Raw genomic sequence first — 115343 nt, 5'->3', positions numbered from 1 at the left:
AATAGTAGAAAAGCCAGAGGTAACAGGGCTTTACCATTGGACAGATGCAGGTATTGCTTCTTGGTATGATTTTGCTATTGCGATACAAGAGTTGGGTGTTGAAAAAGGACTGTTAAAAAATGCTATTCCTGTCTTACCTATCCCCACATCGGCATATCCAACGCCCGCTAAGCGTCCTGTGTTTTCAGTAATAGATAAAACAAGTGCAGAAACTATATCAGGTATCCAAACACAACATTGGCGTAAACAACTATCATCGATGATGAATGATTTGTACTTGTAATATCCAATAAATATATTTTTTGAAAGGTAAAACTAGAATAAACCATTAATCAGAAATGAATTTCTAAATGTTTTGATGGTGAACTTTTATCATCAGGTATTCTGGTCTAATTGAACTGGATACTTTAATTCTGGATAATACTTACACTATCGAGGTGAGCATTAATACAAAATATCAGTACAAAACTTATACCAGTGAATTTAAAGCTGAAGCATTAGCATTAAGTCAGAGAGCAAAGTTATAGCGGCCAGGAAGCTTCTTCTGCCCTAGGCATTACAAGCCTGCGCTACGAAAAGAAGTTAAAACCCTCTGAATGGAGAAAGAAATACTAAAAAAGGCCAGTGCCTTGTTCGCAAAAAAATGAAGTAAAGTTTCGGTATATTCGAGCATGTCGCTCTACATATTCCATAAAACTGCTTTGTAATGTACTGCAAGCGAGTCTCAGTACATTTTATGATTGGCTTGAACGACTCGCCAAAATCATTTGTGAAGAAGAGCTGAACATCTACCGAACTGCACGACAACTATTCAAACGTAGTCGTGGTAGCTTAGGTTCTCGACAGTTATGCAAAAAATCAAAAGAAGCTGGCTTTAAAGTCGGTCGTTATCGTACGCGCAGTATCATGCGTAAGCTAAAGCTTGTCGTGAAACAGCGTCAAGCCTATAAAGTAACAACAAAGCGTAAACACAGTGATAGCGTTGCTGATAATTTGTTAAATCAGCAATTCAATCCGACGCAACCCAATTTAGTGTGGGCTGGTGATGTCACCTATTTAAGAACGGAGGCTGGATGTATTTAGCTATTGTAATGGACTTATACTCACGTAGGATCGTTGGTTGGTCAATATCAAAACGTATGACGGTTGATTTGGTTGAGCGAGCATTGCAGATGGCGATTAATATTAGGTGACCTAAAGCTGGCCTAATGCTCCATAGTGATCGAGGCTCTCAATATACGAGTGGACGATTCAGTCGATTACTGAGTAAGTATAAAATAACGCCGTCGATGAGCAGCGTGGGGCTTGCTTAGATAATGCGGTTGTCGAAATATTTTTTGGTAGCTTAAAGAATGAATGGTTATTCAATATCATTCATTTAACACGTGAAGCAATGAAGATGGATGTAGAGGACTATATCCGTTATTACAATCATGAACGACTTCATACAACACTCGGTGACTTAACGCCGATTAACTATGAAAAATCACAAAGTCAGGTGTCTGCTTGGACTTGATCAGAATAAGGTATAATAGGAAGATAAAATATAAATGTATAAAATTCTTGTTCTTGAAAATAAAGCTCATCATAAAAGGGCAAATATTATTAATCAGGCTGTACATTTTCCAAACTGCACTCTGAAATATAACGGTATTCGACATTTCTCTAAAAATATTGAGTTCTTTGCTCAATTTGATTTAGTTGTATCTGTCTCATATTTGTCATCAACATGTAATTATATTATTGGTAAATGCTCTACATTTGGAATTAAAACACTACTTTTAACTGATGGTATTATTGAGTGGAATAATATGTTTAATAACGCATATGCTCTATCTAAACAAAGTAGTTATTATCATCCAATTTACCATGATTACTTTGGCGTTATGGGTGATATTGAAAAAGAATATTTTAATAATATTGGTAGTGCAAAAAGTATTGATTTTTCCCCAAACAGAGTTTTGAAAAGTATGCATGAAAAAAAATCTTGTAATGCAATAGATAATTTGGTTTTGTTGACGACTGCCAACAACGCATATTTTGATGAGTATGAGAAAGCTGAATTAATTAATTTGCTTCTTTTAAGTCAAAGTTATGTGTTAAAAAATGACTTAGCTTATAAATGTAGAATCTTTGATCAAGAATTGTTGTTTATTTTGAAAGAAAAAGATCCCTGCTTATTCAATGATGTTGATACAGATTTTGACGAGTGTCTTGATGGCGTTTCACATTTAATTACAACTCCAAGCACTATTGTTATTAGTGCTATGAGTAAAGTTATTCCTGTTTGTCAGCTCATTTATAGAAATTCACCTGTATTTTTGCAATCAGGTTGGTCACTCAACTCTATTCAGAATGTAGAGTGTTTTTTCAATGACTTTATATCTTCTAATAATGATAAAATCAACTTCCAAAAGGCAATTTTAAATCAATATATATCAAATAAAACGATTGTAGAACAAATAAATAATTGCTCTATAAAGTCCATAGATAATGCTCAATTAGAAGTAATTAACTCATTGTTTAAGAGTGATAAATTTGTTTTAAATTTTGAACCTTTTTTAAGATATCTTAATGATATAATAAAATTATATTTCCCATCTTCTGTAAAAAAATTATGGGTGAAAATGCTTAAATCTTTACGATAACCAATTAAATAAAATAGGTAACTTATGTTTTTAATCGCTGGTCCTTGTGTAATAGAATCTGAAAACTTGGTTTTAGATACTTTTGCAACGTTACAAGAAATAACCAATAAACTTGGTATAGAATATATAGCTAAGTCATCATTTACAAAAGCAAACCGCTCATCAGCATCAGCCTTTACTGGGCCAGGTATTGAAGAAGGCTTACGTATTTTACAAAAAGCTAAAGATCAATTAGGTGTTCGAATTTTGACGGATGTGCATGACGATACACCATTAGATGAAGTAGCGGCGGTGGTAGATGTATTACAAACGCCCGCTTTTTTATCGCGTCAAACTGGTTTTATACAGCGAGTCGCATCTATGGGCTTACCTGTCAATATTAAAAAAGGCCAATGGATGCATCCATCTGATATGGCTCCTGTTGTTGAAAAATGCAGAGCTGTAGGTAATGAAGATATTTGGTTATGCGACCGCGGTACAAGTTTTGGTTTTGGGCAACTTATCAATTACATGCCTGGTCTAACTATTATGAAAGAAACTGGCTGTAAAGTTGTTATGGATGCTACACATAGTGTTCAAATGCCTGGAACTTTAAATGGTTCAACTGGTGGTAATCGTATTCATGTACCAGCAATAGCACGTGCGGCTGTTGCTGTGGGTATTGATGGCCTGTTTATGGAAACGCATCCTGATCCTGAAAATGCTTTATGTGATGGTCCTAATATGTTGCCACTTCACCATATGGAAGAAATGCTAGAAACACTGCTTGAAATAGATGAAGTGGTTCATCGACGAGCATTTATTGAATCCAAATTAGTTTAACTATGAAGAAGATGATCCCAAAAAAACTAGATATTAAAATACTCTTATTTGATGTGGATGGCGTCATGACTGATGGCACTATCTATATGTCTGAGCAGGGTGAATACCTAAAGGCGTTTAATGTTAAAGATGGCCTCGCTATTGAGTTATTACGTAGCCATGGTCTTTTAACTGGAATTATTTCTGGAAAAGCCAGTGGTGCACTGACATTACGTTGTGAACAACTTGGTTTCGATAAAATTATTACAGGTTGTAAAAACAAACTTCCAAAATTAAAAGAAATCTGTGACGAATACTCGATTAGTTTAGATCAAATTGCTTTTTGTGGTGATGATGTGCTTGATTTACCTATTTTTCAGCATGTAGGTTTAAGTGTTGCTCCTGCCGATGCGCATGCGTTAGTTCTTAACAAAGCGGATTGGATAACACAATCAGCCGGTGGTCGCGGTATGGTGCGTGAATTTGTTGATAAGTTGCTTTGTTTGCAAATGAATCAATCATTAGAAGAAATCTATCAGCCTCTAATGAATAAAATAATTGTGGATGATGTTGGTGGAATTGAACAGTAATGAACTTTTCTAATATAAAAGCCGTCATACCTGCCCGTTATGGTTCCTCGCGTTTACCGGGTAAACCTTTGTTACTGATTCGTAAAAAACCGATATTTTGGCACGTTGTACAACGGTGCATTGAAGCTGGAATTCGCATAAATGATATTGTTATAGCAACAGATGACCAGCGGATTTACGATGAATCGGAGAAACTAAGTCTTCCTGTTTTAATGACATCGCCAGAGCATCAGAGTGGGACTGACCGTATTAATGAAGTTGCTAATATTTTGGGATGGCCCGCAGAAACAATTGTCATCAATGTACAAGGTGATGAACCATTGCTTCCATCCGAGCTAATCAAAACTGTTGCAACCTATACGGTAAATCATCCCAATTTTTCAATAACCACTGCGGTTACGCCAATAGGCAAACGTGAAGATTTTATTAATCCTAATGTAGTAAAGGCAATTATAGGTTCTGAAGGAAGGGCGTTATATTTTACACGCTCTGCGGCTCCTTTTAATCGTGATGATCATAATGATATATCGCTTGCTTACCGTCATGTTGGTATTTATGCCTATACCGTTGAGTCATTAAATACTTTTTGCTCTTACCCTGAAGCTCCCTTAGAACGTTATGAGAAGCTTGAGCAGTTGAGGGCGTTAAGTAATGGCTTGACTATTGGGGCATGCGTATTTTACCAACAACTACCACATGGTGTTGATACACTTAAAGATTATGAAATAATCAAAGAAATAATGGAAAAAAATAATGCGTTCAATTGAAATTGCAAAAGAAGTTATCCAGACAGAGATCGAAGGATTAGATTATATGTCTTCTCGTATTGGTGCTGAATTTAGCCAAGCAGTCAAAGCAATAATTTCAACAAAAGGACGTACTATTATTTGCGGAATGGGGAAGTCTGGCCTTATTGGAAAGAAAATAGTCGCTTCTTTGGCGAGTACTGGGACACCAAGTTTTTTCATGCATCCTGGTGAGGCTTTTCATGGTGATTTAGGAATGGTTAAGCCTGAGGATGTGTTTATTGCAATCTCTAATTCAGGGGAAACAGATGAAGTATTGAAGCTTTTACCATTTCTTCGTGATAACAATAATCATGTGATTGCAGTAACGGGTAATGCGAATTCCACATTAGCCAAAAACTCCCATTGTCACCTCGATGTAGCCGTACCGAAGGAAGCTTGCCCACTCCAATTAGCTCCTACAAGCTCTACTACCGCAACATTAGCGATGGGAGATGCTTTGACTGTTGCATTAATGGAAGAGCGCAACTTTAAACCTGAAAATTTTGCTCGGTTTCATCCTGGTGGTAGCCTAGGTCGGCGTTTATTAAGTAAAGTAAGAGATGAAATGGTAGCTTGTGAACTGCCTGTAGTAATGTCTGAAGATTCTGTTTTACATGTTATTAATGTTATTTCAAGCGGTAAGCTTGGTCTTACGCTTGTTAATACTGGCGAGGAAATAAATTCAATAATTACCGATGGTGACCTACGTCGTGCTATGGAAAAAAGTGGTAAAGATGTCTTTGATCTTCAAGCTACCGATATAGCGGCTTTTAATCCGTTTGAGATCTCCCCAGATGTTAGCATTCAAGTTGCTTATGAAGTAATGGAAGAAAATGGTGTTAGTTCATTACTTGTTAAAGATGGAACAAATTTAGTTGGTATTCTGAAAAAATAATTGGAAAAGGAATCATTTATAGATAATCAGTGAAGCTAATTATTACAGTCATAAAGGTCCACTAACTTACCCTTTATGACTGTAATATCATAAGCTCGCTTGGCAGGGCTAAATCACGAAGAGCCTAAAAAATATACAATGTTATTTTAAAAATAAAGTGACATATATCGCATGATCATTTTTATCACAATGATCGACTAGCAGATCATATTTAGCTGTGATCTTATACTTCTCTTTAAGCATTAGAGAAGCCAAAACGAATGGATTAACCTTGTTAGAGCATATTTCAATAATCAGAGAACATCGTCAAGAGTGGAAAGTTACGCATAAATTGCCTGAAATTTTGTTTCTAGCAATAACGGCGACAATTGCGGGTGCTGAAGGTTGGGATGAAATATCTGATTTTGGTGAAGATAATATAGAGTGGCTACGTAAATTTTCGGATTTTGAAAATGGTATTCCCTCTTATCATACTGTTGCTCGAGTATTCTCTGCAATGAATCCAAAGGAATTCCAAAAAGCTTTTATTGCGTGGATGAATGACTGCCAAGAATTAACACATGGAGCCATTATTGCTATTGATGGTAAGCGCTTAAGAGGATCCTATAAGCAAGCAGATAAAAGTGATGCCATTCATATGGTCAGTGCCTTTGCTGCTGGTAATGAGGTTGTCCTGGGGCAAATTACTACTGACCAGAAATCGAATGAGATAACAGCGATTCCAAAACTTTTACAGCTATTAGATATCAGAGGCTGTTTAATTACGATTGATGCAATGGGCTGTCAGACTAAAATAGCAAAAAAGATTGTGGATGGTGGTGGCGATTATCTACTCGCAGTAAAAGGCAATCAACCTAGGCTGCTTGAAGCTATAAATGAAATTTTTAGCATACCAAAACTTGAAGCTGCATCAGAGAATGTATTAACGCAGACAGAGAAAGGACATGGTCGAGAAGAAACACGGCACTACATGATTACTCATGATTTAAGTGAATTAGGGGATCTTGTTTTTGAATGGCCTGAGCTAAAAAGTTTAGGCTATATTGTCTCGTTCAGAACAGAGAAAGGTAAGACAACAGAGGCTTCAGCTCGTTTCTATATTAGTTCTGCAGAGTTAAGTGTGCAGGAGTTTGCGAATGCGGCACGTGAGCATTGGGCTATCGAAGTTAAATTGCATTGGAAACTTGATACTGCAATGCATGAAGACGCTAGCAGAGTTAGACGCGAAAATTCAGCAGAAAACTATGCAACGGTACGCCATACCGCACTTAACCTGCTCAATGCAGATAAAACATTTAAAGCCAGTATTAAGAGAAAGCAAAAGAAAGCGAATCGAAATACCGGTTACATCGAGCAAGTCCTTACAGGGCAAGATGCTTCATGATTTCGCCCTGTACATACATTCGTTTCATCTTAAATCATGACTATCTTCCATTTTTAAAGAAACCTAGTTCTTTTTCTAATGAATAATTTGCAGATCCTAATGCGGCATCCAATATTTCATCAACATTTCAGAAATGCATCCAACAGGCATTTACTACTTATAAAGGTCATTATATGAAAGTAGTTATTAATTTAAATTTAAAAATTACAAATTATGAGTGTATTGAAGACTTCTTGTCAGATAGTCACTTATCGGATTTTTTTAAAGTAAACGATGGTGTAATTTCTATTTTATTTACATCTCTTCAACATCGTTTTTTCATGCTTTTTAAAGATAAAACTTTGATTATTTCTGATAGTTTAATTTTTCTATCAGCAAATTACATGGTAAAAACATCTGAAGATGCGAATTCTTTTTACTCTAAATTTGGTTTTATTTTCCCCCCGTTTACACAGTATGAAGATGTTTATTTAATTGCACCTTATATTGAATTTACCATATCTGATGACAATCTTAGTTTTAAAAATAAATTACCTGAGCGTGAGCGTGAAAATGATGAGATTAAACTCGAGAATGTTTTGAATGATTATTTTAATGCTTTTGAAAATAATTCATTAAATGTTTTAGTAAGTGGAGGGATCGATTCTTCTGCATTACTTGGTTTGTTAAATGAAAATAAAAGAGTCGGCTCTACTTTTATGTGTAAAATGTCAAGTTTACCTGCTGAAGGAGAATTAGCTGCTGAGTTATCAGATTCGGCGAGCATTCCTTTTCGTCTAATAGATTTAGATTTAGATTTATCTGATAGAGCAGATGAATTTGTTTCGGAAACAGGAGAGTACATAGCTGATTCTATAGCTTTAGTTTTCCCTGAGTTATTTAGTTCACTTAACTGTACAAAAAAAGATAATCTTTATTTAGTTGATGGGCAGGGTGCTGACTCTTTACTTAATGGCTTGCCTCTTAATAAAATTTATAATTTTTGGAATAAGCTTCACTTATTAAGACCTCTATTAAAACCTTTATCATGGGTCCCTATTTATAAAGATAAGTCTACCCCTTTTAAAAGAAAAGCCTACCGAATTACAAAAGCAGTTAATTGTCTTGCTCAGTCTGATTTCAGAATCTCCATTTTAACAGCAATGATTGAAAAAGAAGGTATGCCTAGCAAAATAGAAAGCTACTTTTTAGATGAGTTAGAAAAATTTTATAGACATTTTAATGATTGGCATTTAGTTATTCGGTTTTTATATATGTTTAGGGTTTTACCTGCTCGAGAAATGCAAAAATACTTATTTGCAAAAAAATATAATATAACAATGGTTGCACCATTCTTAGAGCCTAAAGTAATACAAACTTTATTATTCATGAGTAACGAGTCAAGTATTAAAGATGGTTTGTATAAATATCCGATTACTAAGCTTGCTCAAAAGTATTGGCCGGGCCATTTTGAAAAATCTAAAACGTCACCTTTTCAAGTTAATTATAGTGTTGGATGTGGTGATTTAAAAAATTATTCTTTAAAATTTTTTAGTGAAAATCCTAAATGATTTGATATCTATTTAGGGTATAACTGCCTTCTTCTAACATGAGCTGCTATTATGTGACGCTGTGCCCATGTTAACTTCGTAAATAATCCATTTTATAGATAATGAAAATTAATATGTTTTGTATAGCAATTACTTCTAACACAAGCTGGTATCTCTATAATTTTAGAAAGAACACCATTCTTGCTTTAATCGATCAGGGATACCAAGTTATAGCTATTGTCCCTGAAGATGAATATTCAATAAAACTATCTGAATTGGGTTGTGAATTTATTGATATTAATATTGATCAAGGAGGTGCTAATCCAGTTAAAGATATTAAAACTTTTTTTTATTTTTATCGAATTTATAAAAAAAACAAGATTGATGTTACATTAAACTTCACCCCAAAAAATAATATCTACAGCACCTTAGCTGCACATTTTAATGGCACTAAGTCTATTAATAATATTGCTGGACTCGGCATTTTATTAAGGGTTGTAGATAGGGAATATGTACCATCATAAAAAATGATTGTTCAAATGGATCTGCGATTAAATCTGCCTTACTTAACAACAAGTCGAGTAATTTGGCAATCAACACATCACCGGAAAGTGGCCTAAATACACTTTTTCCTATATCGACCTGGTGTTGGCGAATTCGTCCCTCATCAAATGGGTTTGGTAATAAGTTTTCAGATAATATGCTATGTAAATTTAAAATCGTATAACGATTAAAGCCGATAGATTCGGGGTTATCGACTAGCAATTCAATCGCTGTTTTGTGATTTAGGATCATCTGGGTTTCAATGTTTGCTTTTCCGGCCGCTGCTTTACCATGTTCTATGAGCTCAATAGTATCAAGTCGACTATAGCTATTACCTTCTAAATGGCTTGATGCCCAAGACAGATCGATGAGCAATCGGCTTAATATATCTCTTCCATAAGTGCCTGCAGGCTGTGATGTTTTTCCTGTGTTACCCATTCGGGCAAGCTGTCTGCGTATTGGTTCGGATAAGTAAAAACTTACATTAGGTTCGTAGTCATCAATCAGTGAACGCTGATAACCTACCGGTGTTCGAGCCTCTAACGGTTGCTCAATATAATTTAAAATATCCTTGCTGTCGGCAGATAACGGGACATATGCGGGAAATTTATCGGCAATGGTTTCGTCAACATTATTATCTTGTGTTGTAGTTATTGAATCTTGTTGTGAGCTAGCCGCTATATATTTCCTTGAACGGCCAGCACCAATTGCAATAATGGTGTCATTGCAGATTAATTTACTCAAGCTACGCTGAACCGTACGCCTGCTTATACTAGGATGGAGTGTTAATAATTTAGATAGCGACACGGCTAGCGCATTTTAATCCCTGATTCTAGCAGGGTTGAGCGATACTCATCATCTAGCCCTGCCATTTTCTTTTTTGCCGCTATACTGGCTGACTTTGTACCGTCTTGCTTAAACAATGCCATGGCTATCTTTCGCATCACGTTAAACGCTAATGCGCCACACCCTTTACGTATACGTGATTCATCTTCTCTAAATGTCATATCCAACACCCAATGCATACTTTCCACTTGCCAGTGACTTCGCACTGCATGTAGTGATTGCTCTGCATTCAAATCTAATGACGCTATATACCAACGTGTTTCACTCGTATTCTTGCCTGTTGATTTATGGTGCACTATTGAGCTTATTTTAATGATGCTTTTAAGGCCTGACCAACGGTAGGCTTTGCCTAGCCACTGCTTATCAACCATCAAATGCTGACATTTTCTTGTTTCAATACGTCCGTGACCACTGTCTATTTCTGTATGCTCGGTATAATTTTGCTCTGAGAATCCTTCTCGCTGAGTCTTATGCCACCAAGCTTCTAGCTCCGCTTGCATACCAGAATGATTGCCTTTAAGCGCGAGGATATAATCCGCTTTTTGTTTAATAATTTGCTCGGCTATTTTCTTCTGGCAACCCATTGCATCGATAGTGATAATGCTGTTTTCAATATCAAGAAGTGAGAGCAACTCAGGTATCGCTGTGATTTCATTTGTTTTTGCATCCACCGCACTTTGGCCTAACACCAATTGATGCTGGCAACTCCAAGCACTGACGGTGTGCAATGCATTTTTTCGGCCTTTTGTGGTAAATGAGCGACGAGCTGTTTTGCCGTCAATGGCGATAACATCGCTGCCTGTTTTTTCTATAAGGCTAGATATCCACGATTGAAAGGCCTCCTCTATTTCACTCGGTTTTAAACGCGAGATAACTCGTGCAATAGTGTCATGCCGGGGGATACCTGCTTCAAATTCACGATATTGACGTAACCAATCCAGTTTTATATGGCCAAAGTTTTCAATATCCTCCCATCCTTCAGAGCCTGACATGACAGCTGTAATTGAGAGGAGAAGAATGTCGAGTAGATTGTGCTTTTTACAGCGATCGATACGTGGATCGGAAATAGAGTCAAAATGTTTCAAAAAAGTAGCGCTCATTAATGTCACCAAAGGTCTAATTGATAGTATATGGTGATCTGATCGCTACTTGGAGAAAAAGTTCAATTTATAATGATCTTGCCGTGTAGATAGCGACAATGGCACATGGGAAGTTAATATACTTTGTTGTATTTTAAAGCTATTAGGCATGGCGAAGGCACTTTTGTCAGATTGATAGTGACACTATTATGGCACCATTAAGTCTATTTGGCACTATGTCTGTCACTATTAAATTAATAGTGACAGATATAGGTATCATATTTTTACTCTGTTTGCTTTATTACTTATTGCAAATTTCCCTCCATCATCATCTTCGAAAATGCACTGCCATCTCGTCTTGAAGCGTTTGCAACATAAGGTGCATATACGTCAAACAATAAACGCGTATCACTGTGCCCAAGCATCTGTGAGATATATAAAGGGTTTTCATGTGCCGCGATATGTAGCACTGCCGCTGTATGGCGTGTTTCATAAGGACGACGACGTTTTAGCCCTGCTTTTTTAAGTGTTGGATACCACAGCTTTTGACTAATATAGTGCGTATCAATAGGTTTGCCTTTAGGGGTAGTAAATACAAAAGGGGAGTCATCTGTTTTACTTGTCATCACGCGACTTAATACTTCATAAAGCGTGTCACACATCTTAAGGTCACGTCTCGATTTTGGTGTTTTCACATCACAAATTTCCCCGTTAACATAATTCTGCCTGATACGAATCAAGCGGTGGTCAAAATCGAGATGTTCAACATAAAGCCCATGCACTTCACAGCTACGCATGCCTGTCCAAAAACGTAATACAAAGTAATCATGCCATTCACTAGGTACGACCGCTAAAAAACGCTCAACTTCCTCTATTGTCATCGGGTGTGAATCCGCACTCTCTTCTTTAAGGGCTTTATAACGGCGTAGTGGATAGTCAAACTTATACTCATCACTCGCTAAGCTTATCATGGCTATCAACGGCCAAAAAATATTGTTAATACGGCGGTTAGATAGTTTACGGCTACCATCACTTTTCAACTGCTCCATCAAATCTTGGCGGTAATATTCAACCTGTGCCAAGGTCACTTCATTAATCAACGTATTGCCAAAGATAGGTTTTAAATAACCTTCAATGTTCAAGCGTACGGTATTTTTATAACTGTTTTTCCACTTTGATTTTTGGCGGTCAAACCATTCATCGGCAAAGCTATCAAAAAAAGGATAACAACGGTCAGGGTGTTTAGTGCGTTGTAGCGATTCAAACTTACCTGTTTTTTTACTATCTGGAAAATAGTCACGGTATTGAAAGGTACCTAAATCAATCTCTGCATTCATTTTTTTAAGCTGTGCTTTTGCATGATTTAGGTTTTTAGGGGTAGCCGTCATTTTCGTGCCTTCACGAAAACGTTGACCATAAAGATGTAAGTCAAATTGAATACGCCCGTTCGGGCGCACGCGGATATGAGCCATAGTACTCTCCATCAAATAGATCTATCCCTACCCGATGGTTTGCGTATAATAACGCCATCGGCTGGGTTCTGTTTAAACTCGGTGCAGCCGGTACGAGGCGAAGTGGTTGCCGCCACTTCGTCTCAACTGCAATTTTTGCTACAAATAAACACCCGTTAACAATAACGATGAAAATTTGTACACTTAGTTACTATAATTCAACCTGTTTATTTGTCCAGTTGTTTCTGTCTCATTTTTTAAATGAAGATTGTGTTTATTTCAGAATAACCTTCTTTTTGTTATTGCTCGTTCAGTTGAGATGTTCACAGTGCTGGTAGCACATGAAAGCTACACATCAAAGCCAAACAAATCACCTTGTGGCCCCTCAGACTCTCCCTGTGATTCGCCTCCCTCACTCTCTTTCGCATTTTGTATCACGGCTTGTGCATCGGCCATATCATCGGGTGCAGGCTCAATTGCAATACTTGCATAGGAGTATTTGTGGGTTATATCTTTATAAAAACCAAGCTTATACTCGCTTTCTTGTCCTGCTTCCTTAAGTATGGCGATTTTTATTTTGTCCGAAGTCGTTACATCTTTAATGTTAACTGATTTAATACTCCTTAGATGCAACATATATAGTTGATCGTCAGTAAATGAAATCGCATCTGTTGCGATAGGGATATCAAATTTATACGGATTAACTAAGTTTAGAAAATATAGCTGCTCTGGCGTTATCAACAGATGGCTTTGGTTTGCTTGTTTGATTTTGCTGTATTGATTATGGAAATGTTTCACACGATCTTTTAAATGATTAATATCCATGATCATATAACCTAACTGGTTATAAACTTTAGGCTCGTTTTTATAAAATTCATCAACACCTGCTAGTGAGTGCGTAATGGTCATATCACCGGTCTTAAAGGTGATGTTTTCATCGTGTTGAGCGATTTGAATATTATTATCGCCGATTTTTTCACATAGCGTTTGAAGCTCATCTGCGGCTGCTTGCGTCAATACCATAGAGGTAGGTATTGGTACATCACTGGGAATGTCATGCAGCTCCAGATTGTTATCACTTTGCACGCGCATCTCTTTATTCTCTTTATCAAAAGCAACAAACTGAACAGGGGCATGTGGGGTAACTTCATGCAGTAATCTTGATACCTCAAGCGCTTTAACATCTTCATACACATATTCTGCTGATGCTTGAATAAACGCCTTATGTGCTTTGTAAAAAGGTGCTAATTCACAGCTTAAAAACTCATTTTTATCGGTGGTTATCCCCATCAAGTTAGGTGAATGTTGAGCGTCGATGAGCTTTAGGAGCATCGAATTTCCTTTGCCTGCATAGGTAGGGATCTGACTGAAATATTCACCATCAACGGTAAAGCGTCTTTTCTTTAATTGATGCTTTTCCGCTAAAGGGAGAGTTAAGTGTAGGTATTGAGGTGCATGGCCACCAATTAACTCCAAAGTTTCTTTCTTTGGGTCAATAATAAAGCTGATGCAACAATCGGATTCTTTTTTATCAAGTTTGCTACTGATTTTAATTATTTTTTCGATATGTTGCGCTTCAATAATAAGTAATTCATGCATTGGCTGTTCTCCTATGATGTTAACGTTTGTAAAGCTTGTTGGAGTACAAGCTCTGGCACTGAAAACTTGGGGGTAAGCGTAATAGTGAGATGGCTTGCTCCCTCGTGTTGTTTAATGACGGTGACCTTCTCTTTACCGTTAGCGTAACGCGTGTTCACTAAGCTCAGTAATCGGGCTACTTTTGTTTTACGGTTCACCGTTAAAGTAAAAGAGCAGGCTAACCATTGCCATTCAGGTTGACGAAAGACCGCTTCAAAATAACCGGCATTACGGGCGTTACTCGCTACCTGTATTTGCAGTGAAGAGCGAGGTAACTGACCTGATGCGATTAGGCTAGCTTTCTGGTCTCTATGGTTAGGTGCTATAACCTCTCCCTTTCCCGACAGCAACGTAATGGTGCCAAGCCCACAGAGAGCGGTACGCTGTGTTTTGCCGAGCGAGCGAGGGCTATGTTTACCAGAGCTTGCCCAAACCTGACTTAATACATTAAAATCAAAATAGTTTTTCATGCGCATATTAATAAAGAGCTGGTCAATAAAGCTCGCGTGCTGTTTAGTGGCTGATTTCCCCCATTGTTGATAATAATATTTAGGGTTTTCATTGGCCTTTTCAGCGACTGACTCTGGGCTATGATTAGTTTCAGCGGGCCATAAATAAGTGCGTAATGCTTGCTCGCTAAGCAGGACTGGGTTTTTTTGCTTATCGCGTGTTGAGAGAGTGTTGTAGTGTTGACTCAACAAACTCAGCTGCCGTGATAAATCATTAGAATCCGAGGCCAAGCCAAGTAAAAACCGTAACTGTGCATGCGAAAAAGTTTGTTGTGCAGAGCTTGCTTGTTCGGGGCGCAGGTAGGGAAACAGCCACTGCGTACCATGTAGGTATGACCAGCGTGTCGTGGCATAATGTTGATGTCCAACTTGACGCGTGAATTCATCAAACAAAAGATTGTCGTTAATCTCCTGCTCATCACGCCCTTCAAGCCAGTAGTTAAACCTTTTTCTAACTATGTCGGGTGTAAGCATTGGTTTTAAGTCAGCGTATGCCCCTAAGTCATGTGTCGGGTGCTGATAGGCGAGCTGCAACATTTGTTGCTGAGATAAGTGAATACCACTTTTTCGCAGATGATGAAAGCGGGCTTTTTTACCACAGTGTGCTTTTATCGCTTTAGTGACTGGTAACAGATAATTAAGTTGGCGCGAACTCATTTTCTCTTTATCAAAACCAATTAACGGCACATTATCGTGAAACCCTTTCTTAAGTTGAATAGCAATATGTATTAATATTGCCATTGATTCTGGTAATACAGTATCAAGTGTACGTGCCTTGTGGCTTTTCGTGTCGCCCTCTATTGTCTTCATAACAGTTATGCGAAAAGCAGTTGATTTGTCAGATAAAGGGATAATATCTTTGATGCGCAGTCTTAAGACTTCCCCGCGACGCAACATCGCAAAGTAAGCAATAATCGCACTCACCGCACAATATAACCGCTGCAGTAATGTGCCCTCTGAATGGGTCAATAAGGCATCTACTATTTCATGCAACGCCGTTAAAGGAATACGAAAAGGATCGACCGTCGGGGCGAGACTAGGGCTTTCAAACGCATCGATATCAAGGTGGTCAGTAAGGGCTTGTGTGGTCAGAAAGCGGAAAAAGTAATGCACTAACCCCTTGTGCGTGTCACTTTCTTGTTTCTCATAGACCCGTTTAGCCCATTGTTGCAGTTGTTCTTGGTCGATAGCCACTTCATAGGAGAGTGGCTCATCGTTAAAGCACACCTCAATATTGCAGTATTTTGTGATGGTTGCTTTAGAGAGTGACTCTCGGTGTACACCGCCGTATAAAATCAACTCACGACAATAGAGGAAAAGATAATGTTCAAGTACGTTCTCAGGATGTAAATCGGGTACAACACTGCTGGAGATATTGCCCTTATCAAACCATTGCTTGATTAATTGGCGTTGTGACCAACGAGGCTTACTTCTCACCATGATTGCATTGCGTTTTTTATCTGTTAACCAATCCTGCTGATAGAGTGCTGCAAGCAGGTTCTTTTGCTGTTTGGGCGATGGGGGCGTTACATCAAAATCAACATGGCGCTCGGGCTGTGAGATATCCTTGAGTAAGGTCGGTGGCACATTATCACGATAGTGCCACAGTGATTGAAATAAAGTATGCCATTGAGATGCGCTGTATGGCCCTAAGTGATAAGGCTCTGTGGATATGTGCTCATTCAATTGATTGAGTAGCTGACGCTGCGTGAGTGAAGGCGACTTTGTTTGGTAATACTTCGCTAAAAAACAATAACAGTGCAGTGTTAAATGATAGCGCGTAAAAGTAGCCTCTGTTTCTTGAGAGGTTGTTGAGGGTGGCTGATAATGAAACACCTTGAGTTGTGTCTGCTGACCTGTACGCTCAAGACAGACTGGATTATTTAAGATCGCAGTAAGGTGGTTGAGTGACAGCGGTGCAACCTCCTGAGCAATCGTCAATGCCGCCTGTGCTGCGCTAGGATGAACATGGTTTCTTAGGGCGTTTTCTTGCTCTTCTTGATAGCCTTGCCAAAGATCGTAAGCAAGTGCAGCTTGTTCACTTAAGCGGGTAAACCAAACTAAGTCACGATCAACAAACAGCTTTTCAGTACGCCTAGGGAGTTGCCACTGGGCAATATCATAGAGGTAGATAAGGATAGCGTTCAGTGCTTGCCGGTAGTGCTTTCGTTTTCCCGTGGGGACTTGATTAATCGCTTGGCTGAGTTGTAGGTAATGTTCATCGGTTAATGTACGCAGCGGTACGCTTTCATCTGGCCAGCGCGAGAGTACCCAGTGAATATCTTCAGTGGCGGATGCGTGTTGCTTATAAGGTAATGGTACTTCACTGTTATTGTGACTGTATTCAAGGTAGGTCAGTATCGTATTGGGTGCTAACTTTAAAATATTATTCATCGACAACCACTCCCTGCCTGCGCAATGTCAGCAAACCTAATCGCTTAACAAGATGCTCCAAATAATGATGTAATGGCATAAGCGAGAGGGGGAATTGGTCATCACTGCCGAGGTGCTCGCCTAAATTGCTATGCCCCATTAGCCGATCAATTTGCTGTGTAGCAAGGTGGTTAGGCGGTAGGCTCGTGAGCGCGCATTGGGCAAAAAAGTGACGTAACTGATAAGGCACAACACCCGGCCATAACGAATACATCTTTGTGCGTAAAATACGTGCAGTGAGCAGCTGTTGCTCACCTTGCTCGTCAATTAAGTACCACATTGCTTGATTTGGTTGGTGGTGTGGGAACTGCATAGTGAGCGCCTTTTGTAACTGTTGGTACTCACTGATTTGTGTTTTAAGGTAGCTACAGAGTATGACAGGGCGCCATTGTCCTTTATCAAATACACACACTTTCTCGCCTGCAAAGCAGCGACGGCGTTCAATAGTAATGGCATGGGTCGGCCGGACGCCCGTTAAGGTAATAAACAAAAAAGCCAGCTGAATCGTTCGCAAGTTGTAGTAAAGGCGGTGCTGCTCAAGCGTCATGTTTTTTGCAAAATTGTGTGCTTCTACTTTATCGTGCAGCGCGTTAAAAAAGGCCACCACGTCATGCTCTGCAAGGCTACGTTGACTACCGATGCGCATTGATGGGATCGCTTCATACTGTTTACTACCATTTTGTGTATTAAGTTGGTAAACCGTGATGATGCCGTTCTTTTTAAGGTAGTTTGCTATGTTGATTGTCGGCTCTGAGAGGTTTTTAGATTGCTCAAGTATGCACGCAGTAAAGTGCTTACTAATATCAAGTTGTTTAATCGCTATGATGATCCTTTCTAAGTAACGATTTTGCGCTAAAAATATTTTTTTTCGCAACCGGTCTGTTTCCTCAGCTTGATAGGCGGTCGCATTTCTATGATGCAGTCGTTCAGGACCCAGTAAGACCATTTTAGCGAGAGAAGATAAGCCTGCATCCACCTGAATACAGTAGGGGAAATAGCGAAAGAACAGATCGCGTTTATTACGGTGACAACGGCGGAGTAACAGCGGTGTTTTCCAGCGCTTTTGTAATTCGCTATAAAAGCGTTTCTTTTCTTGCTGATTGAGCATGGGTGTTTGGTAACTTAATGATGAGACAAGTGGTTGAAATAAAACTTGTAGTGCAGTTGGTAGAGGTTGCCAAAGGTAAAGAATGCCTTGCTGGGTGTGGTAGGGCTGTGCGTACTCAGTCCAAGATATATTACCGTCTTTAAAGTTGCGTAGGCAGTGCGCTTCACATTTATCAGATGTACTCACACGAAGTAGATCTGGAATGTCTTTTAGGCTGGTGATGTTATCGAGTTGATCCGTTAACCAGAGATAGAGAAACAACAATAATGCGCGGTGGCTATCGTGTGATAGCATGTTTGATTTAGTGAACTTTTCAAAGGCAACTGCTAATGAGGCTGCCGTTTGATGAGTATTTGGCATCACACCGCCCGCATTATGACTTCTGTTCTTTGTTTTTATCGCCGCTATTTTACCCATTAATGTCCTTAATATGCCTAATTGCAGAGGGTTTTACATTTGCCCATTGTGCTAATTGCTTTTTAGAAGGGGGCTGAGTAAGTCGTGATTTTGTTTGTTGGACGCGATGGCTAAGGTTACTCAGTAGCTTATTATTTTCACGATAATTAAGTGCAGGGGCAAAGAGTAATGCCCCGATGAGCGTGTCATCGACGACTTCAGCTGGCATATAGAGAATACTGATATAGAGCTTATGCTGCGCGGGGTGGTGCTTGAGTAATTCAAGCGTAGGATTCGAATTAAGTTGCCAGTCAATAGGCTCATCTGGATTTTTGCAGGCGAGAACCGGTGATAAATCCAATAGCGTTTGTGCGACTTGTAAAGGCAACCTCTGAATATCAACTGGCGAAGTGAGTGCAAAATGATCGTGGCACGTTATCTGGCTCAGCGTTGGATGATGGCGTAATTTAACTTGATTCATTGCCAGTCGTTTTACCTTCATTGGATTATTGACTCCTGTATTTTACATATGTGTCGTTTTCTTATATTTGGTTTATTAAGTCACTCATCTTGAATCATTAAGCCTGTTTATTGGCATCTGTTATAGTTCAGGTATTGCGCTATAATTACAGCATGTTGTGCTTTTTTGTTTTCCTGTAACTATATATAGTGTTTTATGTGCCTATCATATCGGTCATCAAAACTATCATCTCGGTCATCAAAACTATTGTCTAGTTGTTTTTTGAATAATCAGTAAGGACTGGTTATTTATTCAGTGTAGGTCACAAAAAAAGCAGTGCTTTTGTCAATGGTGAGTGGTTAATGATCAGTTAAAAGGCATTGGAAAAGATAGATTTATTGGTTTTTTGTTAAGCTTATCAGTGGGGTAGAAGGGGCTGGGGAACGTCGTACTTTGTTATCTCTGTACATCAGTGTGGTGAATGGAGAGTAATATTGACGGTTTGAGCATCATTCTCGTCAATTGGCATTAAACACAGCACTTGGCAGCCAGTATTTTTGGTATGGATGAAGCGATCCCTTAGTGGCATTAAGCATGTTGTTTTATCAAGAAGAAGATAAGCAATATTTGTGCTGCTGACAGGAATGGGTTTAGTTTTACCGAATAGTTATGCACTATTTTTCACGTTAAAGGGCTCATGTCGATAGGAAATTTTCTTTTTTTGTCACTTGGTGAAATTAGTAGGTCACCTATAGATATTAACTTATTTGGTCCTTATGCATAATCAGGTGGTTATGTAGACTATTAATATCTTACGTTAAAAGCTAACTTTGGTTTACATTAAAAGCTATAGGCGATAAATATGAAGCAAGTATCACAGACGTCAGCTCATTCGCTCTAGCAGTTAAAAAAATCACCAAATAGCGTATAAAACCCCTTCCGAATATAATTACCTTCACAAATTCATCACTTCGTTGTTGTAAACTATCTTTTAGGCCGGGTGAGCGGCCGGTCGTTATCGAGACGTCGTGAGTGATACTTAATGGGAAATGAAGATGAATGCTAATAGCTAGCGTGAAAGCTAGTTAACTAAGTATTAATGATATTTGTTTAACTAACCTTGATTAAAACGGCTTTTATTGGTGTTTATAGTCACCACTTTTGTTTTTTTTGTTATTTTGGGTGAGTATAATGACCAAAAGGAGGGGCTATGAATTCATTATTTAAAATTTCAGAAATTATTCTGTACGAAAGAAAAAAAAGGAAATGGAGCCAACAGTTACTTGCTGATTATGCGGGACTGAATAGAACGACTGTTGGTAAAATTGAGCGCAATGACTATGATGACGTTGGCTTGAGAAAAGTCGAGCGTATCCTTAATTTATTCAATAAATCTTTAACAGTGGCAGACACCGGTTTGCCGACGTTAGATCAATTAAAAGAGATTAATAATGGCTAATGTTGATGTCTATAATCACAAAAGCAGAGTAGGGAGACTTGAGAAAAAAAATGAGATCCATCACTACGCCTATGAGTTAAACGCAAAGCATGCATTGTCGCTTACTATGCCTATTCGATTAGAAACATACTCATATGAAGGCTTACATCCTTTTTTTCAGATGAATATGCCTGAAGGGGGGTTACGATTAGCGATTGAAAAAGGGCTATTAAAAGAAGCTGTTCCTGTTTTGCCTATTCCAACTCCTGCTAAGCGTCCTGATTTTCAGTGATTGATAAATCAAGTGCCGAAGCTATTTCAGGGATTCAAACCCAACATTGGCGTAAGCAGCTATCGGCCATTATGGATAAATTAATTTAAAGATTTATTGTATTTTTTGCTGTGATTAGGTCATCATCTATTTATATAAGATATATTAAATAGAATCTCCCTTTTCTATGCCATAGAGATAAGCAAATGAAATATTTAGTAACAGGTGTCGCTGGGTTTATTGGCTCATGCGTTGTCGAAAGATTGTGTGCACAAGGACACCAAGTTGTTGGGCTTGATAATATCAATGATTATTACGATATTAATTTAAAAGATGCACGTTTAAAACGTATTGAGCATGAGCTGTTTCAGTTTGTCCTAATGGATTTAGCGGATAGAGAAGCGGTTTCTGCATTTTTCAAAGAGCAGCAGTTTGATCGCGTTATTCATTTAGCTGCTCAAGCTGGCGTTCGTTATTCTATTGAAAACCCAATGGCGTATGCTGATTCAAACCTAGTAGGTCACCTTAATATTTTAGAAGGGTGCCGCAATACAAAAGTGAAACACTTGGTTTATGCTTCTTCAAGCTCTGTATATGGTCTGAATAACAAAGTGCCATTCTCTACTTCAGATTCCGTTGATCATCCTATTTCATTGTATGCTGCCACTAAAAAATCCAATGAATTAATGGCACATTCGTATTCGCATCTTTACAATATTCCAACAACAGGGTTACGTTTTTTTACTGTATATGGTCCATGGGGGCGTCCTGATATGGCGCCTTATATTTTTACTAAAAAGATATTAGCTGGCGAGACTATCGACATTAATAACAATGGTGATATGTGGCGTGATTTTACTTACATTGATGATATCGTGGAAGGTGTTATTCGCATTGCTGATGTGATCCCTACTCGAGATGATGAATGGACCGTTGAAGCTGGCACACCGGCGTCAAGTTCTGCTCCATACCGTGTTTATAATATTGGTCATGGTAGTCCCATTAATTTAATGGAATTTATTGAAACCATTGAATCTGAATTAGATGTTAAAGCGAATAAAAATTTCCGAGGAATGCAGCCTGGGGATGTTTATCAGACTTATGCCGATACTAAAGATTTATTTGATGTGATTGGTTATAAACCGCAAGTTGGCGTACCTGAAGGTGTGGCTAAATTAGTGAGTTGGTATAAAGAATTTTATAAGGTTTAAGGATAAAAGAATGAAAATTGCTATCGCAGGGACAGGCTATGTTGGCCTGTCAAATGCAATGCTATTAGCGCAGCACAATGAAGTGATTGCTGTTGATATTATTGAAGAAAAAATAGCGTTATTGAATAATAAAAAATCACCTATTGTTGATGTGGAAATTGAAGATTTTTTAGCGAATAAAACACTCAACTTTACAGCTACCTTAGATAAACAATCAGCTTATCAAAATGCTGATTACGTAGTGATTGCAACACCAACCGATTACGATGCAGAAACCAATTACTTTAATACCTCATCAGTTGAAGCGGTCATTAAAGATGTTATGGCTATTAATCCCAATGCGGTGATGATTATTAAATCAACTGTACCGGTGGGGTATACCAAAGAAATCAAAGCTAAGTTTGCCTGTGATAATATTTTGTTCTCACCTGAGTTTTTACGTGAAGGGCGTGCTTTATACGATAACTTACATCCTTCTCGCATTATTGTTGGTGAGCAAAGTGAGCGAGCGGAAGTTTTTGCGAGTTTGCTGGTTCAAGGTGCAATCAAAGAAAATATCGATGTGCTGTTTACTGATTCAACGGAAGCGGAAGCGGTTAAACTGTTTTCTAATACCTACCTTGCATTGCGAGTGGCCTACTTTAATGAATTAGACAGCTATGCCGAAACGCATGACTTAAATGCGCGTCAAATTATTGAAGGTGTTGGTTTAGACCCTCGTATTGGCGATCATTACAATAATCCTTCATTTGGTTATGGTGGATATTGCTTACCTAAGGACACTAAACAGCTACGTGCTAATTACGCTAATGTGCCAAACAATCTAATTGGTGCCATCGTTGATGCGAATACAACACGTAAAGATTTTGTAGCAGACTCTATTATTGCTAAGCAACCTAAAGTGGTTGGTATATACCGTTTAATCATGAAGTCTGGATCTGATAATTTCAGAGCGTCGAGCATTCAAGGCATTATGAAGCGCATTAAAGCAAAAGGCATTAAAGTTGTTATCTATGAACCTGTGTATGAAGAAGATGAATTTTTCCACTCTAAAGTTTATAAAGATCTAAAGTCCTTTAAGCAAGATGTTGATGTTATTGTGTCTAATCGTATGGCGGATGAGTTAAGTGATGTTGCTGAAAAAGTGTACACACGTGATTTATTTGGTAGTGATTAATTTTTCAAAGTGTTCCTACAAAGCCCGCTTAATGCGGGCAAGTTTTTCTATTAGTAACAGAATAGTAAATATTATTTCTTTGTTATGTTTAATATCAATATATTATTTTTTATGTAGTTGCTAATATTGTGATCTTTTAATAAAAAGCCTTCGCGCTGATAATTATTTGTAAATTACCACTTCCTGTATCTATAGTATTCTGGTCAAGCCCAACCGGACACCTGATTTTGTAAATTTTCATAGTTAATCGGCGTTAAGTCGCCGAGTGTTGTATGAAGCCGTTCGTGGTTGTAATAACGGATATATTCTTCAGCATCCATCTTCATTGCATCTCGTGTTAAATGAACAACATTGAATAACCATTCACTCTTTAAACTGCCAAAAAAACGCTCTACAACCGCGTTATCTAAGCAAGTACCAACACGACTCATCGATGCGGTGATTTTATATTTGTGCAATAACGCACTAAATCGTCCACTCGTATATTGAGAGCCTCGATCACTATGGAACATTAGGCCAGCTTTAGGTCGCCTAATATTAATCGCCATCTGCAATGCTCGCTCAACCAAATCAGCCGTCATACGTTTTGATATTGACCAACCAACGATCCTACGTGAGTATAAGTCCATCACAATAGCTAAATACATCCAGCCTTGATTGGTTCTCAAATAGGTGGCGTCACCTGCCCAAACTAAGTTTGCGTACTTAGGATTAAACTGCAGCCTTAATAAATTATCGGCAATGCTATCACTGTGTTTACGCTTGGTTGTTATTTTATATGCCTGACGCTGTCTCACGACTAGTTTTAGCTTACGCATGATACTGTGCGTAAGATAACGACCAACATTGAAGCCTGCCAGTCTTAAATTCTTACACAACTGACGTGAACCTAAACTGCCACGACTACGTTTAAATAGCTGTCGTGCAGTACGGTACATATTTAACTCTTCTTCACTGATGATTTTAGCCGGGCGTTCTAGCCAATCATAAAATGCACTACGGCTTACTTGTAGTACATTACAAAGCAGTTTTATGGGATATTTAGAGCGGCATGCTCGAATATATCTAAATTTTACTTCATTTCTTTTGCGAAGAAGGCACTGGCCTTTTTAGTATTTCTTTCTCCATACGCGGCTGTTTTACTTCTTTGCGCAAGGCCAATAACTCAGATCGTTCATCAGAATTAACCGTTGAATTGGCATGTTCTTCTGCTTTTTGTTTCCAACTGTAAAGAAGGCTAGTCGTGACGTTTAAAGCAGATGCAGCTTCTTGAACACTTTAACCTTGCTCACTGATTAACGCTAATGCTTCCGTTTTAAATTCACTTGTATAAGTTTTGTATTGTCTTCTAGTATTCATGCTCACTCCTTTAGTGGATAGTATTATCCAAAATTAAAGTGCCCAGTTCAATCAGACCAGAATAAACTTCCAGAGAGGGGAATATATGACATATCTTTTCGTATGAGTGAGTTCAATCGCGAAATTAAGTTTTAATTTAAACTATCTTAATAAATTTTATGTATAGTAAGGGCCTTTGTTATCGGAGATGTTTTATAGGGTTTTATTACGATGGATATTAATAAGAAGCTCGTTTTTGTTGTAAATGTTGATTGGTTTTTTATTTCTCATCGTTTGCCTATCGCAGTAAAAGCAATTTCAAATGGTTATGAAGTTCATCTCATATGTAAAGATACAGGTAAATGTAAAGAGTTAGTAGAGCTAGGTATTAATGTTCATGATTGCCCCTTCACTCGAAATGGAAGTAAATTATTTAGTGAAATTAATTCACTGTTAAAGTTAAAGAGATTAATTAAAAAAATTAATCCTGATATTGTACATGCAGTAACAATTAAACCTGTTCTTTACACTGGACTAGTTCTTCATTTAGTTAAAAAAAAACCAAAATTTGTGGCCGCTATTTCAGGATTGGGGTACGTATTTACTGCTGAAAATTTTAAAGCTAAATTAACTAAGAGTTTAGTTTCCATTTTATACCGAGTGGCATTTCATCATAAAGATAAGCTTGTTATTTTTCAAAATATGACTGATCAATCAATTTTAAAATCAGTTACTAACTTTTCTGAAAGCGAAAGTGTCTTGATCAAAGGGTCAGGGGCAGATCTTCAAACTTATAACTACACTAAAGAGCCTGATGTCGATGTGATTAAAATTGTTATGGCATGTCGTTTGCTAAAGGAAAAGGGAGTATACGAGTATGTCGAAGCCGCAAAAATCGTGCGAGAAAAATATAAGAATGTTGATTTTTTACTTGCAGGTTCTCCTGACGATAACCCGAATAGTATTTCCCAAATAGAATTAGATGCTTGGAATCGAGATGGTATTATAACGACTTTAGGACACTGTAATAACATTCCTAAAATTTTCTCTGAATCTCATATTATTACGATGCCTTCCTATTACGGGGAAGGAGTTCCCAAAGTCTTAATTGAGGCTGCTGCATGTGGACGCCCAATTATCACAACAGATAATCCTGGTTGTCGAGATTCAATTATTCCTGATGTTAGTGGCATATTGGTGCCAATAAAAGATGCCATAAGTTTAGCCAAGGCAATTATATTATTAATTGAAAATAATGACTTACGAGTATCAATGGGTGAACAAGGTAGACAATATGCCGAACAAGAATTTGATGTTAAAGCTGTTGTACAAAAACATATGATGATCTACTCGCAATTACTATTATAGGTTTGCTGTTATGAAAATAATTCTTACTGGTGCAACTGGTTTTTTAGGTAGTTTTATAATACCGGCATTAACATCTCATCAACTTGCAACTTTGGGGCGAACACGAAGTAACAATAACAAGTTAATTCATCATTATGCTAATTTGGATAAGTCGATTGATTATGAAAAGATTCTTATTGATTTTGATGTGCTCATCCACTGCGCCGCACGCGTTCATGTGATGAATGATGAATCAATAAATCCACTTGATGATTATCGTGAAGTAAATACAGCCGGAACTTTGAATCTTGCGAGACAAGCTGCTGAAGCTGGTGTTAAGCGCTTTATATTTATTAGCAGCATCAAAGTTAATGGTGAATCAACTGAGCTTGGTCAGGCTTTTAAAGCTAGTGATGCTCGAGCGCCACAAGATTTTTATGGTCAATCGAAATCTGAAGCGGAAGAGCAGCTTTTAAAGCTGGCAGAAGAAACAGGGATGGAAGTTGTCATTATTCGACCTCCTTTGGTTTATGGCCCTGGTGTAAAAGCTAATTTTGCTTCCTTACTAAACTTAGTATCAAAAGGATTACCTTTGCCTTTTGGTTGTATAACTAACAACCAACGTAGTTTAGTCTCAGTAAATAATTTGGTTGATCTTATCATTACTTGTATTGATCACCCCAATGCCGCGAATCAAGTATTTCTAGTTTCAGATGATAATGATCTTTCTACTGCTGGAATGATTAAAAAAATGTCTAAAGCGTTAGGTCGCTCAAGTCGAATGTTACCAGTGCCTTTATCACTTTATCATTTGATTGGAAAAGTGTTTGGCAAGCAAGATGTTGTTAATCGCTTATTGGGCTCATTACAAGTTGATATTTCGCATACGAAACAGACACTAAATTGGAAGCCAATTCAATCTGTCGAAGATGGTTTTCGTGAAACAGCAGAAGTTTTTTTAAAAAATAAGAAGAGTAACAAATGATCCGTATTTTAGATTTCTTAGCTGCATTTTTTGGTTTGTTACTGTTATGGCCAATTTTACTTATCGTTGTCATTATCGGTTTGTTTGATACTGGCTCACCTGTTTTTGTACAAACACGAGTAGGTAAAAACCAAAAACCATTTGATCTGATCAAATTTCGTACTATGACTGTTGAGACAAAATCTGTTGCAAGCCATTTAGCCAGTAATGCCTCCATCACTAAGTTAGGTGCCTTTTTACGTAAAACTAAAATAGATGAACTGCCACAACTGATTAATGTGCTCAAAGGTGAAATGAGTTTGGTTGGACCAAGACCGAATTTATTCAATCAAGAAGAGTTAATCAAAGAAAGAGAAGCTCTTGGCATATATGACGTTCTTCCTGGGATTACGGGCTTAGCTCAAGTGCAAAATGTTGACATGTCTACACCGGAGTTGTTAGCTAAAACAGATAAACAGATGATAGATAGTTTAACTTTACCTTTGTATTTTAAATATATTATTATGACAGCGACCGGTAGTGGGAGTGGGGATGCAGTTAAATAACTGATTTAATGTCTTAGCTATTTAATTTTTCTAACCATTGTGTAAATTTTCGTGCTCTATCTAATAAATTTGGATAGACTCTTTCTTTTTCAATTCTCTTTCAAAGTGTTAATAAAATATATGGTTATAATTTGGAATTTATCTCGTACTAGCAAGCGTATTATCAGTTTGTTTATTGATACTTTATTTATCTGTCTCGCCTTTTATTTTTCCTTCTGGGTACGCTTGGGGAAATTTGAATGGCTTATGAATGTCGAAAGTATTTATACTTTAGTTGGCACCATTGTATTAACTCTCGTCTTTTTTATTCGTCTGGGTCTATATCGAGCTGTCTTACGTTATCTTACTTTCCATGCTTTATTTGTTATTTTTATTGGCTCGTTATTATCTGCACTAGCACTTGCTCTTTTATCCTATTATTTACAATCATTTTTGCCTCGTACTGTTCCTATTATCTATTTTGCCTTTTTAGCTATTCTTTGTGGAGGTTCTCGATTAATGGTGAGAGCGCTGGTTTTTCAAGGCGATAAAAAAGGAAGAGAAAGTGTATTAATTTATGGTGCTGGCGGTGCAGGACGACAGCTAGCTTTATCTTTAAAATCTTCTGAGGAATATCGAGTTGTTGCGTTTGTTGATACAGACACAACCTTAATTGGAATGATTATACAAGGTCTATCTGTTCATCATACCGACAATATCGCCTCCCTAATTACAAAATCAGATGCTAAAAAAATATTTATTGCAGTGCCTAGTGCTTCGAGAGCCCGCCGTAAAGAAATTATTGATTCCTTAGTTCATTTACACATGGAAGTACTTAGTGTGCCTTCCATGGAAGATATTGTTTCAGGTAAAGCAAGTATTGATCAGTTAGGTGATGTACCAATTGATGATTTACTAGGCCGAGACCCAGTTGCTGCACAACAAGTACTTCTTGAGGCTAACATAAAAAATAAAGTGGTATTGGTGACTGGGGCTGGCGGGTCAATTGGTTCTGAATTATGCCGACAAATTATTAAAGGGGATCCTTCAGCGATTATATTATTTGAGCGTTCAGAGTTTGCTTTATATAAAATTGAAAATGAATTAACACAACTTGCAGCAGAAGCTAATAAGACTATTAGAATAGTGCCACTGCTTGGCTCTGTTCAACACTACAATCGTTTAACTATGGTGATGACAACTTTTAATGTTAATACTGTTTATCATGCAGCAGCTTATAAACATGTACCTTTAGTTGAATTTAATGTTGCAGAAGGTATTCAAAATAATGTTTTTGGTACTTATTTTACAGCTAAAGCTGCAATTGAAAGTAAGGTTGAGTCTTTTGTATTAATTTCGACAGATAAAGCTGTGCGTCCAACCAATGTGATGGGCACAACTAAAAGGCTTGCTGAATTAGGGTTGCAAGCCTTAGCCGAACAAGAGCATGAAAAAGTTAATGGAACTCGCTTTTGTATGGTTCGTTTCGGTAATGTACTTGGTTCTTCAGGCTCTGTTATTCCATTATTTAAAAAGCAAATTTTAAAAGGGGGGCCTTTAACGGTTACTCACCCTGATATTACTCGTTTCTTCATGACGATTCCTGAAGCCGCTCAACTTGTTATTCAGGCTGGGGCCATGGGGAAGGGGGGCGATGTATTTATTCTTGATATGGGAGATTCAGTTAAAATAATTGATTTAGCTAAGAATCTAATTCGCTTATCTGGACTTGACGTTAAATGTGAAGATAATCCACTTGGTGACATTGAAATTAAATTTACAGGTTTGCGCCCTGGTGAAAAATTATATGAAGAGTTATTAATTGGTGGTGATGTTGGTAAAACAGCTCATGAAAGGATCATGACAGCCCAAGAGTTTTATCTACCATTGAATGAATATGTCGATATATTAGAAAAATTAGATGATGCTTGTAAGCATTTTGATCATGAACTGATACGCAAAATATTACTCTCTACGCCAACAGGTTTTGAACCAAGTGATGGTATTGGTGATTTAGCTTGGAATGAGAAATTAGCTTCATCAAAACAAAAAGTAGATAAATGTTTTGATGAGGTTGCAAAGTTAGCGATACAAAATGATATTAAAAAATAACGCTTTAAATTAATAACTGCTTTTGTGGTTCTTTCTAAGTCGTATTTTCCAACTTCTGCATGCGAAGCAAAATTTGTAAGTTACTGCTCTTTTAAATTATCACATTGTTGTTTTTGATTCTTATTTTCATCGATTTTCATTTTATTCGCTCTTTATGGATAAGAATCAAGTTTTTTACGTATTATCAGGTTACAAAGGACAGAAAAATCCTTATACTGACGTGCTTTATTTCTAGGTGACGATTTTTAGCAAGTGTAAAATAGTCTGTCATCTATTAAGCAATCATCAATATGGATGGTTGTTTTACCTCTTAGCAACTGATGCTAAGAACGGTATTATTAATTTTAACAGTGGATACAAAGAGTTATGAGTACAGTAAATTCTGAAAACAGCAAAAGCTCACTTGATGGGTTGAAATGGACTATCACCGTTCTTTTATTAGCAGCAATTATTGTTGGTAATTATATTTACGGCGAAGAAACGCATGTTGTATTACGTGTGGCAATACTTTTATTCTTAGCTGCTTTAGCACTTCTTTCTGCTGCATTTACTGAAAAAGGTAAAACATTTGTTGGTTTTGCTAAAGACTCGCGTCTTGAAGTACGTAAAGTTGTTTGGCCAACACGCCAAGAAACAGTTCAAACTACATTAATCATCTTAGCTGTATCAACAATTGTTGGTTTAGTGCTATGGGGTCTTGATGGCATTTTTGTTCGTATCGTTTCGTTTATCACTACCTCTATTTAAGGGTTTATTATGACTGAAGAAGTTCAAAAAAAGAGATGGTACGTAGTACAAGCATTCTCTGGTTATGAAGGGCGTGTTCAAAAAACATTAGTAGAGCATATTCGTTTAAACGAAATGGAAGAGCACTTCGGGCAAATCTTAGTTCCTACTGAAGAAGTGGTTGAAATGCGTGCCGGTCAGAAACGTAAGAGTGAACGCAAGTTCTTCCCAGGTTACGTTTTAGTTGAAATGGCGATGAATGATGATAGCTGGCATTTAGTGAAAAGTATCGACCGTGTTATGGGCTTTATTGGTGGTACAGCAGAACGTCCTGCTCCTATCTCTCAAAAAGAAGTAGATAATATTCTTAATCGTTTACAAGATTCTCATGATTCACCACGTCCACGTACCTTGTTTGAAGCAGGTGAAATGGTTCGCGTTACTGATGGTCCATTTGCAGATTTCTCTGGTACAGTTGAGGAAGTTGATTACGATAAAAGTCGCTTGAAAGTATCGGTTTCTATCTTTGGTCGTGCAACACCAGTTGAACTTGAGTTTTCTCAAGTTGAAAAAGACTAATGAAATAATAGGGTAAAATCTATTGTTGAATTCAAAAGCCAATAAGTTGATTCTTATTGGCTTTTTTGTTTTTAGTGATTGAATAGTTATATTTGTTTTTAGGTGGATTGAAAACCACGCCCAGTGTTTTTGTGGTGTTATCTTGGGGTGCAGGATTTATCCTGCTGATTGTTAGGTAGTTTGAAAGCTAGGCTCTCATTAGTTCTTTTTTAAAATTCACACTTATTAGTCTCGCCTAAACAGAATTATTATTTTCGTTCAAAAAAACACCAAAAAGCCTTGTGAAGAAGGTCATATTACAGGTATAATTCGCCGCCCTTTTTATTTGTTGTATCAAAGCGATTTGTTATGACAAAACAAAAGAACTGAGTATGTTGCAATAATGCAGATACTTATGAATTAATCGGGAAGCTGTTTTTATATCAGCGTTATACCCAAACAAAGGTAATATATCATGGCTAAGAAAGTAACCGCATATATCAAGCTGCAAGTTTCAGCTGGTATGGCAAACCCGTCACCACCAGTTGGTCCTGCACTTGGTCAACACGGTGTTAACATCATGGAATTCTGTAAAGCATTCAATGCAAAAACAGAATCTCAAGAAAAAGGCGCTCCAGTACCTGTAGTAATTACAGTATATGCTGACCGTTCTTTTACGTTCGAAACTAAGACTCCACCTGCATCTTACTTACTTAAGAAAGCTGCCGGCATCAAATCTGGTTCTGCTGTACCTAACAAAGATAAAGTAGGTAAAGTAACAGTTGCTCAACTTGAAGAAATCGCTAAAGCGAAAGAAGTTGATTTAACGGGTGCCGATCTTGAAGCGATGGTACGTTGTATTGCGGGTTCTGCTCGTTCTATGGGTCTGGAAGTAGAGGGTTAATACAATGGCTAAATTATCTAAACGCATGACAGCTATCCGTGCAGAAGTAGACGGAACTAAAGAATACGAAATCAATGAAGCAGTAGCACTTTTACAAAAGTTTGCTACAGCTAAATTCAGCGAAAGCATTGATGTTGCAGTTAACCTAGGTGTTGATCCTCGTCGTAGTGATCAAAACGTTCGTGGCGCAACTGTATTACCACACGGTACTGGCCGTGAAGTTCGTGTTGCTGTATTCACACAAGGCGCTAACGCTGAAAAAGCATTAGAAGCTGGTGCGGATATCGTTGGTATGGACGATCTTGCTGCTAAAGTTAAAGCTGGCGAAATGGATTTTGACGTTGTAATTGCATCACCAGACGCTATGCGTGTTGTTGGTCAATTAGGTCAAATCTTAGGTCCACGTGGCCTAATGCCTAATCCGAAAGTGGGTACTGTAACTCCTAACGTTGCTGAAGCAGTTAAAAATGCTAAAGCTGGTCAGGTTCGTTACCGTAACGACAAGAATGGTATTATCCATTCTACAATCGGTAAAGCTACGTTCTCTGCTGATCAAATTAAAGAAAACCTAGAAGCTCTAATCGTTGCGCTTAAAAAAGCAAAACCATCTGGCGCTAAAGGTCAATTTATCAAGAAAGTTTCTCTATCTACAACTATGGGTGCTGGTGTTAAAATCGACCAAGCAACTTTAGTAACAGTAGTAGCGTAATTTTTTATAGTCATTTGCTGATAAATCACTAAGTGACTATACAAGGTCGGGTATTATTTGTATAATACGCGACCTTACTTTGGAGGGCCTTAGGTCTCTTCTTAGACCGCAGGCGTTAAATCCTTGATTTAACTTAATTTCCTGCGTAGATGGTACCGGACCCCAGAAAGATTATTCTACTGGATCCGTAACCGAAATAGTGCCTCATCATTAGATGGGGGTGTTTATCTAGGGTAAAACCTAGTGGAATCCAGGAGTAAAACCAAATGGCATTAAGACTCGAAGACAAACAAGCTATTGTTGCTGAAGTCAACGAAGCTGCTAAAGGCGCTCTGTCTGCTGTAACTGCCGATTCACGCGGTGTAACAGTAGGTGCAATGACTGAACTTCGTGCAAAAGCACGTGCAAACGGTGTATTTTTACGTGTAATTCGTAATACATTAGCACGTCGTGCAGTTGAAGGTACAGACTTCGCATGTCTGACAGAAACGTTTACAGGTCCTACTATCCTTGCATTTTCAAACGAACATCCAGGTGCTGCAGCACGTCTTTTAAAAGACTTCGCTAAAGCAAATGAAAAGTTTGAAATTAAAGGGCTAGCATTTGAAGGCGAATTTATTGAAGCCGCTCAAATCGACCGTTTAGCGACACTACCAACATACGACGAAGCAATTGCGAAACTGATGGCTACTATGAAAGAAGCTGCAGCTGGCAAACTTGTACGTACTCTGGCTGCTATTCGCGACCAGAAAGAAGAATCTGCAGCGTAATTGCTGTAATACCATTTTATAATCTATATATAGGAATTGACTCATGTCTCTTACTAAAGACCAAATCATTGATGCTGTTGCAGAACTATCTGTAATGGAAGTTGTTGAACTAATCGAAGCAATGGAAGAAAAATTCGGTGTATCTGCTGCTGCTGTTGCTGCAGGTCCTGCTGCTGCAGGCGAAGCTGCTGCTGAGCAAACTGAATTCAACCTAGTACTTACTGCTTTCGGTGAGAACAAAGTTAAAGCAATCAAAGCTGTACGTGGCATCACAGGTCTAGGCCTGAAAGAAGCTAAAGCTGCTGTTGAAGCATGCCCAGCGGTACTTAAAGAAGGTATCGAGAAAGCTGAAGGTGAAGCATTCATCAAAGAGCTTGAAGAAATCGGTGCAACTGCTGAACTTAAATAAGTTAGTTTTTCTAACTTAATAGCTATGCAAATAGCTTTGGCTGGTGATTATTTAATCACCGGCCTTTTTGCGCTATAGGATACCGTGATTTATCATTATTTTTTACGGTCATCGGACGCTTAAGGTGATGTTATAGAACGCATCATTAACACCAAAATAATGTGCCGCCGTTGTCATACACTAAGATTCAAACCAAGTAAGACAACTATGACCAATTTTATCAGCGAGCAAAGGAACCACATGGGTTACTCTTATACTGAGAAAAAACGTATTCGTAAGGATTTTGGGAAACGTCCACAAGTTATGGAAAAACCATACTTGTTGGAAATTCAACTAGATTCATTCAAACGATTCATTGAAGTCGATTTAACTGGGGAAGTTGGTCTAGAAGCTGCTTTTAACAGCATCTTCCCAATCGCTAGTTATTCAGGCACGTCGGAACTGCAATATGTAAGTTACCGTTTAGGTGAGCCTGTTTTTGATGTGAAAGAATGCCAAATCCGCGGAGTTACATACTCTGCCTCTTTGCGTGTAAAATTACGTCTTGTTATTTACGACCGTGATGCACCAGCAGGTACGGTTAAAGATATCCGCGAACAAGAAGTTTACATGGGCGAAATGCCTCTTATGACTGAAAACGGTACTTTTGTAATCAATGGTACTGAGCGTGTTATTGTTTCTCAATTACATCGTTCTCCTGGCGTTTTCTTTGACCATGATAAAGGCAAAACTCACAGTTCGGGTAAAGTGTTATATAACGCACGAGTTATCCCTTACCGTGGTTCTTGGTTAGATTTCGAATTCGACCCTAAAGATAACTTATTTGTACGTATTGACCGCCGTCGTAAATTACCGGCAACGATCATGTTACGTGCGCTTGAGTACACTACAGAACAAATCCTAGATATCTTCTTTGATACAACTGAGTTTGTTGTTAAAGATGGTGTTATTACGATGGCATTGATTGCAGACCGTTTACGTGGTGAGCAATTAAACTTTGATGTTATCAGTAAAGGCAAAACGTACGTTGAAGCTGGCAAGCGTATTACCGCTCGTCATATTCGCGATCTTGAAAAAGCTGGCGTGAAAAGCATCGAAGTACCGTTTGAGCATTTAGAAGGTAAAGTTGCAGCAAAAGATTACATCAGTAGCGAAACTGGCGAAATCATTGTTAATGCAAATGATATCTTTACGCTTGAGTTATTAGCAGAGCTAGCACAGTCTGGTATTAAAAAATTCGAAGCGATTTATACAAATGAATTAGATTGTGGTTCATTTATCTCAGACACATTACGTGTTGATTCTTCAACTAACCGTTTAGAAGCGTTAGTAGAAATCTACCGTATGATGCGTCCTGGTGAGCCACCAACAAAAGATGCTGCAGAAGGTTTATTCCAAAACTTATTCTTTGCAGAAGAACGTTATGACTTATCTAAAGTAGGTCGTATGAAGTTCAATCGCCGTGTAAACATTGAAGGCGATGAAGGTCCTGGTATTCTATCTAACGAAGATATCTTAAGTGTTATGAAAACACTGATCGATATTCGTAACGGTAATGGCGAAGTTGATGATATCGATCACCTTGGTAACCGTCGTATTCGTTGTGTAGGTGAAATGGCTGAAAACCAATTCCGTGTTGGTTTAGTACGTGTTGAACGTGCCGTTAAAGAACGTCTATCATTAGGCGATCTTGATGCAACTATGCCGCAAGACTTGATCAATGCAAAACCTATCTCAGCTGCTGTTAAAGAGTTCTTTGGTTCATCACAACTGTCTCAGTTCATGGATCAAAATAACCCATTATCAGAAGTAACACACAAACGTCGTATCTCTGCATTAGGCCCTGGTGGTTTAACACGTGAACGTGCTGGTTTTGAAGTACGTGACGTACACGCAACTCACTATGGTCGTTTATGTCCTATCGAAACGCCTGAGGGACCAAACATCGGTCTTATCAACTCGTTAGCGACTTTCTCTCGTACTAACAGTTACGGTTTCTTAGAAACGCCTTACCGTAAAGTTATCGATGGTAAACCTTCTGATCAAGTTGAATACTTATCAGCTATCGAAGAGGGTACATTCGTTATCGCACAGGCATCAGCTAACACTGATGAGAATGGCATGCTTAACGAAGAGATGATCCCTTGTCGTCATAAAGGTGAAACAACCTTTATGGGTGCTGCAGATATCGATTATATGGATGTGTCACCACAACAGATCATTTCTGTTGCTGCGTCACTTATCCCGTTCTTAGAACATGATGATGCTAACCGTGCCTTAATGGGTGCGAACATGCAACGTCAAGCGGTTCCTACTTTACGTGCTGATAAGCCATTAGTAGGTACTGGTATCGAACGTCGTCTTGCTATTGACTCTGGTGTTACCATTATCGCGAAACGCGGTGGTGTAATCGATTACGTTGATGCATCTCGTATCGTTGTTAAAGTTGCTGATGATGAATTAGTTGCTGGTGAAGCCGGTATCGATATCTACAACTTAACTAAATACACTCGTTCGAATCAGAATACTTGTATTAACCAAAAACCAACGTGTAAACCAGGCGAGCCAATTGTTCGCGGTGACGTATTAGCAGATGGTCCATCTACTGATATGGGTGATTTAGCACTTGGTCAAAACATGAAGATTGCTTTCATGCCTTGGAATGGTTACAACTTTGAGGATTCAATCCTTATTTCTGAGCGTGTATCTCAAGAAGATCGTTTCACTACGATCCATATCCAAGAGTTCTCATGTATTGCACGTGAAACTAAATTGGGTACTGAAGAGATCACTGCTGATATCCCTAACGTTGGTGAATCTGCATTAAGCAAACTAGATGAATCTGGTATTGTTTACGTAGGTGCTGAAGTTAAACCAGGTGATATCTTAGTAGGTAAAGTAACACCTAAGGGTGAAACACAACTTACGCCAGAAGAGAAACTATTACGAGCTATCTTCGGTGAGAAAGCGTCAGATGTTAAAGACAGCTCTCTACGTGTTTCTAACTCTACATACGCAACAGTAATTGACGTTCAAGTCTTTACTCGTGATGGTGTTGAGAAAGATAAACGCGCACTTGAAATCGAAGAAATGCAATTGAAAGCGGCTAAGAAAGATTTAACTGAAAAGTTCAATATCTTACAAGGCGCTATTTACGAAAAAGCATTAAATCTACTCGTTTCTGCTGGTCAAGAAGAAGCACGCTTACTACAAATGCCTAAAGCACAGTGGTTTGATATCGTACTTTCTGATGATGAGAAGCAAACACATTTAGATCAAATCAGTGCTCAAAACGATGAAATTAAAGCAGACTTTGATAAAGAGTTTGATATTAAACGTCGTAAGATCACTCAAGGTGATGATTTAGCACCGGGTGTTCAAAAAATTGTTAAGGTTTACCTAGCGGTACGTCGTCGCCTACAACCAGGTGATAAAATGGCGGGTCGTCACGGTAACAAAGGTGTTATCTCAAACATCGTACCTGTAGAAGATATGCCACACGATGAGTTTGGTGTTCCAGTTGATATCGTACTTAACCCACTGGGTGTACCATCACGTATGAACATCGGTCAGATCCTTGAAACTCATTTAGGTCTAGCTTGTAAAGGTGTTGGTGAGAAACTAGAGCGCATGATCAAAGATCAGCGTGATGTTGAAATGAGCAAAGTACGTGAATTCGTACAAAAACTTTACTCATTTGGTGATGCACCTTGTCATGTTGACTTAAATGAATTTGATGACGAAGCAGTAATGCGTCTTGCTAAAAACCTATACAAAGGTTTACCAGTAGCAACACCTGCGTTCGATGGTGCTCACGAAAGTGAAATCCGTGAACTATTACGTTTAGCTGATTTACCAGAGTCTGGTCAATTACAGTTAACTGATGGTCGTACAGGTATCGAATTCGAACGTAGAACAACCGTTGGTTACATGTACATGCTTAAATTGAATCACTTAGTTGATGATAAAATGCATGCACGTTCAACTGGTTCTTACAGCTTGGTTACTCAGCAACCACTTGGTGGTAAAGCTCAGTTCGGTGGCCAGCGTTTCGGTGAGATGGAAGTATGGGCACTAGAAGCTTACGGTGCTGCTTACACTCTACAAGAAATGCTAACGGTTAAATCGGATGATGTGAATGGTCGTACTAAGATGTATAAAAACATCGTAGACGGTGACCATAGAATGGAACCTGGCATGCCAGAATCATTCAACGTATTGTTGAAAGAGATCCGTTCATTAAGCATCAACATCGAGTTAGATGAAGAAAACGGCTAAGCACTAAGCAGTCGGCTTAAGTAAATATGTGGCGTCTTGTCTTGTTTTAAGAACAAGACGCCTAGTTTTAACTCCTAATAGGAGAGTAGCGTGAAAGACTTACTCAAGTTTTTAAAGCAACAAAATAAAACCAAAGAATTCGATGGTATTAAAATTGGTTTAGCATCACCTGAAATGATCCGTTCATGGTCTTTTGGTGAAGTTAAAAAACCTGAAACCATTAACTACCGTACATTTAAACCTGAACGTGAAGGTTTATTCTGTGCACGTATCTTTGGTCCTATCAAAGATTACGAATGTTTATGTGGTAAATACAAACGCCTTAAACATCGTGGTGTTATTTGTGAAAAATGTGGTGTTGAGGTTACTCAAGCTAAAGTTCGTCGTGACCGTATGGGACACATCGAATTAGCATCACCTGTTGCACACATTTGGTTCCTTAAATCACTTCCGTCTCGTATTGGCTTAATGCTTGATATGACGTTACGTGACATCGAACGTATCCTATATTTTGAATCATTCGTGGTTGTTGAACCAGGTATGACGGATCTTGAGCGTGGCCAAATTCTTCTTGAAGAAGAGTACTTGGACAACCTAGAGCAATGGGGCGATGAGTTTGATGCAATGATGGGCGCAGAAGCCGTATTTGCATTACTTAAGCAACTAGATCTAGAACATGAGATCAAAGGCATGCGTGAAGAATTAGAAACCACTAATTCTGAAACTCGCCGTAAAAAATTAACAAAACGTCTGAAATTGGTTGAGTCTTTCCACCAATCTTCAAACAAACCAGAGTGGATGATCTTAACAGTACTTCCAGTACTACCACCTGATTTACGTCCTCTAGTACCACTAGACGGCGGACGTTTTGCGACATCTGACTTAAATGACTTATACCGTCGTGTTATTAACCGTAATAACCGTCTAAAACGTCTTTTAGAATTAGCTGCACCAGATATCATCGTACGTAATGAAAAACGTATGTTACAAGAATCTGTTGATGCGTTATTAGATAATGGTCGTCGTGGCCGAGCTATTACTGGTTCGAACAAGCGTCCTCTAAAATCGCTTGCAGATATGATCAAAGGTAAGCAAGGTCGTTTCCGTCAAAACTTACTAGGTAAACGTGTAGATTACTCTGGTCGTTCTGTAATCACAGTTGGTCCAACACTACGTTTACATCAATGTGGTCTTCCTAAGAAGATGGCATTAGAGCTATTTAAACCATTCGTATACGGTAAGCTAGAAGCATTAGGTCTTGCTACTACTATTAAAGCGGCTAAGAAATTAGTTGACCGTGAAGGTGGTGAAGTTTGGGACATCCTAGAAGGTGTTATCCGTGAACATCCAGTGCTACTTAACCGTGCACCAACACTTCACAGACTAGGTATCCAAGCATTTGAGCCTGTATTAATCGAAGGTAAAGCGATTCAATTACATCCATTGGTTTGTGCGGCATACAACGCCGATTTCGATGGTGACCAAATGGCGGTACACGTACCGTTAACAATTGAAGCGCAGCTTGAAGCTCGTACGTTAATGATGTCTACGAATAATATCTTATCACCTGCAAATGGTGATCCGATTATCGTACCTTCACAAGACGTTGTATTAGGTTTGTACTACATGACACGTACTCGCATTAATGCGCGTGGCGAAGGCATGTACTTCCAAAGTGCAAAAGAAGCTGAAAAAGCATACCGTGCAGGTGTTGTTGATTTACAAGCGATTGTTAAAGTACGTATGACTCAAGTTCATATTGCTGAAGACAAATCTCGTACATCAACTACAGCACTAGTTGAAACAACAATTGGTCGTGCCATTCTGTCTCTTATCATGCCAGAAGGTTTACCATTTGAGCATGTTGACTTAAACATGGGCAAAAAAGCAATCTCTAACGTGTTGAATGCTTGTTACCGTTTATTAGGTATTAAAGACACAGTTATTTTTGCTGACCAATTAATGTACACAGGTTTTGAATACGCTACATTGTCAGGTGCTTCTGTTGGTATCGACGATATGGTTATTCCTGCAGCTAAGAAACACTTAGTTGAAGAAGCTGAAGCTGAAGTATTAGAAATCCAAGAGCAATTCCAAGCTGGTCTTGTGACTGCGGGTGAGCGCTACAATAAAGTTATCGATATCTGGGCAAGTGCGAATGAGCAAGTTGCTAAAGCGATGATGGAAAACCTTTCTAAAGAAACTGTGTTAACAGCGAAAGGCGAAGAAGCGGTACAAGATTCGTTTAACAGTGTTTACATGATGGCCGATTCTGGTGCACGTGGTAGTGCCGCTCAGATCCGTCAGCTAGCTGGTATGCGTGGTCTGATGGCTAAACCGGATGGTTCAATCATCGAAACACCTATCGTAGCTAACTTCCGTGAAGGTCTAAACGTACTTCAGTACTTTATCTCGACGCATGGTGCACGTAAAGGTTTGGCCGATACAGCACTTAAAACAGCAAACTCGGGTTACCTAACTCGTCGTCTTGTTGATATTGCTCAAGATTTAGTTATCACAGAAAAAGATTGTGGTAGTGAAGAAGGTCTATTAGTTACACCGTTAATTCAAGGTGGTGACGTTGTTGAACCACTTCGTGAACGTGTACTAGGTCGTGTTGTTGCTCGTGACATCATCAAACCAGGTACTGATAACGAAGTATTAATCAAACGTAATGTATTACTTGATGAGAAGAAGTGTGACTTAATCGAAGAAGCATCTGTTGACCAAGTATGGGTTCGCTCAGTAATTACTTGTAATACAGACTTTGGTGCTTGTGCTCAATGTTACGGTCGTGATTTGGCTCGTGGACACATGGTTGGTCAAGGCGAAGCAGTTGGTGTTATGGCCGCTCAGTCTATCGGTGAACCTGGTACACAGTTAACGATGCGTACGTTCCACATCGGTGGTGCAGCATCGCGTTCTGCATCTGAAAACAGCATTCAAGTTAAAAATACAGGTAAAGTTAAATTACATAACGCTAAGTTTGTAATTAACTCTGACCAAAAAGTAGTTGTTACTTCTCGTTCAACAGAATTAACAGTTATTGATGAGTTAGGCCGTACTAAAGAGAATCACCGTCTACCTTACGGTGCTGTTCTTGAGAAGCAAGATGGTACAGCAATTACTGCTGGTGAAATCATTGCTAACTGGGACCCGCATACACATCCAATCATTACGGAAGTGGAAGGTAAGATTGAATTCTTAGACTTCATTGAAGGCGTGACAATTAACAAACAAACTGATGAATTAACTGGTTTATCAAGTATTGTTGTTATTGACCCTGCACAACGTCCAAGTGCTGGTAAAGAAATGCGTCCAATGGCTAAACTAGTTGATGCTAAAGGTAATGATTTATTCATTCCTGGTACTGATGTTGCTGCTCAATATGCACTTCCTGCAAAAGCTATCGTTAGTCTAGAAGATGGTGCTCAAGTACGAGTGGGTGATGCGGTTGCTCGTATTCCTCAAGAAAGCTCGAAAACTCGTGATATCACGGGTGGTCTACCTCGCGTAGCCGACTTGTTTGAAGCGCGTACTCCTAAAGATGCGGCTATCTTAGCTGAAGTATCTGGTACATTAGCATTTGGTAAAGAAACGAAAGGTAAACGTCGTTTAGTTATCACTCAAGCTAATGGCGATGTATATGAAGAGATGATCCCTAAATGGCGTCACCTAAACATCTTCGAAGGTGAGAAGATTGAAAAAGGTGAGGTTATTTCTGATGGTCCTGAGTCTCCTCATGACATCCTTCGTCTACGTGGTATTAGCCCAGTGGCTAACTACATCACTAACGAAGTACAAGAAGTTTACCGTCTACAAGGCGTAAAAATTAACGATAAACACATTGAAGTTATCGTTAACCAAATGCTACGTAAATGTATCATCACTGATGCTGGCGATACTTCGTTCTTAGCAGGTGAGCAAGCTGAAGTTGTACGTGTTGTTATTGAAAACCGTCGCTTAGAAGCTGAAGGTAAAAACTTAGCTAAGTTTGAATACCAGTTATTAGGTATTACTAAAGCATCACTAGCAACTGAATCATTTATTTCAGCTGCATCTTTCCAAGAAACGACTCGTGTTCTTACGGAAGCTGCTGTTGCAGGTAAATGTGACCAATTACATGGCTTGAAAGAGAATGTAATCGTAGGTCGCTTGATTCCAGCTGGTACTGGTTTTGCACATCACCGTACTCGTGCTGCAGCTAAAGCGAAAGAGCTTGAACCTGTAACAGATGAGCCAATCATCGATGTTGAAGCTGCTGAGCAAAACTTAGCAGACTTACTAAACGCCGTTGATTTTGGTGAGTAAGATTTCCTAGCGGAATCAAACTGATGTTTAATAAAAAGGTGCTTCGGCACCTTTTTTTGTGCCTGAAATTTACAATTAATTAGGTGGCTTGAAAGCCTCGCCCCGGATATGTTGTTACTATTACATTTATGGGGGGCAGGATTGATCCTGCTTTTTTTAACCCTTTAAATATAGAAATTGATATTATTTTTACCGTTAAGTTGATCCATCGTTTAATACAATGATATAAGTTAGGTTCGCGTTAACATATTCTCCATTACAAGGTTATCTCATGACAACTAAAAAAATAATTAGCACAGAACAAGCTCCAGCAGCAATTGGTCCATATTCTCAGGCAAATCAAATGGGCGAAATGATTTTTACTTCTGGTCAAATCCCATTAGATCCAAAAACAATGGAAATTGTAGAAGGTGGTATTACAGAGCAAGCTGAGCAAGTAATGAAAAATTTATTTGCTGTATTAGATGCTGCAGGCGCATCTGCTGAAACAGTGGTTAAAACAACTTGTTTTATTAAAGATATGAATGACTTTGTTGCATTTAATGAAGTGTATGGTAAATATTTTGCTGAACTCGCACCTGCACGTTCATGTGTTGAAGTTGCACGTTTGCCAAAAGATGTTTTAGTTGAAGTTGAAGCTGTCGCGTTTACCGCGAAATAAGGCTGAACTATGTCAGACCATCAAGTAGTTAAATTTTCTATTTTAGTCACTGGCTCTCCTGCTAGCCATCAAAGTGCATCAACAGCATATCAATTTTGTTGTGCTTTATTGGAAGCAGGTCATCAAGTTAGTGGTGTGTTTTTCTACTTAGATGGTGTATTGAATGCGAGTAACTTAGTGAGCCCTGCTACAGATGAAGTTAATTTGCCTGAATTGTGGTCAACATTAGCTTTGCAACACCAATTCCCTTTAGAAGTTTGTGTCGCAGCTTCATTACGCCGCGGTATTGTTAATGAACAAGAAGCTGAGCATTTAGCATTATCCAGTTACAATCTAAAATCTCCTTTTGTTTTAAGCGGGTTAGGGCAGTTAGCTGAATTATCAGCCAATTGTGATCGCCTAATGCAATTTTAAGGAAATGGTAATGGAAAAGAAGGTTGGTATTGTTAATCGACATTTACCACATGGTCAAAGCCATGCAAGAGAAGCATTAGATTTAAGCTTAGCATTATCCGCTTTTAATGAATCATTGAGTCTTTTTTTTATTGGCGACGGGGTTTATCAATTATTAGCAAAGCATCAAGCTGATATTATTTTGCAGAAAGATTTTCAGCCAATGTTACAAATGCTTGAGTTGTACGGTGTTGAACAAATTTATGTTTGTGAAGAATCTCTAGCGCTTCGTCATATTTCAGTAGACCAATTGGTTATTAAAACAACGCTGTTAAGTACTGAAAAAATTAACTCATACCTTGCTCAGCAAGATCAATTATTAAGTTTTTAAATGATATTACACACAATCAAAAGCTCTCCTTTGAGTACTTTTTCATTACAAGATTGTTTAAAGCATCTATCAGAACATGATTGTGTTCTTTTAATGAACGATGCTGTTATTGCGGTTAGTGCTTCCCTTGAATTACAACCTACCTTGCTGCAGTTACATGAAAGTAAGCGTTTATTTATATTACAGGATGATTTACAAGCGCGTGGTCTCCATGCAGATTTTGGCCAAATCATCGACTATGCTGGGTTTGTTGATTTAACGATTAAGTGTCAGAGTCAGTTAGCTTGGTAATACTGCCTTCACTAACTTTAAATTCATTATTTTTTATTTTCTGATTCCCTCTTTTTATTGCGACTTACCTTTTGTATTCACTTTTTTGTTTTGTGAACAAAAACACGATTGCCTAATTATTGACTCGCCATTCTAATCAGCGTAAACTCTTGCGACCCTAATCTTTAGGGTTTGATTTTTCACACACACTTAGGAGCTATTTAACAATGGCAACAATTTCACAATTGGTACGCAAACCGCGTAAGGACAAAGTTCAAAAAACTAACGTTCCTGCGCTAGAAGCGTGTCCACAAAAACGTGGTGTATGTACTCGTGTATATACTACTACACCAAAAAAACCTAACTCGGCAATGCGTAAAGTTGCTCGTGTACGTCTAACTAACGGTTTCGAAGTAACTTCGTACATCGGTGGTGAAGGCCATAACTTGCAAGAGCATAGTGTAATCTTGATCCGCGGCGGTCGTGTAAAAGATTTACCGGGTGTTCGTTACCATACAGTTCGTGGTGCACTTGATACTTCAGGTGTAACAGCTCGTCGTAACGGTCGTTCTAAATACGGTGCTAAAAAGCCTAAATCTTAATACTTTCCGTAAGTAAGGCCAAACAAACACTATTTTAAATTTAATATGTTTTGGGTAATATCCTGAAGCGCACGGAGAAATAAGATGCCAAGAAGACGCGTCGTAGCTACTCGTAAAGTACTACCAGATCCTAAGTTTGGATCAGAAATCCTAACAAAATTCGTTAACGTAGTAATGGTTGACGGAAAAAAATCTATTGCTGAAAAAATCGTTTACGGTGCTTTAGCAACTGCTGCTGAAAAAAGCGGCAAAGATCCAATGGAACTTTTTGAAGTTTCTTTAGAAAACATCCGCCCAAGCGTCGAAGTTAAATCTCGTCGTGTTGGTGGTTCAACATACCAAGTGCCTGTAGAAGTTCGTCCTTCTCGTCGTAATGCTTTAGCAATGCGTTGGTTAGTTGAAGCTTCTCGTAAGCGTGGTGAAAAATCAATGGCATTACGTCTAGCTGGTGAGCTAGTTGATGCAGCAGATAACAAAGGTTCTGCGGTTAAGAAACGTGAAGACGTTCACCGTATGGCTGATGCAAACAAAGCGTTTGCTCACTACCGTTGGTAGAAAATTCTTAGCACAGGCTTTAGCTTGTGCTTTTTCGTTTCTATTTGCACAAAGCTTTATTTAAAAAGGACATTGCATTGTCACGTACAACTTCTATTGAGCGCTACCGTAATATCGGTATTGTAGCTCATGTCGATGCAGGTAAAACTACTACTACAGAGCGTGTGTTGTTCTACACTGGTGTATCTCACAGAATTGGTGAAGTACATGATGGTGCAGCAACGATGGACTGGATGGAGCAGGAGCAGGAGCGTGGTATTACTATCACCTCAGCTGCGACTACTACTTTCTGGAAAGGCATGCAAAACCAGTATGAGCAGCACCGCATTAATATCATTGATACACCAGGACACGTAGATTTCACTATTGAAGTTGAACGTTCATTACGCGTGTTAGATGGTGCAGTCGTTGTATTTTGTGGCTCGTCAGGTGTGGAGCCTCAATCAGAAACTGTATGGCGCCAAGCTAACAAATACCACGTTCCGCGTATCGTATTTGTTAATAAAATGGACCGTACTGGTGCTGATTTTGAGTCTGTACTTGAGCAAATTCGAACTCGCTTAGGCGCAACTTGTGTTCCTATTCATTTGAATATTGGTACAGAAGAGAACTTTAGCGGGGTTATCGACCTCATTAAAATGAAAGCGATCAATTGGAACGATGCAGATCAAGGGATGACATTTGAATATGTTGAAATCCCAGCTGATTTATTAGATCACGCGCAGTCTTTGCACGAGGAACTAGTAGAAACAGCAGCAGAAGCAAATGATGAACTGATGGAAAAATACCTCGAAGAAGGTGAACTTTCCGAAGAAGAAGTCAAAGCAGGTTTACGTATTCGTACGTTAAATAATGAAATCGTATTAGCAACATGTGGTAGCGCCTTTAAAAATAAAGGTGTTCAAGCAGTGCTAGATGCGGTCATTGATTATTTACCTTCTCCAGTAGAAGTTGAAGCGATTAAAGCTATCAATGGTGATACTGAAAAAGAGATTGAATGTCCTGCTTCTGATGACGCTCCATTTGCAGCACTTGCGTTTAAAGTGGCAACGGACCCATTCGTGGGTACGTTAACCTTTATGCGAGTGTACTCAGGCGTAGTTAAGTCTGGTGAACAAGTTTATATTCCGATTAAAGGTAAAAAAGAGCGTTTAGGACGTATCGTACAGATGCATGCTAATGAACGTAAGGAAGTCAAAGAAGTTCGTGCCGGCGATATAGCTGCTGCGATCGGTCTTAAAGACGTCACTACGGGCGATACGCTTTGTGTTGCTGGAAAGAATATTATTCTTGAGCGTATGGATTTCCCTGAACCGGTTATTCAAATTGCGGTTGAGCCAAAAACAAAGGCTGACCAAGAGAAACTTACGCTAGCACTTGATAAATTATTAGCTGAAGATCCTTCATTTCGTGTTGAAACAAATGAAGAGTCTGGACAAATACTGATCTCTGGTATGGGTGAGCTTCACCTTGATATCATTGTTGACCGTATGCGTCGCGAGTTTGCTGTGAACTGTAACGTGGGTAATCCACAAGTTGCATACCGTGAAACAATCCGTAAAACGGTTGAAATCGAAGGTAAATTTATTCGTCAAGGCGAAGGACCTAGCCATTATGGCCATGTCCAATTAAGACTAGAACCGCTTGAATCAGGTGCTGGTTTTGAATTTGTGAACGAAATGGCTGACAATGTTATTCCAAAAGAATACATTCCAGCAGTGAGCAAAGGCTGTGAAGAACAAATGAACCAAGGTGTGCTTGCTGGCTACCCAATGCTTGACGTACGAGTTACTTTACTAGATGGTACATACCATGAGGTTGACTCTAGCGAAATGGCATTTAAAATTGCTGGCATGATGGGATTCAGAGATGGAGCATTAAAAGCTGATGCAACCATTCTTGAGCCTCTAATGAAAGTTGAAGTAACAACGCCTGAAGATTGGATGGGCACTGTAGTCGGGGACCTTAATGGTCGTCGAGGTATTATTGAAGGAATGGACGATGGCCCAGGTGGTGTTAAAATCGTTCATGCCAAAGTACCGCTGTCTGAAATGTTTGGTTATGCAACCGCAGTTCGTTCAGCAACGCAGGGTCGTGCATCTTATTCGATGGAGTTTTTAGAATATGCTGATGCGCCTAAAAAAATTGCTAACGCAATTATTGAAGCGAAATAAAAAATAAATTAAACTAACGTCTTTCCATGTGATGGCATGTGGAGAGGTATTTACTGATAAAGAAGGTACACACTGTGTCTAAAGAAAAATTTGAACGTAATAAACCACATGTAAACGTAGGTACAATCGGCCACGTTGACCATGGTAAAACTACTTTAACAGCTGCAATCTCTGCTGTATTAACTAAAAAATTCGGTGGCGACACTAAAGATTTCTCTTCAATCGATAATGCTCCAGAAGAGCGTGAGCGCGGTATTACAATCAATACTTCTCACATCGAATACGATACAGAAACTCGTCACTACGCACACGTAGACTGTCCTGGACATGCCGATTATGTTAAAAACATGATCACTGGTGCTGCTCAAATGGATGGTGGTATCTTAGTTGTTGCTGCAACAGATGGTCCTATGCCACAAACTCGTGAGCACATCCTACTTTCTCGTCAAGTTGGTGTTCCACACTTAGTTGTTTTCTTAAACAAATGTGACATGGTTGATGATGAAGAGCTACTAGAATTAGTAGAAATGGAAGTTCGTGAACTTCTTTCTGAATACGATTTCCCAGGTGATGATCTACCAGTTATCCTTGGTTCTGCTCTTAAAGCTCTTGAAGGTGAAGCTGAGTGGGAAGAGAAAATCGTTGAACTAGCTGACGCATTAGATTCTTACATTCCTGAGCCTGAGCGTGACATCGACAAACCATTCATCCTACCAATTGAAGATGTATTCTCAATTGCTGGTCGTGGTACTGTTGTTACTGGTCGTGTTGAGCGCGGTATCATCAAAGTTGGTGAAGCTGTTGAGATCGTTGGTCTTAAAGATACTGTTACTACTACATGTACTGGTGTTGAGATGTTCCGTAAACTTCTTGACGAAGGTCGTGCTGGTGAGAACGTTGGTGTTCTTTTACGTGGTACTAAACGTGAAGACGTTGAACGTGGTCAAGTTCTAGCTAAGCCTGGTTCAATCAAGCCACATACTAAGTTCGAATCTGAAGTATACGTACTAAGTAAAGATGAAGGTGGTCGTCATACTCCATTCTTCAAAGGTTACCGTCCACAGTTCTACTTCCGTACAACTGACATCACAGGTGCTGTTGAGCTTCCTGAAGGTGTAGAAATGGTAATGCCTGGTGATAACCTTAAGTTCGTTGTTGAACTAATCGGTCCAATCGCTATGGATGAAGGTCTACGTTTCGCTATCCGTGAAGGTGGCCGTACTGTAGGTGCTGGTGTTGTTTCTACTATCATCGAGTAATAACTACTCTTTATAGTTTCAAACACATTCAAAAAAGAGAGCTTAGGCTCTCTTTTTTTATGTCTGTAGGAAAGTGGTTTTAAATTGTAGATGAGTGCTTCAATGTTGAATCAGAACTTGTTTTTAATCGAATTGTTTGATGTTCCAATTATTTAATAGAATTGGGATCTCTTTTGCTAAGATTGGCTTAGAAAATAAATATCCTTGTAGTACATCACAATCTAATTTTTTAAGAAATTTCCATTGCTCCCTTGTTTCTACTCCTTCCGCTACAACTTCTAATTTGAGTCCTTTAGACATCATAATAATTGCAGGAACAATACTCGCATTTTCTTGGTTATTAGCGTAATTATTTATAAAAGAGCGATCAATTTTAATAATATTGACAGGGATTTTATGTAAGCAACTTAAGGAGGCATAACCAGTTCCAAAATCATCAATCGCAATATTAAAGCCATGGTTAGATAACTGCTGTAGGAGCGCTTGTGCTTCCTCTTGATTGTCGAAAATAGCATTTTCAGTTATTTCTAATGTGACCATGCAAGGATCAATTTTTCTTTCTTTAACTATATTAATGAAGTTATCGGCCAAATTAGGGTTTCTAAATTGCTTGGCTGATACATTAATAGAGCACTTTAAATTAAGACCTGAGGTTATCCATTGTTGTTGCTGTATACAGGCTGTCTTAAAAACCCATAACCCAATTTCTTCAATTAAACCGGCTTCTTCAGCTATAGGGATAAATTCATCTGGCGTAATGTTATGGTATTTTTCTTCTGGTAAACGAAGTAATGCTTCTACTCCAGATATCTCTCCAGTTTTATTTTCAATTTGAGGTTGATATACCAAAAAGAAATCATCTTCTCGAATTGCTGTATGTAGCGACTGACGGATCATTACTGTTCGATTAAGCGCATCTTCTAAACCCTGCTCGTAAAAAGAAAAATGGTTTTTACCATTACGCTTTGAAAGGTACATTGCTTTATCAGCTCTTTTTAATAAGAGCCTTGATTGCTCTCCGTGAATTGGAAATAGAGCAATACCAATACTGGCACTAATATAGACAATTTTTTCTTTAATAATGATCGGAGCTGATAGGGTTTTTAATATTCTTTTAGCTGTATCTTGTATAAGACTTTGATCTTTAATATTAGGTAATATAAGTGTAAATTCATCGCCTGCAAATCGAGCTAATATATCGCCACTTCGTAAACATTGCTTTAATAATTTACTAACCTCTATTAACAATAAGTCACCACCATCATGACCTAATGAGTCATTTACTAATTTAAAACCATCTAGGTCGATAAATAAAAGGGCAAATGTTAGCTGTTGTTGTTTTGATATTGAGATCGTTTTATTCAAAAATTCATTGAACTGTACACGGTTAGGTAAATTGGTAAGAGGATCTTGATAAGCGAGGATTTCTATTCGCTCTTGTTGTGCTTTTAGTTGTGAAATATCCTTATAGGCGCCACGGTAACCGATTGTTTTCCCATATTTAATAATAGGATTGCCAGTAGTAAGTAATACTCTTTCTGTACCATTTTTATGTTGGTAACGAGTTTCAAAGCCTTCTAGCTCATGTTGAGTTTGCATAGAATTGATTAATTTTCGTATATTGTTCGTGGCTGAATGAGCAATAAAATCAGTCATTGGGCGGCCAATGATTTCCTCTTGTGAATAGCCTAATACTTGTTTAACACCATCTGAGCTGTATTTAAAACATGCTTTGCTATCAATTTCCCAAAGCCAGTCTGAAGCACTATGAGCAATATCACTAAATTTCTTTTCTGCTTCACTTAAACGATGAACATGTATCTGATTTTTTAATGCCGAAGAAAAAAGAGTAAGTAGTCCTTCGTATATTGCTCCTTTGCCTACTGCAAGGTCGAGTACACAGGTACCAATAAAGTCCTCTTTAAAAGATAAAGGCATAACAACTAAAGCAAATAATTGATCGTACGCTTTAACGTTAGGTGGCATTAATTCAGAGGAAGGGTAAGGGGAGTTTGAAGTGCTTAAATGTTCTTTATTCTGCATGGCAAAAACACTACTCATTAGTGTTTTATCTTCACCTAAATCTTCAAAAATACTGATATAACAATCGCTAAAATTAAGGCCATCTTGTAAATTTTGAGCTATTTCATTAAGGTTAAATTCTGAATTTAGTTGAATACCAATTTCCCTGATACTACCTAAATATTTTTCTGTTTCAAAACTACGATAGTGACTTGCTTTAATATTACATCGCTGCGCTATTTTGCATAGGTCACTAGCAATTTTGACGGCTTTACTTTTGTTATTAATTCTATCAATCGATTGGATTAATCGATGATGAACTGCTTGCGCAAGTTTATTCCATAAGGATATTTGATCTGTTTTTATGGCCGACTCTAAATGCTTAGTAAAATATGCAATTAATTGATGGCTCATTTCATCTTTTAAATCTGCAAATAGCATTATGGTGAGCGTGTGTGAGATATCCTGATTAACATATTTTTGTTGTTCAGGTGAAATGGCGCTAATGACTTGTTCTAATTCTTCTTGAATATTTTCCAAATCTACTATGTTTTTGGAGTTAACTGTCTTTGGTAAACTAGATAACAGGAACAAATCAGCGTCTGATTGCAGGCAACCACAAGATTCCCTTACGGCTAATGATGTAGGAAGTACAGTATTTTCAGTTATTGTATTTCCTTCAATCAATGTTATTAGTTTTTTAGCTGCGTTCCATCCCAGTTCATAGGTTGGTTCTATTATGCTTGTTAGTGGAGGCTCTGAAAAAAGGCTGTCCATATCTCCCATGCTACCAGTCACAATGATATCTTCTGGAACCTTTATTCCTTTTTTGTTTAATATGGTGATAATGGAAATAGCTTGACTGTCTGTACTCACAACAATTGCTTGAGGCCATTCTATTTTAGGCTTGGTTAGCAGTTCATCAAGTAGAGGAATTGGCTCATTAGTTGACATATCACTAGTAATATACATTCCAGGATTAAGGCTTAAACCATGAGTTGCTAGTGCCGATTCAAAATATTGCTTTTTATGTTGAGTGGAAAGGTGAGTTCCTGTTGGGCCTGCAAATGCAAAACGTTGAACATGGTGTTCACCGATTAAATGCTCTACTAATTCTTCAATTCCCTGCTTGGGAGTATAACCAACATCAAGATAACCAGGGATAGAACTAGCGACAGTAATCACAGGGATATGTGAAAATTGCTCTAAAAATAGCAATTGTTCTTCTATTGAAATAAATCGACTCAATGCCCCCATTGGAATAATTAAACCATCAATCGCTTTCTTATCAATCAGCTCAAAAATTCTATCTCGAGACATATTCGTTTTAGCTGGTTTAGCAAATTCAGCGCCACTAAAACAAAGAATATTATACTGCTGTTGAGTCGCATAATCTTTAGCACCAAAGATGATGCCTTCAGAGAAAGGAGTTGCCATCATATTGGTTAATATGGCAATAGTAGGGAAGTTATTTTTTAGATGATTAATATTCATTTAATCACCTTAAATAATAATTTATTTAATTTATTTAATTTATTTTGATAGTCGTTAATCTTAATCACGATAACCATATCCCTATTATTTTGCTAATAAGATCATTAATATTAGTACCAATCGTAGTAAATAGCAGTTCTATTTTACTGGTTAAAATCACTCGATTCTTGGTTACAAATTTCGTTAATCGAATAACCATTTACGTCCATTTGCGCCTCTTAGTGGATTGTTGTTTCAACGCAAAATTTAGATCACATACTTAATGGAATTAGAATAAAAATAGGTAGGGTGATCTTTGTTGTAAATTAGTTTACAGCTTATTTATATTTTTGCAGTGTTGAATGTTTTATTTTGAGAATTCTGTGCTGTTGGACAATAAATATCATGCGATTATTCAAGAGAAAAATTTAATAAATGATGAAAGGGGGGAGGGCTTAACTTAAATTTAAATTGGACATTAATAAATCTAATGCTTGGTATTGGTATGTTGTCATTTTTCTCATGTATTTTAGGTGACTAATATTTATCAATTCTAATTAATAAAACGACTATTTATGCTTAAATTACTCTCCTCAATGCCTGCATTTACATTGCTACTTGCTATCATATTTGAAGTCATAGCGACTTCGCTACTACCTAAGACCCAACAATTTACACAGCTAATAACGACTGTAATAGTGCTGTCTTGTTATGGGCTAGCCTTTTTTTTGTTATCTATCACAGTTAAATCAATCCCTGTTGCTATTGCTTATGCTATCTGGTGCGGAGCTGGCATTTTTTTGGTGACTATGATTAGTTGGCTCTGGTATGGACAGCAACTTGACTGGGTCGCAGTTCTCGGTATTACCTTTATTCTAATAGGGAGTATTATTATCAATGTCTTTTCAAATACTATCAGTCATTAACAGCAATTCAGAATAATTGTTAATCATGTCATAGTCCTGTCATAAAAATAGATTACCTTAACCGCTTTTAAATTAAGGGTATATCTATGCTTCCTTCACAACGAGCATTAATGGCTTTTGAGGCCGTCTCTAGGCTTGGTTCAATTGGTGCTGCGTCACGTGAGTTACACGTTACACAGGCGGCTGTTAGCCAGCAATTAAAAAGCCTTGAAGAATTTTTGGATTGCACTTTATTTATTCGCAATCAACGTGGTGTCACTCTTACTCAGGCAGCCCAGCAATACTTGCCTGTTGTTTCTGGCTCTCTGCACCATCTTAAATTACAAACACAGATTTTATTTGGCAAGCAACAATCTGATGTATTACGTATTAAAGCAAACACTTCAATTGGCCATAACTGGCTGATACCAAAGTTAGGTGATTTCACCCAAAGGTTTCCTTTTATCAAATTAGATTTATCACTCGTTGACTGGCCTTCAAGAGATGCTTGTAAAGATGCAGACGTTGAAATAACCAATGGTTTTATTGCGAATGATGATATTCAATCTGAACGCTTGTGCCAAGAACAGTGGGTCATGGTCTGTAGCCCAACATTTAAACGCAAACATTATGCTGAACTGGCTAATAAAGATATTTCTCATCTACCAGCAATCCAAGTTAAAGGTTATGAGGAAAGCTGGATGCAGTGGTTGTGTTATCTGAATATTCCTCCCGTTGAGCCCAATATTAAACTTGAAATCAATAACTCACTGCATGCTTTAGAGGCTGCCAAACAAGCAATAGGTTTATTGCTTGTTCGCTCATTTGTAGCTGCAAAGGCATTAGCTAGTGGTGAGTTGGTATTGGCGCTAAACGGCAGTATGCCCTCAGATTCAAGCCATTACATTATCACGCCACATAAACGTAGCGCGAAGATAAACTTTTTTTGTGATTGGTTGCATCAGCAAGATATCCAAGGGGTAACAGCAGATACCTTTTCTAACGAAGAATTGGTTGGCCATTAGTTTTTCTTGGGTTTGACAGTGGAAAATATAATGTTTTCTAAAGCAATGTTGTCACAGAGCCTACTTAATATACACATCATACAGTTAAGGAAAATACTATGATGAAAATTAATTCACACACACTTTCGGAAAAATTAAAGGTATTGCTATTTATTGCTCCTTTATTAATTCCGCTTTTAACTTTTTGGATCGTTCCATTTGGTTGGAGTGTTTATATTAGCTTTACTGACTGGGATTATATTTCTCCAGAGTACAGTTATGTTGGTTTTGAAAACTACCAATACATGCTTGAAGATAGTCAATTTTTACAAGCATTAAATAATACCTTTGTATTTGCGCTTGGTGTGGTCATTCCAACTGTGATGTTAGGTTTAGCTTTTGCTCTTCTGTTGCATAAAAACTTTCGTGGTAGCCAATTATATCGTGCGGTTATATTTTCACCTTGGATAACGCCTACTGTTGCGGTTTCTATTGTTTGGTCTTGGGTTTTTGAAACTAAATCGGGCTTAGCAAATTTACTACTTGGCAAAATTGGATTTGCACCTATCCCATGGTTAGAAAGTGGTGATACTGCGATGATCGTTGTCATGATCGTAACAATATGGCAAGGAGTTGGGTGGACCATGTTATTTTTTATCAGCGCCTTAAATAAAATTCCTGAATCATTATACGAAGCTTCATTAATTGATGGTTGTAGCCCGCTAACACGTTTTATAAAAATTACTTTACCACTTATTTCACCAACCACTTTTTTCTTGGTTATCGTTAACATGATCACCGCGATTCAAGCATTTGATCAATTCCAGATATTAACTCAAGGTGGCCCAAGTGGCAGTACCCGTACGCTGTTATACCTTTTCTATCAGCAAGCCTTTGAGCTATACGATATGGGCCCTGCAGCTGCAACATCGCTTATTATTTTACTGATCACTGGTGTGCTAACGCTTATTAACACCGAGATGGGTAAACGTTGGATATATTACTAAGGAACTCGTTATGACAACGCAAACTATTCCCCTTCCAAGGGCTATGCAACAAGATGAGAAGTCAACATTAACAGTTTTATTGGCTTTGTTTAAACAACGCAAAACTGTCACTAATGGGGTTTCAAAATCGATATTCAGTAAATCGTTAAAGCATGTTTTTTTAATATTTTCTGGACTCATTATGGTTTTTCCATTTGTTTGGATGTTAATGGGATCGATGAAATCTAACGATGAAATATTTAGCAATCCGATGAACCTGTTTCCTGAGCAATTTCGTTGGGAATCTTTTATTGAAGCGTTTAATAGTGCTCCTTTTGGTTTGTATATTATGAACAGTTTTACTGTTGCATTATTTACTACTTTGATCGTGATTGTTAATTCGGCAATGTTCGCTTATGCCATTACTCAGCTTAAATTTAGGTCGCAAACATTACTCTATTTCGTGGTCATGGCTTGTTACATGTTGCCTGGGGCTGTGACTTACATTCCTTCTTATATCACGCTAGCAAATTTGGGATTATTAGATAGCCACACGGGCTTAGTTATCTCTAATGCAGCAAGTGTTTTTGGTGTGTTTTATCTACGCCAAGTATTTTTAAAAGTGCATCCTTCTTTAATTGAAGCCGCGAGAATTGATGGCGCTGGAGAAGTGAAAATACTTTGGGCAATCGTATTGCCACAATGTAAAGCTGCTTTAGCGACTTTATTTTTAATTACTTTTATTACCAATTACAACAGCTACATGTGGCCAAGTTTATTAATTACCTCTCAAGATCTTAACCTGATTGCAACGGGAATCAGACAGTTCTTTATTGCTGAAGGCAACTACGGTTTAAATTGGTCACAAATTATGGCTGCTAGCAGTATTGCGGTACTACCACTATTAACCCTATTCATTATTTTTCAAAAGACAATTTTGTCAGGCATTGCCGATAACGGCGTAAAAGAGTAAATAACTATGAAACTTAAAAAACTAGCAATTTTATGTTCTACCGCAGCAGGCGCTTTAGCATTCTCAGCTAATGCAATGGCGACAACGGAAGTTAACTTTTGGTATTCAGGTGGGTCTAAACCACAGAGACTGATAACCGAACTGATTGAAGAATTTAATAGTTCACAAAGTGACTATGTAGTTAAAGGGGCGTTACAAGGTAACTACGATGAAACGTACCAGAAACTGCAAGCAGGTATGGCATCAAAAACTGCACCTGAATTTGTTTTACTTTATTCAAGTCAAGCGAAAATGATGGCTGCACGTAACTTAACACGTGATTTAAGACCTTATATGGATAAGGAATTTAATTATGATGACTTTATTGGTTCATTTCGTCAGCAAGTGACCAAGGATAATGGTGAAGTATATGCATTACCTGCTTACGGTACGACGCAAATTTTTTATTACAATAAGCTCATTCTAAAAGAGCATGGATTTAGCGTAGATGACCTAAATACTTGGCAAGGTGTTGCAAAAGTGTCTGCTGCTGTACAGAAAAAAGATGCTGCAGGTAACACAACATTCTATGGTTGGGAGCCAATGTGGGGACAAAACAACCTAATGGATGCTGCTTTTTCTAATGGCGCAAAAGTGATTAGTGATGATGGTAAAACCGTACTTATCGATTCACCTGAATGGATCACTGTTTGGGAAAGCTTCCGTCAATGGATCCACCAAGATAAAACGATGCGTATTCATCATGGTGGCCAAGGATGGGAATATTGGTACAAAACAATTGATGATGTAATGAAAGACCGTGCTCTAGGTTATACCGGTTCATCGGGTGACCAAGGTGATCTTGATTTTACAAAATTAGCTGCAACAGTACAGCCGGGTTGGGGAGAGCACCCAGCTAATCCACAAGCAGGCGTTGTTAGCTTCTTAATGCCAAAAGGCACTGATGAAGAAGCGGCAAAAGGGGCATTTGAGTTTATGAAGTTTTATACGAATGCCAAAAATACTGCACATTGGTCAATGCAAACTGGTTATATCCCTGTGCGTAACAGCGTGAAGAATGTTCCTGAATATCAGGCATATACAGAAGAAAACCCACAGGCTTTAATGCCACTTAAACAAGCGGAAATGTCGAGAGAAACCTTTTTTGACCCGACGAACGGACGTATTCTCGATGCGTTAAGTATTGCTGCGGATCAGGTTCAAATTGAAAATATTCCTGCTGAGAAAGCACTAAAAGAAGCTGCTAAACGCGCACAGCGTGCATTAGATCGAGCTAATCGTTAATTGATATTGATCGGGGTGATGGGATGAGTGTATTCAACCCATCCCCCAATAATAAGGAGCTACAATGTTGAATTTTAACGGTGAATTAACGTTTGGTCATCGAGTTTTAAATTTTAACGTTCGCGCTAACATTAAAACATTAACGATCACGGCGACGACGATTAAAAAAGGTTTTTTATATGCTTATCTGTATGACTGCGAACAGCAGTTACGCGCAAATTTATTATTTGAAAAAGAGAGTAAAAAACTTATTTTAACCGAGCAATCGGCTTCATTGGGGGGGATTCCTGGTCCTTTACCTGCTGGTGACTGGCAATTGCATTTATATAACCTTGAGGGGGAAAACAGGTCACCTAAAGCGATGCGTTACAGTGTTGATATTGAAGATAGTGATATTATTGATTCTCAGCACTGCAGTAATGAAAAACTACTTGCTACGAAGACTCAACCTTGTATCAATGTGAATAGTATTAATCATCATATAGATTTTGATTATGACTACTGCGTAAATAAAGAACCGCGTTGGTATCGAGGTGATTTGCATGCACATACACAATTATCAGATGGTCATAACAGTCTTGCTAGCGCAGTAAATATTGCAGAGCAACAATCGTTAGATTTCTTTTTTATCACTGAACATAATATCTGCCATCCTGCACTTCCTATTTCTGAGCGAACATTAATATTACCTGCAATTGAAGTAACGACCGATCAAGGGCACTTTAACGTCCATGGACCTCGACAATCTTTGAATATGCTAGAGGCCGATTATTCAAGTGCTGCGCTTATCGAACAGGGGATAAATTTAGTTGCAATCGATGAAGGTAACATCAGTATTAATCATCCAATGATGAAACCTTGGCATTGGCAATATCCAGATATTCCACTGAATAAAATCAATACCCTAGAAGTTTGCTGTGATCCCACTTGGTCAAGTTCCCCTAAAGCAACAGAAGAGGCATTAGCGTTGTTAACGCATCTTTGGAATGCAGGCTATCGTATTGCTGCAGTAGGGGGAAGCGATTCACACTTAGCACCACATGAGCGTAACCCCAATGCTATCGAAGCTTCTATTTATGGAGACCCAAGCACTTTTGTTTATGCGGATTGGTTATCAGGAAATGCGATTTTAAGTGGTCTACGTCAAGGGCATGTTTATATCGAACGCCAATGTGGTTTAGTGTTTAACATTAATGATGGCGCTTTATTACCGGGGCAAGATGCTGAAAATAATGTAGTTGAATATGCATTATCAGTGAATGATAGCCAATCACATTATTTTGCAGAATGTATTGCTGATGGCGAAATCATTGCCCGTTATCAATTATCTGCAGAAACGATCCTTTTTAATGTAGATATGAAAAACCATGGTTGGTTGCGTGTTGATATACGTCGCGGCCAGTTAAATGTGAATAATGAAAAAAATAATGCCGAGTTTGAGGGGCTAATTAACCCTATTTATAACGGACAAAATGCAACCTTTTCCCATCCTTTAATAGGTACTTGGGGTGAATTAACAGAGATGATAAAAGAAAATGAAGAATAAAGGATTACTGTTTGATAAAGATGGCACACTACTAGAATTCCATCAAATGTGGTTGCAAGTTGCGCATGGTGCAGCACAGGAAATACTGCATACTTTTGAGGCTGACAATAAAAATAGCCTAGCGGATAGCAAAGCATTATTAGCAGCGATTGGTGTATATGGTGATCATGTTGATAACCATGGTTTATTAGCATCAAACCCAGTTGAAGATACAGCATCAGCTTGGTACCAATTAATGCATTTAACCATCGATGAAGAAAAATTTAGTCAGCATGTAAAAAACGTTTTTAATCAGCAAGTGGAAGATAACCCATCTCTTATTCAAGCATTACCAGGGGTTAAAGATAAACTTATTGAGTTAAAGAAAAGAGGTTTTAAGCTAGGAGTGGCCACAGCAGATACAAAAAATGCAACAATTTATAGCTTGGTACAAAGTCAACTACATGATCTGTTTGATTTTGTTGGTTATTCCGATGGTGATATCGAGCCTAAACCGGCTCCAGCACTACTCACCGCTTTTTGTGAACACTGCAATTTAGCACCACAGCATGTCATTATGTTTGGTGATACTGTTTCAGATATGCACTTTGGACGTAATGCTGGTGCCGCTACCATTGGGGTTTTAACAGGGACGGCAACTACCGAAGAATTAAAACCTCATGCGGATCATATACTCAATTCAGTTGCTGATTTTGATACTCACTTAACTAGTTATCTCAATTAACAAATAAGCACTCATTAAAATAATTATTAAAAATGGAAGAAAAATGGCTGAAGTAATATTACGTCAAGTTGAAAAACAATATTCAAATGGATTTAAAGCGGTTCACGGTATCGACCTGACTATCAAAGAAGGCGAATTTATGGTGTTTGTTGGGCCATCAGGTTGTGCTAAATCTACTACATTACGAATGATTGCAGGGTTAGAAGATATAACTGCAGGAGAGGTCATTATTGGTGATCGTTGCGTGAACCATTTACCGCCCAAAGACCGTGGTATTTCGATGGTATTCCAGAATTATGCGCTATATCCGCATATGTCCGTTTATGAAAATATGGCTTTTGGTTTAAGACAGCAAAAACTAGAAAAATTAGAAATAGAGCGACGTATTAACGAAGCGGCAGAAACCTTAGAGATCACTCAACTGCTAAATAATAAACCGGGTGAAATGTCTGGAGGGCAGCGTCAACGAGTTGCATTAGGTCGTGCAATGGTACGTAAACCAGATGTATTTTTATTTGATGAACCGCTGTCTAATTTAGACGCTAAATTACGCGTTTCAACACGTATTAGTATTGCGCAATTACATCAAGATTTAAAAGCTGAAGGTCAGAATGCGACCATGATTTATGTTACACATGATCAAGTGGAAGCAATGACTCTTGGTGATCGTATCTGTGTTCTTAATCAAGGTAGAATTATGCAAGTTGATACGCCAATGAACCTTTATCATCTACCCGCAAATAAGTTTGTTGCTGGCTTTATCGGCTCTCCTGCGATGAATCTTATTGTCGCGACCTTGATTAAAGAAAATGAGCATGTGTATACACAATTAGCCTGTGGCACACGCTTTTTATTGCCTGATGATAAAGCACAAAAGGTAAGTGATAAAATAGGACAAAAAGTATGGTTTGGTATGCGTCCTGAACATATATCAACGGTTGCCAACACCTCTCAAGCACCTTCAGAGCAGGGGGATATAGCGTTGACTCATATTAACGTCATTGAGTCGATGGGCAATGAACTTTATTTGTATTGTAAATTAGGGAATGAACAGATCATTTCACGTATCCCGTTTAATCCAGATGACAGCGTTAAGCATAATGAAGATCATTATATGAAATTTGATATGTCACATTGTCATCTATTTGATATTGAAACAGAGCAAGCACTGCTTTATTAGAAGTGATGCTACCCTAAAAAATCTGCAATCTTTATAGCGTTTTTTTAAACCGCTATATTTAGAGGAGAGTTAACACTCTCCTCTGTATTCTTCCTCAATAATTAATACCGATTACATTAAATATGCCATCTAAATTTTGCGCTGAAAAATAGTTTAATTCTAAGCAAAAATTTACGTAAATGGCTGTGCTATTTACGAAATTTACAGCTGAGAAATGGTCTCTTTTAAGCAATGAAATAGAGAGGCAATTTATTGTAATTGGCATAGCTGATCGTATGCTATTTTAGTGTGTTATTAATGGTAGTGAGGCAGTGTGTCGGCTCGTTTTCGATCCCCTCAAACTGCGTTTCATTACCTGCTCAAACCTATTGATAAGTTATACTTATGAGTACGGTTTTATTTTATTAGGTTGATCTGCGTAAGAATGTCATCTTGGCATCATATGATGAACCCACTAAATAACCTATGAGTGGACATAATGAAAACATCTAAAATTCTTCCTTTTTTGATCAGCAGTTTGTTGGTTGGTTGTAACAGTAACTCTTCTAATACAGATACAGAAGAACCTGAATTACCAGCTCCAGCACCTCAACCGGAATCTTACCAAACAGAAGTAAAAGTGCTTTCAGCTAATATGTGGAATAGCTTACGTCGAAACTTCACTACAAATGATCGCTTATCCTTTGATATCGCAGTAGAGGAACTCAAGTTTGCTTCTCCCGATGTTATTTTACTTTCAGAGGCATCAGGTGTGACTGCTCGTCTTGGTGAAGAGTTAGGTATGTATGTGTGGCAAGGTAAGCATGATGTATCAAGTGTTGGACTACTTTCTAAATATCCTATAAAACAGGTTTTTGATAACCAAGATATTCATACTGATAATGGTAACGTTATTGGTGCTATTTTGGATATTAATGGTCGTGATGTCCCTGTATGGAGTGCTCATTTAGATTATCAGAATTATGTCGTTTACGACGCGCGTGGTGGTAATGGTTTTACTTGGTCTGCACGTGAAGGTTGTGTTGCGGTATCTGATTCAGATGAGCTTGATATATTAAATGAACGTTCGATGAGGCCCGATCAAGTTAGGTACATGCTGACTAAGCTTACAGATAATAAAGATAACAATGACTTGATTATATTTGGCGGTGATTTTAACGAAGCTTCTGGTTTAGATTGGACCGAAGAGACAGCTTATATGTTTGATCATGCAGGTACTCAACATGACTTTTTAACCCATCGTTTGGTTAAAAATGCTGGTTATACAGATACTTATCGAGAGCTATATCCAAATCCCGCCACTCACCCTGGTTTGTCTTGGCCATTCCATAAAGATGATAGTTGGACTGATGGCGACAGTTACGTTACTCAATGTGGTCGAGCATTAGATGATCGAGACCGTTTAGACTTTATTTACTATAACGCACAGGCTTCAGGTGTAGAATTAGTTGATGCATCACTTATTGGCCCACGAGTTCATACTTATTTCCCTGGTCCTCATGGTGAAGATGATAGCTATACTTGGTCGGACCCACATAGTGGTGTAAAAGTTGATGCTGAAGGTGAGCCTCAATATGGTGAGCGTGAGTTTGTTTCTGATCATCTTTGGTACTCAACAAGCTTTATTGTTGAGACACCATATGATGCACCACAGAGCGAGCCAGTTATATGGGAGCCACAATTCGAGAATGTAGAATTAAGTGCTGAAGGTGAAAACTTAGTGATTAAGTTTACACTGAATAACTTAGATCTGATGCGTGATGATTGGGGGTATATATTTGCCATCATGGGTGATCGCAGTGGGGCACGTGATAGTATTTGGCAAACTGAGATAATTGAAGGTGATATTAACAATCAGCAATTTGAAATTAAAGTTTCTAACAATGTGCTGAGTATGCTTTCTAGCTCTGAATATGATCAAGCTTTGCAATTACGATTACGCAGAGATGCAACGATTAATGGTTGGCGTAAAGATTATGCTCTATTAACGATTAGTAAAGAGCAGATAGAAGAGTACGTAAATCTAGCAATGTAATTGTATAGGTGTGTTTAATTATAAAAAATGAACAATATTGGGTTATTTTAAAAATAACTCAATTTGTTCATTTTTTTGATCATTTTGCTAAAGAGGTGCAATTTATTATCTGAATATTTTGAAGTAAGTGATGATAAAACTAGATACCACTGCCTTGTTCTTCAATAGGATCTTCATGTAAGCCACATTCTCTTTTCAGTCCGAAGAAACGTGTTTCTTCTTCACTCATGCCCGCTTCAAGTGGACGAGATGTTTGTACATCACCTACAGATACATAACCTTGTTCCCATAATGGATGGTAGCTTAGACCATTAGCTTCAAGGTAATAATGTACTTCTTTATTACTCCAATCAATGATGGGTAAAAACTTAAAACAACCATTTTGAATACTTAAAACAGGTAGATCACCACGGCTTGACGATTGAGTACGACGTAACCCAGAAAACCATGTTTTGGCATTTAGTTCTTTTAATGCACGTTTCATTGGTTCTACTTTATTCATCAAGTTGTATTGAGTTAATCCATCAACACCTTGGTCCCATAATTTACCATAACGCGCTTCCTGCCAAGCTGCACTATGCTGTGCACTGTAAATTTTCAGGTTTAAATTAAGCTGTTTAGTTAAATCATCAATAAACTGATACGTTTCAGGAAATAAATACCCTGTATCAGTCAAAATAATAGGAGTGTCTGCTTTCACTGATGTTATTAAATGTAAACATACAGCGGCTTGAATACCAAAGCTTGATGACAGTACAAATTCACTTTCTAAATGTTCAACAGCCCATTGAACACGCTCTAATGCAGTCATTTTTTCTAATGCTGCATTGGTGTCAGCGAGCGCAACCGTTTGCGCTGCTTTAGAGAGTGTTAATAAGTGAGCAAGCTCTAATCTGTTAGGCATAAAAATCCCTAGCTGCAATAACTACTTCAGCAATGATGCCAGCACGGATAACAAAGTCACCAAAGTCTTCATTTTGGTTTCGTTCGTTTGCCCAGCGGCCAATTAATTCGTCGAGTGTACTAACGATAGTTGCTTCATCAATATTCTCAGCATACATTTTTGGCAGTCGAGTCCCAATCTTGTTACCACCTAAATGAAGGTTATAACGACCTGGTGCTTTACCCACTAAACCAATTTCAGCCAACATCGCACGTCCACAGCCATTTGGACAGCCTGTAATACGTAGGATGATATGATCTTTAGCAATACCATGTTTAGCTAATAAACCTTCAACGTCATCTGTTAAACCTGGTAGGTAACGCTCCGCTTCTGCCATTGCAAGAGGACAGGTCGGTAGTGATACACAAGCCATTGAATCAAGGCGTTGAGCACTTGTTCCATCGTCTATTAAGCCACACTCACGTGCTAATTTTTCAATGTTATCTTTTTCAGACTCAGGCACACTTGCGATAACTAAATTTTGGTTAGCTGTCATGCGGAAAGTACCTTGATGTACTTTAGCAATTTTAACTAATCCTGATTTTAGTGGTTTTCCGTCAAAGTCTAAGATACGGCCGTTTTCAATGAATACAGTTAAGTGCCATTTATTATCGATACCTTTAACCCAGCCGATACGATCGCCACGTTCAGTAAACTCATAAGCACCTGGTGCAGCAAAGGTAACACCAGAACGTTTTTCAACTTCTTGTTTAAAAGTTTCAATGCCGTGTGTTTCTAATGTGTATTTAGTACGTGCATGTGAACGACTGACACGACCACCTAAATCACGCTGTGTTGTCACAACTGCTTCAGCGACTTCTATTACTTTATCTGTTGGAATAAAACCAAAATCATCACCCAAACGTGGGAAAGTTGTTTTATCGCCGTGTGTCATACCTAAACCAGCGCCGACAACAACGTTGTAGCCAGTGATTTTTTCATCTTCAATAATAGCGATGAAGTTAAGATCATTAGCATGAATATCAACATCATTATAAGGCGGTAGCGCCACTGCAATTTTAAATTTACGTGGTAAGAAGATATTGTGATAAATCGGCTCTTCTTCAGTATCTAATACTTTTTCACCATCTAACCAAATTTCAGCATATGCATTTGATTTTGGTAAAAAGTGCTCACTAATTTTTTTAGATAGCTCGTAAACTTCTGTATGTAACACTGATTGTTCAGGGTTAGAAGTACAAATAGTATTACGGTTAACGTCACCCGCTGTAAAAATAGAATCGATATTCGCTTTGAACTTAAGCTCTTGGAATACTGATTTTAAGTTACGTTTAAATATTCCGTGGTATTGGAATGTTTGACGTGTTGTTAGGCGAATACTGCCCGCATCTGTTAACTCTTCAGCAACGCGGTCTATTTCTAACCATTGTTGTGGTGTTACAACACCACCTGGTAAACGTGCGCGTAATAAAAATGAATATAAAGGTTCAAGTTTTTGTTGCTTACGCTCAGCTCGACGATCACGGTTATCTTGTTGATATAAACCATGGAACTTAACGAGTTGTACCTCATCAGATGGAAATGCACCTGTTGTATTGTCATTAATTCCTTCTACTAATTTACCGCGAAGGAAATTACTTTCAATTTTAATGCGTTCGTTGTCGTGTAATTTCTGGCTCATTAGTAAACATCCCTTTGGTAGCGTTTTGCTTGGCGTAATTCTGTTAAATATTCTTCTGCGTCTTCAAGGCTTAATTTACCTTGCTCGCTGATGATTTCGATGAGTGCTGTTTGTACATCTTTAGCCATACGGTTTGCATCACCACAAACGTAGAAGTGAGCACCATCTTGTAACCATTGATAAACTTCAGCAGCATTTTCTTTTAAACGATCTTGTACATAGATTTTCTCTGCTTGGTCACGAGAGAAAGCTAAATCTAATTTAGTTAATAGACCTGATTTTAAATGTGCTTGCCATTCAACTTGATATAAGAAATCTTCGTTAAATGTTTGGTCACCAAATAATAACCAGTTCTTACCCGTTGCATCACTCGCTTCACGCTCTTGCATGAAGGCGCGGAATGGTGCAATACCAGTACCTGGGCCAACCATAATAACTGGCGTTTCAGGGTTGCTTGGTAAACGGAAATTATGATTGTCTTCAATAAAGACTTTAACCTCACCACCTTCTTGTAATCGGTGTGATAAGAAAGTTGATGCGCTGCCGCCACGTTGTTGCCCAGTTTCATTTTCAAATAAAACGGCACCTACTGTTAAATGAACTTCATCTTCAACTTCAGTTTGGCTAGAAGCAATTGAATATAGGCGAGGACTACTACGACGTAATAGGGCAATAAAGTTTTCTTCTGTTACTGCATCGTTACCTTCATTTGTTACAACATCAACAATCTGATGATTGTTAGCAAAATCACGACATGCATTTTTATCTTCAGCTAGTGCTAACAATGCTTTATTTGCTGTTAATGCGGCATAACCTTCAACAAAACCTGGGTGTGTACCTGTTAACTCAAACTCTTCAATTAACGCGTCTTTTAATGAAAGTGATTTATCACCGAGAGTGATCTCTTTGTTAGCATCTAAACCTAGTTTTTTAATAAGTTCATCAACCATTGATTCATCATTTTTAAACCAAACACCTAGAGCATCACCTGCTGTGTAATGTAAGTCTGAACCTTCTAAATCTATTTCGATATGACGAACATCTTTAGCTGATTGCTCTCCAGTGATTTTTTGGCTAGTTAATAAGCTTGCTGTAAATGGGTTTTGCTTATTATATTTATTTTCACTTGCTGCAGTGTTTGCCGTTGGCGCGATAGAGGCTGTGCTTACACCTGCTTTTTCAAGAGTTGCTTCAACAGCGGTTAAGGCTTTATCAAACCAAGCTTGTGTCACTTCTTGATAATCAACGTCTGCATCTAAACGCTCTGTGATAATTTCACCACCAAGTGCTTGTAAACGTTGTTCAAAATCTTTACCTGTTTGGCAGAAGAATTCGTAGCTTGAATCACCTAAACCTAACACTGCAAACTTTAGACCTGCTAGTTTTGGTGCTTTTTTAGATGCTAAGAAAGCATGTAGATCAATCGCATCATCAGGTGCTTCACCTTCACCATTGGTACTTGCAACGACAATGACATGGCTTTCATCTTTGATTGCTTTTACTTTGTAGTCTGCCATCGAAATTAGCTGATGAGGAATGCCTTTAGCAGTAGCTTGCTCTGCTAGCTCTTGTGCAACGCCTTTTGCGTTTCCGGTTTGTGAACCGACTAAGATAGTTAAGCTTTGTCCTGCACTTTGTACCGGTGCAGCTGCTGTTACAGGTCCTTGACTAACGCCTGCTAAATAGCCGCTAACCCATGCAGTTTGAACTGCATCTAGACCGGCTGTTGCTTGTTGCAATTGAGCCAGTTGAGACTCTGATAAAGGCGATGTTAAGGCCGATAAATTATTAAGTGCCATGAAGTAATTTCCACTAATACATTAAGATAAGCGCAGTTTACGTGAGGTTTTTAGTGTCCCAAAAGAATAAAAGCTAATCTTTTATAACTAAATAGCATTTAAAACCGTGATTAAATTTTATTTATTATTTTAAAAAATTTGATTGGCAGGTAATAATTTTGAGTATTTATAAGGTGAGAGGAGGGCTTGATTTTTGAAAAGGGGGGAAGTCAAGTAACAATAAAAAAGCCATAAACAGGTAGTGTTTATGGCTTGATATTATACTCATTTTTTAACTAGTTTGGCTTAGAAGTGTAGTTCTACACCTGCAAATAAGCCTTTATTTTTTTGTTGCGGTGTAACGCTGTTTTCAAATTCCATTTCTTGAACACGGTATCCAGCACGTACGGTGAAATTTATTAAAGCTGAATCAGGATTAAATGTATAAGCTAAACCACCTTGCATATCTAATGCTTTATCATCAGTCACTGAACCACCAATACCTTCAGCAAAAGCGTACATACCCATGCCTGGTATATGTAATTTTGCTGCACCATAACCTTGAGCTAAATCAGCTTTTTCATCATAGCTTTCAATTCTGGTATAAGCCAAACCAAAATCAAACTCAAATAGGTCATTATCAAATAGTTGGTAATATAAGATACCGTTTGCCATTGAACTGCCATCATCAGAGTTATTAATTTTTTTTATGTCACTATTAGTAAGATCTGAATATTTTACTTTTACATTAGGAATCAGTGGGATGAAGTGTTCAAATGCAACATAACCAGAAAAGTTATTTGATGTATCTGAATCAATTGAAGCACCTTCGAAGCTTGTTTCATTATTTTGGTAATCAATACCAGTATAAATACCTAAATGATCTGCCATAGAAGGCATGCTAACAGACGCTGCAATAATTGCGGCTAAGGCGTGTTTTTTCATCATGGTAAATTTTTCCTATATAGAATAAATATTAATAATTAGTGTTTGTGATGCTTTTTATCAGACATATTGTGTGACATGTTAATTTTTTTTACTGGTGCGTCAATTGTTACTTTATCGCCATTATCAAAAGAAAGAGCAATTTTAACTATTTCACCTTCGCTGAGCGCTTTTTTCAAGCCCAAAAACATGACATGGTAACCACCTGGTTGTAATGAGTTGCTAGCATTCGCTTCTACAACAACTGCATCAACTTGACGCATTTTCATCATACCGTCTTCTTTAACATGGTTATGCAATTCAACACGATCTGCAATATCACTTTCTGCTTTGATTAGTTTTACACTTTTATCAGTATCATTTTTAATGGTAAAAAATGCAGCACTATTTTTAGCGTGTGGTGGTGTCGCTCGTACATATTGGTCGCTAACCTGTAAGCCTGCGGCAAAAATATTTGCTGAGAGTAAAAGGGAGCCTAATAGAAGTGTTAAGCGTTTCATGGTTGATCCTTTTTATATTGAAAAAAGTAATAATAAATAAGGTAAGCGAGTAAAAACCAGAGACCAAATTTTAATATAAATGAAAAAGTACTAATGAGAATAAAGCTCAGTATTATGATTGCTGCAATAACGAATAAACTAACAATCGAAATGCCAAACATAAAAAGCACAAAAGCGGACAACAGTAGTGCTGATAACTCGAGCATTTTATTCTCCTAAAAATGAAAAATGCAAAGTACATATAACTGCACTTCGCATAATAACTTTAATGATTCTTTATTGTGGCTTAACCGCGCAGTGCTTTATCACCACGAGCGATACCACAAACACCAGAACGAACAATTTCTACAATCTCACTTGCTTCATCAATTGTTGCTATAAAGGCATCTAATTTAGCTCCTGCACCAGTTAATTGAATGGTATACAGGTGTTGAGTAATATCAACAATTTGGCCTCGATAAATATCACAAGTACGTTTTACTTCTTCACGTCCCTCACTGTTAACTGTTCGCACTTTGATCAACAGTAATTCACGCTCTACATGTGGGCTTTGTGTTAATTCTGAAACACGTAATACATCAACTAATTTATGTAACTGTTTCATCATTTGTTCAAGCGTTGCATTATTGAGTACATCGGTTGTAATGGTCATACGAGATAATGTTTTATCGTTAGTCGGTGATACCGTTAGTGATTCGATGTTATAAGCACGTTGTGCAAATAAACCAACAACACGTGCAAGAGCACCAGATTCATTTTCTAATAATACAGAAATTATTCTACGCATCAGTTTGCTCCGTTTTGCTTAGGTACATGTCTTGCATACTGCCAAATTTAACTTGCATTGGGTAAACGTGTTCTTCAGGATCAATCGCAACATCAATAAAGACAACTCGTTCTTTTAATTCAAATGCTCTTTCTAATGCAGGCTCAAGTTCATCAATCGTATCTACTTTAATTCCAACATGATTATATGCTTCTGATAATTTAACAAAATCAGGCACACTATCCATATAAGAATGAGATTGACGACCACCGTAGAACATTTTTTGCCACTGTTTTACCATGCCTAATGAACGATTGTTTAATAGCAAGATAACAACAGGAATGTTGTATTGCATACAAGTTGATAACTCTTGAATATTCATTTGAATAGAGCCATCACCTGTTACACAAACAACAGGGCGATCTGGAAATGCAATTTTACAGCCCATTGCAGCTGGTAAGCCAAAGCCCATGGTGCCGGCTCCACCTGAATTGATCCATTGGCGAGGTTCTTTAAATGGGTAGTATTGAGCGGCAACCATTTGATGCTGACCTACGTCAGAAGTCACAATGGCATCACCTTTTGTTACTTTATATAAACACTCAATCACTTGCTGTGGTTTGATGTGTGTATCAGATGTTTTGTAAGCAAGGCATTTCTTAGCGCGCCATTCATTAATTTGATCCCACCAAGCATTAATACTTTCACTGTCATTCGTTGCTTTTGTTTCTTCAATCAAATCTAACATCTGCTGTAATACCACTTCAACGCTACCTACAATCGGTAAGTCAGCATGGATATTTTTTGAAATTGAAGTTGGGTCGATATCAATATGCATAATTTTTGCATTTGGACAGAATTTTTCAACATTATTGGTTACGCGGTCATCAAAGCGTGCGCCACAAGCAAAAATTAAATCGGCATTATGCATTGATTTATTTGCTTCATAAGTACCGTGCATACCTAACATACCAATAAATTGTTCGTGTGCACCAGGAAATGCACCCAATCCCATTAGCGTATTAGTAACAGGTAAATTTAATTTTTCTGCTAACTCTAATACTTGTTTTGAAGCATTCGCAATAATAGCTCCGCCACCTACATATAAAACAGGTTTTTTAGCACTTGTTAATGCATTTACAGCTCGTTTTATTTGTCCTTTATGGCCGCTTAGTGTTGGGTTATATGAACGCAAGCTAACGCTTTCAGGATATTGGTAAGGGAATTTGTTTAGTGGGTTTTGTACATCTTTTGGCAGATCAATAACCACTGGGCCTGGGCGACCTGTTGAGGCAATATAAAATGCTTTTTTGATAGCAATTGGGATCTCTTCTGCAGTACGGCAAGAGAAACTATGTTTTACAACTGGGCGAGAAACACCAATCATATCAGTCTCTTGGAATGCGTCGTCACCAATCCAGAAAGTAGGTACTTGGCCAGATAACACAACCAGTGGAATCGAGTCCATATAAGCTGTTGCGATACCTGTAATACAGTTTGTTGCACCTGGTCCAGCTGTTACTAATACACAGCCTACTTTACCAGTTGAACGAGAATAAGCATCTGCCATGTGTACAGCAGCTTGCTCATGACGTACTAAATAATGCTCGATTTTATCAGATTGAAAAATTGCATCATATATATCTAGAACTGAACCGCCTGGGTAACCAAAGATATGTTCTATACCTTCGTCTTGTAGTGAACGCACTACCATTTCGGCGCCTGAGAGCATTTCCATAATTTGTATCCTTATACAATCGGTTAATTGCGTCGTTTTCTACCTGTATCGGGTAGAAGCGAACCTTTCTTTTAAGTGAAGTTTTACTTTACGTTAATGAAAATAAAATGCATCCCTAAACCTTAATATTTTGTATATTTTTTTAATTTTTTTGTCGTCTCTTCAAACTTTTGTGAGAGTCAATTTAATATCATCAATGATTGCTAACACAAATGAGGTATTTAGTACTCGTTCGGATGTTTTTATAAGAGTAAAAGTCATTAGGAAGGTGTTAACAAAAATTTCTACTCTATTTCCTTATAAAAAGCACCGTAGACCTGATATTAATTTCACCTGCTCTCTATTTATTTCAGCCATAATTGGTTAAAATTCGCCTCTTTTTACGAATAGACTAATAGCGGGCATAGATGTTTGAAGTAAATCCAATTCTGAATCAACTTAAAGACCTAACTGAGCGTGCTGAAATGCTTAGGGGGTATCTTTGACTATGATGCAAAAGTAGAGAAACTTGAAGAAGTTAGTCGCGAACTCGAATCACCAGAAGTATGGAATAATCCTGAACATGCTCAAGCATTAGGTAAAGAGCGCAGTAGCCTTGAATTAGTGGTGAAAACCATTGATGCATTAACAGAAGGTACTGATGAAATTGAAATGCTGATTGAAATGGCCGTTGAAGAAAGTGATCAAGATAGTTTTGATGAAGCTATTAAAGAAGCAGATGAGCTTGAAAAGCAGTTAGCTGTTTTAGAATTCCGTCGTATGTTTTCAGGTAAGCAAGATGCTTGCTCTTGTTATCTTGATATTCAGTCGGGCTCTGGCGGTACAGAGGCGCAGGATTGGGCTAATATGTTGCTGCGTATGTATTTACGTTGGGGTGAAGCAAACGGTTATAAAACTGAATTAATGGAAGCAACGCCGGGTGATGTCGCAGGTATTAAAGGGGCAACCATCCGTTTTAGTGGTGAGTATGCTTATGGTTGGTTACGTACTGAGACAGGGGTTCATCGTTTAGTTCGTAAATCTCCATTTGATTCGTCAGGTAAACGACATACTTCTTTTGCATCTGCATTTATCTATCCTGAGATTGATGACAATATCGAGATTAATATTAATCCTGCAGATCTACGTATTGATGTATATCGCGCTTCTGGAGCTGGTGGTCAGCATGTTAATACAACAGAATCTGCGGTGCGTATTACGCATGTTCCAACTAATATTGTTGTACAGTGTCAAAATGACCGTTCGCAACATAAAAATAAAGACCAAGCAATGAAGCAACTTCGTGCAAAATTGTATGAGCATGAATTACAATTGCAGAATGCTGAGAAACAAATTAATGAAGATGGCAAATCTGATATTGGGTGGGGTAGTCAAATACGTTCATATGTATTAGATGATTCACGCATTAAAGATTTAAGAACAGGTGTTGAAAACCGTAATACACAAACTGTGTTAGATGGTGATTTAAACAAATTTATTGAAGCAAGCTTGAAATCAGGTTTGTAAGGGGTAAACAAATTACACGCAGTATTGAAGTGTAACTTGTTCGCTAATAAAACAGATTATTAAAGTAAGACACTAAACAGATAGGAACTATCATGTCAGAGCAAAACAAAGCAGAAGCACCACAAGTTGAATTAAGTGAAATCCTCGCGCAACGTCAAGCTAAATTAGATGCAATGCGTGAAAAGGGACAAGCTTTCCCAAATGATTTCCGTCGTGAAAATATCTCTGACGATCTGCACCAGCTTTATAATGAAAAAAGTAAAGAAGAGCTAGAAGCATTGGCTGTTGAAGTGAGTATTGCTGGGCGTATGATGACTCGCCGTATTATGGGTAAAGCAAGCTTTGCAACAGTACAAGATATGGGCGGTCAAATCCAAGTGTATGTTGCGCGTGATAACTTAGCTGAAGGTTTCTACAATACTGAATTCAAAAAATGGGATTTAGGCGATATTGTTGGTGCAAAAGGTGTTTTATTTAAAACTCAAACAGATGAGTTAAGCGTTAAAGTATCTGAAATTCGTATCTTAACAAAAGCATTACGTCCATTACCTGATAAATTCCATGGTTTATCTGATACCGAAGCTTGTTACCGTCAGCGTTACCTTGATTTAATTGCTAACGAAACATCTCGTAAAACATTTATTTTACGTAATAAAATAGTAACGGCTATTCGTACTTACTTAAATGAACGTAACTTCATGGAAGTTGAAACACCAATGCTACAAGCCATTCCTGGTGGTGCAACAGCGCGTCCATTTGAAACATTTCATAACGCACTAGACTTACCAATGTTCTTGCGAATTGCGCCTGAATTAAACCTTAAGCGTTTAGTCGTTGGTGGTTTTGAACGTGTGTTCGAAATTAACCGTAGCTTCCGTAATGAAGGTGTTTCAACTCGTCATAACCCAGAATTTACTATGATTGAGTTTTACCAAGCTTATGCAGATTACATTGACCTAATGAACTTAACAGAAGATATGTTACGTACTATTACTGAAAATGTATTAGGCTCAAGCGTTGTGAAATATGGTGAAGAAGAATTTGACTTTGGTAAGCCATTTGTTCGTTTAACAATGAAAGAATCAATCCTTGAGTACAATGAAGGTATTGAAGCGTCTGAGTTAGAAAGTATGGAAGGTTTGAAAGCACTAGCTAAACGTCTTGATATTCATATCAAAGATAGCTGGGGTGAAGGTAAAGTATTAACTGAAATCTTCGAAGAAACTGCTGAGCATAAATTAATGCAACCAACTTTCATTACAGCTTACCCTGCAGAAGTATCGCCATTAGCACGTCGTAATGATGATAACCCTGAAGTAACAGATCGTTTTGAGTTTTTTGTTGGTGGTCGTGAACTAGCGAATGGTTTCTCTGAGTTAAATGATGCACAAGATCAAGCACAACGTTTCATGGATCAAGTTGCACAGAAAGAATCTGGTGATGATGAAGCAATGTTCTACGATGCTGATTATATTACTGCTCTGGAACATGGTTTACCGCCAACAGCGGGTGAAGGTATTGGTATCGACCGTTTAGTTATGTTGTTTACTGACAGCCATACTATTCGAGATGTATTATTATTCCCTCATATGCGCCCACAAGCTAAATAATCTTTTTTAGTCTTTGTCTTAAGCCTCGTTTATACGGGGCTTTTTTATGCCTGTTATAAAATTATTGCTCTATCGTTGTTTTCTAATACCTTTTTTGAGTTCTTATTAGCAGTTCAATTTGCTGTCTGTTATCTTTTATTGGTATGACGCTCTATATTTATGTAAATACAGCATAAATACCCATTAGATAGTGAGAAGATCACAAGGATGTCGCGGTGAAATATTTAATTTCTTGCGTGTTATTAAGCCTATTATTTTTAAATCCTGTTATCGCAGATGATTATACTGGTTCCCGTTTTGGAGGCGGGTATTCGCAATCTAATATTTATATTGATGCTTTAAATATGTCATCTGATGATGGTGTGGGGTTTAAACTTGAGTATGGTTATGATCTTAATCTTTTAGTCAGTTTTAATTTTTCTTATGAAGCTAATGATGAAAAATTTAATTCCATTGATGGAGAAGGGCAAACGTTAAAATTGGGAGGGGATTTAGGGTATGCAATCTCTATGCAAAAGGCTTATTTAAAACCTTACGTTACATTAGGTTATCTTCTTTATACTGAAGAAAGAGTTGATAATAACCCAAGTGACCCAACCAAGGATCCTCATTCCATATTTAATGATAATACTTTTTACTATGGGGTAGGACTACGTTTTCAGTATATTGATTTTTATACGGATCTTAGCTTTGATATGTTTAATATTAATGATTCAAATTATGACTATTCATTTAAACAAACGGCCGTCACTATTGGAATTAAGTTCTGATCTTCCATTTGTTAGTAAAACTTTGATAGCGACAAATAGGCTTGAGTGACCTATTTATCCACTACCATTGAGTATTCTTTTCTTAGAAATTTAATTTTGTTTCTATCTGTGAAACAAAATGGCTTAAACCTTGTTCATCAATGTCGTTAAATCGCTCTGTAATAGGGCTATCAATATCTAATACAGCGACGGTTTTTCCATTGTGGTTAATCGGTAAAACAATTTCAGATTGGCTTGCAGCATCGCAGGCAATATGTCCTGGAAATTGATGCACGTCAGCAACACGTTGAATTGAATTTGTGCTAAAAGCGGTACCACACACACCTTTTCCTAAAGCAATATGTACACAAGCAACATTTCCTTGGAATGGTCCTAAAATAAGCTCATCATTTTTTAATAAATAAAAACCAACCCAATTTATATTATCTAAATTCATGTTTAATAAGGCGCTAATATTTGCAAGGTTTGCAATTAAGTCTTTTTCATCTTCAATTAATGCCACTGCTTGTTTAGTCAGTAACTGGTATTCTTTTAATGTTTTCATTGTGTTTAACCTATTTGTAATACGAGAAGCGCGCTCGCTAAAAAATAATAAGCACATGTTAGTTAGATTTCTTTACGCAAGCAATAAAACTCTACCCTCTTCAATAATGTTATGTGTAAATCCAGTAATTATGTTTGTTATTTTCTTATCTAAAATATTCTTTCACTATTTTTACACATTTGTTGCACATTCCGTTGTTAATCTAGACTGGCTACTTTTAGCTAATAAGGAAAATTTAATGAAAACTCGTTCAAATATAATAATTGCTTTGCTGGTTATTTTAGGTGCTAGTAGTCAGCTTGTTGCGCAAGAAATGCAACAACAAAATGGTCCTAAAGGTGAGCGTCCTGATTTTACTTCAATAGATATCGACAATAGCGGAGATATTGACTTTGATGAATTTTTACAACAAAAACTTCCTCATGGTGATCATCAAACGGTATTTGATGATATGGATAAAGATGGAGATGGATATATAACTGAAGAAGAGTTCAAAAATCATAAACCACCTCGTCCACCAAAACGTGATTAATCTAAATATTAAAGAGGGGGGATACCAATCACGTACTTAATGTAATTGGTATTATTTAAGCTTCCTCTTTAAATTTCTTGTATATCAAATGAGTAAAGGTGCTTTGTAAATTTAATACCGGCCTCTAATAATCAAGTAGAATTTAACGTTACAGAGTAAAAGGAAATATATACTGACGTTTCTCTTTCTGTGTATTAATAAGGTGGATGAATATGAAAATTCATAACAAACTATTTCTCATCTTATTTAGCTTCAGTCTGGTATTAGTAACCGTTTTAATTTTGTTAATACAGTGGAGTATTGGCAAAGGAATGATTGAGTACGTAAATAGTAAAGAAATTGAAGCATTAAAGCCCCTTATTGTTAAGTTAGAAACTGCATATAAAAAAGAAAATAATTGGTCTTCTTTACAAGGCAAGCATCGTGTTTTTGATGATTTAATTTTTTCAACGTTAACTGATCATGAGTTGAGCTCATCATCAAGACCACAATTAAGAAGGCCTAAAGCCGAGTTGCAGGGAGGACGACCCGAACAACGAAGAGCTCCTCCTAATCATCGTGCAGACAACCCCAACAGAGCACTTGATTTCATTCCTCCTCATGTTCCGCCAAAAGACAAAGCTGGTTATGCTTTGTTAGATAACAAACAAAATTTAATTGCGGGGCATTACCGTAAAAATGTTGAGCATAGCCGAACTATGATCACGGTGAATAAAAAAGTAGTAGGTTGGTTAGTTATCCCTAAACGTAAGAAAATTACTGATGGTTATGAGCTTGCTTTTATTGAGCAGCAACAAAATTATTTATGGATCATTGCATTAGCGACTATGTTTTTAGTGACCTTAATTACTCTATTACTTTCACGCCATATTGCTCAACCTATTAAGCTTGTGATATCGGGAATGCATAAATTGACACAAGGGGATTATCAACAGAGTATCGATTTAAAAAGAAAAGATGAACTTGGCGATCTAAGTCGAGATTTTAATGAGTTGGCCATCACTCTAAATGAAAACGAGAGTACTAGAAAACGTTGGCTAGCGAATATATCTCATGAATTGCGGACTCCTGTCGCCATTTTACGTGGTGAATTAGAAGCTATGTTAGATGGTATTAGACCATTAAATAAAAGCAATATTGATTCTGCTAATGATGAAGTAAAACATCTTCAGAGTCTTATTGATGACTTACATCAATTAACAAGTGCTGATATTGGCGGTATGCATTATCGCAAGAAACATCATAATTTTACCTTATGGTTACAATCTGAAATGAATAAGCATAGAAGCTATTTAGCGGCTGCTGATATCTCATTATTAGTTGATATCCCAGAGACTAAAATCATGCTCTTTTCTGATAATACTCGTTTATGTCAGTTGTTTGAAAACTTAATTAATAACAGTATCAAATACGCAGAAGCGAGTGTTGTTAGGGTTTCTTTAGCGCTGGATAATACTGAAATGAAAAGTTCGATTGTTATTAAAATTGAAGATAACGGTATAGGCGTACCAGCGGTGCATTTACCTCATTTGTTTGAACACTTATACCGTGTTGAAAACTCTAGAAATCGTAAGACAGGCGGTTCTGGTCTTGGACTATCAATATGTGCTCATATTGTTGCAGCGCATCAAGGACGTATCGTAGCAGAGCGCTCAAGCTTGGGTGGTTTAGCTATTATCATTAAACTCCCTTTAAGTTAAACGCAGAAAATAAAAGTAAGGAATACAAGGTGTCAGATTCAATCTTGATTGTGGAAGATGAGGTAAAGCTATCGAATTTGTTAGCGGATTATTTCAAATTAACCGAATATCAACCTCATCAGATTTTCCATGGTGATCAAGTTATTGCGTGGGTAAAAACCCATCAACCTCAGGTTATTCTGCTGGATATTATGTTACCAGGAAAAGATGGCATCACATTGTGTAAAGAGATACGACAATTTTCTACTGTACCCATTTTAATGGTCACGGCAAAAGTAGATGAAATAGATCGGTTATTAGGATTAGAGCTTGGTGCTGATGATTATATTTGTAAGCCATTTAGCCCTAGGGAAGTTGTGGCAAGAGTAAAAACGGTTATGAGGCGTTCTCAAACAACAAAGGGGAGCGCTGATGTTGCTTTTATACTTGATGAAAATAGATTAGTTGCTCGTTTTAATTCTCTTGAAGTTGCATTAACATCCGTTGAATTTCAATTATTAAAGCCTTTGACTGCAAGCCCAGGAAGGATCTTTACTCGTGATCAATTAATGCAAAATATGTATTCAGATCACCGTATTGTGAATTACAGAACCATTGATAGTCACATAAAAAAAATTAGAAAAAAATTAGCAGGTATTTGCCAAGGAGAAGATTTAATTCAATCTGTTTATGGTGCAGGTTATCGCTTTGTTTTATCGTAAAGTTAAATTTTAGATAAAAAAATACCTGCTCGAAAGCAGGTATTTTTTAACATCAAGGTATTGTTACTGATTACTCAGCTTCAACAATATCAAGGTTTACAACTGAAGTTACGTCAGAGTGTACTGTAACAGTAATCTCGTAAGAACCAGTTAAACGTAAAGCGCCTTCAGGAAGACGAACTTCACTTTTAGCTACAGGTACACCAGCAGCAGTGATTGCATCAGCAATATCACGCGTACCGATTGAACCGAATAGTTTACCAGCATCACCAGCTTTAGAAGTGATAACAACCGCTTCTAATGCAGAGATAGCTTCACCACGTGCTTGAGCAGCAGCTAGGTTAGCAGCTTGCTTAGCTTCTAATTCAGCACGACGTGCTTCAAAAGCTTCTAAGTTTGCTTTGTTTGCTGGAACAGCTTTTTGCTGTGGGAAAAGAAAGTTACGTGCGTAACCTGCTTTAACATTAACTTTATCGCCAAGTTTACCAAGGTTAGCAACTGTATCTTGTAGAATAATTTCCATAATATATAGCTCCTATTTACTTGTGTAAATCTGTGTAAGGTAAAAGCGACAAGTAACGTGCACGTTTGATTGCGCGCGCTAATTGGCGTTGGTATTTTGCACATGTGCCAGTAATACGGCTAGGTACGATTTTACCACTTTCAGTGATATAGTTTTTTAATGTAACAACGTCTTTGTAATCAATCTCAACAACTTTTTCAGCTGTGAATCGACAGAATTTACGACGGCGAAAATAACGAGCCATGGTAGTTCCTTAAATTTGTTCTATGTACTGAGCATGCAGAACCAATTTACCAAGATTGCTCTTGCTTTGGTGGTAAGTGATAAAACCACTTACTTTAATTTGCATACCTTTCGATAATTTATTCTTCAACTGACTTGCTAACGGTCCACTTGTTGCAATTGGCATATAACAATATGTATTGCGTGGTAATCCAGCTTCTTCTTGCACTGAACGATGTTCTATCGTCAGATTACAGTGTTCAATGCCACTAGGGCTTGTTTTATGTATCGGCTTTTCAGTTACGATACCTGTAAGTTGCAAAAAGTTATCAGTCACTAAGTTTCTTATGCTTCAGCTTCTGTAGCAGGTGCAGCTTCAACTTCTGGGCGAGGAGCACGAGGAGCACGTTCAACACGTTCTTCTTTTGCTTTAGCCACAACAGATGCTTCAGTTACAGCAGCTTTAGTACGCATGATCATGTTACGAATAACAGCATCGTTGAAACGGAAAGCAGTTTCCAAATCGTCGATTACTTGTTGTTCAGCTTCAATATTCATAAGAACATAGTGTGCTTTGTGTAGTTTGTTGATTGGGTAAGCCAGTTGACGACGGCCCCAGTCTTCTAGACGATGAACAGTACCACCTGCTTCTGTGATAGAAGTAGTGTAACGCTCGATCATACCATTAACTTGTTCACTCTGATCTGGGTGAACCATAAATACGATTTCATAATGACGCATATAAAAATCGCTCCTTACGGGTTAGTAGCTTCTTAATTTGGCTCAGCCGTACCAATAGAAGCAAGGAACAAAAAGGGTGGCTGATTTAAGGCGGCAGATTGTACAATTTACCTTCAACTTAAGCAAGCAACAAAGAAAAGATAAATGTAAAAATAATTGGAACTAACGGTTATTGTTTGCATCTATACTGTAAAATCATAAAATACACCGTTTCGAATCAATATAAATGAGCTTAATTTGCTGAATTCTCGACTAGTTTACATATTAATGGCCAACATTGCCGTACTCGGTGCGAATGTGTGGTTATTTATGGATCCTAAAGAGAATAAACCTGAATCTGAAGTGATTGCGAGTTCAGAATCTCAAGCTGAAGATGAAGAACAAACTCATGATAAATCTTTATCGGAAAGTGAGGACATAACCAATGAATCAAACTCTTCTACAGATGCCCTAAATAATGAAAATGCTAAAGATAAACTTTCTGAAGAGCAGCAAAATCAATTGCAGATAGCGTTATTGAATGAGCAGTTACAAGCACAAAAAGAAGCCTCACAAAAAGAAAAGCAATCACAGCAAGCTGAGTTAGCTCGATTAAAAGCAGAAAATCAACGTCTGATTGACCAAGTCTCTACGTTAGATAATCAAGTTCATATTCAAGAGTCGTATCTAACGGCTAGCCAACAACGAGAAAAGCAGTTAGCCGATTCGTTAGATAAAGAACGCAGTAGAAAAGCCGATTTAGAAAATCCACCCATTAGCCGTATCAAAGGTTCGATAGAACAAAAGCCTGATTTATTAAAAAATAAAACACCGATTACAACAACTCCAGAAGAGCAGCATGTGTTTCAAGCTGAAGTTGTTGAAGATAATGAAAATGGTAATCACATTGAAACTGATACCGTTGATTCAAAAGAAGAACAAATTGCAGACATTGAACGTTTTAGTGGCGCTGTCGAATTTGGCTTTAATTATGATCAAGATAACCAAGTGACAAAAGGGTTACTTGGCCGATTAATTTTAGATTATGACGAGGTTGATAAGTTTAATGTCAACAGTGATCTACAATTTGAGTTTGAGTCCGAAGATAAAGAGATGACCACGGATAAGTTTCGTTGGCAATTACAAGGAGATTATAATTTAAATCCTACCAATGTAGTTTTTGCTCGAAGTGATGTACAGCGCAGTAAATTCTCATCCTACGAACGAGAAGATACTTATTCTACCGGGTATGGGCATATTTTCTTTGATACTCGAACGCATAAATTTAATATGGAAGTAGGGCCTGGTTATAAATTTGCACTTCCTAATGCAGGAGAAGATGCTGTTTCTGTTAATGAATTTATTGTTCGAACTCGTTTAAATTATGAAAGGGTTGTTTCTGATAGTTTGCAAGTTGCACTAGAAGGTGTGTTTGAATCGGGACATGCTAATAGTGTGTATAGTGCAGAGTTTAGAGCGCAAAATCGGATATATAAGCAGTTGTATTTAATTTTTGATGCCACTTATAAGTACAACCAAAATGTACCGGTAGATACTGTTCATCAAGAGGTCTCTACCGGATTTAATATTATGTATGCTTTTTAGCTTATTAGAAAAGTCTTATTTTACTCAGCGCTATCTCTGCGTTGACGGACAACTTCAAACAAACAAATACCCGTCGCTACAGATACATTCAAACTAGATACCGCACCTGCCATTGGTAGCTTAATAAGCTCATCACAATGTTCACGAGTTAAACGGCGTAAACCTTTTCCTTCTGCGCCCATTGCAAGCGCCATACCGCCAGATAATTTGCAGTCATAAATACTTTGCTCTGCTTCACCGGCTGTACCATAAATCCAGATACCTTTATCTTGTAAACTACGCATAGCTCGCGCTAAATTAGTGACATGGATAAGCGGAATAGATTCTGCCGCGCCACAAGCTACTTTGCGTACAACGGGTGTTAAGCTTGCTGAATTATCTTTAGGGATGATCACTGCATGAACACCAGCCGCTTCAGCGCTTCGTAAACAAGCACCTAAGTTATGAGGATCTGTCACACCATCTAAAATTAATAAAAATGGTGGTACGTTTAATTCATTTAAAATGGGCTCTAAGTCATTGTCAGTTAGTACTTTAACTGCTTTAACGCGAGCAATAATGCCTTGATGTTGTTCACCATCTGACTTTTCATCCAAAGCTTTACGTTGCATTAATTGTACTGATACACCCCATTCTTTAGCTTTATCAAGGACTGCATTTAATCGTTCATCATCTCGCCCTTTTAAGGCATAAACCTCAATAACACGCTCTGGTTGTTTTTCTAATAGGGCATCAACGGCGTGCATACCGTAAATAATTTCACTTTTACTCATGTTTATTCTCTAATCTCAGTATTAATAGACGATGAAATTTTGTTTTAATGAATAATGGCTTCTATTTCAATCATTCATTTCAACAAATAATCCCATCGCTATTATTTATCTTTATATTTAGTCTGATTTTTTCGCTTTATTACGCGTACGTTCTGCTCTACCTGGTCTACTTTTTTTGGTTGCAGTTGTCTTTTTCTTTTTAGACGAAAGCGTATTTTTTACACCTTGCTTAATAGGGCGTTTCTTTTTCGTCGTTGTTTTTTTCTTATTCGCCGCAGCCTCTTTTTCAGTTTGCTTGTCTAACTCTCGAATAATAGGCTGATCACTTTTTTTATGCGGCTTTTTATCATCATGACGAGCTGCTTTAGTGCGTGCTCGTTTATCAATAGGTCGATCAGTATTTTTTGCTGTTGGTGTGCGACCACGTTTGCGTTGTCCTGCAACAGCCTCATTAGCTAACTCAAAGTCAATTTTCTTATCATCTAAATTAACCGATAATACTTTGACTTCTAATACATCGCCAATACGATAAACACGGCCAGTACGTTCACCTTTTAGGGTCTGTTTACCGGCATCAAAGATGTAGTAGTCAGAAACTAAACCAGTAACATGTACAAGACCATCGATATGAATATCATTTAAACGCACAAAGAAACCGAAGTTAGTGACGGCGGCAATAGTACCAACCATAGTGTCGCCGATATGATCTTGCATATATTCACATTTTAAAGCATCAGCTACATCACGTGTTGCATCATCAGCTCGGCGTTCAGTCATAGAACAATGTTCACCTAAGTATCCCATTTCATCATGCTGGTAATGATAGCCGCCTGTTTCAGTCCATTTTGCTTTTAATTGGCCTTTCTCTTGATGAGCAACTAAATATTTAATCGCACGATGTAAAATAAGATCAGGATAACGACGAATTGGTGAAGTGAAATGTGCATACTCTTCTAATGCTAAACCAAAGTGACCTAGGTTTTCATCTTGATAAACAGCTTGTTTCATCGAGCGAAGTAACATGGTTTGTAATAATTCACTATCTTCACGATCTGCAAACGATTCAGCTAAGTCTGCATAATCACGTGGAGCAGGTTTATCTCCGCCATTTAGGCTTAACCCTAATTCCGCTAAGAATGAGCGGAAGTTCGCTAATTTTTCTTCGCTTGGTGTTTCGTGTACTCGATATAAAGCAGCTGCATCAGCGGCTCCAATTAAACGTGCTGATGCAACGTTTGCTTGGATCATACATTCTTCAATGATCTTATGTGCATCATTACGTACAAGCGGTACGATTGAATCAATTTTACGTGCTTCATTAAATAAGAAACGTACTTCTAATGTTTCAAATTCCATACCACCACGAATATGACGTGCTTTTTTGAATGCTTTATAAAGGTGCTCTAATTCTTCTAAGTGAGGTACTAATGGTTTGTATTGCTCACGTAAAGGTTCATCACCTTGTAAAATCGCCGCTACTTTGGTGTAAGTGAAACGAGCATGAGAATTCATGACTGCTTCATAAAATTTGTAATCAGTTAAATGTCCATTTTTAGAAATAACCATTTCACTGACCATACATAAGCGATCAACTTGTGGGTTTAATGAACATAATCCATTTGAAAGTACTTCTGGTAACATAGGGATAACTTGGTCTGGGAAATAAACAGAGTTACCACGATTAATCGCTTCTTTATCTAAAATGGTTCCTTTACGAACGTAATAACTTACGTCTGCAATGGCAACCCATAAACGCCATCCACCATCAGGTTCTTTTTGACAAAATACCGCATCATCAAAGTCACGTGCATCTTCACCATCAATGGTTACTAATGGTAAGTCGCGTAAATCAACACGGCCTTTTTTAGCTTCTTCTGGCACAAACTCACCAAAAGGCTTAAGTTCTTCATCTAAGCCTTCAGGCCATTCGTGAGGAATATCATGTGTGCGTAATGCAATTTCAACTTCCATACCAGGCTCCATATCTTGGCCTAATACTTCTGTGATTTTCCCCGTTGCAGTAAAGCGTGCTTTAGGGCGTTGAATTATTTCAACAACCACAATTTGTCCATGGCGTGCACCACCATTATTATCTTTACTGATTAATATTTCTTGATTGATACGTGAATCATCAGGAACAACAGATGAAATACCATCTTCTACAAAATAACGACCAACGATGGTTTCTTTGCGAGCTTCTAATAAGCGTACAAAGCGTGCTTCAGTGCGACCGCGTGAATCGACTTTCACTGGTTGAGCTAAAATGGTGTCCCCATGGAATAGGAAACGCATTTGATGATTTGGTAAAAATAGATCTTTACCATCATCTTCCGTTTTTAAGAAACCAAAACCATCTTTATGTCCGATCACTTTACCTTTAGCTAGGTTTAGTTTATCGGGTAAACCATAAGTCGCATTGCGGCACCAGACGAGTTGACCATCACGTTCCATTGCTTTTAAGCGACGGCGTAGGCCTTCAGCTTCTTCATCACTACTTAGTGAGAATGCTTTAAACATGGCATCACGAGTGATAGGTTTACCGTGTTTTTCAATGAAAGCTAAAATAAACTCACGGTCAGGCACGGGATGTTCATAAATTTTGGGTTCTTGATCTACAGTAGGATCTAAGGTCATAGTTGAGACTCTTTATAAGGCAATTAATTAAAGTATATCTGAAAATGAATAAAACCTTTGAATTAATGAAGAAAAGGTTATTTTTTTTGTTTTTTGTCATAATTGTTCAGGTATTAAGCAAGTAAACAGGAATTGCTAAAAAAAACACAAAAAAGACTAGACAGATTTTCCAGTCTTCAGTATTATCCGCGCCACGCTAAAGACGTGAGCACCCGTAGCTCAGCTGGATAGAGCGTTGCCCTCCGGAGGCAAAGGCCACAGGTTCGACTCCTGTCGGGTGCGCCATATTTCGGATTGCAATAGCTTAAGCTTACTTTTAAAGTAAGGTCAGTTCTTTAGAGTATAGTGGCGGATGTAGCTCAGTTGGTAGAGCCCCGGATTGTGATTCCGGTTGTCGCGGGTTCAAACCCCGTCATTCGCCCCATCTCGGTGATTAGCGCAGCTTGGTAGCGCATCTGGTTTGGGACCAGAGGGTCAGAGGTTCGAATCCTCTATCACCGACCACATTTAAAGAAACCGCACTTGTTGCGGTTTTTTTTCGTCTTTAATTTATAATACCAATCACAGTAAGTAGCTTAATGAAGCTACAATACAGGCATCATGATGCCTGTATTGTAGGCTAGCGAATGCTTTGGAAATAAAAATAAAATTACAAAAGCGAATATCTTTAAAGTCCCCATTATCATTATGAAATATTTAATTGCTCACAATACTTAGGCCTTGATTATTATCGCATTAAATCTAATTTTTTATTTCAACGATAAATCTCGTCTAACTCTCCATTTTTTATTTTGCCATTCACTTTTTTTAAGCAGAAATGGGCATGTTTGATGACTTCATTCATACTTTCATAACAGCGGCGTTCATTTTTCCCATAAGCAAAGAAGGTGAGGGTGACTTGCTGACCCATACCTCCCGTATCTGGTTGATCTCCTAACTCAAGATAACATGTTGGATTTTGAGATAAGCAAATTGCACCAGCTCGAAAGTTAGGCTTAGTGCTTACAACCGTATGCAATATATTCTCCATTAACCAATTGATACTTCTTTGCTGGCAATTTTCTGGAATATCTCTAAATAAAATCATTAATCGTCCACTGCATTTTTTAGCATAGGGATATTGTTTATCATTATTTTCTTCTACTGCATTAAAAGCACAATCATTGCTTTCTAATAACGATCCTGTTGTGTTTATCCATTCAATTAATGAATAAAAAGACTCAGTAAACTCCCATTTTTTGAAAGGTATTAAATCTTCTAACGACTTGCGTATTAATTTAGGGTTTTTCTTAAAATCAATATAAAGGTTAGATTGATCACTTTCCATGGAGGTCCAAGGGTGAGATCTTAATTCAGAGCTATTGTTGAGATTGGAAGTAAAAGCGTCCAATGTTGTTACCTTTTTTTGTAATGTGGTGTGCGTAGGGCTATAGATATATTTATCTTAAGTATATAGTTACTTATATACCAAATTCGTAACCACATAATCATATTTTTTAATTAAATTATTCGTAAATGAAAGCTGACTCTATGAAAAATTCAATTGATTAAGAATACGATATATATTTTTTAGTTTATATTCGATACCAAACTCGTGCTTAATATAATTGAGTACAATAGGTGCACTACTATTATTCCCATTGAGTTTGATATTGCTTTCCCGAATATAAATTGAAAGCTGTTTTTGTTGATTAGGTGAAAGTCTACTAGGGCGCCCTGATCTTGATTTTTCTTTTAAGCCTGCGATACCTTCTTCATTAAATTGTTTTACCCAGTTATTTACACTGTGGCGACTCACTTTTAAATACCTTGCTGTTTGAGTATTACTGGCTCCATCTTGTATATGGGAAAGGGCTATAAGGCGGATCCGCATACGAGCGTTAGTTTCTTGTGCTATTAGTGGATGAAAATTAATATTATTAATAGGGGGCATAATAATTGTTACGTTAATAATTTAAAATGGACATTGTCAGGTTACAGATTGGCCAAAAGAATAGCACCAAGAACTGTAAGCTACGTTTGAAATCAATTCCTTACTAAAAATTGAATATTTAATATGAATAGTAAAAGTTATATTTAAAAATTCAGTTGGTTAGTTGTCATGATAAAATAATTAAATTCATAACAACTAACCTTTCTTAGTTTATTTTTCTGGCGTCATATTCTCAGTTAATGTTGGTTCAATTCTAGGGTGGTAAGCATGTTCGTATGCATAAGCAAGCGATAACAATGTTGCCTCACTGAACTCTCTACCTATCATTTCTAATCCAACGGGTAATGGTAGCTCCGATTCAATAGATGAATATCCGACAGGCATTGTAAGTGCTGGAAAACCTGTAAATGGGCTAAGACGATTAGCCATACCGGTTGATGTTGGGCCTTTACCGTAATCACCAGCTAAACCTGTAATAGTTGGGTATATGAGAACATCGTATTTATCCCCTAAACTATCTCCATTAATATCTGTATTATTAAGAGCGCTCATTAAACGTCCTCTGGTTACGTCGGGACGTTCGTGAACATTTTTCAAATAAGTTTCATCATTCCAACGATCTCCTCCTAATGAAGCATAAAATGCAAAGCTGCCTTCGCTTGCTTTTAAGTAATCGCCGCTAGAATAAACTTCATCGAAACTACGATAATGTTGGTCAGCTTCAGATGACCATGAAGTTAAATATTCAGTTAAACTATCAGGAAACTCGTAGCGTGATAAACTAACGTAATTTGTTAATGTATCTTCTAGTTCTGGAACTGTAACATCTTCAACAGTTGCTCCTAGTTTTTTCATATTATCGATAGCTAAGTCCATAATACGTTGAACTTCTATATTTTGAGGGCTATTACCATCACCAAATAGATCGCGAATTATACCTACCCTAGCACCTTTAAAGGCATTTATATCTAAGTCTTCAGTATAATTTTCTGAACCCATTTTTATGGTGTATTGTTGTTGGCTGGTAATTAATGGAGAATCTATTGCAAAGCTTTCTCTTTGGCCACTGTGAGTACTGCTGTCATAGCCAACAATTACACTTAATAATGCTGCGCAATCATAAACTTTTCGACACATTGGGCCTGCTGTATCTTGAAAAGGAGCGAGGGGCATAATGCCATCTTGTGATACTAATCGCATCGAAGGGCGTAAGCCGATTAAACCTTGAACACTTGATGGTACTCGAATTGAGCCACCCGTATCGGTACCTATACCCACAACAGCAAGACTACCTGAAACAGCTGCACCAGTACCAGATGAAGAACCACCAGGGCCTTTAGATAAATCATAAACATTACGAGGAATACCACCTAGTAAACTACCTCCAGTATATCCAAATGCATATTCGTGCAGGTTAGCCTTCCCTATAATAATACCACCTGCATTTCGTATGTTTTTCACTATATATGCATCTTTTTCGGGTTGGTTATTTGCTAATGCCCCCCCTGTTGTTGGCATATCGCTAGTATTTACATTATCTTTAAGTGTCACTGCAATGCAATGTAATGGATCCAACTTTCCTGTTTGATTAAATTTCTCATCTAGTTTTTTAGCTTCAGCTAAAGCCGTTTGACTTACTGAAATCATTGATTTCAATTCAGGCCCTCTTTGATCAAGCGATTCTATTTTTTCTAGCTGAGATGTAATAATTGATTCACAAGTTGTTTCTTTATTCATTATTGCATGGTGTATTTCCGAAATCGATTTCCCTGTAATATCGAATGGTAGAGTGCCTTCATTATTAGAGGCAGACTCGTTATTATTTTGGTTACAACCAGCAATTATTAAAACTGATAATAATACACTTGCTTTAATTTTCCCTTTCATTTTTTGCTCCAACTTAAATTGATAATATCGCATTTTAGTAGGCAGTATTTATGCCAAGTTTATTTTAAACAGCTTTAAAATGAATAAGTTTTCAATGTGAGCAAGCGAATTCCATTAATTAATTTACCACTTAATCCAATAGGAAATATTGGTTTTTATGCTTTACAAATTGCATTAATAAAATAGTTAAATTTTTAATTGATTTGATTGAAGTATATTTTACTTCTTTAAAAAAATATGAGCTTAGTTGTAAAATTAATAAAACTAAATGTGATTATTTTGACAAAATACATATCACCTTAGCAAAGCTAGGTGATGTCGTTTTGATAAAAGTTATTTTAAAAATTCAACGTATATTAAATGTCTTTTAACATTTAACCTTTATTTTTGTATTGGTTTTTATGTTTAATGGAAGTGCATGTCAATGGAGAATAAATTTTTAGTTGCCATTTTTTGTTGAAAAATTGATTGCCAACTATGTGGGTATTTAATTGCCTTAATTTTTATTTGTTTTTTGTTTACTATGGTTTTTGATTTTACATCAAGCTACCTATACACCTGTTTGTATAGGTAGCGAGTATTGAAAAGTCAGTGTTATTATAGAGTTTATGTGTATTTTCAAGTTTATCTGAGAAGTTCTAATTAGATCATGTACTTAATAGAACTAAGGGCCGTTAATTTTTTTTTAGTCTAAGTTTAAAGAACAAAATAAAACTATTTCACAGCCTAATAATTATTTGACTCTAAGTTTTAATAAATAAGTTTGCACTATTTTATAATTTACTCGCACTATTTAAGTTCGTTCTTTCTATTTAACCAGAAAAATAAACTCCTTTAATGCTTAATGTAAGGTTTTAAATTTTTACTGTTAATGAAAAGTAGGATTTGGAACTACTCAATCATTGTTTTCATCTATTTTTATAAGTAAATCTTTCATCTCGATTAATACTATGAGCTCTACACTTATATTAGCGACAAGACAAATAAGCTATTACAAATTTTTATTTGTTGAAAGTGAGCATAGAGCTTAATTCATCGTCTAAATTTTATTTTATATATAAGACAAGTTACTTAGCAATATTACTAATCTGTATCACTGGGATTGTATTAGTAAAGTTGGCAACATCTGCTGAGATAATAGGTTGATGAGGTGCAAATGCCTGCTGGAATGATTCTACTGACTCAAAAGTTAAGAAGCCCATTGCTATATACGGAGCGGCTTCACCAGGGACACTACTTGCCATACCAAGGTCTGCATTAGACGTAATAAGTGCGTCACCAACTAATTCAGCGACAAGTGGTAAGTGAGTGTTGCAATAATAATCCATGTCGAACGTTGCATCTTTACTGTTTGGGTATAAAACCGTTACTTTGATCATTAGGTTCTCTCTTTTAGATATAGATTGTTTGCGAATTGTTTGTAAAAAATAATTTCTTGTAGAATTCTATGAGGGAGTGTCAAGATAGTCAAAGATACTTTGTATGTACAATATTATAAAGATGCTCATAAAAATAAGAGGTCGCTATTAAATGAATAAAGCTCAGGACATTGATGTATTACTTTTTGATGTAAACGAAACTCTATTGGATATTACAATCTTAAGGCCTTTTTTTCAGCGCACTTTTGATGATGCTTCTGTATTACGAAATTGGTTTGCTGAATTAGTACTTTATTCTCAATCACTGACACTGTCAGGGCTTTATGAACCCTTTGCTAATTTAGCTGTGGCGACATTAAAAATGGTCGCTACTAACCATCAAATTAAACTTGCTGAGAATGATCTTGTGGCGTTTAAACAATTACTCGGAAATCTTCCGCCACACCCTGATGTGATACCTGCTTTAACGCGTTTACAAAGTGCAGGTTATCGTTTAGCTACGCTGACTAATTCAGCGCCAACGGCTTCTCCTACATTGTTAGAAAAAGCGGGCATCAATGATTTTTTTGAGTATCAATTTAGTGTTGCTGAAGTGCGTGCATTCAAACCACATCCAACAACTTATCAGTATGCAGCAAAGAAGATGGGCGTTGAGCTGAATAAAGTCTGTCTTGTGGCATGTCATCAATGGGATACTATTGGCGCGCAAGCGTTAGGTTGCTTAGGTGCTTTTATTACGCGTCCAAATAATAATGTTTTAATGGCTGAAAATGTCCCTATTCCAAATTTTATTAGTCATGATTTAATGGAATTAGCTGATAAACTTATTCTTTCCGAGTAAGTACTGTCATTCATTTCACTCATGGTCATATCACTCATGGTTGATGCAACTGGCAATCAACCATTAGCTTTTTTTACAATAAAGGTACTACATAATTTTTTGCTATAAATTTAGATGCTTCAACGGTTAAGTGGCCATAATCAAATGCAACTAAATCATCGTCTACTTTTGCTCGGCAACTAAGCTCATTATTTTGTGTATAAGAACATAAGTTATCAAGCATGTTAATGAATATAAAATTCTTATTTTTTTTGTGTAAATCCACTAAAAACTGGTTACTTTTTATTAGCGAGTAATCAAACCCTGAATCAACAATAAATTCTTCACCAATATGTCTTCTTGCATAAACCAAAGGTAAAGAAGGTTGCCATTGTGGAAGAGGGCCGACCACAATCACTTTTTCAACCCCCATTTTATGTAATGTATTGATCGTATCTTCCCAATCAAAAAGTTCATGCTTAAAACGTGTTGCCATAATGACAGTACTGGGTTTGGACTTTAAAATTGACTTATAAGCAAATTCATTTGAATAGTTACATCCCATATCTCTATTATCAGGAAGGGGCCTTTTCATTACAAAAGAGGGGGCGCAACTATTTGAGCTTAATAAGCTAAGTGGAGTGCCTTTTTTCATCTCATATCTTAACCCTGTTGATATAGTGGCAACATGAGAATCTCCCCATAGAAATAAACCTCCAGTTTCTGAACTAATACAACGTTCAGCTACTCGCATTTTACCTGTTCTATTCATTTGTGAAGCGGTATTACAGTCGTTATAAAGTCTTGTTGGATCTAATTTATATTTTTTATAAGTACTTAAAATTTGATTTCCAGGATCCTGGGATTTTTCTCTTATTTCAAAATGCCCTGCATTGATATAAACAATCGAGCTTAATCCAAGAGTGATAAACCATAATATAACTGCTTTTTTGCCTTTGAGTTTTTGTTCAATAAAGAGGTGAGAAAACATGCCTAATATAATTGATAATATGATCATTAATGTAATATTAAGTGCATTAATATCCATATAAGCATTCATATAAACAACTAATGGCCAGTGCCATAAATAGATAGAATAAGACCAAGTTCCTATTTTTTGATAAATAATATTATTGCTTAAAAAACTATGATTAGATTGTGCTTGTATGATTAAAAAGGTGCCTAGAACAGGAAAAATAGCCAAATAACCTGGCCATGCATTATCTTGTGATATAAGGAAATAAGAGGTAAAGATTAGCAACAACCCACAGTATTCCACTTTCTTTTTTGTGTTTGTTTTTATCGCTATTGGATATAAATAAGCCACTCCTCCTAACAGCATTTCCCATGCTCTTGTATGAAGCAGATAGTAAGAAGGATCTGGCCATTGATAAGTTAAAATGGCAGATGCAATAAAGCTTACGAAGACCATTATAAGAATAGCTATTTTGATTGCTTGTAGTGTCAGAAACTTGCGCATAACAACAAGCAATAATGGATAAATTAAATAAAACTGCCATTCTGCGGATAATGACCAAGTGTGCAATAGCCACTTTTGATGAGCAACGGCTTTAAAATAGCCTGACTCTTGCCAGTAGGTAAAGTTGGAGATAAAACTAATGGAAGCCAAAATATGCTCTGACATTTTGGCGAATACCACATCAAATGTAGAAAACCATCCCAGCAGTAATAACGTAAAACAAAGTACGGTGAGCGCAGGAATAATTCGGTTTGCACGCGCAATATAAAATTTGATGAGCGAAAAGTTGTCTTGTTCTATCCCTCTAAATATTATGCTTGTCATTAAAAAGCCTGAAATGACAAAAAACACATCAACACCAGCAAAACCGCCAGGGATTAAAGTAGGATTAAAATGGAAAAGTACAACGGCGATAACGGCTAATGCTCTTAGCCCATTTATATCTTTTCTAAATTCCATCGTGATTTACTCAATTGCTTATTATAAAAGCCGTTAATCTAAAGAGTTGATTAATCTATGTACACTAGGAGGCTTTTATTTTGTGGCTTCTTTCATAATAAAATCAGACTTTTATTGTGATTTTAGCGTTACCTCTCTGTAAATATTTTGTCCATTGAACGGCTCATTAATATTAAACAGAGACGTTGAGTTACCTAAAATCATTATGTTAATATTTGAATACTATTGAGTGCCCAATTTTCTTAAAATTCAATACAACACTAATGGAAGAGATCCTTAGTGGCATCATTCCTCTCTATTCATACGATGGGATCCTACTGCCTTTGTAATATTGGCAAAACCGCTATAAAAATAAGAGAATTGTCTGGTGATAGTAACGCTCAAACCTTTTTTGTTGCTGCTGGTAAGCTGTTTTTTACTGATGACAGGTTATGGCCTAAGTAATATTTTATTACCTGTTCGTATGCAAAGCGATGGTATTAGTATCGATAATATAGGGCTTGTACTTTCTATGTTATCGGTAGGTTTTCTGTTTGGGGCGATTTATAGTCGTAAGCTGTTACAGCGTGTTGGGCATATCAGAATATTTGCAATGTGCGGTAGTTTAACGTCCGTTGCTATTTTATTATCAGGCCTTCATCCTGACCCATTAGTACTTGGTATCATGCGGGTGATCACTGGTTTTTGTATTGCTTGTGCCAATGCTACATTAGATAGTTGGTTAAGCTTTAGTGCGAATGAAAAAAATAGAGCAAGAATATTGTCTATTAACCAAATGGTATTGATGAGCGCGTTATTTTCAGGGCAATTTTTATTAAGTATTGCTCCTATAGAAGGCATGACGTTATTTGTGCTATCTGGTATTTTGTTTAGTTTAGCTATCACGCCAATTGTAATTAGTAAGCAGCAGGGGCCACAAATTGAAGATAGTCAAGCGATGTCATTGCTGACTATTTTAAAGCTCTCTCCATTGGGTGTTGTTGGGTGTTTTTATTGTGGTTTGTTATATGCAGGCCTATTAAATATGTTGCCTATTTTTGCTAGTGATAATGGTATTGCTGGGCTTGATTTATCTATATTTATGGGTGCTGCTATTCTTGGCGCCATCATATTACAATTTCCTATTGCTTATCTTTCTGATCAATTTGATCGCCGAAGAATTATGCTCGGTATGGTTGTCACCATTATTCTATTCTCATTAACAATTCCATTTTTGCTGCGTTTTGAAATGTTTCATTTAAGCTTATTTGCCATTGCAGTTATCACAGGGATGGCTGCTTGTTTGTATCCTATGAGCATGTCAGAGGCTTTTGATAAAGTACTAAAAGAGCAAATTCTAGCAGCGATGGCTTCTTTGCTGGTTATTTATGCTTTAGGCAGTATTTTGGGGCCTTATGTTGCATCTGTGGTGATGAGTTTATTTGGTAGTAATGCTTTATTTACCTTTATGATCATCGCCGCGAGTACCTTATTGGCATTTATTATTGTTCGTATGAAACAGCGCACCGCTTTACCTAATGATCAACAAGATAACTTTGTTATGCAAACGCCTTCAGGTGCGGTTTCTGAGCTTGATCCGCGAACAGATTATGTTGAATCTGCTTTTGAACCAACAGCTGAGGTAGAAGTGGCGATTAGTTTAGCAACGAACAACCCAGCGGCCGCGGTTAATATGGCAAAAGCATTAGCACTGCGAGACCCGACGAATGCTGCAAACTTAGCCGCTGCATTAAGTACTATTGATGAAATAAATATTGGCCAATTATATGGCGCTATCACGAATGCTGCACCAGAAATGTCAGTGCATATTGCAGAAGCATTAACGAGCGCTTCACCAGAGCAAGCAGAAGAGTTAGTTGATTGGATAACCACTTCTTATCCAGAGCAATTTACTAACATTATTGTTGCCATTGCTAATTCGATGCCAGATAACGGTATTCGTATGATGGAATTAGCGGCTGAAAATATGACATCTGATGATTCAACTGAATTATTACAAATGACAGAGCAATACATGACAGATCTCTCTGATTCTCTTGATGAAATGCGTCCTGTTGATAGAAGTGCTGCTGCATCAGAGCAGACTGCTACAGAGCTATACAGTCGACTAAGTGATGTTTCTCCTGAGCATTCAGCTGAATTAGCATTAACGGTTTCTGAAGCGTTGCCTGAGTCATCTAATGTCATTGCAGAAGCATATGTTAATAACTTAATCGAAAGTGAAAATAGTCAAGATGATACTGTCGATGCAGTAGAAAATATTGAAAGCGCGGTTAATGATTACCTTTCTCAAGTTGTGGAAAATATCCCTGAATATGCAGTAGATGTTGCGAGTACCATTATTGATTCTGTTCCGGAAGTTGCTTCGGATATGGTTGAGTTATTGCAAGATTCTGAAGGTATTGATGCACATGAATTGAGTGAATCTATTGATGATAAACCAGAGCAAGATGAGTTAGAACAACAACTATTAGATGCGGTACAAACACAAACTGAGTCATTAAATAATGGGCAATAATGACTAGGTTAACGATCAGATATTGGAGCTATCAATAATTAAATGATGGCTCCATTATGATACTTAACTATTTTATGCTTAAAGTGATACGTTCTGGCGTTGGCGCATTAAAAAGATAAATGCAATACCACCCGCTAAGCCTGTGAGTATACCAATTGGCATATCTTCTGGTGGAATGATCACTCTTGCCACAATATCCGCAAAAACTAAAAACAGAGCACCAAACAACGCTGATAAAGGTAATACTTTACGGTAATCTCCTCCAACTAATAAGCGTATTATATGGGGGATCATTAAACCAACGAAACCAATAACGCCTGAAAATGCCACGGCAGCGCCAGTAAGTAGCGCACAAATGATAATAACTAACAATCTAAAACGCTGAGCGGGCACACCTAATGTCCTTGCTGTTTCATCACCTAATATCATTGCATTTAAATATTTGGCTTTATAAATGAGATAACTTGCTCCGATGATTAAAGTTACTAATGGAAACCAAAGCTGGTTCCATTGAGCAAGACCTAATCCACCTAACATCCAAAATATCACTGTATGTGATGCTCTATGATCGCCCATAAAAATAAACAAGTTACCTAAGGCGGTGAGAATAAATGCAACAGCAACGCCTGCAAGAATTAATCGTCCTGCACTATTTGCCATTGAAAAGTTTGCAACTCCCAAGACTAAAAACATCGCAAAAAGGGCACCAAGAAAAGCAAATACAGGGACGGTTATTGCGCCCAAAATCATACCTGTATGCAATAGCGCTATAATTGCACCTAACGCAGCTCCTGATGAAATACCTAATAAGTGAGGATCCGCTAAAGGATTACGAGTGATTGATTGCAAGGCTGCACCGACAATCGCAAGTGTTGCCCCAACAATAGCCGCTAAAATAACTCTAGGTAAGCGCACTTCCCAAATAATATTTTCTCTACCCATTGACCAAGTTGGCAAACTATTAGTAAGTGATAACTTATGGCCAATAACGCCCCATACCGTGCTTTGTGAAATTGGAATAGAGCCTACAGCGATTGCAACGCTCATAAAAATAATCAGCAAAACAATTAATATCAGTAATAAAAATTTTAAAGGTATATTAGCAAGGCTGATTTTTTTCATATTAGGGTTTTTCATTATTCCGCTCTAAAAGCTTCTGCTAAACGTTTAATTGCTTTGATGTTACGAGGGCCTGGCGTAGCTTCAACATATTCAAGAATAACAAATCGGTTATTTTTAATAGCTGGAATATCTTTTAGAGCAGGTCGTGAACGTAAGAAGTTAATTTTTTGCTGTGCTGTAATATCGCCATAGTTAATAATAACGATAACCTCTGGTGCGCGATCAATGACAGATTCCCAACCAACTTGTATCCAGCTTTTTTGTATGTGCTCCATAATGTTCTTACCTCCTGCTTCGTTAATTAAAGCCGTCGGCATACCAAGACCTGCTGAGGTAAAAGGCTGTTCTTCACCAGAGTCATATACAAAAACTTTTGGTGATTGAGCAAGTGGGGTGAGGTTCTTCTGAAAGTTTTTTAGTTCTTCTTTATATTTTGAAACTAATAATTGAGCCCGTTCTTCGACATTGAAAATACGACCCAAATTTAATAGGTCATTATAAAGATCATCCATTGATACTTTAGATTTATTCATAATATGAACACAACTTTCACTGAGTTCATATACTTTGATACCTAAGGGAGCAAGTGTGTCTGGCGTAATACCGCCACCGACTTGCATGCCGTAATTCCATCCAGCGAAATAAAAGTCAGCATCAGCTCCTAATAGCACTTCTTTTGTTGGATATTTAGGTGAAAGCTCAGGTAGCTCTCCAATATCTTTACGTAATATTGGATCTAATGTTCTCCACCCAGAAATGCCTGTAACACCTACCATCTGTTTCTGTAAGCCTAGTGCTAGCATCATTTCGGTTAAGTTAACATCGTTTGAAATAGCTGCTTTAGGCTTATGATCAAATGTAACAACGCGATCACAGCTCTGGATATTAATTGGGTAATATTGATCATCTGCTAATTGTGCTTGTGCAGGTAAAATCATCACCATAAAGCTAGTAAATAATAAGATAGAGAATAAGTTAGAGCGAACTTTCATCGATTAATCCTGTTGTTTTTTTGTATAAAAAGAAAAGCGGGGGCGTTGAGTTATGGGGTGTTTATCAATAATGGTCTCTACACCAAATACATTTTTAATATTTTGTTCTGTAAATACTTCCTGTGGTACTGAATAGTCCTGCATTTCTCCTTTATCCATCACTAAAACGCGATCTGCATAAGCTGAAGCAAGCGATAAATCATGTAAAGAAACAACAATAGTGCAAGGTAATGTTGAAAGAAGTTCTAACAGTTCAAGTTGATGACGGATATCTAGATGATTGGTTGGCTCATCTAAAATTAATATATCAGGACTTTGAATTAAAGCGCGGGCAATTAAAACGCGTTGGCGTTCGCCGCCAGATAAAGAACTAAAATCTCGCTCTGTAAGATGAGATATATCCAATAATATTAAGACTTCATTAATTGCCTCTATATCAATATGAGTGCGCTTCCAATGAGTTGATCTAGGTGTTAACCCAATTTCGACCATTTCAAAAACACTAAGACCAAATTCAGATCCGGTATCTTGTAATACTGTTGCAATACGCTGTGCATATTGCCGAGGTGGGATGGACCATATATTTTTACCGTCAATTAACACTTCACCTGAAGAAGGTTTATTTACTCTATAAATACAACGCAATAAGCTTGTTTTTCCTGAGCCATTAGGCCCAACCACAGCCACAAATTCCCCTGCATTAATTGAAAGACTAATAGGTTTAAGTAAAGGTTTATTTTTATAGGGGGACCAACTAACTGCATCTAATTTTAGATTTACTGGTCGGTAGTTAGCAAAAATAGATCTTAAATTAGATTCTTTTTGTTGATTGTTTTTAAAGGAAGATGATGTGTTATTTAACAAAAGAGAAGCTGTTCCAATTTTAATGAATTTTTATGTGATAATTTTTTTAAAACTTTAAAAAAATAAAGTTAATCATCATATTGAGTATGGTTATTTCGACGACTATACGTAACAAATTCGTTATAAACAATACTAGGTGAGTGAGTAAATTCATATGTCATGATTTAATATAAATTGCTGATCAGTGAAGAGTGAAAATTAGCCTTTTTTCAATTACATTATTGCTAAGGGTAAAAGCAAAGTGACTTTTACTTCAGCCAATTTACTTATTTTAGTCAATAATATTATTACCTCTTAATGCAAGTCTTGGTTATGATTTGCTATTCAAACACATAATATAGGTAATATGATGAACTGGTATTTGATGGCAATAAAAAACTACGCGACATTTAGTGGACGTTCTCGTAGAAAAGAGTATTGGTGTTTCTTTTTATTTAATATCGTAATTGGTTTGTTGTTAAGCTTTGTTGATCGTTCTATGGGAAGTTTTAATGTACACACGGGCTCAGGGTTATTAGGCGGCATATATACATTAGCTGTTTTTCTCCCGGGCATAGCCGTTGCTGTTCGTCGACTTCATGATACTAACCGTTCTGGCTGGTGGCTTTTAATCTTCCTTATTCCAATTATTGGCGTGCTTGTGCTTGCTATCTTTATGTTATTAGAGGGGGATGCGAATATTAATTCATATGGTGATAACCCTAAAGCAGGGGGAAATGGTTAAGCTTTAGGTATTTTTAAGCATAATCAACAATGTTTTATCGATATTGATTGGCATTTTATTTTCTTATAAAAACCGCATTACTTAGATGCGGCTTTTTACTTTTTACATACCCTCTATTTTTTAAGCTTGTCACAGTGTATTTCTAAAGTCGGAAAATGATTTTTTTGCGAAGTGAGAATTTGCTATTGAATCTGATCTATTCATACAATATTTGATATTAATTTCCAGTGTTAGATAAACGTGCATGAGTAACTGAAAATAACATTATTCATTAATAGTGAATAATGTTTTCATGTTTTAGCTAATTATTAAGTGATGAAAGTAAGCATATAATCATGCCTATACCAACATACTGAAACAACTTAATCGGAGTTAATTATGAGCCAAGAAGCAAAAACCTATGTCATTATCGGCGGTACATCAGGTATCGGTAAGGCGATCGCTTCATCTTTTGATAAAGATAACAACACGGTTCATGTTGCTAGTCGTCAAACAGGACTTGATATCAGTAACGAACAAGCTATACGTGAGTACTTTGAATCTATTGGTCCATTTGATCATCTTGTTGTGACAGCGGGTTCATCTGCTCCGGCTGGTAAAGTTGTCGATGTTAATATTACAGATGCAAAGCAAGCTTTTGATACTAAATTTTGGGGCTCAATTCAGGTCGCGAAATATGCCGCTGAGTATATAAAAGCAAATGGTTCAATTACCTTAACTACAGGAATGCTGTCTAGAAAAGTAGTTGCAAATACCTATGTAAAAACAGCTATTAATGCAGCATTAGAAGCGGTCACAAAAGTTTTAGCAAAAGAGTTAGCTCCTATTCGAGTGAATGCGGTTAGTCCTGGTTTAACAATGACAACGGCATATCAAAAAATGGATCTATCAGCGCGTGATGCTATGTATCAAAATGCAGCCAGTAATTTACCTGTTGGTAAAGCTGGGGAAGCTTCTGAAATTGCAATGGCTTATGCTTTAGCGATTAATAACCCTTATATGACCGGCGCGATTATTGATGTTGATGGCGGCGCATTACTACAATAAATAATTATTGATTAATTCACCTTAATTGCTAAAAGCGATTATTGTTTAAAAGTTATCACTAGCTAAGCCTAGTTAATATGGAAGAAAAGATATGACTACATTATTTGAAACTGCTTCACTTAAAAACTTAACATTACAAAATCGTTTAGTAATGGCGCCTATGACACGTGCTCGTTCTAGCCAACCGGGTAATATCCCTAACCAAATGATGGCGGATTATTATCAACAACGTGCCTCTGCTGGATTAATTATCTCTGAGGCAACTCAAATTTCAGATGACTCTCAAGGTTATTCATTTACGCCGGGTGTTTATACTGACGAACAAGTTGAAGGCTGGAAGTTATCTACAGCTGCTGTGAAAAAAGAAGGGGCGGCGATGTTCTGCCAAATCTGGCATGTAGGTCGAGTTTCACACCCTGTCTTTCAAAAAGGTGAGTTACCAATTGCACCTTCTCCATTAGCGCCAGTAGAAACACAAATTTGGCTTTCAGATGAAGAAGGCAATGGAAAAATGGTTGATTGTATTCAACCTCGTGAAATGAACCAAGATGATATTGATAGAGTGATCAAAGACTTTGCACATGCAGCTAAATGTTCAATTGAAGCTGGATTTGATGGCATTGAAATACATGGTGGTAATGGTTATTTAATTGATCAATTCTTACGTACTAACTCGAATAAACGTAGCGATCAATATGGTGGTTCTCGTGAAAACCGTCTGCGTTTTCTAATGCAAGTTATTGATGCTGTTATTGCAGAAATTGGTGCAGATAAAGTGGGGGTTCGCTTAGCACCATTTATCACTTTTAAAGATATGGATTGCCCTGATATTGTTCCTACAATTATTGAAGCAGCTAAAGAACTACAGTCTCGTGATATTGCTTACTTACATTTATCTGAAGCTGATTGGGATGACGCACCTGTGATCCCTGAAACTTTCCGTGTTGATTTACGTAAAGTTTTTACTAACACTATTATTGTTGCTGGTAGTTACACACTAGAGCGTGCAGAGACTATTTTAAGTGAAGGGTTTGCTGATTTAGTTGCCTTTGGTCGTCCTTTTGTTGGTAACCCTGATTTAGTTTCAAGATTACAAAATAATCAACCTCTTGCGGATCTTGATGGTGCAACATTATTTGGTGGTAATGAGCATGGTTATACTGATTACCCGACTTATACAGGCGCATAAGTTTCTGAATATAAAGTAATTTGTTATATATCTTTAATGCTGGAAGTAACCTAATACCGATTGTGAACGGTATTAGGTTACTTTTTTAAAATGGTTGGTTTAACATTACCCACATTGAACTACCTTCTTCTCCCCAAGCCATATCAAAACGAACCGGGGTTTTCGCCGCTAAAGCACGTACACTAAAGCCTACATCATATTTCATGTCTTTAAATAACTCGGTGTTATATTGTTCAGCGACTCGACCCACTTCTGCAAATAAAACCAGTTGAAACCAATCAATTGGAAAAGGGTTCCACTTTTGATCTGCCATTGGGTTAAGTTGTGGAATAAAACGATATTCAGCAGCGCCGTATACCGCAGCTTTATCATTAAAACGGTTACTGTCGTAAGCGCGCATTCGATTCCAGCCACCTAAGTGTGCTCCTTCCCACATAGGTGTTTGATTTTTTTGTAATATACCACCCGGATTCAATTTTTTATTATTATCCCAAGAAGGTGAGTAAGCAGTCCAAGCATTAAAAGCAAGAACACTTTGACGCATCCATGGCAATGTTGGTAACTCGATGTAATGTTTATAATCAAATTCTAATGAGTTCCAACTTTGTGTGGAATTGGCTAACCCAAAGTCGATAGAGCTAGTTGCTTTAAAAGCATAACCACGAGAAGGGTTGCTAGGGTAGTCAGTATTATCATGCTCTAGAAAAAGACGAATACCATTTGTATTTAAAGATGGCGCTTCAGTAAAGCGATCGGCTGTCCAACGTGTATAAAATAACTCTGTTCCAAGCAAGGTTTGTCCGCTAGTGAATACTTGTCCTCCTCCTACATGGTCTCGATTAACAGGCAGCCCTCGGCGCAGCTGAATATCTGGCAATACATTATGTTTGCTTTCACCCCAGGGTAAAATATAACTGAAATTAACATTGAACCAGTTGTTATAACCTTGTGTTTGTAGTGGTGATATATTATTGGGATCGGTAGTACTGAGATTTTGTTCTGAGCTATTACTGCCATCAAGGTACAAACGCTGATTAGGATAATAGGCATAAGAGCCTAATGAACTTATAAATAAACGATCGGAGAAGGATGGACGATAACCACTGATGGAATAGATCCCTCCTTTGGCTCTTGCTTGATCTGGTGTGTCATTCGGCCCATATTGAGTATCGAGATCTTCGCCTGCAAATACAGTAAAAACCATGGTCATCTGTGGTTGTATAAAACCATCTAATAATAAAACGGCTCCTGCAGTTAAGCCCATACTATCGGTACTAAATGCATAGGGTAAAACCACCCAAGTATTTTGTTTATCTTCCGATCTATTTAAGTCTTCAACTGTGAATTCACTAGCTAATGTGGGAAAAGATAAAGCAGCACAATAAGCGAGAATGAATTTACATTTCATACACATGATCCATGTTTATTTTTTAACAAAAAAGATTAAATTAATTCAACTAATAATTTAACTGCAAATAATAATAAAATAATGCCCATTGCACGATCAAACCAATGTCCATGACTTACAAATTTCTGGCGTACAGACTGCTGAGAAAATAAAAATGAAACTAAGCAAAACCAAGCAGTTGTGGTCAGAATTATCCATAAACCATAAATAGACTGCACTGCAATAGGTGTCTTTGCACTAACAACTGTAGTGAAGATGGCTAAAAAGAAGAGTGTTGCTTTTGGGTTTAATACGTTTGTCATAAACCCTACGATAAAAGCTTTTTTCTGATGTTTTTTATTACTATCGACTTGAATGACTGGCTGCTCTTCTAACGCTGGTTTACTACGTAACAAATTAATGCCTAAGTAAGTGATATAAGCCGCACCTAATATTTTAGCCGTGATCATCAAATAAGCGGATTGAGAGATCAATAAACCAATACCTAATAACGTATACAAAACATGTACTGAGATCCCTGCGCCGATGCCGATACTTGTTAAAATAGCTGTGCGACGGCCAAAGCTGATACTTTGTCTTAACACAATTGCAAAATCTGGACCTGGGCTCATTACAGCAAGAAGGTGGATCACAGTTAACATTATAAATTCATGAATATAAGGCATTATTGACTCTAAGTAGAGAGATTAAAATGAATCGATTATGATAGCGGTTCTTTAGGTGATTTCATAAGGTTAAATCATGAATTCTATTACACAATTTCCAGTACCGTTATTAGGCTTTGCCGCATTTAGTGGAACGGGTAAAACAACGTTATTAGAAAAGCTTATCCCTATGCTAGTTAATAAAGGGCTACGTATTGCGTTAGTTAAGCATAGCCATCACGATATTGAAATGGATAAACCGGGTAAAGATAGTTATCGTTTACGTAAAGCAGGAGCTTCACAAGTAGTATTAGCTGGAACGCATCGTTCGGTATGCTTTCATGAATATGAGCAGGCGCATGATAGTCAGTTAATTGAGCAGTTGTCCTTATTAAATACAAGCTCATTGGATTTAGTCTTAGTTGAAGGGTATCGGGAGCAGCCTTTTCCTAAAATTGAATTGCATCGACACATTTTACAGAAGCCTTTTCTGCATCTAACGGATGAGAATATAATTGCGCTGGTTTGTGATCAAACACTTGAGGCAAACAACTTACCGTTATTTAACTTTTCAGCATTAGATGAATTGGTTGAATTTATAGTGCAACACGCTGTTAATAATAAATAACATCATCTTTTAAGATAAAATAAACAACCGTGCCTGTGGTTAATTCAATAAAATTGCCTCTTGTTAAGACTGGTATCGTATTAGAAATTTGTTCTCCAGTGGAAGCTGTTATTGGTTCATCTTCTAAGTTAGGTGTACCAACTTTTGTACGATATACAAGTTCTCCTCGACCTGCTACAGGGTAACTTTTTACTGAGATAGCGCGATTATCAATCGTTAAGTTAGTGAGCATTAACTCTATTTCTGCCGCTTCTGTTCTGTTTGCTGTTTTAAGCATGGTGACTTTTCCGGAAGCCTTTGCGCCTTGTTTTATAATTTCTTTGTTATCAATATTTACTGCATTTTCAACCAGTGCTTTAAAGTAATAACCAACAGAGCGTAACTGACTATTAACAGGCTCTTGCATACGAATTTTTATTTCAGTCCCTGCGGGTAAAACGGCAGCAAAACTTGTGTGACTGATTACTAGTAAAGTAATAAAGAGCAGTGTGTTTTTAAACATAAAGTTCCCGGTTATTGATGTTTATTTAGTGCAGATAATAATGCGTGCTGGCTACTATTATCTGGCAATTGTTGCCGAGATTTTCCCAATAAATAATTTTCTTTAAAAGTAGAAAATAGTAATGCTAGAAGACGTGCATTTTCTGGCTCATTTATAGAGTCTAATACAAGGCTTGCCACTTCAGCGGTGGCTAGTTGATTATCTTTACTTGCTTTCCGTACTAAATATTGTGATAGCTTCTCTGGTGAAAAAGATAATACGGGGAAACTATCTAAGTAAGGGCTTTTTCTAAACATTTTTTTAGCTTGGGCCCAAGTTCCATCTAATAAAATAAACAGTGGTCGCTTATTTATATTATCTTTAATAATTGTCGAATAGTTGTTTATGACTCTTTGTGGTTCTGCGTATTCTGCAGGAAATATAACGATAGGTTGCCATTGTGATTGTGCTAATAAAGCTAACATCTCTGAGTTTGGTTCTGTACGAGACCAAATATAGGCATAGGTATCAGGAATGAGATCGGCAATTAGACGACCTGTATTACTAGGTTTTAATATTTCATCGTCATACATTAATAGTAAAAAAGCACTCTTGCTGAGCACTGTTTTTTTAATAGAGCAGATACATAAATAGGGTAGTAGCATGCAATGCTTACAACGAGTAATGCTGCCGCCTCGAGCTAAAAATGGACGTGTACTTTGGCTCAGTCGATGATCATATAATTTGTGAACAGCATGAATTCGCATAATGGACTCTTTATTATTGAATCAATGATTATACGTTAATTAATATATTGTTGTGTTTGATCTCCATAGTATTTAATAGTGTTCCGTGGCATGCTCAATAGTGTAATTCCGATGCGTTATTTTCTTTTATTTTTAAAAGGTGTTAATAATGAACATTCCAGAAGACTTTGTTAATTACAAAACGACTCCTCTTTTTACTAAAACTAATATTCCTAAGTTATTCTTGTTTGAACACAATACCAAAGCAGGTGTATTTGGTAAGATCTGTGTTACATCGGGTTCATTAAAGTTCTTTGGCTTTCGTGAGCGGCGTGGTGAGATAGAAAAAGAAGTTATTATTAATGCTGGTGAAACAGGAATATCACCTCCTGAATATTGGCATAAAGTTGAATTTTTAACTGATGATACAGAGTTTAAAGTGCAATTTTATGCACAAAAAGATTCTGAGATTGTTAAGCAAAATTTGTCAGAAAGAAATGAATAAATTTATTTAATGAGAATGTAATGGCAGAAAAGAAACGACTATATATTGCTTATACTGGTGGCACTATTGGGATGAAACCGTCAAAAAATGGTTTTGTACCTGTGGCAGGTTATTTATCTGAAACAATCAGTAATATGCCTGAATTCTATCATGATGATATGCCTGAATTTGAAATTCATGAATATGAACCGTTAATTGATTCAGCTGATATATCACCTAAAATATGGCAATTATTAGCAAAAGATATACAGCATAGATACCATGATTTTGATGGTTTCATCATCTTACATGGTACTGATACTATGTCTTATACGGCATCGGCCCTATCATTCATTTTTGAAAGTTTAAGTAAGCCTGTGATCATTACAGGTTCACAGATCCCTCTGTCACAGTTACGTTCAGATGCGCGCGCTAATTTATTAAACTCATTATATTTAGCCGCTCATCATCCGATTAATGAAGTTTGTATCTTTTTTCATAATCAATTATTCAGAGGTAACCGCACAACTAAGCAGCATGCTGATGGTTTTAGTGCCTTTGTTTCTCCTAATTATCCTGTTTTATTAGAAGCCGGTATTGAAATTAAAAACGTGGCAGGGAAAAAACAAAAATCAGTTAATACCCGTTTAACGATTGGTCAGATAGAGCAACAGTCAATTGCTATATTGCACCTTTTTCCTGGTCTTGATTGGCAAGTATTAGATAATTTATTAAAGAGTCCGTTGCAGGCTTTAGTGTTACTTACTTATGGTGTAGGTAATGCACAACAAGACCCTCAACTATTAAACACCTTAAAAGAAGCAAGTGAGCGTGGCATTTTAATTGTTAATTGCAGCCAATGTTTAAAAGGAAGTGTAAATATGGAAGGTTATGCAACGGGACATGCTTTGAGTGAGGCTGGTGTGATCAGTGGATTAGATATGACAACTGAATCAGTTATTGCAAAATTGTATTATCTACTTAGCCAAGATTTATCATATAAAGTGGTAAAAGAATTATTAACAACAGATTTACGAGGGGAATTAAGCGCTTAATTATTTGTAAGTTTTTATTTTTCTCATAAAAAACGCCTGTTATATGAAAATAGCAGGCGTTTTTTTATTTGCTTTTTTAAACTAAAACTATGGTACTAATGATAACCAACTACCTTCATTAAACCATTTTTGATGTAATGCTTCTAAGCCACCTTCATCTGAAAAAGTGATTAAATGTAAGTTAATCTCTTTTTGTAATGCGTCGTTATCTTTAGCAAGCGCCACTGCAATTTTTTCAGTGCCGATAGGGCGTCTTAATAATGTTAGATCATGTGTTGTATCTTTATGAACCAGTAACTCACATACCGCTAAATCAGCCACCATTGCATCAGCTTTTCCAGATAGTACTGCAAGTACACCATCTTCATAATGTTCAACAGTAGATAGCTTTGCTTCTGCTAAACGATCTTTTGTTAACTCTGCACTAGTTGAGCCTGCAAGAGCAACTAACTTTACATTTTCATGATTAAAACCTGTTGTTTGATAAATACGCGTAATATTTTTTTTGGTTGTTAAAATCGATTTTGCAGCTAATGCATAAGAAGCTGAAAAGAGAACCTGCTTTTGACGATCTTTTGTCACTGCCATGTTTGACATGACGATATCAACTTTACCTTTATCTAATGCAGGGAGTAGCTCAGAAAAAGGCATAACTTCTATGACTAACTCAAGTTTCATTTCATCTGCTAAATATGACGCTAATGCCACATCATAACCAATGATCATATTCTCAGTACTAACAAAATTGAATGGAGGTTGTTCGCCTGTCATACCTACAATCAATTTATCTTTTTTGATGGTTAATGCTTTATCTTTATCTTTAGCGTAAGCCGGTAAGCTAAGAGTGGTCACAGCCAAAAGGGCGACCATTAACGTTTTAAATATTGCTGAGATTGGTTTCATAAACATCCTTGGTTATTGAAAAAGAGGTAAGAGCAAAACAATGGATAAAATTAGATTATCTATTGAGATGAGGTAAGTCTATTAATACAGAACTAATTAGGGATCTAACTCATAGACTATTTTGAAAATAATTATTACTTATTGGAAATTCAAAGGCAAATATATATCAACATAATGAAATATAAACAGTTTCTCATTATTTTTTGTAATCTTATCTTATTCATTAGAAAGACATGCTATTGTTATTCATTCGGTAATTCTTAAGTGCCCCATCAAAAGCATCTGAATTACTTCTGAGCAAACTGTCTGTTAATCTATTTGTTTACCTTCACTATGGTGGTGTAAATATTTTTTATCAACGAGATGAACTATTAAGTACATTGTTTGTCTTTGAGAAAGGTAGTTAATTTTTAATATTATAAAAGTAGAATTAAAAGTAATATTGAACCGTTGCTACATCCCATACGTATTAATGTTTATTAATCGTTTTTTTAAGGAGTATTCATGAACTTCAGTTACGTTAATCCAACGAAGATTCAATTCGGCCAAGGCCAAATATCAAGTATCAAAGAACTTATCCCACAAGATCAAAAAGTACTAGTGATGTACGGTGGTGGGTCAATTAAAAAAAATGGTGTTTATCAACAGGTAAGTGATGCATTAAGTGGGCATCAATGGATTGAATTTAGTGGTGTTGAACCTAACCCAACGGCAGAACATTTGGATAAAGCCGTTGCTGTGTGTAAAGCTGAAAGTATTGAATTTATTATTGCTGTAGGTGGTGGGTCTGTTATTGACGGTGCAAAATATATTGCAGCGGCTGCTTGCTATGATGGTGATGGATGGGATATTTTAGTTGGAAAACATGCTGTTGATAAAGCGCTTCCAATTGGTGCTATTTTAACATTACCTGCGACAGGATCTGAATCTAATTCAGGTGCCGTGATCACTAAAGCATCGACAAGAGATAAACTTTCTTTCTTAAATCCGTTAGTCCAACCTAAGTTTGCGGTAATGGATCCTGATGTAATGAAAACATTACCTGAGCGTCAATTAATTAATGGTTTGGTTGATGCGTGGGTGCATGTTTGTGAGCAATACCTTACTACAGCTGCTGGTAATATGGTGCAAGACGGTTATGCTGAAACATTGCTTAAAAACCTACTTACATTAGGCCGTGACTATGAAAATCATGATAATGACCAATGGCGTGCGAATTTAATGTGGACAGCTAACCAAGCATTGAATGGTTTAATTGGTGCTGGTGCTGCGCATGATTGGGCTACGCATATGATTGGACATGAATTAACTGCTTTATATCATGTTGACCATGCCCGATCTTTAGCAATTGTTCAGCCTTCATTGTTACGTAATCAGTCTGTTAATAAACAACAGAAAATTAAGCAAATGGGTATTAATGTATTTGGTTTTACTGATAATGAAAATTTAGTTGATCAAACAATTGATGCAATGGAAGCATTTTATAAAAGCTTAGGTGTTAGCACTCAATTAACTGAGATGGAACATAAAGGCACTAAAGCTGAAGCAATTGATGTCATTATTAAACAATTGGAAAAACATGGCATGGTTGCGTTAGGTGAATCTAAGGCGATTACATTAGATGTTTCTCGTGCAATATTAGAAGATGCCGTTGCTTAACCGTGTAAATATTTATTCATTTAATTAATAACCTAATAAACCTCAACCGTCTCTGAAGTGACTGTTGAGGTTTTTTTATAGATTAGTTTTAGTGGACACTTATTTAAAAAAAATTATAGCAATCATAGTAAACAGCAGATCTATTTTACTGGTTAAAATAACTCACTTTTTTGTTATAAATTTCGTCAATGCAGCAAGCATTTATCTCCATTTATGTTTCGACTTGAATTGTTTTTTTGCACAAAATTTAGATCACATACTTATGTAATTTTTATTAATAAAAATTTGATTCGCGAATATCGCAAGATCCGTCATGATGACTGTAATCGGTATAAATAAAAATTATAAACCGGTCATTAACAATTAAAACATAAGGATAAGTTTTGTCGGATAAAGCGTTAACAAAAATAAATGTACTGACCAGTCATCGTTGGTTTGAAGATGCAATGGCCATATTAATAGGGACTAGTTTAGTTTCATTTGGTGTATTGTTTTTAAAGCATGCAGGATTATTGACCGGTGGAACTGCTGGTTTATCGTTATTGATTAATTATAAATTTGATATTGAGTTTGGGATTGTATTTTTTCTTATTAACTTACCCTTTTATTATTTTGCGTTAAGCAGAATGGGCTGGGTTTTTACTGTAAAAACATTTGTTGCAGTTTTCCTTGTTTCCTCATTTTCGTCCTTACATGAACAATTTATTGATATTCACTCTCTTAACCCTATTTATGCCGCTATTTTTGGTGGTTTTCTTTTTGGAGTTGGGTTTATTATCTTATTTCGTCATAAAGCGAGTTTAGGTGGTTTCAATATTCTAGCCTTGTATTTACAAGATAGGTTTGCAATAAAAGCAGGGTGGTTATTGATGGCGGCAGATCTCACTATTATGTTAATTTCTTTATCTGTTGTTTCTTATTACCAGTTAGTCTTATCAATTGGTTGTGGCATTGTGCTTAATCTTATCATTGCATTAAACCATCGTAATGACCGATATAATGTTTAAATTACCCTCTTATTTAATAGAGAGCTAACTTAGCCTTTTTGCGTGGCATAGCGATTAGCTAATATGGCGCAGTAAAATATTTGGATTGGATGATAGAGCATGATTGGTAATAGAATCATGCCTAAATCAGTATTTCCGTCAAAAATGGCTGTTGCCATTGGAATACCTGCTGCAAGTGTTTTTTTACTTCCACAAAAAACGCTTGTTACTTCATCGGCTAACTCAAATCGACAGCGACGCGCTCCCCATTGAATAAGATGTACCATCAATAACAGAGTGATAAAACAGAGCACAATTGAAGTGACTAACATTTGTATAGAGAATGAAGTCCAAATGCCATCTGCGATAGAATTACAAAAAGCGTTGTAAACGATTAATAAAATAACGTATTTATCAATCTTATTAACAATCGTTTTATGCTTCTGTGCAAAAGTGTATAAAAGTGGCCTTGCTAGTTGCCCTATTATTAATGGAACAAATAATAGTTTTGCAATTGAAATAATTGATGCCATAAGATCAAGTTCAACACCTTTAAAACCCATAAAAAGGTGAATTAAAAAGGGAGTAATAAATATTCCCAAAATACTTGATAATGAAGTGTTAAATATTGCTCCTGGAACATTTCCTTTACCAACACTTGTCATCGCAACTGAAGAAGAAATGGTACTTGGCAAAACAAATATATAGCAGAAACCAAAGACTAATGCGGCAGGCATATAAGCAAGTAATAGATCGCCAAAAATAAGCCAAAGTATTGGATATGCAATAAAGGTAGCGGCTTGGATATATGTATGTCGGCGCCAATTACTAATGCCTGCTTTGATAGCAGAAGGAGATAAACCTAAACCATGTAGAAAAAAGACAAGAGCAACACTAACCCCTGTGAGTTTATCAAGATACAAGAAGCCGTTTGTTTTTCCAATATCAGCAGTGACTATTGCGAGTGCGATTGCCAACACCATCGCAACTAAAAACCATTCTTTTTTTTAATTTCTTTATCATATTTATTCTTACTTAGAGCACATTGCTTTTTAGCTATGGATAAGTACTTTTGTTAATCATTTTTATTTTTAGTTATAAAAAAACCTAGCCAAGCTAGGTTTTAGAATATTTTAAAATTGACACAATAAGCTAAGGTCGTTCTCAGAACGGAATATCATCATCAAAATCCATTGATGGTTCATTGAACTGTGTTGCTGGTTTAGCTTGTGGAGCAGGTGCCGGAGATACTGGACGTTGCTGTGTCGGTTGCGGTTGAGCAGCAGGTCTTTGTTGAGGCGCCTGTGAAGGTTGGTAAGCTGGCGCCATTTGAGGAGCTGCTTGTTGTGCAGGAGCTTGAGGTGCATTACCCCATGATTGTTGAGGTGCTGCAGTTGGTTGTGGCGCCGCGTTTTGATAACCACCACCTTGTTGACCTTGTGGAGCATTACGCGCATCTAACATTTGAATATCATTGGCAATAATTTCAGTTTTATAACGATCTTGACCGTCTTGGCCTTGCCATTTATTGGTTTGTAACTTTCCTTCAACGTAAACTTTTGCACCTTTTTTAAGGTACTGTCCAACCATTTCACCAAACTTACCGAATACAACAATGTTATGCCATTCAGATTTATTTTCGTATTCGCCAGTTTGTTTGTTTTTCCAGCTTTCTGTTGTTGCGATTGAAAAGTTAGCAACTGCTCCACCATTCTGGGTGTAACGCATTTCTGGATCTTTCCCTAAGTTACCTACTAGGACTACTTTGTTTACACTACGGTTAAACATGTTTTTGCTCCGCTATCTGTTTATGGCTTAAAATATTAATCAATGATAGCAAATTAACTATCACTTAAAATGTGTTGTGCTTCTTGTTGCTGAAAAGTCTGTGTATTTGCTTTGATATAAACTGTTTGTTCTTCAGCAATAATCACTACTTCTAGCGCGCCCTGTAACGCAACTAATTGGCTTATTACATTCTCTGTTTTGTGTTTATCTTTTATATCGGTTGTAAACGTAAAAGTGCGAATTTTACTTGGGTTTTGTAAACCCAGTGATAATAAAAACCATATTATCATTAATCCTGCTAAGCATAAAAACAAGCCGCTACTTCCTATCAGTTTATAGGATAAACCACCTACAATGCCACCGAAAAATGCACCTAAAAATTGATGAGTACTGTAGATCCCCATTGCTGTTCCTTTTGTTCCAGCAGGAGCAAGCATTGAGATAAAAGCTGGTAATGAAGCTTCTAAAAAATTAAAAGCGGTAAAAAATAACAGCATAACAACAAACATTAAAATAATAGATTCTTTAGTGACCGACATCACGATTAAACTGAGTGCCATTAAAAGAATAGAAAATAGATAAAAATGTTTATTTTTTTGTTTTTTAGAAGAAATAATTAACATCGGAACAATTAACAAAAATGATAGTAATAAAGCAGGTAAGTAAATTTTCCAGTGTTCATTAGCGGCAAGATGCATGTGCTGTAATAGTAAGGGTAAAGTAACAAAAATAGCCGTTAATGAAAGATGTAATATAAATATCCCTAAATTAAGGCGTAATAGCTGAGGTTGTTTAGCTAGACTAGCAATTAAAGAAGGAACTGGGATAGTTTCACCACGCGGTGCTTTGTTAACAACATTAGGGACTAAATAGTGCACTATTGCGATACCCAAAATCGCTCCCGCCGCTGTAATTAAAAATAATCCATGTAGCCCTATAAAAGGTGCTAAAACAGGGCCCGCTACCATTGCCACAGCAAAAGCAAGACCAATACTGACACCGATCATTCCCATTGCTTTAGGACGTTGTTGTTCACGAGTCACGTCTGCTGCAAGTGCTAAAATTGCACTCGCAATGGCCCCTGTACCTTGTAATGCTCGCCCAAAAGTGACGCCATAAACAGATTCTGAAAATGCCGCCACTAAACTACCGATAGCAAAGAGTATTAAACCGCCATAGATAATAGGTTTGCGTCCAAATTTATCCGAAAGCATTCCTGCTGGGATTTGTAATAAGGCTTGTGTTAATCCATAAGCTCCGATTGCAAATCCAACCCACAATGGAGAGTAACCAATTAAGTGCTGCCCATATATTGCAAACACGGGCATGATCATAAATAGGCCAAGCATACGCAGTGCAAAGACTAATGATAATGAGATGGCAGTTCGTTTTTCAAAAGGGCTTAAGGCATCTGAAGACATTGATATTCCATGTTAACGATAGAATGAGCGCGGATAATAACATGCTAATAATTATTTCAGGTTATCTTTTTTAGCGCAATAAATCGTTAACTTCTTTATACTGATGCTGTCATTTTTTTAATTTTTTGGAGTTTTTGTGCTGAGTTATCGCCATTCATATCATGCTGGGAATTTTGCAGATGTTTTAAAACACACTGTATTAGCGTCTATTCTTGATTATTTATTACAAAAAGATAAAGCTTTTTGTTATTTAGACACTCATTCTGGTTGTGGGGCTTATCAACTTAATTCTGAGCAATCATTAAAAACCGGTGAATTTAATAATGGTATTGGTGCTTTATGGGAACATAAAAAATTACCTGTGCCTATTGATCGTTATTTAGAACAAGTGAGAGCCTTTAATGGAAAAGGAGCTTTACGCTCATACCCTGGTTCACCGATGATTTGTAATCAAATGCGCCGTGATGATGATCGAATGTTTTTATTTGAACTACACCCAAATGAATTTACGAATATGCGTGGTAATTTCTCTGGCGACCGCAGTATTAAAATGTCAAATACTGATGGTTTACAGGGATTGATCGCGAATATGCCTCCAAAAGAGCGTCGTGGTTTAGTCTTAATTGATCCATCATACGAAATAAAAACAGAATATGATGAAGTGGTTGATACCTTAATTGCAGCGCATCGTCGTTTCGCAACGGGTACCTATGCATTATGGTATCCGGTTGTGAAGCGTACGCTGATCAACAAAATGGAAAGATCTTTAAAAGCTTCCGGTATTAAAAACATTCAATTATTTGAATTAGCGATTGAGGCAGATAAAGAAGAACGAGGCATGACATCTAGTGGCATGATAGTGATTAATCCACCTTGGACATTACAAAAAGAGATGCAGCATAGTTTACCATTCTTGGCTGAAACGTTAGGTATTAATGGTGAAGGTTTTTACCGCATTGAAACTTTAGTTTCTGAATAATACTTAACTAACAGTTCATACTTAGGTGATTGAGATAGTCTTTTTACAAGTACAATCTCAATTACTTGTTCTGCTTCATTTGCCTTATTTTTAATATTTTCTCTTGAAAACTATTCAAAATAATAAATTATATTAAATGCCTATATATAGTTACTTTCACCACATCCTACAGCATGATATATTAGCCTTCATTTGTTTTTCATCTATTTAGCCCTTAAATATTTATATTTAAAGAGAGTCTAAATTGACACTTTTACATGGAATAAGTCATGACTAAATCGACCGCCGATATTCGCCAAGGATTTATGGATTTCTTTGGTAAGAAAGGGCACCAGACAGTAAGTAGTAGCTCACTTGTACCAGATAATGATCCCACTTTATTATTTACCAATGCGGGTATGAATCAGTTTAAAGATACTTTTTTAGGTAGCGAAAAAAGAGCTTATACACGTGCAACATCAAGTCAACGTTGTGTACGTGCTGGTGGTAAACACAATGATTTAGATAACGTTGGTTATACCGCTCGTCACCATACATTCTTTGAAATGTTAGGTAACTTCAGTTTTGGTGATTACTTTAAAGAGGATGCTATTGCATTCGCATGGGAATATTTAACTGATGTTCTGAAAATCCCAAAAGAAAAATTACTTGTTACAGTATATGAAAGTGATGATGAAGCATTTTCATTATGGGCCGATAAAATCGGTGTGCCAAAAGACAAAATTATTCGTATTGGTGATAAATCACCTGACAAAAAATATGAGTCAGATAATTTCTGGTCAATGGGTGATACTGGCCCTTGTGGTCCATGTTCTGAAATATTTTATGATCATGGTGAACACATTTGGGGTGGTCCTCCAGGAACGCCAGAAGAAGACGGTGATCGTTTTATTGAAATCTGGAACATCGTTTTCATGCAGTTTAATCGTAGTGCTGATGGCACAATGGAAAACTTGCCAAACCCATCTATCGATACCGGTATGGGGCTAGAG

General features: G+C 37.3%; 98 protein-coding genes, 3 tRNA genes and 4 pseudogenes (2 of these 105 only partly in view). 66 read left to right on the top strand and 39 right to left on the bottom strand.

Annotation, left to right across the window (positions count from 1 at the left end; genetic code table 11):
- From rfbD to E2R68_RS05010, 10 genes and pseudogenes are all read left to right on the top strand, one after another.
- Positions 1–283: the 3' end of a dTDP-4-dehydrorhamnose reductase gene (gene rfbD, locus E2R68_RS05055; RefSeq protein ID WP_134276408.1), read on the top strand. Its footprint begins 584 nt before the window's first position; the window shows 283 of its 867 coding nt (coding positions 585–867); the start codon falls outside the window, past its left edge; the stop codon is at positions 281–283.
- A 160-nt stretch (positions 284–443) separates the two neighbouring features.
- Positions 444–1516 (top strand): annotated as a pseudogene (locus E2R68_RS05050) (IS3 family transposase).
- 34 nt (positions 1517–1550) lie between these two features.
- Positions 1551–2648, top strand: a complete 1098-nt coding sequence (locus tag E2R68_RS05045) for a hypothetical protein (RefSeq protein ID WP_134276407.1) — start codon at positions 1551–1553, stop codon at positions 2646–2648.
- Between the two features lie 24 nt (positions 2649–2672).
- The gene (gene kdsA, locus E2R68_RS05040) at positions 2673–3470 is read left to right on the top strand and encodes a 3-deoxy-8-phosphooctulonate synthase (protein WP_134276406.1); all 798 of its coding nucleotides are present in this window, start codon (positions 2673–2675) and stop codon (positions 3468–3470) included.
- Positions 3471–3481: 11 nt separating this feature from the next.
- Positions 3482–4039 carry a KdsC family phosphatase gene (locus tag E2R68_RS05035; protein ID WP_134276405.1) on the top strand — a complete coding sequence of 186 codons (558 nt, stop codon included), beginning with the start codon at positions 3482–3484 and terminating at the stop codon, positions 4037–4039.
- Positions 4039–4806 (top strand): 3-deoxy-manno-octulosonate cytidylyltransferase, encoded by a 768-nt coding sequence (kdsB, locus tag E2R68_RS05030; protein ID WP_134276404.1) that lies wholly within the window; start codon positions 4039–4041, stop codon positions 4804–4806. Before E2R68_RS05035 ends, kdsB begins: the two co-directional genes overlap by 1 nt.
- Positions 4790–5722, top strand: a complete 933-nt coding sequence (locus E2R68_RS05025) for a KpsF/GutQ family sugar-phosphate isomerase (RefSeq protein WP_134276403.1) — start codon at positions 4790–4792, stop codon at positions 5720–5722. The genes kdsB and E2R68_RS05025 overlap by 17 nt, the downstream gene beginning before the upstream one ends.
- A 241-nt stretch (positions 5723–5963) precedes the next feature.
- The gene (locus tag E2R68_RS05020; protein ID WP_134276448.1) at positions 5964–7106 is read left to right on the top strand and encodes an ISAs1 family transposase; all 1143 of its coding nucleotides are present in this window, start codon (positions 5964–5966) and stop codon (positions 7104–7106) included.
- 173 nt (positions 7107–7279) lie between these two features.
- Positions 7280–8656, top strand: a complete 1377-nt coding sequence (locus tag E2R68_RS05015; RefSeq protein WP_134276402.1) for an asparagine synthase-related protein — start codon at positions 7280–7282, stop codon at positions 8654–8656.
- A 113-nt stretch (positions 8657–8769) separates the two neighbouring features.
- Complete coding sequence (locus tag E2R68_RS05010) at positions 8770–9159, top strand: glycosyltransferase (protein ID WP_134276401.1); 390 nt, start codon at positions 8770–8772, stop codon at positions 9157–9159.
- Here the strand turns inward: E2R68_RS05010 and E2R68_RS05005 are convergent.
- From E2R68_RS05005 to E2R68_RS04975, 7 genes are all read right to left on the bottom strand, one after another.
- Positions 9095–9922: a Fic family protein gene (locus E2R68_RS05005; RefSeq protein WP_134276400.1), complete on the bottom strand. Its 828-nt coding sequence runs from the start codon at positions 9920–9922 to the stop codon at positions 9095–9097. The two genes, E2R68_RS05010 and E2R68_RS05005, sit on opposite strands and share 65 nt — an antisense overlap.
- Before the next feature lie 65 nt (positions 9923–9987).
- Positions 9988–11124: an ISAs1 family transposase gene (locus tag E2R68_RS05000; RefSeq protein ID WP_134276399.1), complete on the bottom strand. Its 1137-nt coding sequence runs from the start codon at positions 11122–11124 to the stop codon at positions 9988–9990.
- A gap of 284 nt (positions 11125–11408) precedes the next feature.
- Positions 11409–12575 (bottom strand): Arm DNA-binding domain-containing protein, encoded by a 1167-nt coding sequence (locus tag E2R68_RS04995; protein WP_134276398.1) that lies wholly within the window; start codon positions 12573–12575, stop codon positions 11409–11411.
- Between the two features lie 327 nt (positions 12576–12902).
- Positions 12903–14153: a hypothetical protein gene (locus E2R68_RS04990; protein WP_134276397.1), complete on the bottom strand. Its 1251-nt coding sequence runs from the start codon at positions 14151–14153 to the stop codon at positions 12903–12905.
- 11 nt (positions 14154–14164) lie between these two features.
- Positions 14165–17095 carry a site-specific integrase gene (locus E2R68_RS04985; RefSeq protein ID WP_134276396.1) on the bottom strand — a complete coding sequence of 977 codons (2931 nt, stop codon included), beginning with the start codon at positions 17093–17095 and terminating at the stop codon, positions 14165–14167.
- Complete coding sequence (locus E2R68_RS04980) at positions 17088–18659, bottom strand: hypothetical protein (RefSeq protein ID WP_134276395.1); 1572 nt, start codon at positions 18657–18659, stop codon at positions 17088–17090. The genes E2R68_RS04985 and E2R68_RS04980 overlap by 8 nt, the downstream gene beginning before the upstream one ends.
- Positions 18652–19140, bottom strand: a complete 489-nt coding sequence (locus E2R68_RS04975; protein ID WP_134276394.1) for a hypothetical protein — start codon at positions 19138–19140, stop codon at positions 18652–18654. The genes E2R68_RS04980 and E2R68_RS04975 overlap by 8 nt, the downstream gene beginning before the upstream one ends.
- A 1168-nt stretch (positions 19141–20308) precedes the next feature.
- Here E2R68_RS04975 and E2R68_RS04970 point away from each other — a divergent pair.
- The 5 genes and pseudogenes from E2R68_RS04970 to E2R68_RS04955 all read left to right on the top strand — a co-directional run bounded on the left by E2R68_RS04970 (position 20309) and on the right by E2R68_RS04955 (position 23195).
- Positions 20309–20557, top strand: coding sequence for a helix-turn-helix transcriptional regulator (locus tag E2R68_RS04970; protein WP_134276393.1), 249 nt, complete (start codon positions 20309–20311; stop codon positions 20555–20557).
- Positions 20550–20699: pseudogene (locus E2R68_RS14070) on the top strand (HipA N-terminal domain-containing protein); the annotation flags it as partial. The gene E2R68_RS04970 and the pseudogene E2R68_RS14070, both read left to right, overlap by 8 nt.
- A gap of 45 nt (positions 20700–20744) precedes the next feature.
- Positions 20745–20917: pseudogene (locus E2R68_RS14065) on the top strand (sugar nucleotide-binding protein); the annotation flags it as partial.
- Between the two features lie 96 nt (positions 20918–21013).
- On the top strand, positions 21014–22018 hold the full coding sequence (locus E2R68_RS04960) for an NAD-dependent epimerase (protein ID WP_134276392.1): 1005 nt from the start codon (positions 21014–21016) through the stop codon (positions 22016–22018).
- A 10-nt stretch (positions 22019–22028) separates the two neighbouring features.
- Positions 22029–23195 (top strand): nucleotide sugar dehydrogenase, encoded by a 1167-nt coding sequence (locus tag E2R68_RS04955; RefSeq protein WP_134276391.1) that lies wholly within the window; start codon positions 22029–22031, stop codon positions 23193–23195.
- A gap of 203 nt (positions 23196–23398) precedes the next feature.
- Here E2R68_RS04955 and E2R68_RS04950 read toward each other — a convergent pair.
- Positions 23399–24554: pseudogene (locus E2R68_RS04950) on the bottom strand (IS3 family transposase).
- A gap of 210 nt (positions 24555–24764) precedes the next feature.
- Between E2R68_RS04950 and E2R68_RS04945 the strand changes: the two are divergent.
- The 20 genes from E2R68_RS04945 to tuf all read left to right on the top strand — a co-directional run bounded on the left by E2R68_RS04945 (position 24765) and on the right by tuf (position 48471).
- Positions 24765–25901: a glycosyltransferase family 4 protein gene (locus E2R68_RS04945; RefSeq protein WP_134276390.1), complete on the top strand. Its 1137-nt coding sequence runs from the start codon at positions 24765–24767 to the stop codon at positions 25899–25901.
- 10 nt (positions 25902–25911) lie between these two features.
- The gene (locus E2R68_RS04940) at positions 25912–26865 is read left to right on the top strand and encodes a UDP-glucose 4-epimerase family protein (RefSeq protein WP_134276389.1); all 954 of its coding nucleotides are present in this window, start codon (positions 25912–25914) and stop codon (positions 26863–26865) included.
- Positions 26862–27410, top strand: a complete 549-nt coding sequence (locus tag E2R68_RS04935) for a sugar transferase (RefSeq protein ID WP_134276388.1) — start codon at positions 26862–26864, stop codon at positions 27408–27410. Before E2R68_RS04940 ends, E2R68_RS04935 begins: the two co-directional genes overlap by 4 nt.
- Positions 27411–27530: 120 nt before the next feature.
- A complete protein-coding gene (locus tag E2R68_RS04930; protein ID WP_134276387.1) occupies positions 27531–29501 on the top strand; it encodes a polysaccharide biosynthesis protein in 1971 nt (656 codons plus the stop codon).
- Positions 29502–29867: 366 nt separating this feature from the next.
- Positions 29868–30248, top strand: coding sequence for a preprotein translocase subunit SecE (gene secE, locus E2R68_RS04925; protein ID WP_134276386.1), 381 nt, complete (start codon positions 29868–29870; stop codon positions 30246–30248).
- A gap of 9 nt (positions 30249–30257) precedes the next feature.
- A complete protein-coding gene (nusG, locus tag E2R68_RS04920; protein WP_134276385.1) occupies positions 30258–30806 on the top strand; it encodes a transcription termination/antitermination protein NusG in 549 nt (182 codons plus the stop codon).
- 454 nt (positions 30807–31260) lie between these two features.
- On the top strand, positions 31261–31689 hold the full coding sequence (rplK, locus tag E2R68_RS04915; protein WP_025565261.1) for a 50S ribosomal protein L11: 429 nt from the start codon (positions 31261–31263) through the stop codon (positions 31687–31689).
- Positions 31690–31693: 4 nt separating this feature from the next.
- Entirely contained in the window at positions 31694–32398 is a 705-nt protein-coding gene (rplA, locus tag E2R68_RS04910) for a 50S ribosomal protein L1 (RefSeq protein ID WP_134276384.1), read from the top strand.
- 266 nt (positions 32399–32664) lie between these two features.
- On the top strand, positions 32665–33168 hold the full coding sequence (gene rplJ / locus E2R68_RS04905) for a 50S ribosomal protein L10 (protein WP_134276383.1): 504 nt from the start codon (positions 32665–32667) through the stop codon (positions 33166–33168).
- A gap of 43 nt (positions 33169–33211) precedes the next feature.
- Positions 33212–33577 (top strand): 50S ribosomal protein L7/L12, encoded by a 366-nt coding sequence (rplL, locus tag E2R68_RS04900; protein WP_134276382.1) that lies wholly within the window; start codon positions 33212–33214, stop codon positions 33575–33577.
- A gap of 240 nt (positions 33578–33817) precedes the next feature.
- Positions 33818–37855, top strand: coding sequence for a DNA-directed RNA polymerase subunit beta (rpoB, locus tag E2R68_RS04895; RefSeq protein WP_134276381.1), 4038 nt, complete (start codon positions 33818–33820; stop codon positions 37853–37855).
- A gap of 90 nt (positions 37856–37945) precedes the next feature.
- Positions 37946–42166 (top strand): DNA-directed RNA polymerase subunit beta', encoded by a 4221-nt coding sequence (gene rpoC, locus E2R68_RS04890; RefSeq protein ID WP_134276380.1) that lies wholly within the window; start codon positions 37946–37948, stop codon positions 42164–42166.
- A 271-nt stretch (positions 42167–42437) separates the two neighbouring features.
- Positions 42438–42827, top strand: coding sequence for a RidA family protein (locus E2R68_RS04885; protein ID WP_134276379.1), 390 nt, complete (start codon positions 42438–42440; stop codon positions 42825–42827).
- Positions 42828–42836: 9 nt separating this feature from the next.
- Positions 42837–43241: a sulfurtransferase complex subunit TusD gene (gene tusD, locus E2R68_RS04880; RefSeq protein ID WP_134276378.1), complete on the top strand. Its 405-nt coding sequence runs from the start codon at positions 42837–42839 to the stop codon at positions 43239–43241.
- 10 nt (positions 43242–43251) lie between these two features.
- Positions 43252–43611, top strand: a complete 360-nt coding sequence (tusC, locus tag E2R68_RS04875; RefSeq protein ID WP_243834601.1) for a sulfurtransferase complex subunit TusC — start codon at positions 43252–43254, stop codon at positions 43609–43611.
- Positions 43612–43902 carry a sulfurtransferase complex subunit TusB gene (tusB, locus tag E2R68_RS04870; protein WP_134276376.1) on the top strand — a complete coding sequence of 97 codons (291 nt, stop codon included), beginning with the start codon at positions 43612–43614 and terminating at the stop codon, positions 43900–43902.
- A gap of 206 nt (positions 43903–44108) precedes the next feature.
- Positions 44109–44483 carry a 30S ribosomal protein S12 gene (gene rpsL / locus E2R68_RS04865; protein ID WP_134276375.1) on the top strand — a complete coding sequence of 125 codons (375 nt, stop codon included), beginning with the start codon at positions 44109–44111 and terminating at the stop codon, positions 44481–44483.
- 84 nt (positions 44484–44567) lie between these two features.
- Positions 44568–45038, top strand: coding sequence for a 30S ribosomal protein S7 (rpsG, locus tag E2R68_RS04860; RefSeq protein WP_134276374.1), 471 nt, complete (start codon positions 44568–44570; stop codon positions 45036–45038).
- Between the two features lie 77 nt (positions 45039–45115).
- Positions 45116–47212, top strand: coding sequence for an elongation factor G (fusA, locus tag E2R68_RS04855; RefSeq protein ID WP_134276373.1), 2097 nt, complete (start codon positions 45116–45118; stop codon positions 47210–47212).
- A 74-nt stretch (positions 47213–47286) separates the two neighbouring features.
- On the top strand, positions 47287–48471 hold the full coding sequence (gene tuf, locus E2R68_RS04850; RefSeq protein WP_134276372.1) for an elongation factor Tu: 1185 nt from the start codon (positions 47287–47289) through the stop codon (positions 48469–48471).
- 123 nt (positions 48472–48594) lie between these two features.
- On the opposite strand, the gene E2R68_RS04845 is transcribed toward tuf, so the two are convergent.
- Positions 48595–51987: an EAL domain-containing protein gene (locus E2R68_RS04845; protein WP_134276371.1), complete on the bottom strand. Its 3393-nt coding sequence runs from the start codon at positions 51985–51987 to the stop codon at positions 48595–48597.
- Between the two features lie 554 nt (positions 51988–52541).
- On the opposite strand from E2R68_RS04845, the gene E2R68_RS04840 reads away from it, so the two are divergent.
- The 9 genes from E2R68_RS04840 to E2R68_RS04800 all read left to right on the top strand — a co-directional run bounded on the left by E2R68_RS04840 (position 52542) and on the right by E2R68_RS04800 (position 62603).
- Positions 52542–52892 carry a DMT family transporter gene (locus E2R68_RS04840; protein WP_134276370.1) on the top strand — a complete coding sequence of 117 codons (351 nt, stop codon included), beginning with the start codon at positions 52542–52544 and terminating at the stop codon, positions 52890–52892.
- A gap of 86 nt (positions 52893–52978) precedes the next feature.
- Positions 52979–53896, top strand: a complete 918-nt coding sequence (locus E2R68_RS04835) for a LysR substrate-binding domain-containing protein (protein ID WP_134276369.1) — start codon at positions 52979–52981, stop codon at positions 53894–53896.
- A gap of 98 nt (positions 53897–53994) precedes the next feature.
- Positions 53995–54882 (top strand): carbohydrate ABC transporter permease, encoded by an 888-nt coding sequence (locus E2R68_RS04830; RefSeq protein WP_243834600.1) that lies wholly within the window; start codon positions 53995–53997, stop codon positions 54880–54882.
- Positions 54883–54892: 10 nt separating this feature from the next.
- Entirely contained in the window at positions 54893–55834 is a 942-nt protein-coding gene (locus E2R68_RS04825; protein ID WP_208380112.1) for a carbohydrate ABC transporter permease, read from the top strand.
- A 6-nt stretch (positions 55835–55840) separates the two neighbouring features.
- Complete coding sequence (locus E2R68_RS04820; RefSeq protein ID WP_134276368.1) at positions 55841–57118, top strand: extracellular solute-binding protein; 1278 nt, start codon at positions 55841–55843, stop codon at positions 57116–57118.
- A 64-nt stretch (positions 57119–57182) separates the two neighbouring features.
- Positions 57183–58664 carry a CehA/McbA family metallohydrolase gene (locus E2R68_RS04815; protein ID WP_134276367.1) on the top strand — a complete coding sequence of 494 codons (1482 nt, stop codon included), beginning with the start codon at positions 57183–57185 and terminating at the stop codon, positions 58662–58664.
- A complete protein-coding gene (locus E2R68_RS04810) occupies positions 58654–59388 on the top strand; it encodes an HAD family hydrolase (protein ID WP_134276366.1) in 735 nt (244 codons plus the stop codon). Before E2R68_RS04815 ends, E2R68_RS04810 begins: the two co-directional genes overlap by 11 nt.
- A 43-nt stretch (positions 59389–59431) precedes the next feature.
- Positions 59432–60568 (top strand): ABC transporter ATP-binding protein, encoded by a 1137-nt coding sequence (locus tag E2R68_RS04805; protein ID WP_134276365.1) that lies wholly within the window; start codon positions 59432–59434, stop codon positions 60566–60568.
- A gap of 478 nt (positions 60569–61046) precedes the next feature.
- A complete protein-coding gene (locus E2R68_RS04800; protein WP_134276364.1) occupies positions 61047–62603 on the top strand; it encodes an endonuclease/exonuclease/phosphatase family protein in 1557 nt (518 codons plus the stop codon).
- Positions 62604–62742: 139 nt separating this feature from the next.
- Here E2R68_RS04800 and E2R68_RS04795 read toward each other — a convergent pair whose 3' ends face one another.
- The 7 genes from E2R68_RS04795 to E2R68_RS04760 form a co-directional block, all read right to left on the bottom strand.
- Complete coding sequence (locus E2R68_RS04795) at positions 62743–63507, bottom strand: phosphoadenylyl-sulfate reductase (RefSeq protein WP_134276363.1); 765 nt, start codon at positions 63505–63507, stop codon at positions 62743–62745.
- Complete coding sequence (gene cysI, locus E2R68_RS04790) at positions 63500–65188, bottom strand: assimilatory sulfite reductase (NADPH) hemoprotein subunit (protein ID WP_134276362.1); 1689 nt, start codon at positions 65186–65188, stop codon at positions 63500–63502. The genes E2R68_RS04795 and cysI overlap by 8 nt, the downstream gene beginning before the upstream one ends.
- A complete protein-coding gene (locus E2R68_RS04785) occupies positions 65188–66987 on the bottom strand; it encodes an assimilatory sulfite reductase (NADPH) flavoprotein subunit (RefSeq protein ID WP_134276361.1) in 1800 nt (599 codons plus the stop codon). The genes cysI and E2R68_RS04785 overlap by 1 nt, the downstream gene beginning before the upstream one ends.
- A 285-nt stretch (positions 66988–67272) precedes the next feature.
- Positions 67273–67914, bottom strand: coding sequence for a TIGR04219 family outer membrane beta-barrel protein (locus E2R68_RS04780; protein ID WP_243834599.1), 642 nt, complete (start codon positions 67912–67914; stop codon positions 67273–67275).
- A gap of 35 nt (positions 67915–67949) precedes the next feature.
- Positions 67950–68411: a copper chaperone PCu(A)C gene (locus tag E2R68_RS04775; protein WP_134276360.1), complete on the bottom strand. Its 462-nt coding sequence runs from the start codon at positions 68409–68411 to the stop codon at positions 67950–67952.
- Between the two features lie 286 nt (positions 68412–68697).
- Entirely contained in the window at positions 68698–69198 is a 501-nt protein-coding gene (ilvN, locus tag E2R68_RS04765) for an acetolactate synthase small subunit (protein WP_134276358.1), read from the bottom strand.
- The gene (locus E2R68_RS04760) at positions 69191–70915 is read right to left on the bottom strand and encodes an acetolactate synthase 3 large subunit (RefSeq protein WP_134276357.1); all 1725 of its coding nucleotides are present in this window, start codon (positions 70913–70915) and stop codon (positions 69191–69193) included. The genes ilvN and E2R68_RS04760 overlap by 8 nt, the downstream gene beginning before the upstream one ends.
- A gap of 407 nt (positions 70916–71322) precedes the next feature.
- Between E2R68_RS04760 and prfB the strand changes: the two genes are divergently transcribed.
- The 3 genes from prfB to E2R68_RS04745 all read left to right on the top strand — a co-directional run bounded on the left by prfB (position 71323) and on the right by E2R68_RS04745 (position 74801).
- A protein-coding gene (gene prfB, locus E2R68_RS04755; protein ID WP_134276356.1) for a peptide chain release factor 2 occupies positions 71323–72421 on the top strand; the annotation gives its coding sequence in 2 pieces (ribosomal slippage) (positions 71323–71397 and positions 71399–72421; 1098 coding nt in all).
- A 92-nt stretch (positions 72422–72513) separates the two neighbouring features.
- Positions 72514–74031, top strand: a complete 1518-nt coding sequence (gene lysS / locus E2R68_RS04750; RefSeq protein WP_134276355.1) for a lysine--tRNA ligase — start codon at positions 72514–72516, stop codon at positions 74029–74031.
- A 215-nt stretch (positions 74032–74246) separates the two neighbouring features.
- The gene (locus E2R68_RS04745; protein WP_134276354.1) at positions 74247–74801 is read left to right on the top strand and encodes an outer membrane beta-barrel protein; all 555 of its coding nucleotides are present in this window, start codon (positions 74247–74249) and stop codon (positions 74799–74801) included.
- An 82-nt stretch (positions 74802–74883) separates the two neighbouring features.
- Here E2R68_RS04745 and msrC read toward each other — a convergent pair whose 3' ends face one another.
- Complete coding sequence (msrC, locus tag E2R68_RS04740; RefSeq protein ID WP_134276353.1) at positions 74884–75345, bottom strand: free L-methionine (R)-S-oxide reductase MsrC; 462 nt, start codon at positions 75343–75345, stop codon at positions 74884–74886.
- 238 nt (positions 75346–75583) lie between these two features.
- Here msrC and E2R68_RS13875 point away from each other — a divergent pair, with 238 nt between their 5' ends.
- The 3 genes from E2R68_RS13875 (at position 75584) to E2R68_RS04725 (ending at position 78278) form a co-directional block, all read left to right on the top strand.
- Positions 75584–75877: an EF-hand domain-containing protein gene (locus E2R68_RS13875; protein ID WP_166738803.1), complete on the top strand. Its 294-nt coding sequence runs from the start codon at positions 75584–75586 to the stop codon at positions 75875–75877.
- A gap of 212 nt (positions 75878–76089) precedes the next feature.
- Positions 76090–77577 carry an ATP-binding protein gene (locus E2R68_RS04730; RefSeq protein ID WP_134276352.1) on the top strand — a complete coding sequence of 496 codons (1488 nt, stop codon included), beginning with the start codon at positions 76090–76092 and terminating at the stop codon, positions 77575–77577.
- Between the two features lie 29 nt (positions 77578–77606).
- Positions 77607–78278 carry a response regulator gene (locus tag E2R68_RS04725; protein WP_134276351.1) on the top strand — a complete coding sequence of 224 codons (672 nt, stop codon included), beginning with the start codon at positions 77607–77609 and terminating at the stop codon, positions 78276–78278.
- A 70-nt stretch (positions 78279–78348) separates the two neighbouring features.
- Here the strand turns inward: E2R68_RS04725 and rplI are convergent, their stop codons facing one another.
- Genes rplI through rpsF form a run of 4 tightly spaced genes read right to left on the bottom strand, consistent with a single transcriptional unit; the run spans position 78349 to position 79764 of the window.
- On the bottom strand, positions 78349–78801 hold the full coding sequence (gene rplI / locus E2R68_RS04720) for a 50S ribosomal protein L9 (RefSeq protein ID WP_134276350.1): 453 nt from the start codon (positions 78799–78801) through the stop codon (positions 78349–78351).
- 16 nt (positions 78802–78817) lie between these two features.
- Positions 78818–79045 (bottom strand): 30S ribosomal protein S18, encoded by a 228-nt coding sequence (rpsR, locus tag E2R68_RS04715; RefSeq protein ID WP_028869180.1) that lies wholly within the window; start codon positions 79043–79045, stop codon positions 78818–78820.
- 9 nt (positions 79046–79054) lie between these two features.
- Entirely contained in the window at positions 79055–79360 is a 306-nt protein-coding gene (gene priB, locus E2R68_RS04710; protein ID WP_025563296.1) for a primosomal replication protein N, read from the bottom strand.
- An 8-nt stretch (positions 79361–79368) separates the two neighbouring features.
- On the bottom strand, positions 79369–79764 hold the full coding sequence (rpsF, locus tag E2R68_RS04705; protein WP_134276349.1) for a 30S ribosomal protein S6: 396 nt from the start codon (positions 79762–79764) through the stop codon (positions 79369–79371).
- Positions 79765–80001: 237 nt separating this feature from the next.
- Here rpsF and E2R68_RS04700 point away from each other — a divergent pair, with 237 nt between their 5' ends.
- Entirely contained in the window at positions 80002–81348 is a 1347-nt protein-coding gene (locus E2R68_RS04700; RefSeq protein WP_134276348.1) for a DUF481 domain-containing protein, read from the top strand.
- Positions 81349–81368: 20 nt separating this feature from the next.
- Here the strand turns inward: E2R68_RS04700 and rlmB are convergent, their stop codons facing one another.
- Together rlmB and rnr are read right to left on the bottom strand one after the other, a co-directional pair.
- Positions 81369–82121 carry a 23S rRNA (guanosine(2251)-2'-O)-methyltransferase RlmB gene (gene rlmB, locus E2R68_RS04695; protein WP_134276347.1) on the bottom strand — a complete coding sequence of 251 codons (753 nt, stop codon included), beginning with the start codon at positions 82119–82121 and terminating at the stop codon, positions 81369–81371.
- A 117-nt stretch (positions 82122–82238) separates the two neighbouring features.
- Positions 82239–84755: a ribonuclease R gene (gene rnr / locus E2R68_RS04690; RefSeq protein ID WP_134276346.1), complete on the bottom strand. Its 2517-nt coding sequence runs from the start codon at positions 84753–84755 to the stop codon at positions 82239–82241.
- A 208-nt stretch (positions 84756–84963) separates the two neighbouring features.
- Here rnr and E2R68_RS04685 point away from each other — a divergent pair.
- The 3 genes from E2R68_RS04685 to E2R68_RS04675 all read left to right on the top strand — a co-directional run bounded on the left by E2R68_RS04685 (position 84964) and on the right by E2R68_RS04675 (position 85259).
- Positions 84964–85040 (top strand) — tRNA-Arg (locus E2R68_RS04685).
- A 63-nt stretch (positions 85041–85103) separates the two neighbouring features.
- Positions 85104–85179, top strand: a tRNA-His gene (locus E2R68_RS04680).
- A gap of 3 nt (positions 85180–85182) precedes the next feature.
- Positions 85183–85259 (top strand) — tRNA-Pro (locus E2R68_RS04675).
- A 250-nt stretch (positions 85260–85509) separates the two neighbouring features.
- Here the strand turns inward: E2R68_RS04675 and E2R68_RS04670 are convergent.
- The 4 genes from E2R68_RS04670 to E2R68_RS04655 all read right to left on the bottom strand — a co-directional run bounded on the left by E2R68_RS04670 (position 85510) and on the right by E2R68_RS04655 (position 89954).
- Positions 85510–86145 carry a hypothetical protein gene (locus tag E2R68_RS04670; RefSeq protein WP_134276345.1) on the bottom strand — a complete coding sequence of 212 codons (636 nt, stop codon included), beginning with the start codon at positions 86143–86145 and terminating at the stop codon, positions 85510–85512.
- A gap of 138 nt (positions 86146–86283) precedes the next feature.
- Complete coding sequence (locus tag E2R68_RS04665) at positions 86284–86688, bottom strand: helix-turn-helix domain-containing protein (RefSeq protein WP_134276344.1); 405 nt, start codon at positions 86686–86688, stop codon at positions 86284–86286.
- A 210-nt stretch (positions 86689–86898) separates the two neighbouring features.
- Positions 86899–88575 carry an amidase gene (locus E2R68_RS04660; RefSeq protein ID WP_166738802.1) on the bottom strand — a complete coding sequence of 559 codons (1677 nt, stop codon included), beginning with the start codon at positions 88573–88575 and terminating at the stop codon, positions 86899–86901.
- A 1067-nt stretch (positions 88576–89642) separates the two neighbouring features.
- On the bottom strand, positions 89643–89954 hold the full coding sequence (locus E2R68_RS04655; RefSeq protein WP_134276342.1) for an EthD family reductase: 312 nt from the start codon (positions 89952–89954) through the stop codon (positions 89643–89645).
- A gap of 151 nt (positions 89955–90105) precedes the next feature.
- On the opposite strand from E2R68_RS04655, the gene E2R68_RS04650 reads away from it, so the two are divergent.
- Positions 90106–90795, top strand: coding sequence for a haloacid dehalogenase type II (locus E2R68_RS04650; RefSeq protein WP_134276341.1), 690 nt, complete (start codon positions 90106–90108; stop codon positions 90793–90795).
- A 73-nt stretch (positions 90796–90868) separates the two neighbouring features.
- Here E2R68_RS04650 and E2R68_RS04645 read toward each other — a convergent pair whose 3' ends face one another.
- Entirely contained in the window at positions 90869–92713 is a 1845-nt protein-coding gene (locus E2R68_RS04645) for an acyltransferase family protein (protein ID WP_134276340.1), read from the bottom strand.
- Between the two features lie 367 nt (positions 92714–93080).
- Between E2R68_RS04645 and E2R68_RS04640 the strand changes: the two genes are divergently transcribed.
- On the top strand, positions 93081–95231 hold the full coding sequence (locus E2R68_RS04640; protein ID WP_134276339.1) for an MFS transporter: 2151 nt from the start codon (positions 93081–93083) through the stop codon (positions 95229–95231).
- Between the two features lie 78 nt (positions 95232–95309).
- Here E2R68_RS04640 and E2R68_RS04635 read toward each other — a convergent pair whose 3' ends face one another.
- From E2R68_RS04635 to E2R68_RS04625, 3 genes are read right to left on the bottom strand one after another with little or no spacing between them, the layout of a single operon-like run.
- The gene (locus tag E2R68_RS04635; protein ID WP_134276338.1) at positions 95310–96368 is read right to left on the bottom strand and encodes a FecCD family ABC transporter permease; all 1059 of its coding nucleotides are present in this window, start codon (positions 96366–96368) and stop codon (positions 95310–95312) included.
- The gene (locus tag E2R68_RS04630; RefSeq protein ID WP_134276337.1) at positions 96368–97345 is read right to left on the bottom strand and encodes an ABC transporter substrate-binding protein; all 978 of its coding nucleotides are present in this window, start codon (positions 97343–97345) and stop codon (positions 96368–96370) included. The genes E2R68_RS04635 and E2R68_RS04630 overlap by 1 nt, the downstream gene beginning before the upstream one ends.
- Positions 97346–97348: 3 nt before the next feature.
- A complete protein-coding gene (locus E2R68_RS04625; RefSeq protein WP_134276336.1) occupies positions 97349–98209 on the bottom strand; it encodes an ABC transporter ATP-binding protein in 861 nt (286 codons plus the stop codon).
- Positions 98210–98558: 349 nt separating this feature from the next.
- Here E2R68_RS04625 and E2R68_RS04620 point away from each other — a divergent pair, with 349 nt between their 5' ends.
- From E2R68_RS04620 to E2R68_RS04610, 3 genes are all read left to right on the top strand, one after another.
- Positions 98559–98933, top strand: a complete 375-nt coding sequence (locus E2R68_RS04620) for a DUF805 domain-containing protein (RefSeq protein WP_134276335.1) — start codon at positions 98559–98561, stop codon at positions 98931–98933.
- A gap of 378 nt (positions 98934–99311) precedes the next feature.
- Entirely contained in the window at positions 99312–99980 is a 669-nt protein-coding gene (locus tag E2R68_RS04615) for an SDR family oxidoreductase (RefSeq protein WP_134276334.1), read from the top strand.
- A gap of 91 nt (positions 99981–100071) precedes the next feature.
- Complete coding sequence (locus E2R68_RS04610; RefSeq protein ID WP_134276333.1) at positions 100072–101169, top strand: alkene reductase; 1098 nt, start codon at positions 100072–100074, stop codon at positions 101167–101169.
- Between the two features lie 85 nt (positions 101170–101254).
- Here E2R68_RS04610 and E2R68_RS04605 read toward each other — a convergent pair whose 3' ends face one another.
- Both E2R68_RS04605 and E2R68_RS04600 read right to left on the bottom strand, forming a co-directional pair.
- Entirely contained in the window at positions 101255–102577 is a 1323-nt protein-coding gene (locus E2R68_RS04605) for a BamA/TamA family outer membrane protein (RefSeq protein WP_243834597.1), read from the bottom strand.
- Between the two features lie 35 nt (positions 102578–102612).
- On the bottom strand, positions 102613–103242 hold the full coding sequence (locus E2R68_RS04600) for a LysE family translocator (protein WP_134276331.1): 630 nt from the start codon (positions 103240–103242) through the stop codon (positions 102613–102615).
- 76 nt (positions 103243–103318) lie between these two features.
- On the opposite strand from E2R68_RS04600, the gene mobB reads away from it, so the two are divergent.
- The gene (mobB, locus tag E2R68_RS04595; RefSeq protein ID WP_134276330.1) at positions 103319–103849 is read left to right on the top strand and encodes a molybdopterin-guanine dinucleotide biosynthesis protein B; all 531 of its coding nucleotides are present in this window, start codon (positions 103319–103321) and stop codon (positions 103847–103849) included.
- Here mobB and E2R68_RS04590 read toward each other — a convergent pair.
- Both E2R68_RS04590 and E2R68_RS04585 read right to left on the bottom strand, forming a co-directional pair.
- Entirely contained in the window at positions 103836–104351 is a 516-nt protein-coding gene (locus E2R68_RS04590; protein WP_134276329.1) for a hypothetical protein, read from the bottom strand. The genes mobB and E2R68_RS04590 overlap by 14 nt on opposite strands.
- 11 nt (positions 104352–104362) lie before the next feature.
- Entirely contained in the window at positions 104363–105097 is a 735-nt protein-coding gene (locus E2R68_RS04585) for a tRNA-uridine aminocarboxypropyltransferase (RefSeq protein ID WP_134276328.1), read from the bottom strand.
- A gap of 148 nt (positions 105098–105245) precedes the next feature.
- On the opposite strand from E2R68_RS04585, the gene E2R68_RS04580 reads away from it, so the two are divergent.
- Positions 105246–105581 (top strand): TehB family protein, encoded by a 336-nt coding sequence (locus E2R68_RS04580; protein WP_445177075.1) that lies wholly within the window; start codon positions 105246–105248, stop codon positions 105579–105581.
- A 20-nt stretch (positions 105582–105601) separates the two neighbouring features.
- Complete coding sequence (gene ansA / locus E2R68_RS04575; RefSeq protein WP_134276327.1) at positions 105602–106615, top strand: asparaginase; 1014 nt, start codon at positions 105602–105604, stop codon at positions 106613–106615.
- An 87-nt stretch (positions 106616–106702) separates the two neighbouring features.
- On the opposite strand, the gene E2R68_RS04570 is transcribed toward ansA, so the two are convergent.
- Positions 106703–107518 (bottom strand): substrate-binding periplasmic protein, encoded by an 816-nt coding sequence (locus E2R68_RS04570; protein ID WP_166738801.1) that lies wholly within the window; start codon positions 107516–107518, stop codon positions 106703–106705.
- A gap of 504 nt (positions 107519–108022) precedes the next feature.
- On the opposite strand from E2R68_RS04570, the gene E2R68_RS04565 reads away from it, so the two are divergent.
- Entirely contained in the window at positions 108023–109177 is a 1155-nt protein-coding gene (locus E2R68_RS04565) for an iron-containing alcohol dehydrogenase (protein ID WP_134276325.1), read from the top strand.
- Positions 109178–109560: 383 nt separating this feature from the next.
- Entirely contained in the window at positions 109561–110184 is a 624-nt protein-coding gene (locus tag E2R68_RS04560; protein WP_243834596.1) for a YitT family protein, read from the top strand.
- A 29-nt stretch (positions 110185–110213) separates the two neighbouring features.
- On the opposite strand, the gene E2R68_RS04555 is transcribed toward E2R68_RS04560, so the two are convergent.
- The 3 genes from E2R68_RS04555 to E2R68_RS04545 all read right to left on the bottom strand — a co-directional run bounded on the left by E2R68_RS04555 (position 110214) and on the right by E2R68_RS04545 (position 113372).
- Positions 110214–111146 carry a bile acid:sodium symporter family protein gene (locus E2R68_RS04555; RefSeq protein WP_134276324.1) on the bottom strand — a complete coding sequence of 311 codons (933 nt, stop codon included), beginning with the start codon at positions 111144–111146 and terminating at the stop codon, positions 110214–110216.
- Positions 111147–111327: 181 nt separating this feature from the next.
- Positions 111328–111951 carry a single-stranded DNA-binding protein gene (gene ssb / locus E2R68_RS04550; RefSeq protein ID WP_134276323.1) on the bottom strand — a complete coding sequence of 208 codons (624 nt, stop codon included), beginning with the start codon at positions 111949–111951 and terminating at the stop codon, positions 111328–111330.
- Between the two features lie 53 nt (positions 111952–112004).
- Positions 112005–113372 (bottom strand): MFS transporter, encoded by a 1368-nt coding sequence (locus E2R68_RS04545; RefSeq protein WP_134276322.1) that lies wholly within the window; start codon positions 113370–113372, stop codon positions 112005–112007.
- Between the two features lie 136 nt (positions 113373–113508).
- Here E2R68_RS04545 and E2R68_RS04540 point away from each other — a divergent pair, with 136 nt between their 5' ends.
- Both E2R68_RS04540 and alaS read left to right on the top strand, forming a co-directional pair.
- Positions 113509–114351 (top strand): 23S rRNA (adenine(2030)-N(6))-methyltransferase RlmJ, encoded by an 843-nt coding sequence (locus E2R68_RS04540; RefSeq protein WP_134276321.1) that lies wholly within the window; start codon positions 113509–113511, stop codon positions 114349–114351.
- Between the two features lie 269 nt (positions 114352–114620).
- A protein-coding gene (gene alaS, locus E2R68_RS04535; protein ID WP_134276320.1) for an alanine--tRNA ligase crosses the window boundary here: on the top strand, positions 114621–115343 show its beginning. 1905 nt of this gene lie beyond the right edge of the window; only the first 723 of its 2628 coding nucleotides appear in the window; the start codon lies at positions 114621–114623; its stop codon lies beyond the right edge, outside the window.

Source organism: Psychromonas algarum, assembly GCF_004376845.1.
Classification (GTDB): Bacteria; Pseudomonadota; Gammaproteobacteria; order Enterobacterales; family Psychromonadaceae; genus Psychromonas.
This window is presented reverse-complemented; position numbering and strand designations above follow the sequence as displayed.

Excerpts from the sequence above, each read along its gene's own strand:
- tusD (WP_134276378.1), top strand. The coding sequence starts at position 42,837 with ATGTCAGACCATCAAGTAGTTAAATTTTCTATTTTAGTCACTGGCTCT.
- E2R68_RS04730 (WP_134276352.1), top strand. The coding sequence starts at position 76,090 with ATGAAAATTCATAACAAACTATTTCTCATCTTATTTAGCTTCAGTCTG.
- E2R68_RS04600 (WP_134276331.1), bottom strand. The coding sequence starts at position 103,242 with ATGCCTTATATTCATGAATTTATAATGTTAACTGTGATCCACCTTCTT.
- rpoB (WP_134276381.1), top strand. The coding sequence starts at position 33,818 with ATGGGTTACTCTTATACTGAGAAAAAACGTATTCGTAAGGATTTTGGG.
- E2R68_RS04590 (WP_134276329.1), bottom strand. The coding sequence starts at position 104,351 with ATGTTTAAAAACACACTGCTCTTTATTACTTTACTAGTAATCAGTCAC.
- E2R68_RS04805 (WP_134276365.1), top strand. The coding sequence starts at position 59,432 with ATGGCTGAAGTAATATTACGTCAAGTTGAAAAACAATATTCAAATGGA.
- nusG (WP_134276385.1), top strand. The coding sequence starts at position 30,258 with ATGACTGAAGAAGTTCAAAAAAAGAGATGGTACGTAGTACAAGCATTC.
- E2R68_RS05015 (WP_134276402.1), top strand. The coding sequence starts at position 7,280 with ATGAAAGTAGTTATTAATTTAAATTTAAAAATTACAAATTATGAGTGT.
- ansA (WP_134276327.1), top strand. The coding sequence starts at position 105,602 with ATGGCAGAAAAGAAACGACTATATATTGCTTATACTGGTGGCACTATT.
- E2R68_RS04960 (WP_134276392.1), top strand. The coding sequence starts at position 21,014 with ATGAAATATTTAGTAACAGGTGTCGCTGGGTTTATTGGCTCATGCGTT.
- E2R68_RS04545 (WP_134276322.1), bottom strand. The coding sequence starts at position 113,372 with ATGTCTTCAGATGCCTTAAGCCCTTTTGAAAAACGAACTGCCATCTCA.
- E2R68_RS04830 (WP_243834600.1), top strand. The coding sequence starts at position 53,995 with ATGATGAAAATTAATTCACACACACTTTCGGAAAAATTAAAGGTATTG.
- ssb (WP_134276323.1), bottom strand. The coding sequence starts at position 111,951 with ATGTTTAACCGTAGTGTAAACAAAGTAGTCCTAGTAGGTAACTTAGGG.
- E2R68_RS04810 (WP_134276366.1), top strand. The coding sequence starts at position 58,654 with ATGAAGAATAAAGGATTACTGTTTGATAAAGATGGCACACTACTAGAA.
- E2R68_RS04940 (WP_134276389.1), top strand. The coding sequence starts at position 25,912 with ATGAAAATAATTCTTACTGGTGCAACTGGTTTTTTAGGTAGTTTTATA.
- E2R68_RS04990 (WP_134276397.1), bottom strand. The coding sequence starts at position 14,153 with ATGCATGAATTACTTATTATTGAAGCGCAACATATCGAAAAAATAATT.
- E2R68_RS04615 (WP_134276334.1), top strand. The coding sequence starts at position 99,312 with ATGAGCCAAGAAGCAAAAACCTATGTCATTATCGGCGGTACATCAGGT.
- E2R68_RS04795 (WP_134276363.1), bottom strand. The coding sequence starts at position 63,507 with ATGCCTAACAGATTAGAGCTTGCTCACTTATTAACACTCTCTAAAGCA.
- E2R68_RS04630 (WP_134276337.1), bottom strand. The coding sequence starts at position 97,345 with ATGAAAGTTCGCTCTAACTTATTCTCTATCTTATTATTTACTAGCTTT.
- E2R68_RS04800 (WP_134276364.1), top strand. The coding sequence starts at position 61,047 with ATGAAAACATCTAAAATTCTTCCTTTTTTGATCAGCAGTTTGTTGGTT.
- E2R68_RS04820 (WP_134276368.1), top strand. The coding sequence starts at position 55,841 with ATGAAACTTAAAAAACTAGCAATTTTATGTTCTACCGCAGCAGGCGCT.
- E2R68_RS04840 (WP_134276370.1), top strand. The coding sequence starts at position 52,542 with ATGCTTAAATTACTCTCCTCAATGCCTGCATTTACATTGCTACTTGCT.
- rnr (WP_134276346.1), bottom strand. The coding sequence starts at position 84,755 with ATGACCTTAGATCCTACTGTAGATCAAGAACCCAAAATTTATGAACAT.
- E2R68_RS04845 (WP_134276371.1), bottom strand. The coding sequence starts at position 51,987 with ATGAATATTAATCATCTAAAAAATAACTTCCCTACTATTGCCATATTA.
- E2R68_RS04635 (WP_134276338.1), bottom strand. The coding sequence starts at position 96,368 with ATGAAAAACCCTAATATGAAAAAAATCAGCCTTGCTAATATACCTTTA.
- E2R68_RS04955 (WP_134276391.1), top strand. The coding sequence starts at position 22,029 with ATGAAAATTGCTATCGCAGGGACAGGCTATGTTGGCCTGTCAAATGCA.
- E2R68_RS04785 (WP_134276361.1), bottom strand. The coding sequence starts at position 66,987 with ATGGCACTTAATAATTTATCGGCCTTAACATCGCCTTTATCAGAGTCT.
- E2R68_RS04570 (WP_166738801.1), bottom strand. The coding sequence starts at position 107,518 with ATGAAACCAATCTCAGCAATATTTAAAACGTTAATGGTCGCCCTTTTG.
- E2R68_RS05045 (WP_134276407.1), top strand. The coding sequence starts at position 1,551 with ATGTATAAAATTCTTGTTCTTGAAAATAAAGCTCATCATAAAAGGGCA.
- E2R68_RS04985 (WP_134276396.1), bottom strand. The coding sequence starts at position 17,095 with ATGAATAATATTTTAAAGTTAGCACCCAATACGATACTGACCTACCTT.
- rplL (WP_134276382.1), top strand. The coding sequence starts at position 33,212 with ATGTCTCTTACTAAAGACCAAATCATTGATGCTGTTGCAGAACTATCT.
- E2R68_RS04775 (WP_134276360.1), bottom strand. The coding sequence starts at position 68,411 with ATGAAACGCTTAACACTTCTATTAGGCTCCCTTTTACTCTCAGCAAAT.
- mobB (WP_134276330.1), top strand. The coding sequence starts at position 103,319 with ATGAATTCTATTACACAATTTCCAGTACCGTTATTAGGCTTTGCCGCA.
- E2R68_RS04650 (WP_134276341.1), top strand. The coding sequence starts at position 90,106 with ATGAATAAAGCTCAGGACATTGATGTATTACTTTTTGATGTAAACGAA.
- kdsA (WP_134276406.1), top strand. The coding sequence starts at position 2,673 with ATGTTTTTAATCGCTGGTCCTTGTGTAATAGAATCTGAAAACTTGGTT.
- E2R68_RS04980 (WP_134276395.1), bottom strand. The coding sequence starts at position 18,659 with ATGGGTAAAATAGCGGCGATAAAAACAAAGAACAGAAGTCATAATGCG.
- msrC (WP_134276353.1), bottom strand. The coding sequence starts at position 75,345 with ATGAAAACATTAAAAGAATACCAGTTACTGACTAAACAAGCAGTGGCA.
- E2R68_RS04610 (WP_134276333.1), top strand. The coding sequence starts at position 100,072 with ATGACTACATTATTTGAAACTGCTTCACTTAAAAACTTAACATTACAA.
- E2R68_RS04760 (WP_134276357.1), bottom strand. The coding sequence starts at position 70,915 with ATGGAAATGCTCTCAGGCGCCGAAATGGTAGTGCGTTCACTACAAGAC.
- E2R68_RS04835 (WP_134276369.1), top strand. The coding sequence starts at position 52,979 with ATGCTTCCTTCACAACGAGCATTAATGGCTTTTGAGGCCGTCTCTAGG.
- rlmB (WP_134276347.1), bottom strand. The coding sequence starts at position 82,121 with ATGAGTAAAAGTGAAATTATTTACGGTATGCACGCCGTTGATGCCCTA.
- E2R68_RS04565 (WP_134276325.1), top strand. The coding sequence starts at position 108,023 with ATGAACTTCAGTTACGTTAATCCAACGAAGATTCAATTCGGCCAAGGC.
- rplA (WP_134276384.1), top strand. The coding sequence starts at position 31,694 with ATGGCTAAATTATCTAAACGCATGACAGCTATCCGTGCAGAAGTAGAC.
- E2R68_RS13875 (WP_166738803.1), top strand. The coding sequence starts at position 75,584 with ATGAAAACTCGTTCAAATATAATAATTGCTTTGCTGGTTATTTTAGGT.
- lysS (WP_134276355.1), top strand. The coding sequence starts at position 72,514 with ATGTCAGAGCAAAACAAAGCAGAAGCACCACAAGTTGAATTAAGTGAA.
- E2R68_RS04885 (WP_134276379.1), top strand. The coding sequence starts at position 42,438 with ATGACAACTAAAAAAATAATTAGCACAGAACAAGCTCCAGCAGCAATT.
- E2R68_RS04935 (WP_134276388.1), top strand. The coding sequence starts at position 26,862 with ATGATCCGTATTTTAGATTTCTTAGCTGCATTTTTTGGTTTGTTACTG.
- E2R68_RS04585 (WP_134276328.1), bottom strand. The coding sequence starts at position 105,097 with ATGCGAATTCATGCTGTTCACAAATTATATGATCATCGACTGAGCCAA.
- E2R68_RS04605 (WP_243834597.1), bottom strand. The coding sequence starts at position 102,577 with ATGAAATGTAAATTCATTCTCGCTTATTGTGCTGCTTTATCTTTTCCC.
- rplK (WP_025565261.1), top strand. The coding sequence starts at position 31,261 with ATGGCTAAGAAAGTAACCGCATATATCAAGCTGCAAGTTTCAGCTGGT.
- E2R68_RS04645 (WP_134276340.1), bottom strand. The coding sequence starts at position 92,713 with ATGGAATTTAGAAAAGATATAAATGGGCTAAGAGCATTAGCCGTTATC.
- E2R68_RS05000 (WP_134276399.1), bottom strand. The coding sequence starts at position 11,124 with ATGAGCGCTACTTTTTTGAAACATTTTGACTCTATTTCCGATCCACGT.
- E2R68_RS04995 (WP_134276398.1), bottom strand. The coding sequence starts at position 12,575 with ATGGCTCATATCCGCGTGCGCCCGAACGGGCGTATTCAATTTGACTTA.
- tusB (WP_134276376.1), top strand. The coding sequence starts at position 43,612 with ATGATATTACACACAATCAAAAGCTCTCCTTTGAGTACTTTTTCATTA.
- E2R68_RS04945 (WP_134276390.1), top strand. The coding sequence starts at position 24,765 with ATGGATATTAATAAGAAGCTCGTTTTTGTTGTAAATGTTGATTGGTTT.
- cysI (WP_134276362.1), bottom strand. The coding sequence starts at position 65,188 with ATGAGCCAGAAATTACACGACAACGAACGCATTAAAATTGAAAGTAAT.
- ilvN (WP_134276358.1), bottom strand. The coding sequence starts at position 69,198 with ATGCGTAGAATAATTTCTGTATTATTAGAAAATGAATCTGGTGCTCTT.
- tusC (WP_243834601.1), top strand. The coding sequence starts at position 43,252 with ATGGAAAAGAAGGTTGGTATTGTTAATCGACATTTACCACATGGTCAA.
- E2R68_RS04970 (WP_134276393.1), top strand. The coding sequence starts at position 20,309 with ATGAATTCATTATTTAAAATTTCAGAAATTATTCTGTACGAAAGAAAA.
- E2R68_RS05035 (WP_134276405.1), top strand. The coding sequence starts at position 3,482 with ATGATCCCAAAAAAACTAGATATTAAAATACTCTTATTTGATGTGGAT.
- rpsR (WP_028869180.1), bottom strand. The coding sequence starts at position 79,045 with ATGGCTCGTTATTTTCGCCGTCGTAAATTCTGTCGATTCACAGCTGAA.
- E2R68_RS04555 (WP_134276324.1), bottom strand. The coding sequence starts at position 111,146 with ATGGTGTTGGCAATCGCACTCGCAATAGTCACTGCTGATATTGGAAAA.
- E2R68_RS04655 (WP_134276342.1), bottom strand. The coding sequence starts at position 89,954 with ATGATCAAAGTAACGGTTTTATACCCAAACAGTAAAGATGCAACGTTC.
- E2R68_RS04665 (WP_134276344.1), bottom strand. The coding sequence starts at position 86,688 with ATGCCCCCTATTAATAATATTAATTTTCATCCACTAATAGCACAAGAA.
- E2R68_RS04660 (WP_166738802.1), bottom strand. The coding sequence starts at position 88,575 with ATGAAAGGGAAAATTAAAGCAAGTGTATTATTATCAGTTTTAATAATT.
- E2R68_RS04620 (WP_134276335.1), top strand. The coding sequence starts at position 98,559 with ATGAACTGGTATTTGATGGCAATAAAAAACTACGCGACATTTAGTGGA.
- E2R68_RS05010 (WP_134276401.1), top strand. The coding sequence starts at position 8,770 with ATGTTTTGTATAGCAATTACTTCTAACACAAGCTGGTATCTCTATAAT.
- rplI (WP_134276350.1), bottom strand. The coding sequence starts at position 78,801 with ATGGAAATTATTCTACAAGATACAGTTGCTAACCTTGGTAAACTTGGC.
- rpsG (WP_134276374.1), top strand. The coding sequence starts at position 44,568 with ATGCCAAGAAGACGCGTCGTAGCTACTCGTAAAGTACTACCAGATCCT.
- rpsF (WP_134276349.1), bottom strand. The coding sequence starts at position 79,764 with ATGCGTCATTATGAAATCGTATTTATGGTTCACCCAGATCAGAGTGAA.
- E2R68_RS04975 (WP_134276394.1), bottom strand. The coding sequence starts at position 19,140 with ATGAAGGTAAAACGACTGGCAATGAATCAAGTTAAATTACGCCATCAT.
- E2R68_RS04580 (WP_445177075.1), top strand. The coding sequence starts at position 105,246 with ATGAACATTCCAGAAGACTTTGTTAATTACAAAACGACTCCTCTTTTT.
- E2R68_RS04930 (WP_134276387.1), top strand. The coding sequence starts at position 27,531 with ATGGTTATAATTTGGAATTTATCTCGTACTAGCAAGCGTATTATCAGT.
- secE (WP_134276386.1), top strand. The coding sequence starts at position 29,868 with ATGAGTACAGTAAATTCTGAAAACAGCAAAAGCTCACTTGATGGGTTG.
- rplJ (WP_134276383.1), top strand. The coding sequence starts at position 32,665 with ATGGCATTAAGACTCGAAGACAAACAAGCTATTGTTGCTGAAGTCAAC.
- kdsB (WP_134276404.1), top strand. The coding sequence starts at position 4,039 with ATGAACTTTTCTAATATAAAAGCCGTCATACCTGCCCGTTATGGTTCC.
- E2R68_RS04780 (WP_243834599.1), bottom strand. The coding sequence starts at position 67,914 with ATGATGAAAAAACACGCCTTAGCCGCAATTATTGCAGCGTCTGTTAGC.
- E2R68_RS04815 (WP_134276367.1), top strand. The coding sequence starts at position 57,183 with ATGTTGAATTTTAACGGTGAATTAACGTTTGGTCATCGAGTTTTAAAT.
- E2R68_RS04825 (WP_208380112.1), top strand. The coding sequence starts at position 54,893 with ATGACAACGCAAACTATTCCCCTTCCAAGGGCTATGCAACAAGATGAG.
- rpsL (WP_134276375.1), top strand. The coding sequence starts at position 44,109 with ATGGCAACAATTTCACAATTGGTACGCAAACCGCGTAAGGACAAAGTT.